Raw genomic sequence first — 112,249 nt, 5'->3', positions numbered from 1 at the left:
CGGAGATCCAGCCCTCCTTCTCCGCCTCCGACTTCCCGGATTCGACGGCCGCCCGGCCGGTGACCGGATCCAGCTCCCAGAACACGCAGGAGCGGCAGGTCGTCGGCAGGTCCTTGAGGTTGTCCAGCGTCAGCGGAACGATCCGGCGTCCCATGCCCCGCACCTCCTCGTCCACTCCACAGTCGAGCATTCCCCCTGAACGCCGATGGGTGCATGTTTCACGTGAAACAGCCGCTCACGTGGAACATGCACCCGTCGAGATCCGTGGTCGGCCCCGGCTCAGCCCTGCGACAGCCGCAGCCCGTCCTCACCCGGCGCCAGGCTGTCCAGGATCCGGTTGAGGTCCTCCACCGAGCCGAACTCCAGGACGACCTTGCCCTTGCCCAGCTTGCCGCCGCGCTGCGAGACCTCCACCTTGACCCGGGTGTCGAAGCGGTCCGAGAGCCGGCTCGCCAGGTCGTTGAAGGCCGGCGAGAGCAGCTTGCCCGCCTGCGGTCCGACCGAGCGCTTGGGCTTCGGCTCCTGGCCGCTCATCAGCATGACGAGCTCCTCGGTGGTCCGCACCGAGAGCCCCTCCGCGATGATCCGCTTGGCCAGCTCCTCCTGGCCCTCGGCGTCCGGCACCCCGAGCACCGCCCGGGCGTGCCCGGCGGTCAGCGTCCCGGCCGCCACCCGCCGCTGCACACCCGGCGAGAGCTTCAGCAGCCGCAGGGTGTTGGAGACGTGCGAGCGCGAGCGGCCGATCCGGTCCGCCAGCTCGTCGTGCGTGCAGGAGAAGTCCCGCAGCAGCTGGTCGTAGGCGGCCGCCTCCTCCAGCGCGTTGAGCTCCGCCCGGTGGAGGTTCTCCAGCAGGGCGTCCAGCAGCAGCTTGTCGTCCTCGGTGGCCCGGACGATCGCCGGGATCTGCTCCAGGCCCGCCTCCCGGGAGGCCCGCCAGCGCCGCTCGCCCATGATGAGCTCGAAGCGCTCGGGCGCGACCTGGCGCACCACCACCGGCTGGAGCAGGCCCACCTCCTTGATGGAGGCGACCAGCTCGGCCAGCTTGTCCTCGTCGAAGACCTCGCGCGGCTGACGCGGGTTCGGCGTGATCGAGTCCAGCGGCAGCTCGGCGAACCGGGCACCGGGCACCTGTGCCAGCTCCGGTGCGGCGGCCGCCTGCTCCCGCTCGGCCTGCTCCCGCAGGCTCTCGGCGGCCGCCTTGGCCGCCAGCGTTCCCCGCCCGGTCGGCAGCAGCGGCACCGCGCCCGGCGAGACCGTCCCGGGGGACACCACCGTGGCCGCCGAGGCCTGCGTCGCCGCGCCGTCGGCCGCCGGTGCGGCGGGTCCGATCAGCGCTCCGAGCCCTCGTCCCAGACCCCTGCGACCACTCACCGATTGCCCTCCGTCGTGCCGTGCTGTGCCATCGGGGCGTGCTGCCCCGGCTCGCTGCCCTGCTGCTGACCCGCCCGCTGCTGACCGACCAGCGTGCCGGTACCGATGCCCGGCGCCCGCATCGCCAGCTCGCGGGCGGCCTCCAGGTAGGAGAGCGCGCCGGTCGAACCCGGGTCGTAGGTGATCACCGTCTGACCGTAACTGGGCGCCTCGGAGATCCGGACCGAGCGCGGGATCGCGGTCTGCAGCACCTCCTGCTGGAAGTGCGTCCGGACCTCCTCGGCCACCTGGGCGGCCAGCCTGGTCCGGGCGTCGTACATGGTGAGCAGGATGGTGGAGACGTGCAGCGTGGGGTTGAGGTGCGCGCGGACCAGCTCGACGTTGCGCAGCAGCTGGCCGAGGCCCTCCAGCGCGTAGTACTCGCACTGGATCGGGATCAGCACCTCCTGGCCGGCCACCAGCGCGTTGACCGTCAGCAGGCCGAGCGAGGGCGGGCAGTCGATCAGGATGTAGTCCAGCGGCTGCTCGTAGGCGGCGATGGCGCGCTGCAGCCGGCTCTCCCGGGCGACCAGCGAGACCAGTTCGATCTCCGCGCCGGCCAGGTCGATGGTGGCGGGGACGCAGAAGAGCCCCTCGACGTCCACCACCGGCTGCACCACGTCGGCCAGCGGCTTGCCCTCCACCAGCACGTCGTAGATCGACGGCACCTCGGCGTGGTGGTCGATGCCGAGCGCCGTGGAGGCGTTGCCCTGCGGATCGAGGTCCACCACCAGCACGCGCAGTCCGTGCATGGCGAGCGAGGCCGCCATGTTGACGGTGCTGGTGGTCTTGCCCACCCCGCCCTTCTGGTTGGCCACCACGATCACCCGGGTCGCGACAGGTCGGGGAAGACCCTCGCCCGCTCGGCCGATCGCCTGTACCGCAGCCTGGGCAGCCCGTGCGATGGGCGTGTCATCGATCTGGTCGATGGTCTCCGAGTCCTGCATGGGGGTCAGTGTTTCACGTGAAACCGGAGCGGCAACAGTCGCCGCCCGGCTGCGACTGAGGATTCCGGAAAGCAGGGAGCGACGTTTCACGTGAAACACCATGCCCGCAATGTCGGAATTCTGACGGTGCGACACTCCGGTTGCCGGGAGTCACCCGGTCGGCCGCCCGCCGGTCGCTCCGGCGCCACCGGGCCCGCCGCGGGCTCCTTCGGCGCGGGCCCGGGTGCCGGGGACGACGACCACGCGCGGCCGGAACGCCGAACGGGCGGGTGGTCCGAGGACCACCCGCCCGTTCGGCGTTCCGGCACGCTCAGCGGCTGCGGCGCCGTCCGCCCCGGCTCCGCTCACCGGTGCGCGGAGCCCCGGCGTTGCGCCCGGCCCGGGCCGCCCGGGCCCGCCGGGTCGCCGCCCTGACCCCGCCGGGGCTCTCCCCCGCCTTCACCTGGATCACCCGGGTCGAGGTCTCCAGCGTGCCCTCGCCCACCGAGATGACCGTCCACTCGACCGCGCCCAGCTTGGCCAGCCCGGCCCGCGAGTCGGCCAGCTCCTGCTCGGCGCTGTCGCCCTTGAGCGCCAGCATCTGGCCGTGCGGGCGCAGCAGCGGCATGCCCCAGCCGGCGAGCCGGTCCAGCGGTGCCACCGCCCGGGCGGTCACCACGTCCACCGCGAGTTTGCCGACCATCTCCTCGGCCCGCCCGCGCAGCACGGTGACGTTCTCCAGGCCGAGCTCGCGGACCACCTCCTCCAGGAAGGTGGTGCGGCGCAGCAGCGGCTCCAGCAGCGTCACCGAGACGTCCGGGCGCGCCAGCGCGACGGGGATGCCGGGCAGCCCGGCCCCGGAGCCGACGTCGCACAGGGTCGACCCGGGCGGCAGCAGCTCGGCGAGCACCGCGCAGTTCAGCACGTGGCGGTCCCAGAGCCGGGGCACCTCGCGAGGGCCGATCAGCCCGCGCTGGACTCCCGCGGTGGCCAGCAGCTCGGTGTAGCGGACCGCCGCCTCGTAGCGGTCACCGAAGACCTCCCGAGCCACGGCCGGGGCGGCGGCCAGCCCCTCGGCCGCCGCGCCTTCGGCGCCCGGGCCCTCAGCGGCCGAACTACCGGCACCCGCCGCCGGCTCCCCGGCTGCCGCGCTCTCCGTGTCCATCTCGACCTCTCCGCTCCCCGGATCCACCGACCCGCTCTCCGCACTGTTTCACGTGAAACATCTTTCGCCGGGCCACGCCCCGCGAAGGGACGACGACCCCGCCCGCACGAGGCGGACGGGGTCGAGTCCTCTGAAGGTCACCGGTCGCCGAAGCGGCCGGTCATCGACTTCCCCGGTGTCAGGCCGGCAACACGACCACGCACCGCTGGGGCTCTTCGCCCTCCGACTCACTGCGCAGACCGGCCGCGGCCACGGCGTCGTGCACGACCTTGCGCTCGAAGGGCGTCATGGCCCGCAGCTTGACCTGCTCCCCCGAGCTCCTGACCTGCTCCGCGGCCTCGGCCCCGAGCTCGGCCAGCTCGGTGCGCTTGCGGGCGCGGAAGCCGGCAATGTCCAGCATGAGGCGGCTGCGCTCGCCGGTCTCCCGGTGGACAGCCAACCGGGTCAGCTCCTGCAGGGCCTCCAGCACCTCGCCGTCCTGGCCGACCAGGCGCTGCAGGGCGCGGTCATTGCCGTCGCCGACGATGGACACCAGGGCGCGGTCGCCCTCGACGTCCATGTCGATGTCCCCATCGAGGTCGGCGATGTCGAGCAGACCCTCCAGGTAGTCCGCCGCGATGTCGCCCTCCTGCTCCAGGCGGGAGACGAGGCTCTCGTCGGCGCTGGAAGCGGCCTCGACCTCGACGGCGGAGGTGGTGCCTTCCGTCACTGATGGACTCCTTCGGGGATGGGCCCGGATGGTGGGCCGGGAACGAGGTTCAGAGGGCCGCTGGGACGGTCCGGGGCCGGTCGGTCAGGACTTCTTCTTCGGCCGCTGGCCGCCCTGCCCACCGCGCTTCGGCTGCTGCCGGCCGCCCTGCCGGGCCGGGCCGGACTTGGCCCCGGCGGGCCTGGTCGCGGTCGGCTTGGCACCGGCGGACTCGGCCGGGACCGCGGCCTCGGACTCCTCGGCCGGGGCCGGGGCGTCCTTGGTGAGGCTGGCCGTCGGGGCGGCACCGGTGTGCTGGCGCTGCGACTTGGTCTGCTTGCGCGGCTGCTGGCGGCGCACCTGCACCGCGTCTTCGACGACGGCCTCGGCGGACGCGGCCGTCTTCTTCGGGGGCAGCATGCCCCAGAGGGCGCCCTTGATCTCCGAGCCGTCCGGGTTGAGGCGGCCGTTCTTCTTCAGCCGGACCTGGCGCTCGTCCCAGGCCTTGCTGCCGGGCGTCGGGTTGTTCCGGATGACGATCAGCTGCTGGCCCATCGACCAGACGTTGGTGGTCAGCCAGTAGACCAGCACACCGACGGGGAAGTTGATGCCCATCACGGCGAACATGATCGGGAAGACGTACATCAGCATCTTCTGCTGCTGCATGAACGGCGTCTTGATCGTGAGGTCGACGTTCTTGGTCATCAGCTGGCGCTGCGTGATGAACTGCGACAGCGACATCAGGATGATCATCACCGCGGTGACGATCTTGACGCTGACCTCGCTGCTGCCGAGGAAGGTCGCCGACAGCGGGGCGCCGAAGATGTGCGCCTGGCCGGCGCTGGTCAGCAGGTCGCCGTGGATGACGCCGATCGGCTCGCTCTTGGCGACCTTGGCGAGCACGCCGTAGAGGGCGGTGAAGAACGGCGCCTGCACGATGATGGGAAGGCAGCTGGAGAACGGGTTGGTACCCGCCTCCTTGTACAGCTTCATCATCTCTTCGGACTGGCGCTGCTTGTCGTTCTTGTAGCGCTCCTGGATGGCCTTCATCTTCGGCTGGATCGCCTGCATGGCCCGGGTCGCCTTGATCTGCTTCACGAAGAGCGGGATCAGGCAGATCCGGATGACGACCACCATCGAGGCGATGGCAAGACCCCAGGCCCAGCCACCGTTCGGGTCGAAGACGTGGCTGTACAGCGAGTGGAACTGGACGATGATCCAGGACACCGCTGTGTACAGGGGGTTCAGGAAGGAGAAGGTCACCGGTCAGGCTCCTTGGACATTGGGATCGGCCCCACGGGACCAATGGTCGCCGGGCCCTCTGGGTCCGGACCGGCGGGGGGCGTGGCCACCGGCTGATCGGCGGCGGACCCGCGGTTCAGCAGGTCACGCAGCCGGCGGTGCCACACCGGGTGCTTGCGCGGCGGAACATGATCGACCCCGCCGGGCGTCCACGGATTGCAGCGCAGGATGCGCCACACGGTCAGGCCGCCGCCCTTGACCGCCCCGTGCACCTTCACGGCCTCGAAGCCGTAGTGCGAGCAGGAGGGGTAGTAGCGGCAGACCGGACCGAGCAGCGGGCTGATGGTCCACTGGTAGACCCTGATCAGACCCATCAGCAGGTACTTCATCGACCTGCTCCCGTCGGCGCCGTCACGGCGGGCTCCGCCTTCAGCAGCCGCTTGAGCGCCGCGTCCAGGTCGCGTTCCAGGTCCTGGTACGAGGCGGACGCGGCCGGGGGCAGCGCACGCACCACTATCAGGCTACCGGCGGGCAGCCCGGAGAGACGATCACGGACGAGGTGGCGCAGTCGGCGCTTGACCAGGTTACGGACGACCGCCGGACCGACGGCCTTGCTCACGACGAAACCCGCACGCGCCGAAGGAGTCCCCTCGGCGACGTGCGGGCGGGAGTCGCTGGCCCGGTCGGCCTGCCCCGTGAGGTCGCCGTCTCTGCTGAGATGGACGACCAGTAGGGGCCGGCCGGCCCGGCGACCGCGTTTCACCGCGGTCGCGAAGTCCTGGCGCCGCCGCAGCCGATTCTCGGAGGGCAGCACAACAGACTCTGGCGCGGATCAGGCGGAGATGGCGCTGCGGCCCTTGCCACGGCGGGCGGCCAGGATGGCACGGCCGGCGCGGGTACGCATACGCAGCCGGAAGCCGTGGGTCTTCGCGCGGCGACGGTTGTTCGGCTGGAAGGTGCGCTTGCTCACTCGGGGGCTCCTGAGGTGAATCGTAGGATGACGGGAAGTCGCTTGGCCGTCACCGTGCGTCCGCGTGATCTCCCCTGATACGGAAATCCGACCCGTCCTCCCAGTTCGGCTGGGGTTCAGGGCAATCCACGGCGCCCGTGCTGCGCGCCTTATGGAGCGGGTGGACCCGCGGACATGCGGCAGCGGCCATCGACAACTCGACCTGGTTACGGTACGCGGGACGGGGCGCGAGGGTCAAACCAGCCCTTCACGACGGACGCCCCGGGCCGCGCTCACGGCCCCCGTCGCCCACAGCCTGTGGACAACGACTTGATCCGGCTCTGTTCGCTGACTACCGTTGCAGGACTTGTCTGGTTTTGTTCTTCGTCAACGGACACAGATCCACAGTCTCTTGATCCACCACCCCTGCTGGAGCCGCGGGGAACCGAGAAAGCGTGCACCAGTGGCTGATGTCAACAGCGACCTCGTCCCGGTCTGGGCGAGAGTCGTCGAGCGGCTGGTCAGCGACCCGGACGTCGGGGAGATGGACAAGCAGTGGGTGCAGCGCACCCAGCCGATGTGGATGATGCACGACACCGCCCTGCTGGCGACCCCCAACGAGCGGGCCAAGCAGGTACTGGAGGGGCGACTGCTGCCCCAGCTGACCGAGGCGCTCAGCCGCGAACTCAGCCGCCCGGTCCGGATCGCGGTGATGGTCGACGCCAACGCCGTCCCCACCACCCCCGCGCCCGCGCAGGACGAGCCGCCGGCCGGCGAGCCGTACCAGCGCGACGACGGCGGCGACTACGGGCACCAGGGCTACGAGCGCCGCTACGACTCCGAGTCCGGCTACGAGCACGACCGGTACGACGACGGCGGCGGCTACCAGGAGCACCAGGCCCCGGCGTACGGCTCGGGCCGGCCGCCGGGCGGCGGCTACGGCGGCCCGCCGCAGAACCAGCCCTGGGAGAGCCACCAGAGCCACCAGGGTCACCAGAGCCACCAGGGCTATCCCGAGCACGGTTCCGGCTACCCCGAGCAGGAACCGCCCGCCCAGCGCCCGGCTCCCCGCCCGGCGCACGGCCCCTCGTCGACCACCCAGGGCGACCTCTTCGGCGGCGCCTACGGCCCCGGCCCCGGCGAGCACCCACGGACCGGTGGTGCCCGGCGCGGTCCCGGCGGGCGCCCGGCCCCCGGCCGGCCCGCGGAGAAGCCCGGCCCCGAGCGCGCCACCGACCGCCCGGCCGTCCCCGGCGTGCCGGCCCCGCCCGGCGCTCCCCCGGCCGGCGGCTCCCGCAAGGACGAGCCCGCGGCCCGGCTGAACCCCAAGTACCTCTTCGACACCTTCGTCATCGGCGCGAGCAACCGCTTCGCGCACGCGGCGGCGGTGGCCGTCGCCGAGGCCCCGGCCAAGGCGTACAACCCGCTCTTCATCTACGGCGAGTCCGGGCTGGGCAAGACCCACCTGCTGCATGCCATCGGGCACTACTCGCGCAGCCTCTTCCCGGGCACCCGGGTGCGCTACGTGTCGTCGGAGGAGTTCACCAACGAGTTCATCAACTCGATCCGGGACGGCAAGGCGGACGCGTTCCGCAAGCGGTACCGGGACATGGACATCCTGCTCGTGGACGACGTGCAGTTCCTGGCGAGCAAGGAGTCCACGCAGGAGGAGTTCTTCCACACCTTCAACACCCTGCACAACGCGAACAAGCAGATCGTCCTCTCGTCCGACCGGCCGCCCAAGCAGCTGATCACGCTGGAGGACCGGCTGCGCAACCGCTTCGAGTGGGGGCTGATCACCGACGTCACCCCGCCGGAGTTGGAGACCCGGATCGCGATCCTGCGCAAGAAGGCGATCCAGGAGCAACTCAACGCCCCGGCGGACGTGTTGGAGTTCATCGCGTCCAGGATCACCCGCAACATCCGGGAGTTGGAGGGCGCCCTGATCCGGGTCACCGCCTTCGCCAACCTCAACCGGGCGCCGGTGGACCTGGAGTTGGCCGGCATCGTCCTCAAGGACCTCATCCCCGGCGGGGACGAGGACGCCGGACCGGAGATCACCGCGCAGGTCATCATGCAGCAGACCGCCGCCTACTTCGGGCTGGGCGTGGACGACCTCTGCGGATCCTCCCGCAGCCGGGTGCTGGTGACGGCGCGCCAGATCGCCATGTACCTCTGCCGGGAGCTGACCGACCTCTCGCTGCCGAAGATCGGCGCGCAGTTCGGCGGCCGCGACCACACCACGGTGATGCACGCCGACCGCAAGATCCGGTCGCTGATGGCCGAGCGGCGCTCGATCTACAACCAGGTCACCGAACTGACCAACCGCATCAAGAGCTAGCCGGACCGGCCGGACGGGCCGTCCACACCCCTGCGAGGGCGTCAGGAGCGATCCTGACGCCCTTTCGGCATATCCGGAGGTGTGCGTCGCCGATCGGCTGGGCAGGAATGCCCCGACGGACGCTCCGCCAGTCCGCCGCCCGCGCCGAACATCTGACCGGTGATTCGAACACCCCGGGCGCGCAGGGCCGTTGTCCACAGGCGGAGCCGGTTCTCCACCGTCCACAGGCCACCGGCCCGCGAGTTATCCAGAATTCCTCCACAGGCCGCGCGCCGCTACGCTCTTCCGCGCAGGTCAGGTGCCTGTGGACTTGTGCACAACAGTTATCCACAGGCTGTGGACAATTGGCGGGCCGTCAGTGGGCCATTCGGGTTGTCCACCGGTTGTCCCCAGGGTGGCGGTGGTTATCCCCAGGTTGTCCACAGCCGCGTCCACAGTTCGACAACCGTGGGCCCGCGTTCATGCCCTGGTGTGAAAGGCGTCACGAAATGTTGACCGGCCCCCGTGGATAACCGGGCCCGGATCTGGGGACAGCGCTGGGGATAACCTGTGGATACCCAACGTGCCCTGTGGGTAACGCTCCGCTGTCCACAGCGGGCCCTGTTCGTCCACAGCCGCCGTCCACACCTCCTGTGGACAAAAAACCGGGCCTGACCTGCACGAACAGGGTTATCCACGGTTTCCACAGGCCCTACTACTACCACTACACCTATAGACCAGTTGAAGGGCTTGAAAGCAGGTGGGGCCGAAATCTGTGGACAACCGCTCCCCGACATCTGTTCGGCCTGCTTCCGCCCGTCTGCCCCGTCTGTCGGTGGAGTACGTCAGACTGTCCTCTGCGACTGGATGCGGAGTGGCAGAGCTCGGCGGCCGGCCGCACCGACGACCAAGATCAGACCAACCAGACTTTGCGAGCGGGAGCGCTCGATCCAGGAGGCGGTTACCGGTGAAGTTCCGGGTGGAGCGTGACGTCCTCGCGGAGGCGGTGGCCTGGGCTGCCCGCAGCCTCCCGGCACGGCCGCCGGTGCCGGTGCTGGCCGGCCTGCTGCTGACGGCGCAGGAGGGCAGCCTGGCGCTGTCCGGCTTCGACTACGAGGTCTCGGCCCGGGTCGAGCTGGAGGCGGACGTCGAGGAGGCCGGCACCGTGCTGGTCTCCGGCCGGCTGCTGAACGACATCTCGCGCAACCTTCCCAACAGGCCTGTGGAGATCTCCACCGACGGCCAGCGGGTCAGCGTGGTCTGCGGCAGCTCCCGGTTCACCCTCCCCACCCTGCCGGTGGACGAGTACCCGGCCCTGCCCCAGATGCCGACCGCGACCGGCACCGTCTCCGGTGACGTGTTCGCCTCGGCGGTCAGCCAGGCCGCGGTGGCCGCCGGCCGCGACGACACCCTCCCGGTGCTCACCGGTGTGCGGGTCGAGATCGAGGGCGACCGGATCACCCTGGCCGCCACCGACCGCTACCGCTTCGCCGTCCGCGAGCTGCTGTGGAAGCCCGAGCAGCCGGACATCTCGGCGGTCGCGCTGGTCCCCGCCAAGACGCTGCAGGACATCGCCAAGTCCCTGGGCAGCGGCGACACCGTCTCGATCGCGCTGTCCTCGGGCGGCGCGGGCGAGGGCCTGATCGGCTTCGAGGGCGCCGGCCGCCGGACCACCACCCGGCTGCTGGAGGGCGAGTTCCCCAAGTTCCGCAGCCTCTTCCCGACGGAGTTCAGCGCCGTCGCCGCGATCCAGACCCAGCCCTTCCTGGAGGCGCTCAAGCGCGTCTCGCTGGTCGCCGAGCGCAACACCCCGGTCCGGCTCAACTTCGAGCAGGGCGTGCTGACGCTGGAGGCCGGTTCGGGCGACGACGCCCAGGCCACCGAGCGGATCGACGCGGACCTGGAGGGCGACGACATCTCGATCGCCTTCAATCCGGGCTACCTGGAGGAGGGCCTCAAGGCCATCGACTCCGCCTACGCCCAGCTGAGCTTCACCACGCCGACCAAGCCGGCGCTGCTCAGCGGCAAGGCCTCGGTGGACACCGAGGCCGACGAGGCCTACCAGTACCTGATCATGCCGGTCCGCCTCTCCGGCTGACCGACCGCCCGGGGCGGCTCCGGCCGCCCCGCCGGTGTCACGAGCGCGCGTCGCCCGGGTTGTCCACAGCCCGGGCGTCCAGCCTGTGGAAGGCCTCCCCCGGTCGGCCCGACCACGGGGAGGCCCTCGCGCTTCAGCGCGTAGGCTCAGGGCAGCGCGGCAACGGCGCCGCAGGCAGGCACGTCACCCCAGGTAAGGACTTGGTCATGGAGCTCGGCCTCATCGGTCTCGGCAAGATGGGCGGCAACATGCGCGAGCGGATCCGCCGCGCCGGCCACACCGTCATCGGTTACGACCGCAACCCCGACATCTCCGATGTCGAGAGCCTCCAGGAGCTCGTGACCAAGCTCCAGGGCCCGCGCGTGGTCTGGGTCATGGTTCCGGCCGGGGCCGCCACCCAGGCGACCGTGGACGAGCTCGCCGAGCTGCTCTCCCCCGGCGACGTGGTCGTGGACGGCGGGAACTCCCGCTGGACGGACGACATCAAGCACGCCGAGTCGCTGGCCGCCAAGGGCATCGGCTTCGTCGACTGCGGCGTCTCCGGCGGCGTCTGGGGCCTGGAGAACGGCTACGCGCTGATGTACGGCGGCGACGCCGAGCACGTCGCCAAGGCGCAGCCGGTCTTCGACGCCCTCAAGCCCGAGGGCGACTTCGGCTCGGTGCACGCGGGCGCGGTCGGCGCCGGCCACTTCGCCAAGATGGTCCACAACGGCATCGAGTACGCGATGATGCAGGCCTTCGCCGAGGGCTGGGAGCTGCTCGAGGCGGCCCCCGAGGTCACCGACGTGCGCGAGGTCTTCCGCAGCTGGCAGGAGGGCACGGTCATCCGCTCCTGGCTGCTGGACCTCGCCGTTCGCGCGCTGGACGACGACGAGCACCTGGCCAAGCTCAAGGGCTGGGCCGCCGACTCCGGCGAGGGCCGCTGGACGGTCGAGGCCGCGATCGACCACGCCGTGCCGCTGCCCGCGATCACCGCCTCGCTCTTCGCCCGGTTCGCCTCCCGCCAGGACGACTCGCCGCAGATGAAGATGATCGCCGCGCTGCGCAACCAGTTCGGCGGCCACGCGGTCGAGTCGAAGTAGTCCGCCCCACCGGGACGTCCACAGAAGGCGAGCGCAGTCCACAGCCATGCACGTCGCGCATCTGTCGCTCGCCGACTTCCGTTCCTACGCCCGGGCCGAGGTTCCCCTCGACCCGGGCGTGACGGCGTTCGTCGGGCCCAACGGCCAGGGCAAGACCAACCTGGTCGAGGCGATCGGCTACATCGCCACCCTGGGCAGCCACCGGGTGGCCACCGACGCCCCGCTGATCCGGCTCGGCGCCGAGCGGGCGGTGATCCGCACCTCGGTGGTGGCCGGGAGCCGCAGCACCCTGGTCGAACTGGAGATCACCCCGGGCAAGGCCAACCGCGCCCGGATCAACCGCTCCGACAACGTCCGGCCCAGGGACGTCCTGGGCCTGCTGCGCACCGTGCTGTTCGCCCCCGAGGACCTCAGCCTGGTCAAGGGCGACCCGGGCGAGCGCCGGCGCTTCCTGGACGAGCTGCTGACCGCCCGGGCGCCCCGGCTGGCCGGCGTCCGGCAGGACTACGAGCGGGTGCTGAAGCAGCGCAACGCCCTGCTGAAGACCGCCGCGATGGCCCGCCGCTCCGGCGGCGGCAAGGGCGCGGACCTCTCCACCCTGGAGGTCTGGGACGGCCACCTGGCACGCGCCGGAGCCGAGCTGACCGCCTTCCGGATCCAGCTGGTCGCCTCCCTGCAACCGCTGGTGACGGCCGCGTACGGGCAGCTCGCGCCCGCCGGCGGCGAGACCGTGCTGGAGTACCGCAGCTCCTTCGAGGGCGAGCTGCCGACCAGCCGCGAGCAGGCCGAGGAGCAGCTGCTCCAGGCCCTGCGGGCGGCCCGCAAGCAGGAGGTCGAGCGCGGTCTGACGCTGGTCGGGCCGCACCGCGACGAGCTGGGCCTGCGGCTCGGGCCGCTGCCGGCCAAGGGCTACGCCAGCCACGGCGAGTCCTGGTCGTTCGCGCTGGCGCTGCGGCTGGCCTCCTACGAGCTGCTGCGCGCCGACGGCGGCGAACCGGTGCTGATCCTCGACGACGTCTTCGCCGAGCTGGACGCCACCCGCCGCGACCGGCTGGCCGAGCTGGTCGCCGGCGGCGAGCAGGTCCTGGTCACCGCGGCGGTCGCGGAGGACGTGCCGAAGGCCCTGGCCGGGGCCCGGTACTCGGTGGCCGACGGCGCGGTCCGCCGGGTCGACGCCTGACGGACGGCGGCCGCGCGCCCCGTTCCTCCACCGCACCTCCACACCTGCCGCCCCTTCGACCCGCCGTCCGGCGTGCCCCCGTCCCCGTCCGCTCCCGTACGCTGGACGGCTCACCGGCGCGTAGCCGCGACCGTTGTCCACAGGCTGGGGAAAGGAGATCGCCATGAGCGATCCGACCGGGAAGACCCCTCAGCCGGGTGCCCTCCCACTGACCGCCCTCCCGCTCACCGCCCTCCCACCGGCCGCCGACCAGCCGGAGGCCGGGCAGCCGGCCGGCCCGGCACCGACCGGCGCCGACCTGGCCCGCTCGGCGCTGCGGGCGGCCCGGGCGCAGGCCCGCCAACGGGGCGAGCAGGTCCGGGAGAAGCGCGAGGCGAAGCGGTACGGGCTGCGCAGCGGTGCGCGCTCGGACGGCCGTGACCCGGTGCCGCTGGGGGCGGCGCTGAACCGGCTGCTGACCGAGCGCGGGTGGGAGTCCTCGGCGGCGGTCGGCGGGGTGATGGGCCGTTGGGCGCAGATCGTCGGCCCCGACATCTCGGCGCACTGCGAGCCCACCTCCTACGACGACGCGGCCGCGGTGCTCACCGTGCAGTGCGACTCCACCGCCTGGGCCACTCAACTGCGTTGGCTGGCAAGGCAGTTGGTGGCCCGTCTGAATCACGAGCTGGGCCGCGGCACGGTCAAGACGATCAAGGTGCTGGGGCCGGCCGCGCCGGTCCGCGGCTACGGCCGGCTGCGCGCGCCGGGGAGCAAGGGGCCGGGCGACACCTGGGGGTGACCGCGGGCGCCCGGGGTCGAGCGGACCGGAATCTTCCGGAACCCCTGACGGCCCTTCCAGGCGCTCTGTGCCCCCGGGGCGAGTATCGGGACATGTGCAGAGGGGATTCAGGGCGGCGTATCTGCCCTCAGGGGCTGCCAAAAGCCCATCTCTGTCAGTCCTACCGGTAGACTGAGAGCCAAACACTGTTGCTAGTGGCAACCGAGTCGAAACGCCGTGGTCGCACGCTCGCCCGCACGGGGCGGGGATGCGGCCCGCGCTGTGCCAGAGAGGGCGCTTCGTGGCCGATTCCGGCAACCCCAGCCAGACCCCAGACCAGACCGAGCAGGCGGCCGAGAGCACCTACACCGGAAGCAACATCCAGGTGCTGGAGGGCCTCGACGCCGTCCGCAAGCGCCCCGGCATGTACATCGGCTCGACCGGTGAGCGTGGCCTGCATCACCTGGTGCAGGAGGTCGTGGACAACTCCGTCGACGAGGCGATGGCCGGGTACGCCGACACCATCGACGTCACGCTCCTCGCCGACGGCGCGGTCCGCGTCGTCGACAACGGCCGAGGCATCCCGGTGGACATCGTCCCCGGCCAGGAGAAGCCGGCCGTCGAGGTCGTGCTCACCGTCCTGCACGCGGGCGGCAAGTTCGGCGGCGGCGGCTACGCCGTCTCCGGCGGCCTGCACGGCGTCGGCGTCTCGGTGGTGAACGCCCTGTCCACCCGTCTCGCGGTGGAGATCCACCGGGACGGGCACCTCTGGACCCAGGAATACAAGATGGGCGCGCCGACCGCCGCCCTGGTGAAGGGCGAGCCGACCGAGCGGACCGGCACCACCGTCACGTTCTGGGCCGACCCGGACATCTTCGAGACCACGGTCTACTCCTTCGAGACGCTCTCCCGGCGCTTCCAGGAGATGGCGTTCCTCAACAAGGGCCTGACCATCTCGCTGACCGACGAGCGGCCGGAGCACGCGGACGAGGAGGGCAACCCGCTCTCCGTCACGTACCGGTACGACGGCGGCATCGCCGACTTCGTCGCCCACCTCAACTCCCGCAAGGGCGACGTGATCCACCCCTCGGTGATCGACTTCGAGGCGGAGGACAAGGAGAAGACAATCTCCGTGGAGGTCGCGATGCAGTGGAACTCCTCGTACACGGAGGGGGTCTACTCGTTCGCCAACACCATCCACACCCACGGCGGCGGTACCCACGAAGAGGGCTTCCGCGCGGCGCTGACCGGCCTGGTCAACCGCTACGCGCGGGACAAGAAGCTGCTCCGCGAGAAGGACGACAACCTCTCCGGCGAGGACATCCGCGAGGGTCTGACCGCGATCATCTCGGTCAAGCTCGGTGAGCCGCAGTTCGAGGGCCAGACCAAGGACAAGCTGGGCAACACCGAGGCGAAGACCTTCGTCCAGCGGGTGGTCCACGAGCAGCTGAACGACTGGCTGGACCGCAACCCGAACGAGGCCTCGGACATCATCCGCAAGTCCATCCAGGCCGCCACCGCGCGCGTGGCCGCCCGGAAGGCACGGGACCTGACCCGCCGCAAGGGCCTGCTGGAGTCCGCCTCGCTGCCCGGCAAGCTGAGCGACTGCCAGTCCAAGGACCCGGCCGAGTGCGAGATCTTCATCGTCGAGGGCGACTCCGCCGGCGGCTCCGCCAAGCAGGGCCGTGACCCGCGCATCCAGGCGATCCTCCCGATCCGCGGCAAGATCCTGAACGTCGAGAAGGCCCGGATCGACAAGGTGCTGCAGAACACCGAGGTCCAGGCGCTGATCTCGGCCTTCGGCTGCGGCATCCAGGAGGACTACGACGAGTCCAAGCTGCGCTATCACAAGATCGTCCTGATGGCGGACGCCGACGTCGACGGGCAGCACATCCGCACCCTGCTGCTCACCCTGCTGTTCCGCTTCATGCGGCCGCTGGTCGAGTCGGGCTACGTCTACCTCGCGATGCCCCCGCTGTACAAGATCAAGTGGAGCAAGGACGACTTCGACTACGTCTACTCCGACCGCGAGCGCGACGCCACCATCGCGGCGGGCGTCGCGGCCGGTCGCCGGCTGCCCAAGGACGACGCGATCCAGCGCTTCAAGGGTCTCGGCGAGATGAACGCCGAGGAACTGCGGGTGACCACCATGGACCAGGCCCACCGCCTGCTCCAGCAGATCACCCTGGAGGACGCGGCCCGCGCCGACGACCTCTTCTCCGTCCTGATGGGCGAGGACGTCGAGGCCCGCCGCTCCTTCATCCAGCGCAACGCCAAGGACGTCCGCTTCCTGGACGTGTGACGGGGCCCGCCCCTGCCAGCACAGTCCAGTCACGCGTGAAAGGAAACTGACCACCAGTGGTCGACGACAACCGTCCCGACGGCGAGCAGCCGGACGCCAGCACCGCCACCGACACCTTCGTGTCCCGGGTCGAGCCGATCGAGCTCGAGACCGAGATGCAGCGCTCGTACCTCGACTACGCGATGAGCGTGATCGTCAGCCGTGCGCTGCCCGAGGTCCGCGACGGCCTCAAGCCGGTGCACCGGCGCGTGCTCTACGCCATGTACGACGGCGGGTACCGCCCCGAGAAGGGCTACTACAAGTGCGCCCGCGTCGTCGGCGACGTCATGGGCAACTACCACCCGCACGGTGACACCTCGATCTACGACACCGTGGTCCGCCTGGCCCAGCCGTGGTCGCTGCGGATGCCGCTGGTGGACGGCAACGGCAACTTCGGCTCGCCGGGCAACGACCCGGCCGCGGCCATGCGCTACACCGAGTGCAAGCTGATGCCGCTGGCCATGGAGATGATGCGCGACATCGACGAGGAGACCGTCGACTTCGCCGCCAACTACGACGGCCGCTCGCAGGAGCCCACCGTCCTGCCCGCGCGCATCCCCAACCTGCTGGTCAACGGTGCCACCGGCATCGCGGTCGGCATGGCCACCAACATCCCGCCGCACAACCTGCGCGAGGTCGCCTCCGGCGCGCTCTGGGCGCTGGAGCACCCGGAGGCCTCCAACGAGGAGCTGCTGGAGGCCCTGATCGAGCGGATCAAGGGCCCGGACTTCCCGACCGGCGCGCTGATCGTCGGCCGCCGCGGGATCGAGGAGGCGTACCGCACCGGGCGCGGCTCGATCACCATGCGCGCGGTGGTCGAGGTCGAGGAGATCCAGGGCCGCCAGTGCCTGGTGATCACCGAGCTGCCCTACCAGGTCAACCCCGACAACCTCGCGCTGAAGATCGCCGACCTGGTCAAGGACGGCAAGGTCGCCGGCATCGCCGACGTCCGCGACGAGTCCTCCTCGCGCACGGGCCAGCGCCTGGTCATCGTGCTCAAGCGGGACGCCGTCGCCAAGGTCGTGCTGAACAACCTCTACAAGCACACCGACCTGCAGACCAACTTCGGCGCCAACATGCTGGCGCTGGTCGACGGCGTGCCGCGCACGCTCTCGCTCGACGCCTTCATCCGGCACTGGGTCAACCACCAGGTCGACGTCATCGTCCGGCGCACCACCTTCCGGCTGCGCAAGGCCGAGGAGCGGGCGCACATCCTGCGCGCCCTGCTGCGCGCCCTGGACATGATCGACGAGGTCATCGCGCTGATCCGGGCCTCGGCCAGCGCCGACGCCGCCCGCAGCGGCCTGATGGAGCTGCTCGCCATCGACGAGCTCCAGGCCAACGCGATCCTGGAGATGCAGCTGCGCCGCCTGGCCGCCCTGGAGCGCCAGCGGATCATGGACGAGCACGACGAGCTGCAGCGCAAGATCGACGAGTACAACGCGATCCTGGCCTCCCCGAGTCGTCAGCGCGAGATCATCTCCGAGGAGCTGACCGCGATCGTCGAGAAGTACGGCGACGAGCGGCGCTCCACCCTGATCCCCTCCGACGGCGACCTCTCCATCGAGGACCTCATCGCCGAGGAGGACATCGTCGTCACGATCACCCGTGGCGGCTACGTCAAGCGGACCCGCTCCGACCTCTACCGCTCGCAGAAGCGCGGCGGCAAGGGCGTGCGCGGTGCGCAGCTCAAGCAGGACGACATCGTCGACCACTTCTTCGTGACGACGACCCACAACTGGATCCTGTTCTTCACCAACAAGGGCCGGGTCTACCGGGCCAAGGGCTACGAGCTGCCGGACGCCGGCCGGGACGCCCGCGGCCAGCACGTGGCCAACCTGCTGGCCTTCCAGCCGGAGGAGCACATCACCCAGGTGATGGCGGTGCGCACCTACGAGGACAAGCCGTACCTCGTGCTCGCCACCCGGGCCGGTCTGGTGAAGAAGTCCGCGCTCAAGGACTACGACTCGCCCCGCTCCGGCGGCCTGATCGCGATCAACCTGCGCCAGGACGAGGAGGGCCGGGACGACGAGCTGATCGGCGCCGAGCTGGTCTCCGCCGAGGACGACCTGCTGCTGGTCTCCCGCAAGGCCCAGTCGATCCGCTTCACCGCGACCGACGACGCGCTGCGGCCCACCGGCCGCGCCACCTCCGGCGTCAAGGGCATGTCCTTCCGCGAGGACGACGAGCTGCTGTCGATGAACGTGGTCCGGCCGGGGACGTACGTCTTCACCGCCACCGACGGTGGCTACGCCAAGCGCACCGGGGTGGACGAGTACCGTGTCCAGGGGCGCGGCGGTTTCGGCACTAAGGCGGCGAAGATCGTCGAGGGCCGCGGATCGCTGGTCGGCGCCCTGGTGGTGGACGACAGCGACGAGATCATGGCGATCACCCTCTCGGGCGGGGTGATCCGCACGAGGGTTTCCGAGGTTCGTGAAACCGGACGTGACACCATGGGCGTCCAACTGATCAACCTCGGAAAGCGCGACGCGGTGGTGGGCATGGCCCGCAACGCGGAGGCCGAGGGCGAGGAGCTGTTGGAGGACGAGGCGTCCGACGCCGAGTCCACCGAGGTGGCCGAGGGTACGGAGACGGTGGCGGGCGGCGAGGAAGCCCAGGCCTGACCCCTACCGCGCAGGCCGGTGCCGTTGCGTCCGAACACGGGCGCGGCGGTGCCGGCCGCCGACCAGTTCCGGGCAATCCCGCCGGGTGCTGGATGACGAGTGACGACGCAGGGCGGCGCCGCCGCCCTGGTGGGAAGTGCGGGAGGACCAGTGAGTGGAGCCACGGGTGCTGCGGGAGGAGCCACCGGCGGCCGTCCGGGCGCAGCACAGGGCGGCGGGGGCTACGGGGTGCCGCAGCCGCCGGCCGAGCACCCCGCCGCGTCCACCTCGCTGATGCCACCGGCCGGTGCGGCGGGTCAGGGCGGGGCGACGTACGGCGGGCAGCCGACCCCTCCGCCGCCGGGAGCGCCGGCGCCGGGCGGTAGCGGGTTCTCGCAGCCGACCACGTACGCCAAGGGGCAGCCGACGCCGCCCCGGGGCACCCGGGTGGGCGGCAACACCCCGCCCGGCGGGACGCCCGTCCCGGGCGGCGTCCCGCGCCGGCCCGGCGCGGCGCCGGCCGTCGGGGGCGCCGGCCTCGGCCGGACCCGCAAGGCCCGGCTGCGGATCACCAAGGCCGACCCGTGGTCGGTGATGAAGGTGAGCTTCCTGCTGTCGCTGGCGGTCGGGATCATCATCATCGTGGCGGCGGCCGTCCTGTGGATGACGCTGGACTCGCTCGGGGTCTTCGACTCGCTCGGCAAGACCCTCAAGGAGGTCACCGCCGGCGAGGCGCCCAACAGCGGCATCAACCTGATGGACTACGTCGGGTTCGGCAAGGTGATGACCTTCACCTCGCTGATCGCGGTGGTCGACGTCGTGCTGCTGACCGCGCTCTCCACGCTCTCGGCGTTCATCTACAACGCGGCCGCCGGCTTCACCGGTGGCATCGAGCTGACCCTGGCCGAGGAGGACTGACCCCGGCCGCGCCGGACCTGGTCTGACTCCCGGTCACATCGTCGTCCGCGGACGGAATGTGCGGGCCCCGACGGCTGTTGCAGCCTTCGGGGCCCGTCGGCGTTTCGGGTGACAGCCGGTCCCCGCGGCGTGCCGCCCGGTCGGGCGTCCGCCGCGGTGGGATTAGCTGGACGCGCTCGTGCCGAGTCACCGAGTGCCGCAGGCCCGCCCCCCGGTCCGACCGGCCGGGGTGGGTACGGCTGTGCAGGTACGGCTGGACGGAGGCGCGCGATGGCTCAGCTCGCAAGGCAACTGGTCGAGGCCCTGGAAGGGCTGCTGGGGGTCCCGGTACCGCTGCGGGTGCAGGTGTGGGACGGCAGTGTCGCCGGGCCGCCGGGGGCGCCCACGGTGGTGCTGCGCAACCGGCGGGCGCTGCGCCGGCTGCTCTGGCAGCCGGGTGAGCTGGGCCTGGCCCGGGCCTACGTGTCGGGGGACCTGGAGCTCGCCCCGGGCGCCGACCTCTACGAGGTGCTGACGGTCGTCGCGCACCTCGCCGAGCGCCCGGAGATCCGGCAGCTGGCGCTGGGCCCCGGCGACGTGGTCGGCCCCCGGGGCCGCCGGGTGCTGGGAGCGCTGCTCCGGGCGGGTGCGCTCGGCCCGCAGCCCGCCCCGCCGCCGGAGGAGGCCGGGTCCGTCCGGGGCCGGGTGCACAGCCGCAGCCGGGACCGCGCGGCGATCAGCCATCACTACGACGTCGGCAACGACTTCTACGGGCTCGTCCTGGGCTCCTCGATGGTGTACTCCTGCGCCTACTGGGAGCCCGCCGCCAAGAGCCTGGAGGCCGCCCAGGAGGCCAAGCTCGACCTGATCTGCCGCAAGCTCGGCCTGCGGCCGGGGATGCGCCTGCTGGACGTCGGCTGCGGCTGGGGCTCGCTGGTGCTGCACGCCGCGCGGCACTACGGCGTCACGGCGGTCGGCGTCTCCATCTCCGAGGAGCAGGTCGCGCTCGCCCGCCGGCGGGTCGAGGAGGCCGGCCTGGCCGACCGGATCGAGATCCGGCTGCAGGACTACCGGGAGATCCCGGACGGCCCGTTCGACGCCATCTCCAGCGTCGGCATGGCCGAGCACGTCGGCTCCGAGCAGTACCGGGTCTACGCCGACGGCCTGTACGGCCTGCTGGTGCCCGGTGGCCGGCTGCTCAACCACCAGATCGCCCGCCGCCCGGACCACCCGGGCGAGCCGCACCGCCCCAGCCCGTTCATCGACCGCTACGTCTTCCCGGACGGCGAGCTCTCCCCGGTCGGTTCCACCGTGGCCCGGCTGGAGGAGGCCGGCTTCGAGGTCCGCGACGTGGAGTCGCTGCGCGAGCACTACGGGCTGACGCTGCGCGAGTGGGTGGCCAACCTGGAGGCGCACTGGACGGAGGCGGTCCGCCTGGTCGGCCGCGGCCGGGCCCGGGTCTGGCGGCTGTACATGGCGGCCTCGGCGCTCGCCTTCGAGGAGAACCGGATCGGGATCAACCAGATCCTCGCCGTGCGCACCGGTCCCGAGGGGGCGGCCCACCTCCCGGCCACCCGTGAGGAGTGGCTGCTCCGCCGCCCCACCGCTTCCCACCAGCGGACTGCTGCCGGGGCCGGTGCCGATCAGGATTTGGGAGATCGGCCGTCGGTCCGCTAATCTTTCAGTGCGGCAAGGGCCTATAGCTCAGACGGTTAGAGCGCTTCCCTGATAAGGAAGAGGCCACAGGTTCAAGTCCTGTTAGGCCCACCACCGCGAAGGGCCCGGAGCGATCTTGCTCCGGGCCCTTCGGCGTTCTCGTGCCCGGACCGGGGAACCACGGGCCCGTCCCGGGGGTTGTCCGGGGGAGGTTGGGTGGAGGGATGGTGGCGGTATGGCGCTGTTCTGGGCGATGAGCATTCCCGGACTGGTCTGCGCGCTGGTCGTGCTGGCCTTCGTCGATCAACTGGCGCTGCGGGCGCGCCGGGCCCGCTGGATCCCCTGGCGGGGGACGGGCCGTGAGGGGCAGATCTCGTCGACCGGCTTCGAGCAGCTGCACGCCCAGTTCGCGGCGGGCAAGCAGCACGAGCTGGACGAGCGGCGCAGCACGCTGATGCTGCGCGACGAGGAGGGGGAGGGGGCTCCGCCGCGGACCAGGGTGGACCTCGCCTCCGGTACCGCCGTGGTGGTCACGCCGCCCCGCCGGTGACCGGTCCGGGTCGGTCCGGAGGGCGTCCCGGGGCCGCTCACCGGCAGGCCGACCGTACGACAGGAGGTATGGCGTCAATCCTCCGGCCGGACGGGTCGGTTGGCGGCAGCGGTGGCTGGTCACGATTGGGACACCGGTGTGTATCATCGGCCGCAAGGGCAGTCTGGCACCCGGCAGCCCGTTCGTGCTCGTAAGAACCCATGGACTCGTCGGCCCGGCCAATCCGGTCGGCGCACGGCTGTTGAGTCCGATACGCAAGAAGGACGAGGTCCCGCGGTGAAGAAGCTTCTCCTGGTCGCCCTGGTCGCCCTCGGCGGCTTCTTTGTCTACCGTCAGGTCCAGGCGGACCGCGCCGAGCAGGACCTGTGGACCGAGGCCACCGACCCGGTCCCGGCCGGTCGCTGAGGCCCCGGACGATCTGACGATCGACGATCTTCGGAGACGCCGTAGCGCGTCTCCCCGGTCGGTCGGTCCGGTCGGACGACCGGGCCGGCCGGCTCTTCTGGCACCGGCCGGGCACCAGTGCGGGGACAGGGCGTGGGATTCGCGCCGGGACCCGGTACGCTAGTGCCCGGCGGTACACGCGGTGCCGTCGAGGGGCTTTAGCTCAGTTGGTAGAGCGCTGCCTTTGCAAGGCAGATGTCAGGAGTTCGAGTCTCCTAAGCTCCACAGACGAACAGCCGATCGGCCGCTGACCTGAATCCGGGTCAGCGGCCGATCGGCGTTCTGCGGGGGTGCGGGCCGGTCAGTGCGGCTTGCGCGGGTCGTGCGGCTTGGGCCGGTCCTCGTCGTGGTCGGGCCCGTCGTGGTCGGGCCCGTCGGGGGTGGACGGGCCGGGTTCGGCGGCGCCGGACTCGGTCGGGACGTCCCGCGCGGCCGCGGTCTCGGCCGTGGAGCCGTTCACCGGGCTGGTGGTGGCCGCGTCCACGGTGCCGTCCGCGGTGCCGGCGCTCGTGGCGTGCGAGCCGCCGGGGCGCGGGGCGGCCGCGGCCTCGGCCGGGCCGGGCGCCGGGGTGGGGGCCCCGGTCGTGGGCTCGACGAGCCACTCCGGGTCGCCCTGGTGCCGCCACCACTGCCAGACCAGGATGCCGCTGCCGATGGCGACGGCGCCCGCCACGGCGAGGCCGGTGGCCCAGCCGTTGCGGTGCTCCTTCCTGGCGTTGCGGGCGGCGAGGTCGCTGATCTCGGCCGAGGTGACGTGGCCCTGCAGCGCGGTCAGCGCGGCGGCGCCGCGGGTCTGCGCCTCCAGCGCGACGGGGGTGACGGTGGCGCGGGCCTCCTCGACCGCGTGGGCGACCTTGGGGACCACGGTGGAGCGGGCCTGGTCGGCGGCGCGGATCGCGGAGAGCCGGGCCGCCAGGGCGGTCTCCTGGGCCCGGTGGAGGGCCTTGAGGGTGTTCTTCTGGGCTTCCGGGGGAAGGCTGGCGAAGGCATGCTCGAACTGCGGGGCGATGTGCTTGGCGTACTGGACACGGGCGCTGTGCGCTGCCTGGGAGGCCTTCGGCCCGACGGCGTCCACAGCGGGCCCCAGCCGCTGCTTCGCGCCGTCCGCGAGGTGCACCGCGGTTTCCTTGGCGGTGGCGGCGTAGGGCGCGAGAGTTTCCCGGGTCTTGCCGGCCGTCTCACGTGCTGAGTCCAAACGGGTCACGAGTCTCTCCTCCTGGTGGCGTCCTATATGCACTTATCCACCTAAATGCTGATCATGCATGTTGATTTGTCTGGGAGCACTCCGGAGTGGGCCGTACGCGGGGTGCGGCGGGTCGCCCGGCCCGGCGTCCGGGGACCGGATCCGGCCGGTGGAGATCGCTCGGCGCCGACCCGCCGCAGTACGCTGACGATCCCGGTGCCACCCGTCCGGCGGGTGCCGGCGGGACCGCGCCGCCGACGTACGAGAAGGGGTTACCGCTGATGCTCCCGGACGAGTCCAGGCCGCCGACGGACGAGGACCCGCGGCCGGGCGGCGGGTCCGGGGCGTCCCGCTGCTACCGGCACCCGGACCAGGAGACCGGTATCGGCTGCTCCCGGTGCGGTCGGCCGATCTGCCCGCGGTGCATGGTGAACGCCTCGGTGGGCTTCCACTGTCCGGAGTGCGTCAGCGGGGACAACCGGCAGGTGCGGCAGGCGACCACGCGGTTCGGCGGCAAGCCGGCCGCCGACGGCGCGCTGGTCACCAAGGTCCTGCTCGGACTCAACCTCGCGGTCTTCCTGCTGGCCGCCTACGTGCTGGAGCCGTGGCTGGCCGAGGACCTCTCGCTGTTCAGCGTCGGCCCGCAGATCACCGGCTTCCCGTACGGCGTGGCGGCCGGGCCGGACCAGTGGTACCGGCTGCTGACCGCGACCTTCCTGCACGTCGCGCCGTGGCACATCGCCACCAACATGGTGATGCTCTGGGTGATCGGCCCCTCGCTGGAGGCGGCGCTCGGCCGGATCCGCTTCCTGGCCGTCTACCTGCTGTCCGGCCTGGCCGGCAGCGCGTTCGCCTTCCTGCTGGCCGGCGGCTTCATGAACTCGCTGGGGGCGTCCGGCGCCATCTTCGGCCTGCTCGGCGCGACCGTGGTGATGTACAAGCAGACCAGGACGCCGCTGGGACCGGTGATCGCGCTGCTGGTCTTCAACCTGATCGTCACCTTCTCGGTGTCCGGCATCGACTGGCGGGCGCACATCGGCGGGCTGGTCGCCGGCACGCTGACCGCGATCGGGCTGATGTACGCCCCGCGGGAGCGCCGGACGGTCGTCCAGGCACTGACGGTGGCGGGGGTGGCCGGGCTGGTGCTGCTGATGGTCCTCGTCGGGACGGCCCGCTACGGCGGGTGACCGTCCCGGACGTTTGTCCACAGCGCGTGGGGGGTTGTGCACAGCCGGTGCGCCAGCCGGACTGTGGACTGTTGTTCTACGCGTGTCCCGCTGTGCGTATTCGGCATTCGGGGGAGCGTGCGCACGGGTGTGGACAGCGCGCCGGACGCGAGTTATCCACAGGCTGGGGAGACTTTTCCCCAGTGTGGATAACCATGTGGATAAGCGTGATAAGCGGGGTAACCGCCGTCCGGTGTCCGGACACACCGAGGCGCCGCCCCGCACGGCGCTGCCGGGGCGGCGGAGCGGACGCTCAGGACCTGGGCCCCGGCGTCACTTCCACTGGGTGGAGACGCCGAATCCCGCCGCGATGAAGCCGAAGCCCACCAGGATGTTCCAGTTGGCCCAGCTCTCGACCGGCCAGGTGCCACTGGTCACGTAATAGGTGACGATCCAGACCAGACCGACCAGGAACAGTGCCAGCATCAGAGGGGCCACCCAGCTTCGGCCCGAGCTGATCTTCACCGTTGCCACCGTCGGCGGGGTGTAATCGGACTTCTTGCGGAGTCGAGACTTCGGCACGAGGAGCTCTCCTGTCGATGCGCTGTGAGACCGCGCAGGGGTTCAGCGGGTGGGGCGGCTGGTGGGTGGCGGCTGTGGAGAACGTTAGGGGAACCGGTCCCGCACATGCCACCGGCGTCCGTTAGCGTAGTGGCTCGGCGGGTCTGAAGGAGATAAGGGTACGGTGCCTAATTTGTCGATTCCTCCTCGGCCTGCCCGCTCTCGCGCCGCCGGCATCCGAATTGTCGGCCGTGCCCTGACCTGCGCCGTCTTCGCGCTCGCCGGCCTGCTCTTCTACATCAGCGCGCAGACCGCCCGCGGGACCGATCTGCGGACCGACAACTCGCTGCTGAGCCTCGGCGACGTGATACGCCAGCGCAGCTCGCAGAACCAGCAGTCCCAGGAGCAGCTCGCCGACCTCCAGGCGCGTTCCCAGGCGCTCACCGGCCAGCAGGGGCGCAGCCCCGCGGACGCCGCCCGGCTGACCGCCCTCCAGCAGGCCGCCGCCCTGGAACCGCTGCAGGGGCCCGGACTGACCGTCACCCTCAACGACGCGCCGCCGAACGCCACCGCGCGCATCCCCGGGGTGCCCGAGCCCGGCGTCAACGACCTCGTCATCCACCAGCAGGACATCCAGGCGGTGGTCAACGCGCTCTGGCGGGGCGGCGCCGAGGGCGTCCAGGTGATGGACCAGCGGCTGATCGCCACCAGTGCGGTCCGCTGCGTGGGCAACACCCTGCTGCTCCAGGGCCGGGTCTACTCCCCGCCCTACGTGGTCAAGGCGGTGGGGCGCACGGACGCGCTGCGGTCCGCGGTGGACGCCGACCCGACGATCCGCAACTACCTGCAGTACGTGCAGGCGTACGGGCTGGGCTGGAAGGTGCAGGAGAGCGGCGAGCTCAGCGTGCCCGGCTACTCCGGCACGGTCGACCTGGGTTCGGCCGGGGGACAGTGACGGCCGGCCGGTGACCACCGGCCCGGGCGCCGCTCCGGGCCGCCGCCGCGACCCGCCGGCGGGCCGCCGGAGCACAACGGGCGGGCGCTGCCGGGGAAGGGCGCCTCACGCGCCCGGATCACGGGTCTACTCTTGACCCCAGTCTGTTGCGTCGAGGGAGCACCATGTACGGCTGGATCTGGCGACACCTTCCGGGGCACCCCCTGGTCCGGGCCCTCATCTCGCTGCTCCTCGTCCTGGGGGTGGTCTACCTCCTGTTCACCTACGTCTTCCCGTGGGCGGAACCGCTGCTCCCCTTCGGCGACGTCACAGTGGACGGCGACGGCGGCGCCGCCGGCTGAGCCCGGCGGCCCTGCTCCTCCTCCCAGTCCCCGCAGCCCACGGAGATAGCGCGCGAATGACCCCCCAGCTGACCTCGCCCCGCATCCTGGTCGTCGACAACTACGACAGCTTCGTCTTCAACCTGGTCCAGTACCTCTACCAGCTCGGCGCCACCTGCGAGGTGGTGCGCAACGACGAGGTGACGGTCGAGCACGCGGTGCGCCGCGCGGGCGCGGAGGGCTTCGACGGGGTGCTGCTCTCCCCCGGCCCCGGTGCGCCCGAGGAGGCCGGGGTCTGCATCGAGATGGTCCACCACTGCGCGCGGACCGGGCTGCCGGTCTTCGGCGTCTGCCTGGGCCTGCAGTCGATCGCGGTCGCGTACGGCGCGGTGGTCGGCCGGGCGCCCGAGCTGCTGCACGGCAAGACCTCGCTGGTGGAGCACGAGGACGGCGGCGTCTTCGAGGGCCTGCCCTCGCCGCTCACCGCGACCCGGTACCACTCGCTGGCGGTCGAGCCGGCCACCGTGCCGGACGAGCTGGTGGTGACCGCCCGGACCGAGAGCGGCGTGATCATGGGGCTGCGCCACCGCGAGCTGCTGGTCGAGGGCGTCCAGTTCCACCCGGAGTCGGTCCTCACCGAGGGCGGGCACCGGATGCTCGCCAACTGGCTGGCCGAGTGCGGCGATCCGCAGGCCGTCGGCCGTTCGGCCGGGCTCGCCCCGGTGATCGGCCGGGGCTGAGCGGCATGACCGCGGTGCGTCCGGAGGGGCGATACCAGGCGGGCGCGGATCCGCACGGGGCCGGGGCGCCCGGCCCGGGCGGCCGGCACCGGCAGCCTGCCCCGCAGTACGGCGGCCGGGGCCAGCACCCGCCGGAGAGCCAGTACCAGCAGTACGACCCCTACGGTGCGCAGCCGCTCGGACCGGGCGACCCGGAGCACGGTGGTGCCGAGGACGGCTGGAGCGTCTACGAGCAGGCCGGACAGGCCACTCCGGGGGCCCCGGCCCATCCGGGGCAGCCCGAGTACCCCTGGCTGGCCGACCAGACCCTCCAGCTGCGGCTCCCGGCCCTCGCCGAGGACGGCACGCCCCCGCCGCTCGGCGGCCGGGCCGAACGCCGTCGTGCCGCGCAGGGCCGGATCTCGGTGCGCTCGGGCGGCGGGCGCCGCCGGGCGGCCGACGGCGCGGCCACGGGCCGGGCGCGGCCCAAGGAGTCGCCGGCCGTCGTGGTCGCCCGCCTCGTCGGCGAGCTGTGCATCACGCTCGGCCTGGTGATGCTGCTCTTCGTCTCCTACCAGCTCTGGTGGACCAACGTGCAGGCCGACGCGGCCGCCGACGGTGCCCGCAACCAGCTGGAGCAGCAGTTCGACGCGGCCCAGCCGGCACCCGGTGCGGCCGGGCAGCCCGCGCCGGACCCGGCGAAGCCGGAGACCTTCGAGCCCGGCAAGGGCTTCGCGATCATCCACCTGCCGAAGCTGGGTCTCAAGTTCCCGATCGCCGAGGGCACGTCCAAGTCGGCGGTGCTCGACAAGGGCCTGGTCGGGCACTACGCCGGGACGGGCATGCCGGCCGACAAGGCGGGCAACTTCGCGCTGGCCGCGCACCGCAACACCCACGGCGAGCCGTTCCGGCACATCAACCAGCTCGGCAAGGGCGACAAGATCGTGGTGGAGACCGCCACCGCGTACTACACGTACGAGATCACCGGCGGCATCCCGGAGACCCCGCCGTCCAACGTGAGCGTGATCAAGCCGGTGCCCAACGGCTCCGGGTACACCCAGGCGGGCCGCTACATCACCCTGACCACCTGCACGCCGGAGTTCAGTTCCAAGGCCCGTCTGATCCTCTTTGGCAAGATGATCGAGGAGCGGCCGCGGAGCCAGGGCAAGCCGCCCGGCCTCACGGTCGGCTAGGGCCTGCCGGACTAACCCCGGCGGGCCGCGGCGGACGGCCGCCGCACCGGATGGACAGCACGCGAGGGGGAGTACGAGTGACCCAGGACGAGACGGCGCAGGCAGACCCGCCGCCCGCGCCCGCCCGTCGGCGACGGGGCCGGGCGCTGGCCGCGCTCGGCGTCCTCGGCGAACTGCTGATCACCCTGGGGCTGGTGCTCGGTCTCTTCGTCGCCTACTCGCTCTGGTGGACCAACGTGGAGGCCGACGCCGCCGCGGCGCGGGCGGGCGACCGGCTGCGCGGCGCCTGGGCGGCGGGGCCGACCAACGCCCCCCCGGCCGCCCCCGGCGCCCCGAGCCCCACCGCCGCGCCCGGCACCGGCACCGGCACCGGCACCGGCACCGGCACCGGCACCGGCACCGGCACCGGCACCGGCACCGGCACCGGCCCGGCCCCCGTGGCGGGCGACGGGATCGGCTTCCTGCACGTGCCCGCGATGGGCCGGGGCTACCAGGTGCTGATCCGGATGGGCACCGACGCCGACACCCTGGCCGAGGGCGTCGCCGGGGTGTACGAGCAGCCCTACCGGGCCGCGATGCCCTGGGACGCCACCGGGAACTTCGCGCTGGCCGCCCACCGGGACGGCCACGGGGCGAAGTTCCACGACCTCGACGCCGTCCACCGGGGCGCCGCGATCGTCGTCGAGACCAAGGACAAGTGGTACGTCTACCGGGTCGACAGCACCCTGGGGGAGACCTCCAAGTACGACACCGGCATCGTCGCCCCCGTCCCCAAGGGCTCGGGCTACCAGGCGCCCGGACGGTACATCACCCTGACGACCTGTACGCCGGTCTACACCTCGCGCTACCGGATGGCCGTCTGGGGCAGCCTGGTGCGGGTGGACGACATGGACGCCGCGCGCACCCCGCCGCCCGAGCTGAGGTCCTGACCCGGGCACCGGCCAGCTACCGGGCCGGACCGGACCGCACCGGACCGGAAAGCCCGAGGGCCCGTCGCAGGCGCTGCGACGGGCCCTCGGGTGTTCCCGGCGTCAGAGCCAGGGGAACCAGGGCTTAGGGGTTGCCCCCTTTGGTGTTGGAGGGTGACGGGTTGGCGGGGTCGCCCCCTTTGGTCGGCTCGGGCGGCTTCACCATCAGGGTGACCGACTGCCCCGGGTCCAGCTGGGTCCCGGCGCCCGGCATCGAGTTGGTGACCGTGCCGTTCGGGTCCTGCGAACCGAGCAGGGTGTAGCCCAGGCCCATCTTCTGCAGCTGCGCGATCGCGTCCTTGACCAGGACGTTCTGCAGCGGCGGGACGGTGGCCTTGTCCGGCGCCTTGAAGATCGTCAGGGTGATCTTCGAGTTGGCCGCGGCCTTGGTGTTCGGCTGGAGCGACTGCGACGCGACGGTGTTGACCTTGGTCGGGTCGTTGGTCGGCGTCGTCTTCGAGGCGTCGACCTGGAAGCCCGCGCCCTCCAGGGTGGCCTGCGCGGCCTCCTTCTGCTGGCCGACCACACCGGGGACGGAGACCTTGGCCTTGCCCTGCGAGACGGTGAGCTTGATCTGCGCGGTCGGGTCGCCGGCCGCGTTGGCCGCCGGGTCCTGGGCGATGACCGTCTCCGTCGGAGCGGTGTCGTCGTCCTTGTACTCGGGCTGCGCGATGTTGGTGAAGCCGGCGTCGTTGAGCGCCTTGACCGCCTGGTCCTTGGTCAGGCCGACCACCTTGGGCACGGTCGCCTTGGCCGGACCGGAGGAGAGCTGCACCGTGATCGTGGCGGTCTCCGCGACCTGGCCGCCGGCCGCCGGGGTCTGGGTGCAGACCTGGTCCTTCTTGACGTTGGTGTCCGGGCAGGCCACCTTCTCGCCCTCGGTCACCACCAGCTTGGGGCCGCTCTGCGCGGCGAGGGTCTTGGCCTCGGCCAGCGTCTTGCCCACCAGGCTCGGCGCGACGACCTTGACGGTCTCCTTCTTGTCGCCGCCCTTGTTGCCGAACATCGCCTGGGCGACGAAGAAGGTGCCGACCAGGACCAGCACGGCGGCGACCGCCAGCACGATCCAGGAGGTGTTGCTCTTCTTCGGCGGCTGCTCGCCGCGCCGGCCCCCGCCGCGGCCGTAGCCGTCGTCGTAGCCGTCGTTCCCGCCGCCGCCCGGGGCACCGGCGTAGGTCTGCCCGTAGCCGTCGTCCTGGTAGCCGGGCTGCTGGCCGTAGCCGGCCTGCGGGAGCATCGTGGTCGGCCCGCCGCCGGGCTGCTGCGGCAGCACGTTGGTCTGGCCGTACGGGTCGTGTTGCTGCGGGTAGCCGTTCTGGTCGTAGCCGTACCCGGCCGCGCCGCCCATCCCGTAGGCGGCGGCCTGCTGGGCGGCGGCCACCGGGAGGCCGTCGAGGAAGCGCTCGATGTCGTCGCGCATCTCGTCGGCGCTCTGGTACCGGTAGTCGCGGTCCTTGGCGAGCGCCTTCAGCACGATCGCGTCGATCTCGGGACGCACCTCGGGATCGAACACCGACGGCGGCTGCGCCTCCTCCCGGACGTGCTGGTAGGCCACCGCGACCGGCGAGTCGCCGACGAACGGCGGCCGCACGGTCAGCAGCTCGTACAGCAGGCAGCCGGTGGAGTAGAGGTCCGAGCGGGCGTCGACCTGCTCGCCCTTGGCCTGCTCGGGGGAGAGGTACTGGGCGGTCCCGATGACGGCGGAGGTCTGCGTCATGGTCATCCCGGCGTCGCCCATGGCCCGGGCGATGCCGAAGTCCATGACCTTGACGTTGCCCTGCCGCGTCAGCATCACGTTGGCGGGCTTGATGTCGCGGTGCACGATGCCGGCCCGGTGCGAGTACTCCAGGGCCTGGAGGATGCCGATGGTCATCTCCAGCGAGCGCTCCGGCAGCAGCCGGCGGCCGGAGTGCAGCAGCTCCCGCAGCGTGGACCCCTCGACGTACTCCATCACGATGTACGGGATGGAGATGCCGTCGATGTAGTCCTCGCCGGTGTCGTACACGGCGACGATCGCGGGGTGGTTCAGGGACGCCGCGGACTGCGCCTCACGGCGGAAGCGGGCCTGGAAGGACGGATCACGGGCCATGTCGGCCCGGAGCGTCTTCACAGCGACGGAACGGCCGAGCCGGGTGTCATGGGCGAGGTACACCTCGGCCATGCCGCCGCGTCCGAGGACGCCGCCGAGCTCGTACCTGCCGCCTAGGCGACGAGGCTCTTCCATAGTTCCGACCCTCTCCCTCACCCGCCGGTGAGGTTGTGACGTAGGTGTCCCCGCACGCTCTGAGTGACGCCGGCGCGGGCCCGGGTGGTTCTGCGATCAGGACCCTTCGACGCTTCGCGGGCGGCAACGGGCACACCCGCTGCTGCGGATACGCTACCGGTCGCACCGCGCCGGACCGGAGTCGGCCGTGGGCCGATACCAGACCGGTATCCGTTCGGCGGGGTCGATCGTGACATTCGACGCACCCGTGACGGCCGCTCCCTACTTGCCGAGGGCGGCCTGCATCACCGCCTTGGCGATGGGTGCGGCGAGCCGGCCGCCGCTGATCCCGTCACGGTTGTTGGAGCCGTCCTCGACCACCACCGCGACCGCGACGGACTGGCCGTCGGGGGTCTTGGCGTAGGAGGTGAACCAGGCGAACGGCAGCCCGGCGTTGTCCTCGCCGTGCTGCGCGGTGCCGGTCTTGCCGCCGACCGTCAGGCCCGGGATCTTGGCGTTCTTGCCGGTGCCGTTGTCGACCACCGAGACCATCAGGTCCTGGAGCTTCTGCGCGGTCTCCGGGCTCATCGCCTGGGAGTACTGCTTCTCGGTGTGCTTGGAGATGGTGGTCAGCGAGGCCGAGCGCTCCTGGTCGACCAGGTACGGCTGCATCAGCGAGCCGTTGTTGGCGATCGCGGCCGAGACCATGGCCATCTGGAGCGGGGTGGCCCGGGTGTCGTGCTGGCCGATGGAGTCCAGCGCCACGCCGTCCGGGGTGGAGTTGGTCGGGAAGACGCTCTTCTCGGACCGGACCGGGGTGTCCACGGTGCTGTTGAAGCCGAACTTCTCGGCCTGCGCCCGCATCTTCTCCTTGCCGAGCTCCGTGCCGATCTTGCCGTAGACGGTGTTGCAGGACCAGTCCATGGCGACCTTCACCGTGGCGTTCTCGCAGGGCTCGTCGTCGCTCTCGTTCCTCAGCTCGGTCTTGGTGCCCGGCAGGATGTACGGCTTCGGCGTCTGGGTCTGGTCGTTGACGCTCTGGAACACGCCGTTCTCGAACGCCGCCGCCGCGGTGACCAGCTTGAACGTCGAACCGGGCGGGTACGTCTCGCGCAGCGCGCGGTTGAGCATCGGCTTGTTCGGGTCCGCGTTGAGGTCCACCCAGGCCTTGGAGTCGCCGGACTCGCTGCCGGCGAAGGCGCCCGGGTCGTAGGACGGGGTGGAGACCAGCGCCAGGATCGCGCCGGTGCGCGGGTCGAGCGCGACCACCGCGCCCTTCTTGTTGCCGAGGCCGTCGAAGGCGGCCTTCTGGGCCTTGGAGTTGATCGTCGTGACGACGTCCCCGCCCTTCTTCGGCTCCCCGGTCAGCATGTCCAGGGTGTTCCGGAAGAACAGCCGGTCGTCGCTGCCGGAGAGGATGCCGTCCTCCAGCTGCTCCAGCTGGGTGGCGCCGAAGGACTGCGAGGAGTACCCCGTCACCGGTGCGTACATCGCGCCGTCGACCCAGGAGCGCTTGTACTTGTAGCGCAGGCCGTTGACGAAGTCGGACTGGGTGACCGGCTTGCCGTCGACGATGATGTTGCCCCGCGGGTGGGCGTACCGGTCGTACACCTGCCGCTTGTTGTTCTTGTTGGTGGCCCAGGCCTCCGCCTGGACGCCCTGCACCCAGTTGGTGCGCACCATCAGGGCCAGGATCAGGACCAGGCAGAAGATCGAGACCCGGCGGATCGGCTTGTTCACGAGGCTGCTCCCCCCTGGAGCTCGGTGGCCGGGGCCGGTTCCACCCCGGGGCGGCGGGCGCTGTCGCTGATCTTCAGCAGGATCGCGATCAGGGCCCAGTTGGCGACCACCGAGGACCCGCCCTGGGCGAGGAACGGCATGGTCATACCGGTCAGCGGGATCAGGCCGGTGACACCGCCGGCGACCACGAAGACCTGCAGCGCCATGGCCGAGGAGAGGCCGACGGCGAACAGCTTGCCGAACGGGTCCCGGGCCGCGATGGCGGTGCGCAGGCCGCGCTGCACCAGCAGGGCGTAGAGCATGAAGATCGCCATGATGCCGGTGAGCCCGAGCTCCTCGCCGAACGAGCCGAGGATGAAGTCGCTCTTGGCGGCGAAGTCGATCAGCCAGGAGCGGCCCTGGCCGAGGCCCGAGCCGGTCACCCCGCCGGAGCCCAGCGCCATCAGCGACTGGCCGATCTGTTCCGTCGAGCCCTGGGGCGGTTTGGGCGTGAAGGCGGCCATCGGGTCGAGCCAGGCGTCGATGCGGGTCTTCACGTGGCTGGCGGTGGAGGCGACCGCGACGGCGCCGCCGACGGACATCAGCAGGCCGAAGACGATCCAGCTGGTGCGCTCGGTGGCGACGTACAGCATCACCACGAAGAGGCCGAAGTACAGGAAGGACGAGCCCAGGTCGTTCTCGAAGATCAGGATCAGCAGGCTGAGCAGCCAGATCACGATGATCGGGCCGAGGTCGCGGCCGCGCGGCAGGTAGAGGCCCATGAAGCGGCGGCTGGCCAGGGCCAGGGCGTCCCGCTTGACCATCAGGTAGCCGGCGAAGAACACGGTCAGGATGATCTTGGCGAACTCACCGGGCTGGATCGAGAAGGCGCCCATCCGGATCCAGATCTTGGCGCCGAAGTCCTCCTTGCGGGCCGGGAAGAAGGCCGGCGCCGCGAGCAGCACCAGGGCCGCCGCCATCGAGATGTAGGTGTAGCGCTGGAGGACCCGGTGGTCCTTCAGGAAGATCATCACGAAGATGAAGAACGCCACCCCGAGGCCCGACCACATCAGCTGGTTGGCCGCCGCGGGGTAGTTGTTGTGCAGCAGCTTCCCGGCCTTGTCGAGCCGCCAGATCATCACCACGCCGAGCCCGTTGAGCAGGGTGGCGATCGGCAGCATCAGCGGGTCCGCGTAGGGCGCGAAGCGGCGCATCAGCAGGTGCGCGACCAGAGCCAGCGCCCCCATGCCGAGGCCGTAGCCGAGCATGCCGGCCGGTAGCGAGTCGTCCATCGCGAGGCCCACGTTGGCGTACGCGAGGACCGGCAGCAGCACCGCGAACGCCAGCATGGCCAGCTCGGTGTTGCGTCGGTTGGGCGCGCCCTGCGGGGAGATGGTGGTGTTGCCCCGGCGCCGGGAGGAGGCGCGGTCGGCCGGTACGCCGCCGGACCGGCGGTCGCCGGAACGGTTGTCGGCGCCGTTGCTGAGGTCGAAGGTGCTCACGTGGTGACCGCTCCCTGACGGCCGGCAGGCCCGCTCGGGGCGGGCCTATGTCGGGTCGCGGCCGTCACGGCTTCGGGCAGGAGTCGGCCTTCTGCCGCTCCTCGTCCGTCAGACCGGGCAGGTCGCCCTGCGACCCGGTGGCCGGGGCGGCGGCGCTCTGGCTCGGGGCGGCCGTGGTCGGGGTGGGGGTCGGGGTGGCCGAGGCCGTGGGGGTGGCCGGAGCCGCCCGGCCGGGCGCGGAGGGCGACGGCGCGGGCGCGGTGGCCGTCCGGAACCCGATGTGCGCCACGGCGGGCGTGGTGCCCGGCTGACCGGCCGGCGCGGTGCCCGGCAGCGCCGGGTTGGCCGCGGCGGCCGCCCGGGCGTCGGAGACCTTGTGGCAGAACGTCGCCTGCTCGCCCAGCTTCTTCACCTTGTCGTCGGCGTCGCCGAGGCTGCTGGCCGAGATGGTGTTGGTGACGTGGGTGCGCTGGTCCTGCGGCAGGTACTTGAGCTCGATGTCCTTGTACGTGGTGTGCACCGAGGACAGGCTCAGCCCGGCGAGGCTCTGGTTGACGCCCTGGTAGACCGCGACGTGGTCGCCGTCGACGCCGACGTAGTACTGGTCCTGGGTCCACTGGTAGCCGAAGAAGCCGACGCCGCCCAGCACGCCCAGGGCGACCAGGGCCGCCAGCGAGAGCTTGAGCGCCTTGCCCTTGCGCTTCGGCAGCGCCTCGTCGTCGAAGTCCTCGGTGCCGTACACCGGGGGCTCGCCGGCCGCGTAGCCCTCGTAGCCCTCGGCCGGGCCGAAGCCGGCCGGGGCGGCGCCGTAGCCGCCGTCGTAGCCCTCGGCGGGGCCGAAGGCGCCCTGCGGGGAGCGGCCGAGACCGGCCGCCCGGCCGGCCGGGGTGTCCCGGATCGACTGGTCGGCGACGGTCGAGGACGGCGGGGTCTCGGCGACCGCGCCGACGACCACCGGGACGTCGTTGAACTGACCGCTCAGGGTGTCCGTGGCGCCGACGTCGAGGACGTCCGCCACGATGCAGGTGATGTTGTCCGGACCGCCGCCGCGCAGGGCGAGCTGGATCAGCTCCTGCACGGTCTGCTCGGGGGAGTAGAAGCTCCCGAGGGTGTCCTGGAGGGTCTGGTGGCTGACCGGGCCGGAGAGGCCGTCGGAGCAGATCAGGTAGCGGTCGCCGGCCCGGACCTCGCGGATCGACAGGTCGGGCTCGACCTGGCCGCGGCCGTCCAGCGCCCGCATCAGCAGCGAGCGCTGCGGGTGGGTCTCGGCCTCCTCGGGCGTGATCCGGCCCTCGTCGACCAGGCGCTGCACCCAGGTGTGGTCCTGGGTGATCTGCACCAGCGCGCCGTCGCGCAGCAGGTAGGCGCGGGAGTCGCCGACGTGCACCAGACCCATCCGCTGGCCCGTCCAGAGCATCGCGGTGAGGGTGCAGCCCATGCCTTCCAGCTGCGGGTCCTCCTCGACCATCTGCCGGAGGCGGTCGTTGGCGCCCTGGACGGCGTCACCGAGCAGGGTCAGCAGGTCGGCGCCGGGCACGTCCTCGTCCAGCCGGACGATCGAGCCGAGCACCTCGGAGGAAGCGACCTCGCCGGCCGCGGCCCCGCCCATGCCGTCGGCCACGGCGAGCAGCCGCGGCCCGGCATAGCCGGAGTCCTCGTTCCCCTCCCGGATCAGCCCCTTGTGGGAGCCGGCGGCGAAGCGCAGCACCAGGGTCATGCGACCTGAGCCCCCCTCTGGGTCATGGACGGGATGCTGTCCCTCATGCGCTACTACTTCCGCAGTTCGATGACGGTCCTGCCGATACGGATCGGCATGCCCGGCTGGAGCGGGGTCGGCGCGGTCAGGCGCTGCCGGTCCAGATAGGTGCCGTTGGTGGAGCCTAGATCCTCGACCGTCCACTGCCCAGTCTGATCCGGATAGATCCTGGCATGCCGGGAGGACGCGTAGTCGTCGTCCAGCACGATGGTGGAGTCGTGCGCGCGGCCCAGCGTGATGGTCTGGCCCTGCAGCGCCACGGTCGTACCGGCCAGCGAGCCCTGCACCACGACCAGCTGGGTCGGGGCGCCGCGGCGCCGGCCGCCGCCTCCGCCCTGGGTCTGGGCGGCCGGGGCGGGCTGGCCCTGCGGGGCCCGCCCGGGCGCGCCCGCGGCGGGAGCCGCCGTGGCGGCGGCCGCGGTCGCGGCACCGCCCCGGCGGGAGGAACGCGGGTTCACCTTCGTGCCGAAGAGGTCACTGCGGATCACCTGGACCGCGACGATGACGAAGAGCCACAGCACGGCGAGGAAACCCAGCCGCATGACCGTCAGGGTCAGTTCTGACATGGCCGGCCCGCCCGTGAGTGAGCGAAGCGAGCGAACAAATCGGACACTACCCTTCGACCTGTCGGTAGACGATGGTGGTGGAACCCACGACGATTCGCGAGCCGTCGCGGAGCGTAGCGCGCTGGGTGTGCTGTCCGTCCACCACGATGCCGTTGGTGGACCCGAGGTCGAGCACCATCGAGGGCGTGCCGGGCCGGATCTCGGCGTGCTTGCGGGAGACCCCGGGGTCGTCGATCCGCACGTCGGCCTCGGTGGAGCGGCCGAGCACGCAGGCGTTCCCGGTGATCTGGTGGCGGGAGCCGTTGACCTCGATCCAGCGCCGGACGGCGGTGCCGTGGCCGGCGCCGGGGAACGGGCGGACGTTGCTGCCGGCGCCCGCGGGCGGGCCGGCGGGCATGGCGGGGGGTGCGGCCGGCGGCGGGGGCGCGCTGTAGGGAGCGGCGCCCTGCTGCTGCCACGGTGCGCCGGGGGCCGGGGCGGCCGGCGGCCGGCCGTAGCCGCCCCCCTGGGTGGGGTGCGCCGGGGCCTGCTGCTGCGGCTGCTCCTCGGCGGCCAGCGTGCGGCTGCGCACCCGGTAGAGCCCGGTGTCCAGGTCGTCGGCCTTCTCCAGGTTCACCTGGAGCGGGCCCATGAAGGAGTACCGCTGGGCCTCGGCGTACTCGCGGACCATCCCGGCCAGCTCGGTGCCCAGCTGACCGGAGTAGGGGCTGAGCCGCTCGAAGTCGTGCGGGCTGAGCTCGACGATGAAGTCGTTGGGCACGACGGTCCGGTCGCGGTTCCAGATGCTCGCGTTGTTGTCGCACTCGCGCTGCAGCGCACCGGCGATCTCGACGGGCTGGACCTCGGATTTGAACACCTTGGCGAAGGTGCCGTTGACGAGACCCTCAAGTCGCTGCTCGAACTTCTTCAGCACTCCCATTGGGGCACCCCCTTCCAGGGTTCGTTCGCCTGCCCGCGACCGGATCCCGGGGAGCCGGTCGCGCCTACTTGCGGTACTTCCGTACTGATCGTATCCACGCCGGAGCCATCCATACGGTTCCCGGACCGCGTGGTGACCGGGGGTGGGCTCGGACACACAGGGTGACGCATGGCGGCGGCAGCATGCCAGGGCTACCCGTCGAAACGTGCCCTCATCCCTCGCTCGGCTGTTCGTCCGGGCATCCGTTCGGATGCGCTCGGCCGTCCCGGGAAACGGATTCGGAGGCGGCCCGCAGGTCGTGCTACTGTTTTCCACGTCGGAAGGGGCGCCCGCAAGGGAGCCGCACCGAAGAGCCGCGAAGACCACATGGTACCGAGCGGATCGGCTGGTCGGCTGGCAACCACGACAAACACCCATGCGCGGGTGGCGGAATAGGCAGACGCGCTGGATTCAGGTTCCAGTGCCCGAAAGGGCGTGGGGGTTCAACTCCCCCCTCGCGCACAGCGAAGCCCCGCAGATCTTCGGATCTGCGGGGCTTTCTCGTGTTCGGGGCGTGCCCGGGGCCGCGGAGCCGGCGCGGGCGGGGTCACTCCCGGCCGGCGGGCAGGTCGGCCCGTACCGCGAAGCCGCCGTCGGGGGTGGTGCCGGCGGTGAGCGTGCCGCCGAGCAGCTGGGCCCGCTCCCGCAGCCCGACCAGGCCGTGGCCGCCGCCCGGCAGGGTCTCGGCCGGGCGGATCGGAGGGGCGTCGTTGCGGACCTCGACCCGGAGCCGGCGGCCCGCCGCCCGCACGTAGACGTGGACGGTGGCCTGCGGGGCGTACTTGGTGATGTTGGTGAGCGCCTCCTGGACCGTCCGGTAGGCGGCCCGCTCGACCGCCTCGGGCCAGGGGTGGTCCCCCGGGGACAGCTCGGCCACGGCCGCCAGGCCGCTCTCCTCGATCAGCCGGGGGAGGTCGGCCAGCCGCGGCTGCGGGGCGAGCGGGGTGTCCGGGCGGGAGCCGGTGGCCCGCAGCACGCCGACCATCTGCCGCAGCTCCTCCAGGGTGCGCACGGAGAGCTCCCGGATCGTCCGGGCGGTGGCCGCGGCGGCCGGGTCCGCGGTGCTGACCTGCAGCGCGCCGGCCTGGATGCTGATCAGGCTGACCTGGTGCGAGACCACGTCGTGCATCTCCCGGGCGAGCCGGGCCCGCTCGCTGACCAGGACCCGCTCGGCGAGCAGCCGGTTCTCCCGGGCCCGGCCCCGGGTCAGTTCGTCCAGCCGGGCCGCCAGCTCCCGGCGGGTGCGCGAGAGCAGACCGGTGGCGGCCGGGCCGGCGGCCAGCATCACCGACTGGATGGCGTAGAGCGCGGTCTCCCGGCTCGGTTCGAGGGACTGCTCGGAGAGCGGCCAGTGGAAGAACTCCACCAGGGCGAAGAGGGTCGCGCAGGGGACCACCACCCGGGGCACCGGCCGCTCGGCGGCCACCGTGTACACGGCGGTGATCGGGGCGAGCCAGATGTCGGCGAGGTAGCTGCCCGGCATGGTGAGCAGCAGCACGGTGACCGGGAAGCGCCGGCGCCAGGGCAGTACCGCGGCGGCGAGCAGCGAGAGCAGCACCTGCCACCAGGCCGAGCCGCGGGCCACCAGGGCGGCGTCCATCAGCGAGTAGAGGGCCGGCAGCAGCAGCATCAACCAGGGCGCGGTCAGCCAGGCCGGCAGGCGTCTGGCGGGGGGCAGCTCGCTCGTGGTCATGCCCCGTCGCCGGGTTTCGGCCGGACCAGGCCGGCCCGGTGGGCGACGACCGCCGCCTGCACCCGGTTGGCGGCGCCGAGCTTGCCGAGGATCGCGCTGATGTGGTCCTTCACCGTGCCGGTGCCCAGGAAGAGCCGGTCGGCGATCTCGGCGTTGGACAGCCCCTCGCCGAGCAGCGCCAGGACGTCGAGTTCGCGGCTGGTGAGGGTGCGGGCCAGCGAGGTGGCCTCGGCGTCCGGGCCGCCGCCGTCCACGTAGCCGCCGATCACGGTGCGGGTCACGGTCGGGGAGAGGATGCTGCCGCCGGCCGCGATCACCCGGACGGCGTGGACCAGCTGGTCCGGGGCGGTGTCCTTGAGCAGGAAGCCGGCCGCGCCGGCGCGCAGCGCGGTGCCGATGTACTCGTCGGTGTCGAAGGTGGTGAGCATCGCCACCGCCGGCGGGTCGGGCAGGGCGCGCAGCCGGCGCAGCACCGAGATGCCGTCGAGGTCGGGCATCCGGATGTCGAGCAGCACCACGTGCGGGCGCAGGCGCTGGACGAAGTCCTCGGCCCGGCCGCCGGAGCAGTCGCCGACCACCTCCAGGTCGGGGGCGGAGCCGACGATGAGGCCGAGGCCGGAGCGGACCAGGATCTCGTCGTCCACGATCAGCACGCGGGTGGTGGTGATGGTCCCTCCTCGGTTCGGGCGGCCGGGACCGGCCGGTCCGCTCGCTGCGGTGTGCTTGAGCATTTCGAGACTAGGGCCAGTGGGGGCGGGGTGCCGAACGCCGCCGCTGGGTGGACACCCCCGCCGTTCGGCGGGGGGCGGAATCGGCTACCGGGTTCACGTCATCCTCACCCGGGGTGCGGAACGATGGAGTCGGCTGCCCCTCACCGGTTTCCGGTCATGGCCAGGGTCGCCGGTCAGTCCGTCGGGCGCACGGATGCCCGGCGCCGGCCTGTGTGCGGATGCGCCCCACCATCTGATCGTTTGGAATTGAGCTGTGTCGTCCACTGTGAAGCCGGAGCCGTCCGCCGCGTCCACCGGGCCCCGGCCCGCCGGCCTGCTGGAGCGCTGGCGCCCGAGGGCCGCCGCGGCCACCGTCTGGTACCTGCGGCTGATCGCCCTGCTGAACCTCGTGACGGTGCTGCTGGTGCCGTTCCGGGACCAGGTCGAGACGCACAACGAGGGCGAGTACTTCACCCCCTACCTGATGACGGCCGGGCTGAGCACCGCGGTGCTGTCGGTCTTCCTGGCGATCGCGATGCGTCGGCGCAAGCGGGCCGCGTGGATCTTCAACATCGCGCTGGCGGGGCTGTTCGCGTTCCTCTACCTGGCCGCCATGGCGCTGCCCGACGAGCGCTTCAACCGGCACCCGCTCAACTACATCTCCACCGTGCTGACCTGCGCGTTCGTGCTGGCGCTGCTGGTCGGGCGGAAGGAGTTCACCTCCAAGGGCGACAGCTCCAACCCGAAGACCGCGGCGGCCACCTTCGTCGGCGGCCTGGCCTTCGGCGGGGTGGTCGGCGCACTGCTGGTCTGGGCGAACAACGGCGCCCAGGGCGCCGCATTCTGGGACCTCTTCCGCTACTCGGTCGGCCGGATGATCACCATCACGCCCTCCGAGCACCTGCGCTCCGTGATCTCCGCGCCCACCTGGGTCAACGCCGTCATCAACGCGATGGGCGGGGTGCTCTTCCTGCTGGTGCTCTACGTGGCGTTCCGCAGCCCCAAGGACAAGGAGCTGCTGACCCCGGAGGACGAGGAGCGGCTGCGCGGCCTGCTGGAGAAGCAGGGCGACCGGGACTCGCTGGGCTACTTCGCGCTGCGCCGGGACAAGGCGGTGGTCTTCTCCCCCAGCGGCAAGGCGGCGGTGACCTACCGGGTGGTCGGCGGGGTCTCGCTGGCCTCGGGCGACCCGATCGGGGACCCGGAGGCCTGGCCCGGCGCGATCGACGCCTGGCTGGCCGAGGCCCGCGAGCACGCCTGGGCGCCGGCCGTGATGGGTGCCTCCGAGGAGGCCGGGGTGATCTACGCCCGGCACGGGCTGGACGCGCTGGAGCTCGGTGACGAGGCGATCGTCGAGCTGGACGAGTTCTCGCTGGACGGCCGGGCGATGCGGGTGGTCCGCCAGGCCTACAACCGGGTCAAGCGGGCCGGGTACACCGTGCGGATCCGCCGCCACGAGTCCATCCCCGAGTGCGAGATGGCCCAGCTGGTGGCCAAGGCCGACCAGTGGCGCGACGGCGCGACCGAGCGCGGCTTCTCGATGGCCCTCGGCCGCCTCGGCGACCCGGGCGACGGGCGCTGCGTGATGCTGGAGTGCCACGACGGGGACGGCGAGCTGAAGGCGCTGCTGAGCTTCGTGCCGTGGGGCGCGGACGGGCTCTCGCTGGACCTGATGCGCCGGGCCCGGGACACCGAGAACGGCCTGATGGAGTTCATGGTGATCGAACTCCTGCAGCGCGCCGAGGAGGTCCAGCTGGCCCGGGTGTCGTTGAACTTCGCAATGTTCCGTTCCGTTTTCGAGCGGGGATCGCGCCTCGGCGCGGGGCCGGTGCTCCGGCTCTGGCGCTCGGTGCTGGGCTTCTTCTCGCGCTGGTGGCAGATCGAATCGCTGTACCGGGCCAACGCCAAGTACCGGCCGATCTGGGAACCGCGCTATCTGCTGTTCGAGAAGAGCAGCGAGATTCCGCGCATCGGCATCGCCAGCGCGCGTGCCGAGGGCTTCATCACCGCGCCGAGCCTGCCCGCCCTGTTCCGTCGCCGGCACGCGGGGAGCGCCGGCACGGCGCCCCGCCCGCCGGCGGCCGCGCGGGACGGGAAGGGGTAACCCCTCCGCCGGGGGGCGGAGGGGGCCGGTCGTCCGGATGGGGGGAGCTTCCGGGGTTTCTCTCCCCCCAGAGGATGAGGCCGCTCCACTTTCATGCCGATGTGGATTCATTAACCGGCTTCTAATGTTGGAGTGGTCGAGAAGGCGTTCGCGGCTTCGGGGATTTGGAGAGACGGTTGTGATTTACAGGACCCACGCGGGGGGCGTGCGAAAGGGGCCGCTGGCTATTGCCGGTGCGGCCGCTGTCGCCGAGTGGGGGACGTTGTTCGGGACGGTCCGGGACCGGCTGGTGGCGAAGAAGTTCGCCGCCGTTCCGCTGTCGACGGTGGCGACCGCGCTGATCCTGCTGTTCAGCGTCGTGCAGCACCTGCCGGGCGGCGAGCGGTTCGTCACCCGGATCGGGGTGGTGAAGGCGGCGCTGCCGCTGGACGTCTCGCTGCTGCGCACACCGCTCTCGCTGTACGTGCCGGCGCTGGACCTGCCGGTCTGGGGGGCGCTGGCCCAGGTGTTCGTGGTCTTCGGGATCGCCGAGATCGTGCTCGGGCGGCGGCTCACCCTGGTGGTGGCCTACGCCTGCACGCTGGCCGGGACGCTGTTCGCCCGGGTCGGTGTGGCGATCGGTCCGGACCACATGTTCGGCTTCCCGAAGTGGGTGGCGTACGTCCGGGACACCGGTCCCTCGGCGGCGGTGGTGGCGCTGGCGATCTGCATCGCGTTCCGCTGCCGGGCCTGGTTCACGGCCGGTGTGGTGGTCGCGCTGATGGTCGGTGAGGCGGTCGTGCTGCCGAACCTGGCGGGCCTGGAGCACGTCGTCGCGGTGATCACCGCGCTGCTGATCGCCGTCTCGGTGGAGGTGTTCGGGGACTTCTGGCCGCGGGTGCTGGCCGGGGTCGGCGCGGCGGCCTCGGTGGCCGCGGCCGCCTCGATCGAGGTGGCCACGGAGGCCCGGCGCCGGCGGTCGGCGGGCGCGGCGATCCCCTAGGGGACGGCCCGGGGCCGGTGCGGGGCGTGAGGGAGCTGTCCGGCGGGGCCGGTCGGCCGGGCGCGGGCGGGGGCCCGCACCCGGCGCTCAGCCGGTGGGCGGTAGCGGCAGTTCGAACCAGACCACCTTGCCGACCGCCTTGCGGGCGGTGCCCCAGCGCTCGGCGAGCTTGGTGACCAGCGTCAGGCCGCGGCCGGTCTCGCCGAGCTGTTCGGCGGGCTCCAGCGACGGCAGGTTGTGGTTGTCGTCGCTGACCTCGACCAGCAGCTTGTCCACCCGGATCAGCTGGAGCTGGACGCGGTCCCGGGCGACCCGGACGGCGTTCGTCACCAGTTCGCTGACCAGCAGCTCGGTGGTGTCGCGGAGCCCCTCCAGGTGCCAGCCGGTCAGCTGCTCGCGCACCAGCGCGCGGGCCCGGCCGACCTCGCGGTGGTCCACGGTGAGGTCCCAGGTGGCCACCTCGGTCGGCGCGACGCCGTCGAAGCGGGCCACCAGCAGGGCGACGTCGTCCTTGCGGTCGTCCGAGTGCAGCCGGTCCAGGACGACGTCGCAGGCCTCCTCGGGGCTGCGCTGCGGGTCGATCAGATTGCCGCAGAGCGCGGCCAGCCCGGTACCTATGTCGCCGCCCCTGACCTCGACCAGGCCGTCGGTGCAGAGCACCAGCATCGAGCCGTCCGAGACGTCGATGGTCTTGGCGACGAACGGCACCCCGCCGACGCCGATCGGCGCGCCGGCCGGGATCTCCAGCAGCTCGCCGGTGCCGTCCGGGTGCACCAGCACCGGCGGGACGTGGCCGGCGCTGGCCAGCTCGCAGGTCCGGTTGATCGGGTCGTAGACCGCGTACAGGCAGGTGGCCAGATGGTCGTCGCCGAGCTTCTGGGCCAGGTTGTCCAGGTGGCGCAGCAGCTGGCCGGGCGGCAGGTCCAGGGCGGCGAGGGTCTGCATCGCGGTGCGGAAGCGGCCCATCGCGGCGGCCGAGTGCAGGCCGTGGCCCATCACGTCGCCGACCACCAGGGCGACCCGGCTGCCGGGCAGCTGGATCGCGTCGAACCAGTCCCCGCCGACCTCGGCCTTGGAGTCGCCCGGCAGGTAGCGGTGGGCGATCTGCACGCCGGGGATCTGCGGCGGGCGGGTCGGGATCATCGAACGCTGCAGGACGGTGGCGACCTTGGACTCGGCGCGGTGCAGCCGGGCGTTGTCCAGCGAGAGCGCGGCGCGGGCGGCCAGCTCCTTGAGGGTGGCGGCGTCGCCCTCGTCGAAGGGGGCGCGGTCGGGCAGCCGGAGCAGCTTGAGGATGCCGAGCACGGTGCCCCGGGCGGAGAGCGGCACGACCAGCATCGAGCGGCCGGAGACCACCGGGGCGAGCCGGACACCGCCCAGCGCGGCGGCGTAGTCGACCGCGACGTCCTCGCTGATCACCGGGACCAGGACCGGCTGGTTCAGCTGGAGGGCCATCCCGGGCGGGGTGTGCCGGGGCATCGCGACCAGCGAGCCCTCGGCGAGGACGTGGTCCCACTCGCCGGTCGAGTCGTTGTTGGCCAGGGCGACCCGGCGCAGCATGGTGTCGTCGTCCGGCCGGGCCTCGGGCAGCTCGGAGTCGGAGATCAGGCCGTCCACCAGGTCGACGCAGGCGAAGTCGGCGACCCGGGGGACGAGCACCTGGCAGAGCTCGCGCGCGGTGAAGCCGAGGTCCAGGGTGGTGCCGACCTTGCCGCCGACCTCGCCCAGCAGGGCCAGTTGTTCCCCGGCCTGGCCGTTGGTCAGGAACGGGGAGAGCCGGCCGCCCGACGCGGTGGCGCCCGACGCGGGGCCCGGGCCGCACGGTGCCTCGGCGGGGGAGGGGACGGCGCCGGGCGGGGCCTGGTCACCGCGGTGGACCAGATGCCCGGGGGCGGACGACTCGACGGCGGCCTGCTCGATGGTGGCGCCTCCTCTGGGCGGGGCGGGGACGGCCGGGGCGGCCGCCGAGGCCGCGCCCGCGGCGCCGGCGGGCCGGGCGGCCGGGGTGGCGGGCCGGTCGGCGGCCTCGCGCTGGACGGGCAGTGGACCGGCCGGCCGCCGGCCGGGGGCGGGCTGCTCGGGCTGCGGGGGCGGGCCGAGCCGGGCGGCCCGCTGCTGGGCGGTCGGGTAGCGGCGGCCGATGCCCGCGGCCGCGTGCGCGGTGCCGGCCTGTGGATCGGCCGGCAGCACGGGGAGCACGGTGCCGGCGTCCAGCCGCAGGGCGGGCAGACCGGCCCGGGCGAGCGCGTCGAGCAGCGCGGCCGGGCGGTCGCCGGAGCCGGCCGGCAGCAGCCGGGCGAGCGGCTCGGGCACCGGGCGGCCGGGCGCGGTGAGGGCGGCGGTGAGCCGGTGGAAGCCGCCCCGGGCGGCGGGGGTGGCGGCGAACGGTAGCAGGCGCTCGCCGAGCGCGAGCCGCGGCCCGGTGGAGCGCAGCGGGCGGGCGTCGGCGGCCAGGGCCAGCAGTCCGCCGGTCCGGCCGGCCAGCGGATAGGCCCACCAGAGCACGTCGCGCAGGTGCTCCTCGCGGTCGACGACCGGCATCTGCCCGGCCCACGGACGGCCGCCGGAGGTCAGCTCGGCCAGGGTGTCCAGCGCGTCGCGGCGGTGCCGGACGGCGGGCGCGGCGGCCGGGCCGGGGACGCTGCGCGGCTCGACGGCCGGCAGCAGGCCGGAGGCGGGGCGGTCGTGGGTGACGTCGGCGCGGTGCCCGAACAACTCCTCGGCGGACCTGCTCCACTGCGCGATCCGGCCCGTCCGGTCGACCAGGACGAGGGCGAGCCGGACCAGCGCGACCACCCCTGAGGGCTGGTCGCCCGGTAAGGCCCCGGACCCGGCCGTGCCGGCCACCGGACGCGGTGTTGAGTTGGGCTCGTCCACCATGGATTCGGTCTGCTCCCGCCTGGCCGCCACGCCTGGAGGTGGCCGTCTCTCTGGAGGAGGCACGCTGTGCGTACCAGCGAAGCACGGACCGGGCCGGGCTCGATAGCGAAACGGGGAGATTCATCAGTATCAGTTGAGCGGCACGGGGGTGCGCCGCCGGCCGCGCTCCTCGTCCACCCGGGAGGAGCAGCGCGCACGGAGGTAGGGTGGCAGGCCGGGCCGCCCCGCGGGGCGGGCGTGCCGCTCCCGGTACGGCGGAGGGCACGGCAGCAGGACGAGCCGGCAGGACGAGACAGAGGCGAGACGTGACCGCGCAGAGCCCCGCCCGTTGGACGGATCCGGAGCAGCAGGAGCTGGAGGAGCGGGTCGCCGCCGCCGAACTCGCCTGGCTGACCATGGACGTCGACACGCAGACGCTGCGGGTCGAGATCGACAACTTCGCGCTGATCCACCATCAGCTCCTCGGCCCGCTCTACGCCCGGCTGGACGAGCTGGACGCGCTGATCGCCGAGACGGTGGCGACCCGGACCGGGCACCCCGAGGACCTCCGGCGGGCCGCCGAGGCGCGCCTGCGGGTGGACGAACTCCCGGACCTGGACGCGCTGTTCGACAGCGTGCAGGAGCAGGACGCGGCCACCGCGCCACCGGCCGCGCCGGCCCGGGTGCGGCCCGGCCGGGACGCCCAGCGGGTCTACCGCGAGCTCGTCCGCCGCGCCCACCCCGACCTGACCACCGACCCGGCCGAGCAGCTGCGCCGGGCGGCCTTCATCGCCCGGGTCAACGAGGCCTACGCGTACGGCGACACCGAGGCCCTGGAGGGCCTGGCCGCCGAGTGGTCCACCGCCCCCGAGGCGGCGCCCGCGGTGGACGCCCCGGACCGGCTCGGCTGGCTGCGCCGGCGGCTGGAGTGGCTCACCGCCAAGATCGCCGAGACCGCCACCGAGCAGGTCAGGCTGGAGAACACCGCGATGGGCCAGCTGCTCGCGCTCGCCCCGCAGGACCCGGACGGGCTGCTGGAGGAGCTCGCCGACCAGTTGCTGGCCAAGGCCGCGGCCCAGCAGGCCGAGCTGGAACGGCTGCTCGGCGGGCAGCCGGTGGGAGACAATGGGGCCCACCGGACCGAGCCCCAGGAGAGTCAGACGATGTTCCCGCAGATCCCCACCGCCGAAGCCGCCGCCGTCCCCGCCGAGGCCGCCCTGCTGGACGTCCGCGAGCAGGACGAGTGGGACGCCGGCCACGTGGACGGCGCGCTGCACATCCCGATGGGCCAGGTGATCGCCCGCCTCGCCGAGCTGCCGGACGAGCGGCTCTACGTGCTCTGCCGGGTCGGCGGGCGCTCCGCGCAGGTCGTCCAGTACCTGGTGCAGAACGGCCGGGACGCGGTCAACGTGGACGGCGGGATGTACGCGTGGGAGTCGGCCGGGCGCCCGATGGTGAGCAGCGACGGCCGGGACGCCTTCGTCCTCTAGTCCGTCCTCCGGGGGCGCGGTGCGGCCGCCTCCCCCGCCGCCGCCGGGACCGCCGGCGCCCGGGTAGGGCAGGATGGGCGCTCGACCGAGCCGGGACGGGACCGGCGGCGTACGTCCGGCAGGGTGGGACCCCTCCCGGCCGGAGGCTGGGGAGACGATGCCATGGCCGGGACCGAGGACACCGGGGCGCCGCCCGCCGGGCGGCCCTGGTCGGGGCCGGCCCTGGCCGTGCTCGGGGTGGCCGGCGCGGTGCTGGTCGCGGGCACCGGGCTCTTCCTCGCCGCGGTGTTCCTGCACGTGGCCCCGGCCAACTCGGCCTCCCGGGAGTACCGGGAGCAGGTCGACGGCCTGGTGTACCCGGAGTTCGAGCAGAACTGGAAGCTGTTCGCCCCCAACCCGCTCCAGCAGAACGTCAGTCTGGACGCCCGGGTGCGCACGGTCGCGGACGGCGGTGCGACCAGGACCCACGACTGGACCGGGCTGACCGCCCGGGACGTCGCGGCGATCCGCGGCAACCCCGCGCCCAGCCACGCCGACCAGAACCTGCTCCGCCGGGCCTGGGACTTCTACGAGGGCTCGCACAGCGCGCAGGACGACTCGCTGACCAACCCGCGCGGCAAGCTGGCCGAGCAGTACCTGAAGCGGATCGCGCTGCAGCGGATCGGCCGGAGCGTCGACGGCGAGCGGATCCTGCAGATCGAGTTCCGGGTGACGGCCGCCACCGTCCCGCCGCCGGACTGGAGCGGGGAGGCCGCGCCGCCCGCGCCGAAGGTCCGCGAGCTGCCGTGGTGGCCGGTGGGCGACGAGGACTTCCGGGGGCTCGGGTGAACGACGTGCCCTCGACGGTCGGGCCGGAGCTGATCGACGGGATCCCCCGGCAGCCGCGGCCGGAGGCGCCGGCGCTCCCGGCCCCCGGGCGGCCCGGTGCGGGCCCCCGCGCCGCCCTCGCGAGGGCCCTCGCGACCTTCACCGGTCAGGCGCTCGGGCGCCACCAGGCGGCCGCGGTGCGGATCGGCTTCGGCCTGGTCTGGCTGGCCTTCCTGCTGCGCGAGTGGCCCCACCGGCGGGTGCTCTACGGCGACACCTCGCCGTGGTCGCTCGACCTGGCCGAGCGGCTGCTGGCGGACAACGGCGCGCTGACGGTGCTGCCGTGGTTCGGCGGGCGGCTCTGGTTCGAGCTGGTCTACCACCTGGCGGTGCTGGCCGCCCTCGCCGTCCTGCTGGGCTGGCGGACCAGGGCGAGCACCGTGCTGTTCCTGGTCACCGTGCTGTCGCTGCAGAACCGCAACGTCTTCCTCGGCGACGGCGGCGACAACGTCGTCCACCTGATGGCCGTCTACCTGGTCTTCACCCGCTGCGCGCGGGTCTGGTCGCTGGACGCCCGGCGGCCGGCCCCCGGCCGGAGCGGGGTGCTGCTCTGGGCGGTGCTGGGGGCGGTGCTGCTGGTCTGCCAGCTCGGCGACTTCTCCGGGGACAGCCTGACCTGGACGGCCGCGACCTTCCCGCACGTCGGCTGGGCGCCGGTGTTCTGGGGCCTGTGGGCGGTGGCCGGGCTCTGGTGGCTGCTCGGGCGGCTGCGGCCGGACGGCGAGCCGCGCGCGGTGCTGGACGCGCTGGCGAACATGGTGCACAACTGCGCGATGCTGGTGATCGCCGCCGAGGTGGTGCTGATCTACGCCACGGCCGGCTGGTACAAGGTGCAGGGCTCGCGCTGGCAGGACGGCACCGCGCTCTACTACCCCTTGCACCTGGACTACTTCACGCCCTGGCCGGGGCTGTCCGGGCTGGTCGGCTCGGCCCTGCTGCCGGTCTTCCTGGTCTCCTACGGGACGGTGCTGCTCCAGGTGGCGTTCCCGTTCACGCTGGTCGACCGGCGGATCAAGAACGGGCTGCTGGCGGTGATGATGGCCGAACACCTGGGGATCGCGGTGCTGCTGGGGCTGCCGGTGTTCTCGCTGGCGATGGTCGCGGCGGACGCGGTCTTCCTGCCGACCGGGGTGCTGCGCTGGGCCGCCGCGCGCGTCGGCGGCCTGGCGGTACGGTCCCGGAGCCTGGTGGCGCGTGCCGGGAGCCTGCGCTCCCGGAGGGAGCCGCTCCCCTAAGCTGACCGCTATGTCCTGGTTTGCCGCACTCCGAGACACCGCGCGGACCGGACTGACCCTGGACCGGGCGCTCACCGACCCCAAACGCGCGGCCCGCGGGGCCGTCGCCGTCGCCCTGGTGCTCTTCCCGACCCTGGCCCTGGGCGGGCCCCGGCTCGCCACCTCGGCCGCGATGGGCGCGTTCATCGCCGGGACGGCCACCTTCCAGCGCAGCTTCCGCCCCCGGCCCACGCTCGCCGTCGCGGCCGGGATCGGTCTCGGCACCAGTACCTTCCTCGGGTACCTGGCGGCCGGGGTGTACGGGGCGTTCCCGGTGCTGCTCGCGGTCTGGTCCTTCGGGGCGGGCCTCGCCTGGGCGATCGGGCCGACCGCCGGGGTGGTCGCCGCCAACACCCTCTCGGTCATGCTGGTCGTGGTCCAGCTCCCGGTCAGCGCGCCCGCCGCGCTCGGCCACGGGCTGGTCTGCGCCCTCGGCGGCGTCGTCCAGGCGGCCGTCATCACGTTCTGGCCGATCGGCAGCTGGACCGCCCAGCGCGAGGCGCTCGCCGACACCTACGCCGAACTCGCCGACTACGCCCGGCGGCTGCGCCAGGACCCGACCGCGCACGTCGACCCGGCGCCGTTCATGACGGCCCGGCACGCGGCCGCGCTGACGCCCTGGCAGGACCGCCGCCGGCCGCCCGAGCTGCGCGGGCTGCGCGGCATCGCCGAGCGGGTCCGCCCGACCCTGGCCGCGATCGCCGACCCCAAGGTCGGCGCCCCCGAGGAGGGGCCCGAGCGGGACCGGGCCCGGGCCGTGCTGGCCGCCGCCGCCGAGGCGATGGACGCGCTGGCGCGGGCCGTCCGCACCGGTGATCCGCTGCAGCTGCCCCGCTCCGCACCGGCGCTCACGCTGGCCGCCCCGGCCGACGGGCCGGAGCTGCAGGGCGCCAGCCGACGGGCCGCCCGCCGGCTGGCCGGCCTGCTGCGCAAGGCCGCGGACGCCCTGGAGCGCGGCGACGAGGACACCATCAGCACGCCGGTGGTCGGCGCCGGCGGGGCGCTGCTCAAACCGCCGCTCTCCCGGATGCTGCCGGTCGCCCTGCGAGCGGTGCGGCGCCAGCTCCAGCCGCACTCGGCGGTGTTCCAGCACGCCGTCCGGCTCACCGCGGTCGTGGTGCTCGCCTACCTGCTCGCCCGGCTGCTCGGCTTCGAGCACGGCTACTGGGCCCCGATGACCGCCGCCATGGTGATGCGGCCCGACTTCGCGCAGACCTACAGCCGGGGCGTGGCCCGGCTGGCCGGGACGATGGTCGGCGTGGCGGTCTCCACCCTGGTGGTGCAGCTGGCCCACCCCGGCGAGTGGGTGCTGGCCGCGCTCGCGGTGCTCTGCATCGGCGGCGCGTACCTCACCCTGCGCACCGGCTACGCGCTGATGACGGTCTGCATCTCCTCCTACGTCGTCTTCCTGCTCGGCCTCCAGGAGGGGAACCCGCTGGTCACCGCCTTCGAGCGGGTCGGACTGACCTTCCTCGGCGGCTCCGTCGCGCTGCTCGCCTACGCGCTCTTCCCCACCTGGCAGACCGCCCGGCTCGGCGAGCGGCTGGCCGAGTGGCTGGCCGCCGCCGGGCGCTACGCGGCCGCGGTGCTCGCCGTCTACGAGGACCCGGGCGCCCCGCGCGGGCGGGAGGTCCGCTCGGCGCTGCTGGACTCCCGGGAGGCCCGGTCCGAGCTGCTCCAGGCGATGCAGCGGGCCGACGCCGAGCCCGGCCGGCACGCCTCCGGACTGCCCGGGGTGAGCCGCCGCCAGCTGGACCGGGCCCGGGCGGCGGTCGGCCACCTGGGCCGGGTCGCCGTGCTGCTGGAGGCCCACCTGCCCACCGCCGACGCCGACCCGGTGCCGGGCGCCGCCGAGTTCGCCGAGGAACTGCGGCTGGCCACCGCGCTCGCGGCGGCCGCGCTGCTCACCGACCGCCCGGTGGAGTTCGACGCCGTGCGGGAGGCGCAGCGCGAGCTGGAGGACCGGCTGGCGCAGGCGCCGGCGAGCGTCCAGCGCGATGTCGTCCGGACCAGCAGCCGGCTGCTGCTCCAGGCGCTGAAGGACCTGGAGCGCGCGCTGCGCGGGGGCGCCTCGGCGACCCCGGCGCAGCGCGCGCAGGAGTCCACGGCGCGGTAGCCGCGGGCGGTCGGGCGGTGGCCGTCCGGCCGGTCGGCGGGCCGGCGGGCACGTCGTGGAGCCGCCGGTCGGAGCGGCCGGTCGGAGCGGCGTGGCGGGCCGGACGCCTGCGGGCCTCGGCCGGCGGTCGGCCGTCCCGGCGGGGGCGGTGGGGCGGGGGTGGCAGAGTGGGCGTCATGGACGACGAGCGGGTGCGGGAGTGGCGGGCGGGCGCGGCGGCGCCGGACACGGTGCTGTTGGACGGGTTCCACGCGCTCAAGCACGCGCTGCGCTTCGGCGGGGACGTCCGGCAGGTGCTGACCGCCGACCGGGCCGCGCTGCTGGCGCTCGCCGCCGAGCTGGCCGAGGACGTCGCCCCCGCGGTGGCCGCCCTGGCCGTGGAGCTGCCGGAGGCGACGCTGCGGACGCTGGTGCCCAGGCTGCACCCCACCGGGGTGATCGCGCTGGCCGGGCGCCCGACCAGCGCGGCCAACCTGGCGGCACTCGGCCGGCGGCCCCGGACGGCGCCGGTCGTGCTGCTGGAGAATCCGCGCAACCTGGGCAACGTGGGCGCGGTGATCCGGCTGGCGGCCGGTTTCGGCGCCACCGGCGTGGTGACCACGGGGGACCTGGACCCCTGGCACCCGAACGTGGTGCGGGGCAGCGCCGGCCTGCACTTCGCCACCGCCGTCGAACGGCTGGAGCTGCCCGAGCTGCCCGCCGGCCCGTTGTACGTGCTGGACCCGGAGGGCTCGGACATCCGGACGGTGGCCCTGCCGGACGACGCGCTGCTGGCCTTCGGTACCGAGCGGCACGGGGTCTCGGCGGAGCTGAAGGCGCGGGCGGACCGGCTGGTCGCGGTGCCGATGCAGCCCGGCGTCTCCAGCTTCAACCTGGCGACCAGCGTGGCGATGGGGCTCTTCCACTGGATGTCGGGCCGCCCGCCCGGCCTTCCCCTGTAGGGCGGGCGCCGGGAGGGCTACGGCGCGAACAGCCGGTGCCAGGTGTCCGGCCCGGGGTAGCCGTCCGCCTCGGCGCCGCTCCACCCCTGGGCGAGCTGGAAGGCCTGGACGGCCAGCCGGTCGGCCTCGCCCCAGCGCGGGCCGGGGCCCTCGGTGTAGAACCGGCCGAAGCCCCTGCGGACCAGCTGCTCGCCGAGCCGCGCCACGGACGCGTTGTCGGCGCCCGGGACGAACCGGTCGCCGCCCGGGAAGGCGGGCGCCGCGGTGTCGCCGCCGGGGGTGACCGGGGGCGGGGGGAGCCGGGTGGCGGCGGCGGGGATGTCGCGGCCCTTATGGGCGACCAGGTAGTTCCAGGTGTCCTTGCCGGGCAGGCCGTCGGCCTCGCTGCCGCGCCAGCCCTGGGCGAGCTGGAAGGCCTCGGTGGCCTTCCGGTCGGCCTCGCCCCAGCGCGGGCCGGGGCCCTCGGTGTAGAACCGGCCGCCCCCGCGCTCGACCAGCATCCGGCCGAGCTCGGTGACGTGGGCGTTGTTCGCCCCGGGGCCGAACTTGTCGGCGCCCGGGAAGGCGGTCGACGCAGAGCCGGCGCCGTCGTTGCTGCTGCCGGTGGTGGAGAGCGCCTTGGCGCGGTACGGGAGGTACGAGGCGGAGTTGCTCCAGTAGGCGTACGGGGTGTCCCGCCGGGTGGTGCCGGGGGAGGTCTGCTCGTACGCCAGGTAGCGGGTGCGGGAGGAGTCCGTCCAGCCGCCGAAGAGGGTCACGTGCGAGCCGGCCTGCGGGTTGGCCGGGTTGTTGTAGATCAGGATGTCGCCGGGCTGGAGGTCCGCCTTGGTGATCCGGTCGGCGAAGTCGGGCAGTGTCCAGGTGGTCTGACTGCTGTCCAGGCCCCAGGCCATCGAGACGAAGCCGGAGCAGTCCTGGCGGTAGCCGTCGGACCAGAAGCGGCTCATGCTGTACGGGACCTTCTGGGCGAGCCAGCTCTGCGCCCGCTCGACGATCGCGGCCCTGGTGAGCGGCTCCGCGGTGGCCCGCGGGGCGGCGGGGGAACGGGCGCCCGGCTCCTCGCCGTAGAGGCCGCTCACCCCGCCCTGCGGGGTGGTCGGCGGCTGGGCGGCGCTGGCGCCGCCGGGGGTCGGCGCGGGGGCCGCCGCGGCCCCGGCCGCCCCGCCACCCAGGGCGGTGCCGACCGCGGCCACCAGGACGGCGGCGCGGCGGCGGACGCTCCGGGCCGCGGCGTGCCCGCCCTCGTGCACCGGCGCGGCGTGCCGCCGGGCCCGGCTGCGGGCCCGGCAGCCCCCGCATATGCAGTCCTCGTCCGGTTCGACCTCGTCGAATTCCAGCAACGGGGTCGATTGCTCGGTGGGGGTCATTCTCCGCCTCTTTCCCGGTCAGTCCTGATGGCACGACAGGAGGGACGTGCCCAGGCCGGTATCGCGTGCTGTCCGACCAAACTCCCAAACCGGACGGGTGCTCGGCGCGGCAGGGTGCGCCGCCCGGGTGACGGAGGGTCGGCGGTCCGGGCGTGGCGCGGGGGAACGGCGGGCGGTGGGACGGCGGCCGCTCCGACGGACGGTCAGCTCCCGGCGGTGGTGGCCGGACGGGTGCGGGCCTGGCGGGCGCGGGCCGCCCGGCGGCGGTCAGGCGGCGGCGGGCGGGTTGGCCGGGGAGTACTCGGGACCGGTCCAGGTCAGCGGGGTGGCGTCGGCCAGTTCGACGACGCCGGTGACGGTGAGGTCGACCACCCGCTCGGCCCCCGGCAGGCCGGCCGCCGCCGCGTCGGACCAGTCGGTCCGGGCCTCGCCGGTGATCAGCAGCGCCCCGCCGGTCTCGAAGTCGGGCAGCAGCAGTCCGGCGCGCGGGTCGAGTTCCAGGTTGCCCAGCGTCATGAACATGCTGTTGCCGGCGTACTCGGGCCAGCGCAGCCGGTCCGGGCCGACGGCGCGCAGGAAGCCGGGGTTGCCGCCCCGGTGCGAGGCGTCCACCCGGCCGTCCGGACCGGCGGTGGCGATGAAGAAGGTGTCGGCGGTGGCCGCGGCCAGCCGCTGGGCGGTGGAGAGCACCGCGCCGGCGGCCACCACGTGCGGGACGCGGGCCGACGGCTGCTCCAGCGGGCTGCGGCGCTGGATGTACTTGGGGCAGTTGGCGTAGACCTGGTCGGCGGTGATCACCAGGCCGCCGCGGCCGTCCGGCGCGGAGCGGCCGTTGAGCCGCATCCGCCGCCGGCCGGCCGGGTCCAGGGCGATGGTGCCGACCTCGGCGGGGCCGGCCAGGACGGCGGCCAGCGGGTCCTCGGCGGCGGGCCGGGCCGCCACCGCGAGGGTCCGCTCGTCGGGTGCGCGCAGGAAGCCGGGGCCACCGGTGAGCTGGGTCGCCCAGAGCCGGCCGGCGGCGTCGGCGGCGCCGACCACCAGCACCCGCCGCTCCGCCAGGAAGCGGGCGGCCACGGCCGGGATGGTGCGGCCGATCGAGCGGCCCGAGTGGTCGGCCCGCTCGGTGCGGCCGGCCCGGGCCTGCACCGCGCGCTCGCCCGGGTGGTACGGCGTGCTGCTGCTGTCCGTCATGGCGGCTGCCTCCCGATCCGGCCGGGCGGGCCTAGAAGAACCCGCAGGTGGGGGCCGCGCCGGTGGGCGCGGTGGCGCCGGTCGCGTCCACGCCCTGCGGGGTGAAGATCTCCAGCCGGATGCCGTCCGGGTCGGTGAAGAAGATCCCGCCGGAGGCCGCTCCCTCGCTGTGCGGGACCACGCCGTCGTGGGCGAACCCGGCGCCCAGCTCGCGCAGCAGCCGCTCGGCCGCGCGGACCTCGTCGAGGCTGTCGACCTGGAAGGAGAGGTGGTGCAGGCCGGGCGCCGCGGTGGCGAAGGTGCCCGCGCTCTGCTGCCAGAGGGTGAGCACCAGCCGGCCGTCGCGGCCGAGGAAGGCGAAGCGGCGCTCGGGGTCGGTGCCCTCCTTCACCAGCTCCAGGCCGAGGACGCTGCGGTAGAACGCCGTCGAGCGGTCGAGGTCGGTGACGTTCAGGCCGATGTGGCCGGTCTGCAGGGTGCTGGTGGCGGTGCTGGACATGGCTGATCACTCCCGTGGCCGGGGCGCCCGGAGGCGCCCGCTCCCTAACCTGTACAAGGGACGGTAGTGGTTATCCTGATGTCCCGTCAACCAGTACTGGCCTCGGTAGCGGTTAGGTAGGTCTCGGCGAGCCGGTCCTGGAAGGCCTCGGCGGTGAACAGGTAGTCCTGGCTGCCGGCCGACTCCAGCGCGTACGCCGCCAGCACGCAGCCGATCCGGGCCGAGGCGTCGTCCGGCAGGCCGTCGGCGCGGCCCGCGAGGAAGCCCGCCCGGAACGCGCCGCCCGCGCCGGCGCCGTCCGGCAGCCGGGAGATCGGGGCGGCCGGGACGGCCAGCGAGGGCTCGTCCGGGTAGTCGATCCAGACGCCCTCCGGGCCGAGGGTGGTGACCCAGCTGCCGACCCGCCGCAGCACCTCCTCGGCGGTCCACCCGGTGTGCTCCAGCAGCAGGCCGCGCTCGCGCCGGTTGGTGACCAGGCAGTCCGCCCCGGTCAGCACGGCCTCGGCGCCGGCCGTGCCCAGTTCGTCCGTCCGGCCGGCCACGTCCACCAGGTACGGCAGACCGAGGCGCCGGCACTCGGCGGCGCGGGCGGCCATCACCTCCGCCGCGGCGGGGCCGAGGAAGACCAGCCCGATGCCCTCCGTCCAGCCCGGCGGGCCCGGGCTGACGTCCTCGGCCAGCGCCCCGGGGTGGAAGGAGGTGATCCGGTTGCGGTCGGCGTCGGTGGTGCTGGTGTAGCGGGCGGTGGCCAGCTCGGTCGAGACCCGGACCAGGGAGGTGTCCACCCCGGCCTCGGTCAGCCGGTCCCGGTAGTCGCCGAAGTCCCGGCCGGCCGCGCCCAGCAGCAGCGGCCGGCGGCCGAGGCGGCCGAGCCCGTAGGCGACGTTGGCGGCCACGCCGCCGTAGCGCACCTCCAGGTCGTCGACCAGGAAGGAGAGCGACAGGTGCTTGAGCTGGGCGGGCAGCAACTGGTGGGTGAAACGGCCGGGGAAGGTCATCAGGTTGTCGATGACGATCGGGCCGGTGACCGCGATTCTCATGGGGATACCTGCCTCACCGTGGAGGGTCCGGAGTGACGTGGCCGGAGCGGCCGGAGCGGAGCGGAGGGGGTGGACGACGGCGGCGGGACGGGCCGGTCCGGCGGCGCGTCGGGCAAGCCCTAGAGGGCCCAGAGGACCCAGCCGAGGAGCAGCAGGTTGGCGGTGCCCTGGGCGACGGCGCTGGCCAGCGCCGAGCCCGTCCAGGCGCGGCAGACGCCGAGCGCGAGGCCCATGGTGAAGACGGACGGCAGGACCCCGGTGATCACCCGGGTGTCGAACGGGTTGAGGCCGTAGTCGCCGAGGTGAACCAGCGCCCAGGCGGCCGAGGTGGCGGCGATCGCCACCACCGGACCCCGGCCGCGCTCCACCGCGTGGTACAGCACGCCCCGGTAGCAGACCTCCTCGACCAGCGGCACCAGGACGCCCATGCAGACCACCATGGCCAGGCCCGCGACCACCGGGGCGCCCGGTGCCAGCTGCCGGAACAGCTCCGGGATCAGTGACGTCCAGTTGCCCCCGCCCCGCCCGAAGGCGGCGCGGGTGGCGAAGACGGTGTCGGCGTAGGCGAGCACCACCAGGGCGGTGCCCGCCGCCGCGGGCCCGAACCGGAAGCGGCGCAGCCCGGCGGCGGCGCGGTCCGGCCGGTCCAGCACGGTCAGGACCAGCGCGCTCAGGCCCACCGACAGGACCATCAGCGGGATCGCGAACGCTCCGGCGATCCGGACCGAGGCCAGCACCGCGAACAGCAGCACGGCCGAGGCGACGGGCGTGGCGCGGTGGCGGTCGCGCAGGCGGTGCAGGGTGCGAGCCCGTCCGGTGGCGGCGGGCTCGGGGGGCGCGGGCGCCGCCACCGGACGGTTCGCGGTCATCGCGGGCCCACCTCCGCCACCGCGGGGGCGCGGCGCAGCGAGGGGAGCCACCAGTTGTAGCGGCGGAACAGCAGGAGCGTGGCCGGGACGAAGAGCATCCGGATCAGGGTGGCGTCCAGCAGGACGGCCAGGCCGAGGCCGGCGCCGTACTCCTGGAGCATCACCGTGGAGGAGAGCACCATCGTGCCGAGGCTGCCGGCCATCACCAGGCCCGCCGCGTTGATCACCCGGCCGGTGTCGACCACCGCGCCGATCGTGGCGCTCTCCTGGTCGGCCCCGCCGCGCACCAGGTCGCGGACCCGGGTGACCAGGAAGATCTCGTAGTCCATGCCGAGCCCCATCATCAGGACGGTGAGGAAGATCGGCAGGTCGTCGATGATCGCCCGGTCGAGCCAGAAGTGGAAGATCAGCACGGTGATGCCGATCGCCCAGACGTTGCTCATCATGATCGTGAGGATCAGCCGGACCGGGATCAGCAGCGAGCGCAGGGCCACCACCAGCATCACGAACACGCCGACCGAGACCAGCCCGATCATCTGCCAGAAGCTGGAGTTGAGCGCGTTGCCGTACTGGCGGTCGACCTGGGTGGCGCCGCCGACCTGGAGCGCCCCGACCTCCTTCGCGCCCTCGGTGACGTCCTGGATCCGGTCCACGGTGGCGACCGCGGCCTCGGAGTAGGGCGGGTCGGCGAGTTCGACCACGATCCGCAGCGCGCCGTCGTCGGCCAGGTAGTCCCGCCGTACGTCCGCGGTCAGCGCGTCGACCTGGTCGGCCGGCAGCGGGCTGCCGAACGGCCTGGTCACCGCGGAGACCCGGGCGACGCCGGGGACGGCGGCCAGCCGGTCGGTGAGCGCCGTCACCGAGCCGAGACCGCTCGCGGTGAGCCGGTGGGTGGCCGGGTCGACCACGCCGGCGGCCGGCCGGGTGACCACCAGGGTGGGCAGCACGGCCGCGTCGCCCCACTTCTCGGCGACCAGCTCGAAGCCGGCCCTGGAGTCGGTGGCCGGGCTGAGCGCCACCGGGTCGGCGGTCGAGCGGTGCTGGGCGGTGATCACCGCGAACGGCACCGTGATCACGGCGAACACCAGCACGATCGCCACCTTGCGGCGGCGCGCCAGGTCGGCGGCCCTGGCCAGGTGCCGGCCCAGGGCGCTCTCGTGCTCCAGATCGCTCAGCGGGCGCCAGCCGAGCGCGAAGAACCGGTCGCCGAGCAGCACCAGCAGGGCCGGCGTCAGGGTGAGCGCGGCGAGCAGCACGATCGGGATGCCGATCAGCCCGCCGTAGCCGAGCGGCGGGATCCAGTCCACCGGGGAGAGCAGGGTGGCCCCGAAGGCGAGGACCACGGCCACCGCCGCGAGCAGCATGGACTCGCCCGCGTGCGCGGTGGCGTGCACCGCCGCCTCCTTCGGCGGGCGGCCGGCCAGCCGTTCCTGCCGGTAGCGCGAGGAGAGCAGCATGCTGTAGTCGACGCCCGCGCCCAGCATCACGAAGTTCATGATCGTGATGGTGAACTGGGTGAGCGTCACGCCGTGGCCGAGCGCGAACAGCGCCGCCTGGCTGACCGTCATGGCCAGCCCGATCGCGGCCACGGTCAGCACGGCGGGCACCACGGCGCGGAAGAACAGCAGCAGCACCACGAAGATGATCGCGTAGGCGACCGTCTCCATCAGGGCGTTGTCGTCCTCGGCCTTCTTGTAGGTGTCCTTGATCAGGGCGAGCTCGCCGGTCACGTGGGCGTCGACGTCCGGGCCGGCGCCGACGGCGCGCAGCGAGCCGTCGATGGCCGAGCGCAGCCAGTCCACGTCCGGATCGTGCCCGGCCTGCTTGGCGAAGCTGACCGTCACCAGGGCCGCCCGGCCGTCCTCGGCGAGCAGGCGGTTCACGGCGTCGGCGGGCACCGGCACCGGGAAGGAGCGCCAGTCGGTGGCGGCCGCGAAGCCCGCGGCGAGACCGGGCAGCGCCGCGTCGTCGGCGGCCACCCCCCGCTGCGCCAGGTCGGCGAGGCCGGCCGGGACCTGGCCCGCCGCCACCGCCGCGTCCACCGCCTGCCGGCGGGCCTCCGGGGAGGTGCCGGCCCCGGCGGCGGTGAGGTCGCGGTCCACCTGGGTGCGCAGTTGGCGCAGGTACTCGGTGGTGGAGTCCCGGTAGAGGGTGTAGGCCGAGACGGACTGCCGGACCTCGCCGGTGCGCTCCTTCCCGGCGATCCGGCCGTCCAGTTCGGCCAGCAGCCTGCGCAGTTGCTCGCCCCGGACGTCCGGGGCGCCGATCGCGACGATCGACTCGCGCTGCGAGCGGTCGGGGAAGGACTGCTCGACGAGCTGGTCGGCCCGGGCACTGCTGGTGCCCGGGACGACCTTGGAGGCGCCCTGTTTGGTCAGGACGTCGTTCAGCTGCGAGGCGAACGGGAAGCAGACCGCGATGACCACGGCCCAGACGGCGAGCACGGTCTTCGGGCGGGCGGTGAGCACCCCGGCGAGGCGCAGCAGGCGGCGTTGCACCGCGCCGTGGGTGGTCTCCGGTGGTGCGGGGGTGACGGTCGTGGTCATGCGGTGCCGACTCCCTCGCGGTGGCGCCCGCCCGGGCCGGTGCCGGCCGAGGGGCTGCTGGGGCTGGTGCCGGTGACCACCGCGAAGGTGTGCCGCAGCTCCAGCGTGCCGTTCCTGGCCACGTGTTCGGCCAGGCCGGCGCGGATCAGCTCCAGCGCGTGGTCCTCGCGGCGGTGGTCGACGGCGTCCTTGAAGCCGGCCGCCGCGCCGGAGCGCTGGACCCACTCCAGGGCCGCCTCCGGGGTGTCGGCGGGCAGCACCTGGTGGCCGTCGCGCTGGACGTCGACGGTCAGGCCGGCCTTGGTGAACCAGCGGGCCACCGTGGCGGCGTCCTTGGGCAGGTTCACCCGGACCAGACCGGTGAGCAGCGACGGGTCCGCGGCGAAGACCTTCTCCAGCTGGGTGATCAGGGTCTTGAGCGCGTCGCCGCGGGTCTCGATCACCACCACCCGGCCGCCGGGCCGCAGGACTCTCCTGATCTGCTCCAGCAGCTTGACCGGCTTGCTGTAGCAGATCGCCCAGCCGACCACGACGAGGTCCGCCGAGGCGGTCGGGCGGGGGCGCAGGAACTCCTCCATGTCGCCCTCCTGGAGGGAGACGTCGAGCTCCGGCGCGCGCAGGGTGTCGGGGAGGATCTTGGCCTGCGCCACGGCCAGCATGCCGGGGGACTTGTCCACCGCGTGCACCGAGCCGCGGCCCTCCAGCCGGCGGACGATCTCGTGGGTCAGGTGCCCGGTGCCACAGGCGAGTTCGAGGACGTCGTCGCCCGGGCGGATCTCCACCTCGTTCAGCGCGGCGAGCGAGTGCACGCCCATCACCGGGCTGAAGTAGCTGTCGTAGCTGGAACTCGCGGCGTCGTAGTCGGGCGTGGTGTCGGCGTGGGTGCGGCTCAGGGTGAGGCGCAGGGCACGCGCGGCGAGTCCGAGGCGACTCATGGCTGGCTCCTTCTGATGTGGTCGGATTCCGAGGGCTGCGAGGCCGGTGCCGCGCAGGCGAGGAGCAGGAGGCCGGCCAGGCCGGCCAGGGTGCCGAGGACGCCGGCGGCCACCGAGGGGGCGGTGGCCCCGGCGGCGACGCCCGCGACCAGGGCGAACACCGCCGGGGCCACCACGGGCGCCCGGCCGGCGGCGGGGCGGTCCGGGCCGAGCGCCACCGCGACGGTCAGTGCGGCGACGGCGGTGACCACGGCCGCGAGGACGGGGCTCGCGGTGGTGGCCGAGGCGGGCAGGGCGGCGCTGAGCAGCAGCAGCCCGGCCGCCGGGGCCCGGTGGGGCGGGCCCGGCAGCAGGGCGGCCGCGGTCCGGCGCCGCGGCAGGGCGGCCGTCAGGGTGAGCGCGGCGCCGATCGCGGCGGCGGCGCACCAGGGCCAGTCGGGAGCGCCGCCGCCGGCCGGGGGCAGGCCGGCGCCGAGGACGGCACCGGCCGCGCCGCCGGCCAGCGCGGCGATCGTCGGGGGGCCGGGCGCCAGGGGCGCCCCGGGGCCGGCCGGCGGGCCGCCCGGTGCGCCCGCCCGGCTGCCGCGTGCGGGGTCCGGCGTCCGGTTCACGGCCGGGCGGCGGACGAGTCGGCGAGCTCCGCGAGCTCGGCCAGCTCGTCGGTGGCGTCCGGCTCGCCGTCGCGCAGGAACATGGCCGTCTCGTCGCTGAGCGCGTCCAGCACCCGGTTCAGGTGCTCGGTGGTGTGGGTGGCCATCAGGCTGAGCCGCAGTCGGGGCGAGGCGGCCGGCGGCACCACCGGGTTGGTGTAGACGCCCTTGTCGATCAGCCGGCGCCAGAGCAGCAGGGTGTCGACGACCCCGCGGGTGCGCAGCGGGATCACCGGGGTGCTGCTCTCGCCCGGGCTGATGCCGAGGGAGAGCAGGCCGGCCCGCAGGTGGTCGGCGTTCTGCTGGGCCCGCTCGGGGCGCCAGGGCTCCTCGCGCAGGATCCGCAGCGCGGTCAGCGCGGCGGCCATGCTGGCCGGGGTCGCGGAGGCGCTGAAGATCAGGCTGCGGGCGTGGTGCTTGATGTAGTGGATGACGTCGTCGTCGCCGACGACGGCTCCGCCGAGCGAGGCCAGGGACTTGCTGAAGGTGACCGTGATGAGGTCGACCCGGTCGGTGAGGCCGAAGTGGGAGCAGGTGCCCCGGCCCTGGTCGAGGACGCCGAGGCCGTGCGCGTCGTCGACGATCAGCCGGGCCCCGTGGCGCTCGCAGACCTCGACGATCTCCGGCAGGGCGCAGAGGTCGCCCTCCATCGAGTAGACGCCGTCGACCACGACCAGCTTGCCGGCCTGGGCCGGGACGGCGGCCAGGCCGCGGTCCAGCGCGCGGGCGTCGTTGTGCCGGAAGCGCCGGTGCTTGGCGCCGCTGAGCAGGCAGCCGTCGACGATGGAGGCGTGCGCGTCGCGGTCGGCGAAGACGACGTCGCCGCGGCCGGCCAGGGCGCTGATCGTGCCGAGGTTGGCCTGGTAGCCCGTGGAGAGCACGGCCGCCGCGGGCTTGCCGTAGAAGTCGGCGAGTTCGCTCTCCAACTGGTCGTGCAGGTCGAGGTTCCCGTTGAGGAAGCGGGATCCGGTGCAGGACGGGCCGTACCGGTCGAGCGCGTCGGCGGCCGCCTTTCTGACCCGGGGATCGGAGGTCAGACCCAGATAGTTGTTGGAGCCGCACATCACCAGCTCACGGTCACCCAGGGTGACCGTGGTGCCTTCGTGGCCGGTGAGCGGGAGGAAGTAGGGATAGATCCCCGCCGCCATGGCATCCCGGGCAGCACGGTAGTCGGATACCTTGGAGAAAATGTCCACCAGATTCCCTCGAATTCGATGATCGGCGTATTCGACGCATCGGTTCACGCGAATTTTGACCCTGGTTTGAACGGAATACCCGCCGCTGTGGGCATGGCCGGGCCGGCCGCATCGGACGGGGCCGTGCGGAAGCCTGCCCCGGGGCGGTGCGCGTCGTTGCGCAGCGGCCCCGGGCGTGGTCGTCGAAGCACGACCGGGCATGGCGGATGAGCCGACGGTGCGTTGACGCGGCGCTAACCGCCGACGCCGAAGCCTTGTTGACGTGTTGTCAGCTAGTGCTCGTGGGCTGCCGGCCTGCGCGGACATCGTCGAATCCGTATGTCTCGCATGATCCCCCGTGGATGTCGAACAGCGTTCCCCCTGGCGCGGAGAAAAATCCCGGCGCCGCTTCTTCGATCATCGTGCGCATGAATCTTCAGGTGGCCGGGCGGCGATCCCCGGGATCTCGCCTGTTTTCGGCCGAGGAAACGTAAGCACGCTCCATTCCGGGCTGTCAACACCCGTCTCTTTCGGGCCACTTGGAATTACCGGCGAGTCACATCGGTTCTGCTAGGGTGGGCGCCGACCGTCTGGACGGTCCGTGACACGGAGAGAGGGACGGAACGGTGCGTGATCATCTGCTCGACGCTGTCGAGCGGCTGCTGGTGCGGGGAGGTCTGGACGCGGTGCGGCTGGACGCGGTGGCCGTCGAGGCCGGCGTCAGCAAGGGCGGGCTGCTGCACCACTTCCCCAACAAGCGGGCGCTCGTGCAGGGGGTCGTCGAGCGGCTGGCGGACCGGTTCGAGGCCGTACTGCCCGGGCCGCAGGCGCCTCCCGGCGCCTTCGCGCTCGCCTGGTTGGAGGCGAGCATCCCGGAGGAGTCACCGGCCGGGGACACCAGCGGGGCGGACCAGGTGCCGGTGGCGCTGCTCGCCGCGGCCGGCGGTCCGGAACTGCTCGACGTGCTGCGGTCCCGCTACGAGCGCTGGCAGCGGCGGCTCGTCGAGGACGGCCTGGACCCGGCCGTGGCCACCCTCGTGCGGATGGCCGTGGACGGCTGGTGGTCGGCCCGCCTGCTCGACCTCAGCCCGCCGCACGACGGGCTGCACCGTGAGTTGCGCAAGCTGCTGGTCGACCTCGTCGGCGGCAGAAGCTAGGTCATCCGAAACGAGACGGGGGACGGACATGACGGCGTACCTGCTGGTGGGAGCGGCCATCGCGGCCGAGGTGACGGCGACACTGGCCCTGCGGGCCTCGCACGGACTGACCAGGCTCGCGCCCAGCGTGGTGGTCGCGATCGGCTACGTCGCCGCGTTCGTGCTGCTGGCCCAGGCGCTGAAGTCGCTGAACGTGGGCCCGGTGTACGCCGTCTGGTCCGGGCTCGGCACGGTCGGGGCGCTGGTCGGCGGCGCGGTCGTGTTCGGCGAGCCGGTCAAACCGGCCTCGCTGATCGGGGCCGTGCTGGTGGTCGGCGGGGTCGCGGTGATGTACCTCGGCGGCGGGCTGAGCCACGAGTGAGCTCCTGACGCGGGGCGCCGCCCGGCGCCCCGCCGCGGGGTGCGCCCCGCTACTCCCACTCCCAGCGGATGCCGACGTGGCCGGGCTGCTGGTCGGGGGCGAGCACGTGGGCGCTGGCCGAGGCACCGATCCACAGCTGCTCGCGGCGGCGGTCGACGTCCTCGCCCGGAGCGCGGTCGTAGCGCTCGCAGTGGACGGGCACGGCCGCCGGGTCGAAGTGCACCTGGAGCACGTACTCGCGCACCGGGATGGCGAACCGGCGGCTGTACTCCATGGTCGGGCCGCCGGGCGGGATCTCCACCTCGTACTCGAAGACCGTGCTGTCCCCGTGGCCGAGCGGGCGGTCCAGCATCAGCTCGCCGACCACCAGGCCGGCCTTCGGCCTGCGGCGGACCCGGCCGAGGCGGCCGTGCCGGACCGAGGTGATCTCGGGGCAGCCGGTGGCCTCCTCGTCGGCCTTGTGCACCACCAGGCAGCGGCCGACGCCGCCGACGGTGGCGCGGACCACCTGGCGCATCCGCAGCAGGTTGCCGCGGCGCTCGGCGTCGACGTAGTACGAGTCGTGGATGGAGAGCCGCTCCAGCTCGCCGACCGGCGGCGCGTCCAGCTCGGCGAAGACCTCGGCGATCTGCTGCTCGCCCGGCCAGACGTCCTCCAGCCGCAGGTGCGCGGTGTTGGCGGCGGCGGCCCAGCGGCCCCGTGGGCGCGGCGGGCCGAGCAGGGCGGAGAGGGTGGAGTGCGGCAGGCCGAGCAGTTCCTCCAGCAGGTGGACGGCGCGCAGCGAACTGGCCCGCTCGGGCTGGCTGCGGCCGCGCCGCCAGTAACTCAGCGTGGTCACGCTGACCCTGACCCCGCGTTGGGCGAGAGCGGCGCGGATCCGGTCGAGGCTCAGGCCGCTGGCCTCGATGGCCAGGTGCAGGGTGTCGGCGAAGCCCCCGGCGGGGGCGGGCCGGCCGGCGCCCGGGGCGGCGGCGGGTGTGGTGGTCGCGGCGGTGGTGACGGTCGTGGCGGGGGGCACGGCGGCGGGTGCGGGCGCGCCGGGGCGCGGTCCGACCAGCCGGAGCCGGGCGTCCTGGGGGTGTTGTGAGCCCATGCGGTTACCTTCCCCAGCAAGCGGGTTCGGCGCGGTCGGTCCGGCGCCGGAGGGCGCCGTGAACGGCTTCACCGAGCTGTGGGGAACCCTATGCACGGTCGAGAGGCTACGTCATCAGTCGTGCGTATGACAGTGGTCACGAGGGGTGGGCCACAGGGTTATCGATCTTGAAACAGAACGGAAACACGCCGTCGGGGCGGTCCCGGTGCGGACCGCCCCGACGGTGTGGGGTCGCGGAGGTGATCAGGAGACGCTGAGCGCGGCGTCGTCGATCACGAAGCTGGTCTTGAGCGAGGCGTCCTCGGTGCCGGTGAACTTGACCGTCACCGTCTGGCCCGCGAAGGCCGACAGGTCGAAGGACTTCTGGACGAAGCCGGTGGCTGCGTCGGCGTTGGACAGGGTGGCCAGCGTGGTCGAGCCCGCCTGGACGGTCAGCTTGTCGTACGCGGTGGAGCCGGACTCGGCGGTGTCGACGTGCACCCAGAAGGAGAGCGTGGCCTTGCAGCCAGCCGGGATCGACACGGTCTGCGCCAGGGTGTCGGTGTGGGCGCTGCCGTAGCCGTCCAGCCAGGCCTTCCAGGAGCCGGCGTGCGCGGCCTCGCCGGAGGCGTTGTCGACGACGCCGGTGGACGCCGTCCACGGCGCGGCGGTGCCGGTCTCGAAGCCGCCGTTGCCGATCAGCTGGGCCGCGGTGCAGCCGCCGGTGGGCGGCGTGGTGGTGCCGCCGAGCAGCGCCGCGTCCAGGGCGTCGGCGATCGGGCTGCCCCAGCCGGTGACCTGGTCGTAGCCGGCCTTGGTGGAGAAGTCCTGGTTCTTGCCGGTGGTCACGTCGTGGAACGTGGTGCCGTAGCCGCTGCCGTTGGCGACGGCGTACAGCCGCGGGCTGGCCTCACCGAGGACGGGCTGCCCGGCCGCCTTGGCCTTCTGGTTGAACTGCGCCGCGTAGCCGGACCAGAGCGGGGCGGCCGCGCTGGTGCCGCCGTAGACCTGCCAGCCGCCGGCGGTGTAGATGGCGAAGCCGCTGGCCGGGTCGGCGTTGGAGGAGACGTCCGGGACGGTGCGCATGGTGCCGCTCACCCCGGTGCCGGTCTGCCAGCTCGGCTTGGCGAAGACGGTGGAGACGCCGCCGCCGGCGGTGCTCCAGGCGCTCTCGGAGGAGTAGGCGCTGCCGGAGACCTTGAGGTTGGTCCCGCCGACGCCGGTCTGGTGCGGGCTGGACGCGGGGAAGTCGACCGCCTTGACGGAGGAGCCGCTGGTGGAGCGGGTGCAGTCGCGCGAGCCGTCGTCGCCGGAGGCCGAGAAGATCGAGATGCCCTGGGCGGCGGCCTGCTTGAAGGAGTTGTCGACCGCCGTCATGGAGGAGGCGGTGGTGTCGGGCTCGCAGGAGCCCCAGGAGATGGAGATGACCGAGACCCGGTTGTCCGCGACGATCTTGGCGGCCATGTCGATCTCGCCCTGGTCGCTGTTGGGGGCCTCGTAGACCAGCTGGGTCGCCTTGGGGGCGACGCCGCGCACGATCTCGCTGTCCAGCTCGACCTCGCCCTGGCCCTCGCCGGGGGAGGAGTCGTAGTTGGCGCCGTCCACCGACACGGTCGAGACGGCCGGGCCGGTGAGCCCGTACTGGCTGTCGTAGGTCTTCAGGTTGGTGGAGCTGTAGCCGTCGAACTCCCAGAGCGCGACGCTGACGCCGGTGCCGTCGGCGCCGGTCCTGTTCAGGTTGTACGCGCCGTCGTACTGGCTCGGGCCGAAGCCGCTGGGGGCGGCGGTGACCGCGTTCGGTGCGGCCGGCGTGGACGGCTTCACGTTGCGGGTGGTGCGGACGGTGTGGTTGTTCAGGCCGGATATGCCCTGCACCACGCCGGCGAGGTCGGCCGGCACGGAGGCCGCCGCGTCGTTGGCGAAGAAGGTGCGCTGCTGCTGCGGGTCCAGGTAGGCGCTCTCGTGGGTGCCGAAGGCCTTGGCGATCTGCTCGGCGGTGCCGTGGGCGTCGACCACCTGGCGGTTGTCGCTGACGGCGGAGACGGTCAGGCCCTGGGCCGTCAGGTAGCCGCGGACCTGGTCGACGGCGGCCTGGGTCGGGCCGAACCGGTCGGTGAACTGCTGCGGCGTCAGGTGGGTGCCGAACTCGGGGGCGCCGGGGGTGGCGATCGCGGCGAGGAAGCGGTCCAGCTCGGCGGTGTCGCGCAGCTTCAGGCTGACCGCGACGGAGAGCTGCTGCTCGGCGGGGACGTCGCCCTTCTTCTCGGAACGGGCCACCGCGGGGGTGACGGTGTTCGGCAGCGAGACGCGCGGCGCGGCGGCGTTGGGGGCCGGGGCGGCCTGCGCGGCGGTCACGCCGAGCGAGACCGCGGACAGCGGCAGGACGGCGAGTGCCGCGACGAGGGCGAGGGAGCGAGGGCGCACGGAATCCTCCTCTGGCCGGCATGTGGGGGCCGGCAGGGGCCAGGGCGTCTCTGGGGTGAAACGCTGGCTAGAACATGACAGAGCGGTTCCGGGAATTGGCTTATGGTCAAGCAATTCGTTGCTAAAGAACAGTCAACTGTGGAGAACGGAATGGAGGCGTCTTCATACAGTTAACGGCCGGAATTCACGCTCCGGACGGCCCCGATTCGGCGGCCGCGGGCGACGTAGAATCGGGTACCGGGCGAGACCGAGGGAGTATCCGATGACCGACCGGACGGCAGACCCGCGCGACCCCCGCCCGCTCACCGGCGAGCCGCTCGCGCTCGACCTGCTCAACACGCGGTGGGCGGGCAGCCCGGTGAACGACCTGCTGGACCGGCCGGACGGCTTCGGGGTCTGGCTCTCCTCCGCCGGGCTGGCGGACCGCTGCGAGGCCGACGACGCGGGGCTCGTGGCGCTGCGGCAGGCCCGGGAGGCGCTCGCCGCGGCGGTCCGGGACCTGGACGCCCGGGGTGAGGTGACGGCGCCCTCGGCGGCCGGTCTGAACGAGGTGCTGCGGCACGGGCGGCTGCGGCGCGAGCTCGGTCCGGCGGGGCCGGCGGCGCACGTCGAGGTGGACGGGCCGCAGTGGCTGGCGGCCTGGCTGGCGGTCGACGACTTCCTCGACCTGCTGGCCCGGGGCACCCTCCGGATCAAGAAATGTGCCCACGAGGCCTGCATTCTGCACTTCTTCGACACATCGCAGAACGGCCGCCGGCGGTGGTGCTCGATGGCGGTGTGCGGAAACCGCGCGAAAGCGGCCCGGCATTACGAGAAGGCGCGCGCCTAGGAGCAGCGGGGGGGGGGGGGGGGGGGGGGGGGGGGGGGGGGGGGTGGGGCGCCCCCCCCCCCCCCCCCCCCCGCTGCTCCTCAGCTCTGGTCGGGGGCGCCGAGCCACTGGGCCAGCGCGGCGCGGACCTCGCCCTGGCCCGGGTCGACGGCGGCCCAGGCGGCGTAGCCGTCGGGGCGGACCAGCAGCACGGTGTCACGCAGCTTGCCGTGCGGGTCGGCCGGCGCGACGGTCTGCAGCCGGCCCGCCCACGGCTCGGCGGCGGGCAGCTGGTCATTGCTGACCAGCACGAACGTGCCCGCGCGCAGTGCCTCGTAGAGCCGCTCGGGCGCGGCCGGTCCGTCCTCCCGGGCCTCCTCCAGGGCGGTCAGCCGCAGGTCCGGCACGCGCCGGCCGGCCAGCGGGTGGGCGTCCTTCGGCGCGGCGTAGCGGATGCCGATCCCGGACACCGTCCGGGCGCCGCGCTCGGCGACCACGTCCAGGTGGTCGGCCAGCGTGGTGAGGGCGCCGCGCAGCACCCGGGTGGGCGCGGACTGGGCGAGGGCGAGCCGGATCAGCGCGCCGGAGGTGCGCAGCACCGACTTGCCGACCGGGTGCCGCTCGGTCTGGTAGGTGTCCAGCAGGGCGTCGGTGGCGTGGCCGCGGACGGCGGCGACGAGCTTCCAGGAGAGGTTGGCGGCGTCCTGGAGGCCGGTGTTCATGCCCTGGCCGCCGGCCGGGGAGTGGCAGTGCGCGGCGTCGCCGGCCAGGAAGACCCGGCCGGAGCGGTAGTTCGGCACCTGCCGCTCGTCGCTGTGGAAGGTGGAGCTCCACCGGGCGTCGTGCAGCCCGTAGTCCTCGCCGAGGGCGGTGCGGGTCATCTCGGCGATCCGCTCCAGCGAGGGCGGGGCGCCGTCCGCGTGCTGCTCGGCGCGGTCCCAGGCGATGACCCGGTACCAGCCGTCGCCGAACGGCGCGAGGAAGGCGAAGCCGCCCTCGCCGGCGCCGACGGTCAGCAACTCGTCGGGCGCGCGGTCCAGCCGGACGTCGGCCAGGACGACGGAGTTGACCACCGACTCGCCGGGGAAGGGGATGCCGAGCAGGTCGCGGACGGTGGAGTGGACGCCGTCGGTGCCGACCACGTAGGCGGCCCGGTGGGTCTCGGTGTCGCCGTCCGCGGGCACCTCCCCGCTGCGGGCGCGGGGGCGGGTCTCGACCGTGACGCCCTCGGCGTCCTGCCGCAGCCCGACCACCTCGGCGCCGCGCAGGAGGGTCGCGCCGGCCTTCAGCGCGCGCTCCTGGAGGAGGCGTTCGGTGTGGTACTGCGGGGTGATCAGGACGAACGGGAAGCGGCTCGGCAGGGCGGCGAGGTCGACCCGGAGCCGGTCGAAGAGCCGCAGCGAGCTGAGCGGGCGGCCGGTGGCGATCAGGTCGTCGGCCAGGCCCCGGGCGTCCAGCAGCTCCAGGCTGCGGGCGTGCACCGCGAAGGCCCGGGTGAGGTTGGACTCGGTGTCGCGCTTCTCCAGGACGGTGACCCGGATCCCGGCGGTGGCGAGGTCCCCGGCCAGCAGCAGGCCGGTCGGTCCGGCCCCGACGATCAGGACGTCGGTGACGGTCTGCTTCGCGGTCATGTGTCAGCTCCCGGTGCTCGGACGGAGGTTGGACGCCGGTCCGGGCGCCCTCCCGGCCTCCATCATCGCTGGCGCGGGCGGGGCTGTGAATTCCCGCGGGACGGAACCGGGCCCCGGCGTGGTACCGCCGGGGCCCGGAACCGGATCGGCTCAGCTGTGGCGGCGGATCTCCACGGTGCGGAACCGGTTGGCGACGAAGGCGCCGTCGCAGTAGGCGGCGTTGGCGGCCGGGTTGGCGCCGGTGCCGTGCAGGTCGGAGAAGGCGGCGGTCTGGTTGGCGTACACGCCGCCGGTGAGGTTGAGCGAGAGCGAGACGCCGGAGTCGAGCGCGGCCTCGACCAGCGCGGCCTCGACCTCGGGCGAGGTGGTGTAGCCGGAGGCGGTCATCGCGCCCTGGGTCCGGACGGTGTCGCGCAGCAGCTCGACCGCGGCGGCGGTGGATTCCACCGCGACGGCGAAGGAGACCGGGCCGAAGCACTCGTTGCGCAGGACCGCGCGGTCGTCCGGCTTGTCGGCGTCCAGCTTGACCAGCGCGGGGGTGCGGACGGTCGCGGCGGGGAACTCCGTGGAGGTCACCACCCGCGGGGCGAGGGCGAGTTCGCCGTACTCGCCGCCGGCCGCGGCCACCGAGCGCTGCAGCACACCGGGGTTGACCACGGCGCCGAGCACGGCCGTGGCGCGGGCGTCGTCGGAGAGCAGGCCCTCGATCGCGCCGGCGAGGTCGGTGACCACCTCGTCGTAGGACTTGGCGCCCTGGTCGGTGTCGATGCCGGTGCGCGGGATCAGCAGGTTCTGCGGGGTGGTGCACATCTGGCCGCTGTAGAGCGAGAGCGAGAAGGCCAGGTTGCCCAGCATGCCCCGGTAGTCGTCGGTGGAGTCGACGACCACGGTGTTCACGCCGGCCTTCTCGGTGTACACCTCGGCCTGGCGCGCGTTCTCCTCCAGCCAGTCGCCGAAGGCGGTCGAGCCGGTGTAGTCGATCAGCTTGACCTCGGGGCGGACGGCGAGGGTCTGGGCGACGGTGCCGCCCTCGTGCTCGGCGGCCAGGCAGACCAGGTTCGGGTCGAAGCCGGCCTCGGCGAGCACCTCGCGGGCGGTCCGCACGGTCAGCGCGAGCGGCAGCACGGCGCGCGGGTGCGGCTTGACCAGCACCGGGTTGCCGGTGGCCAGCGAGGCGAACAGACCGGGGTAGCCGTTCCAGGTGGGGAAGGTGTTGCAGCCGATCAGCAGCGCGAGGCCGCGCGGGACGACGGTGAACTCCTTGGTCATCACCAGCGGGTCGCGCTTGCCCTGCGGCTTGGTCCAGCCGGCGCTGGCGGGCAGCCGGGTCTGCTCGGCGTAGGCGTAGGTGACCGCCTCCAGACCGCGGTCCTGGGCGTGCGGGCCGCCGGCCTGGAAGGCCATGCCGTAGGCCTGGCCGGTGGTGTGCATCACCGCGTGCGCGAACTCGTGCGAGCGCGCGTTGATCCGGGCCAGGATCTCCAGGCAGACGGCGGCCCGGGTGAGCGGGGTCGCGGCGGCCCAGCCGGGCCGGGCCGCGAGCAGCGCGGCGATCAGCGTGTCCGCGTCGGCGTGCGGGTAGCCGATGCCCATCTCGACGCCGTACGGGGACGCCTCGCCGCCGATCAGGTCGCCGTCGGCCGGGTGGCCGTCGAGGGCGAACGGGAGGTTCAGCAGCGCCTCGAAGGCGGCCTTGCCGTCCGCGGCGCCGCTCTCGCCGTAGGCCTTCGGGAACTCGGGGTAGGGCGACCAGTAGTCGCGGGACGCGGCGGCGGCGAGCGCGGCGTCCAGGGTGGCCTGGTGGCGTTCGACCAGCTCGGCGACGAGGGGGTGGGTGACCGCTGCGGACATGGTGTGCGCTCCTCAGAGGGGAGGACGGGACACGTCACAGAGTAACCGAACGATCGGTCGGCTCAAGAGGGTGTGCGGATCGGATCCGGAGAACGCGCAGGGACGCGTCCGCAGCGGACGCGCCCCTGGGGCGGAGCGGGTACCGGTCTACGGGATGCCGAGCTCGAAGATGACGTACCCGGCGTACCAGCCGGAGGCGATCGCGCCGGTGCCGAGCACCGTCGCCAGCACCGGCCAGCTCAGCCTGCGCATGGCCACCGCCAGGGCGATCAGCAGCGGGAAGGCCGGGAGCAGGTAGCGCGAGGTGTTGCCGAAGATCCCCAGGCTTCCCAGCACCGAGACGATGGTGGCCAGCGTGTAGGCGGTCAGCACCAGCGGCGGACGCAGCCGGACCAGCAGCACGATCAGCACCGGCAGGGTCAGCACGATCAGGGTGGCCAGCAGGTCGGTCACCGGCCAGGCGAACGGGTAGTCCGAACGGCCCAGCAGGACGCCGCGGATCGCCTCGAAGGTGCCGTGGCCGAAGTCGAAGTAGTGCAGCCAGGCGTCGTGCTGGAGCCGGAAGTAGCCGCCCCACTCGCCCGTCCGCCAGCCCACCCAGCCGACGTAGCCGAGCAGGCCGAGCGGGGCCAGCAGCATCGCGGCCACCGGGCGGGCGACGCCGCTCCCCCGCCGGTACAGCTCGACCAGCGCGGCCAGGCCGACGGCGCCGATCAGGGCCGCCGAGGTCGGCCGGTTGAGGCCGGCGACCAGCGTGATCACACCGGCGGCGATCCACTGCCTGGTCATCACGCAGTAGCAGGCCCAGGCCGCCAGCGCGACGAACAGCGAGTCGGAGTAGAGCGCCCACTCGGCGCCGGAGCCCGGGGCGATCGCCCAGAGCCCGGCCGCGATCACGCCCGCGCGCGGGCCGGCCAGCTGGTCCACCACCGCGTAGATCCCGGCCGCCGCGAACAGCGAGGCCACCACCGAGACCAGCATCCCGGCGCCGTACAGGCCGAGCCCGGTGCCGTCCGAGACCAGCCGCATCAGCCCCGGGTAGAGCGGGAAGAAGGCGGCCGAGTTCTGCTCGACGGTGAAGCCGGGGAGGCCGCCCGGGACGGGGACCAGCGCGGGGTGGTAGCCGAACTGGGCGATCTGCTGGTACCACCAGCCGTCCCAGCTGGCCAGCACGTCCCAGGGGTTCGCGCCGCCGCCGAACCGCGGGTGCTTCTTGACGTAGTCGCCCGAGAAGGAGAGCAGCTTCATGAAGACGGTGAAGCCGATCAGCTTGAGCACCGCGTAGCACCACACGGCCGGCCCGAAGCGCAGGACCAGGGCGCGGCCGCGCTCGCGCCAGTCGGCCCGCGCCGCGTCCCCCGGCTCCTCGCTGCGCTGCTCGGGCACGTCGGAGGCGACTGCCGGTATTGCGCTCATGAGACTGGACCCCACCCTGCTGGCCGTGGACGCTGGTCCGCAGATTCTAGGCCGTCGGCCGCGCTGTTGGTGCGGACCAATGGACCCGGGCGCATCGGGCGCAGCGGGGCCGGGGATACTCGGAGGATGGCCGATCACACCACGCGTACCGCCTACACCGTGGAGTCGCTGCTCGCGGTGACCGTCGACGTCTTCAACGAGCGCGGCTACGACGGCACCTCGATGGAGGACCTCTCCCGGGCGGCCGGGATCTCCAAGTCCTCGATCTACCACCACGTCCGCGGCAAGGAGGAGCTGCTCCGGCTGGCCGTCGGGCGGGCCCTGGACGGGCTCTTCGGCATCCTCGCCGAACCGGGCGCGGTGGAGGGCCCCGCGGTGGAGCGGCTGGAGCACGTGGTGCGGCGCACGGCGGAGGTGCTGCTCACCGAGCTGCCGTACGTCACCCTGCTGCTGCGGGTGCGGGGCAACACCGTGACCGAGCAGTGGGCGCTGGAGCGCCGCCGGGACTTCGACCACCAGGTGGCCGAGCTGCTGAGGGCGGCCGTCGCGGACGGCTCGCTGCGGGCGGACGTCGAGCCGCGGCTGGCCACCCGGCTGCTCTTCGGCATGATCAACTCGATCGTGGAGTGGTACCGGCCCGGTGTGAAGGCGGCCGACGGCGTCGCGGACGCGGTGGTCCACCTGGCCTTCGACGGCCTCCGCGCCCGGTAGCACCGGGAGGGGCCGGGGCCGGAAGATACCGCGCCAAAGGGCCACCCACCCGTCCCGAAAGGGCACCCGGCTCGGGCCCTCATCGGGCCTGGGGGGCGCTCCAACGGTCAACCCCGCCCGGGCACTACCGGGGCCCGGGGGACGCCCGCCGGGCCCTCAGCGGTCACCCCGCCCCGGCACTACCGGGGCCCAGGGGACGCCCGCCGGGCCCTCAGCGGTCACCCCGCCCCGGCACTACCGGGGCCCAGGGGACGCCCGCCGGGCTCCCAGCCGGCACCCCGGCCCAGTGCGCCCCGAGCCAAAGGGGCGCGCCGGTGCCGAAAGGGAGGAGCGAGGACGCCCCGAGGAACGAGGGGCGTTGGAGCGACGACCGTCGGCGCCGGGTCGAGCGCCCCGGAGGCGAGCGGGCGAGAACACAGCCCCGGAGGCGAGCGGGTGCCTAATCAAAGGGGCGGCACCTGGTCGGTCTCCTCGAAGACCAGCATGGTGCGGGTGCCGAGCACCTGGGGGATGGACTGGATGCTGCCCAGCACCAGTTCGCGCAGCGCGTGGTTGTCGGCGGTGTGCACCAGCAGCAGCACGTCGAAGTCTCCGCCCACCAGCGCGATGTGCGCGACGCCGGGCAGCTCCAGCAGCTGCTCGCGGACCGTCCGCCAGGAGTTCTGCACGATCTTCAGGGTGACGTAGGCGGATGCGCCCTGACCTGCCTTTTCGTGGTCCACCCGGGCGGTGAAGCCGCGAATGACGCCGTCCTCGACCATCCTGGATATCCGGGCGTACGCATTCGCCCGGGACACGTGCACCCGCTCGGCCACCGAGCGGATCGAGGCGCGACCGTCCTGCTGCAGCAGCCGCAGGATCGCCCGGTCGACACGGTCGAGTCTGGACGTCTGTTCAGCCGACATGACCCCCCACCCCCACGGATTGGACGCACTGCCACCAGTCGACCGCCACCCGGGCCGATTGTCCACCACCTTGTCACGCTTCTGGTCAAGATGAACAGACGACCGAACAATCGGTAGGGAGCCCCCGCTACCCCTGGAGGTGCCCGAGATGACCGTTCTCGATCACAGACACCACACGGCGGTGCCCGGTTGGCTGCCCGGGGCGACCGCCCCGCGCAGCGACCCGGCCCCGCTGCTTCCGGACGCCTCACCGGTCCGCGTGCTCGGCACCCCCGAGCTGGAGAAGTGCGACCCCGCGCTGCTCCGCGAGCTGTACCGCCGCCTGGTGGTCGGCCGCCGCTACAACCAGCAGGCCACCACCCTCACCAAGCAGGGCCGGCTGGCCGTCTACCCGGCGTCCACCGGCCAGGAGGCCTGCCAGGTCGCCGCCGCGCTGGCGCTCGGCGAGCAGGACTGGCTCTTCCCGAGCTACCGCGACACCCTCGCGGTGGTCTCCCGCGGCGTCGACCCGCTGGAGGCGCTGACCCTGCTGCGCGGCAACGCCCACACCGGCTACGACCCGCTGGCCACCCGGACGGCGCCGCTCTGCACCCCGCTGGCCACCCAGGCCCCGCACGCCGTCGGCCTCGCGCACGCCGCCCGGCTCGGCGGCGACCCGGTGGTCGCGCTGGCGCTGCTCGGCGACGGCGGCACCAGCGAGGGCGACTTCCACGAGGCGCTGAACTTCGCCGCGGTGCTGAACGCCCCGGTGGTCTTCCTGGTCCAGAACAACGGGTACGCGATCTCCGTCCCGCTCACCGCGCAGTCCGCCGCGCCGACGCTCGCCCACAAGGCGGTCGGCTACGGGATACCGGGCCGGCTGGTGGACGGCAACGACGCGCCCGCCGTGCACAGCGTGCTGACCGAGGCGGTCGAGCGGGCCCGGTCCGGTGGCGGCCCGACCCTGGTCGAGGCGCTCACCTACCGCGTCGAGGCGCACACCAACGCCGACGACGCCACCCGCTACCGGGACGACACCGAGGTGGCGGCCTGGCGGGAGCACGACCCGGTCCTGCTGATGGAGCGGCACCTGCGCCGGATCGGCCTGCTGGACGACGCCCTGGTGCAGGAGTCGGCGGACGAGGCGGAGGCTCTGGCGGCCCGGATGCGGGCCGAGTTCCACGCCGACGCCGAGCTGGACCCGATGGCGCTGTTCGCCCATGTGTACGCCGAGCCGACCCCGCAACTGCGGGAGCAGGCAGCCCAGTTGTCCGCCGAGCTGGCCGCCGAGGCCGAGGTGCAGCACCCATGAGCAACACCGCCCAACCGTCGCCCGCCGCCACCCTCGGCCGGCCCGCCGCGCGACCCGCCCCGGCCGGTCCGCGCACCGCCACCATGGCGCAGGCGCTCAACTCCGCGCTGCGGGACGCCCTGCGCGCGGACCCGGCCGTGCACGTGCTGGGCGAGGACGTCGGCGCGCTCGGCGGCGTCTTCCGGATCACCGACGGCCTGACCGCCGAGTTCGGCGCCGACCGCTGCCTGGACACCCCGCTGGCCGAGGCCGGCATCCTCGGCACCGCGATCGGCATGGCGATGTACGGGCTGCGCCCGGTGGTCGAGATGCAGTTCGACGCCTTCGCCTACCCGGCGCTGGAGCAGCTGTTCTCGCACGTCGCCAAGATGCGCAACCGCACGGCCGGACGGCTGCCGCTGCCGATCACCGTGCGCATCCCGTACGGCGGCGGCATCGGCGGGGTCGAGCACCACAGCGACGCCTCCGAGGCCTACTACACCAGCACCCCCGGGCTGCACGTGGTCACCCCGGCGACGGTGGCGGACGCCTACGGGCTGCTGCGGGCCTCGATCGCCTCGGACGACCCGGTGGTCTTCCTGGAGCCCAAGCGGCTCTACTGGGGCAAGGCGGAGTTCGACCCGGCGGCGCCGGTCGAGCCGATCGGACGGGCCGCCCTGCGGCGGACCGGGACGTCGGCGGTGCTGATCACCTACGGCCCCTCGCTGCCGGTCTGCCTGGAGGCGGCCGAGGCGGCCAAGGCCGAGGGCTGGGACCTCGCGGTGCTCGATCTGCGCACCCTGGTCCCGTTCGACGACGAGACGGTCTGCCGGGTGGTGCGCTCGCTCGGCCGGGCCGTGGTGGTGCACGAGGCGACCGGCTTCGGCGGCACCGGTGCGGAGATCGCCGCCCGGGTGACCGAGCGCTGCTTCCACCACCTGGCGGCCCCGGTGCTGCGGGTCACCGGCTTCGACATCCCGTACCCGCCGCCGATGCTGGAGCACCACCACCTCCCCGGGGTGGACCGGATCCTGGACGCGGTCGCCCGGCTGCAGTGGGAGGCCTGAGGATGATGCCGGTCGTACGCGAGTTCACGCTGCCCGACCTCGGTGAGGGGCTCACCGGGGCGGAGGTGGTGCGCTGGATGGTCGAGGTCGGTGAGGTGATCGCCGTGGACCAGCCGGTGGTGGAGGTGGAGACCGCCAAGGCGGTGGTCGAGGTGCCCTGCCCGTACGGCGGGGTGGTCACCGCCCGGTACGGCGAGCCGGGCGAGGAGGTGGCGGTCGGCGCGCCGCTGGTGACGGTCGCGGTGTCGCCAGCCGCGGGCGCGCCGTCCCCGTCCGCCGAGGTGGAGCGTCCGCTGGTCGGGTACGGGGTCGCGGAGCCGGACAAGGGCGGCCGGCGCCGCCGGGTCGGGGCTCCGGCTGCCGCTCCGGCCGCCGCTCCGACGGCTGCTCCGACGGCCGTCGCCGCGCCGGTGGCCGTGGTGGCGCCCTCCGCTCCGCCGGCCGTGGCCGTGGCCGTCGCGCCGGTGGTGGTGCCGGTGATCTCGCCGCTGGTCCGGCGGTCGGCCCGGGAGCACGGGATCGATCTGGCGGCGCTGACCGGCAGCGGGCCGGACGGTCTGATCATGCGCGCGGACGTCGAACGGGCGATCGCGGCGCTGGCCCCCGGCGGTGCGCCGGCGGCGGCGCCGGTGTCCAACGGGGCGAGCGCGCCGGCCGGGGCCGAGGTGGTGCCGCTGCGCGGTCTGCGCAGGGCGGTGGCCGAGAAGCTCACCCGCAGCCATCGGGAGATCCCGGCGGCGACCTGCTGGGTCGATGCGGATGCCACCGAACTGATGGCGCTGCGAAGGCAGTTGAATGCAACCCCCGGGCCGAAGGTGAGCGTGCTGGCGCTGCTCGCCCGGATCTGCACGGTGGCGCTGGCCCGCTTCCCCGAACTCAACTCCAGTGTCACCGATGACGGTTCGGGCATCCTCCGGCACTCCGCGGTGCACCTGGGCTTCGCCGCCCAGGGCGAGCGGGGCCTGGTCGTTCCGGTGGTGCGCGACGCCCAGCGGCTGAGCACCGAGCAACTCGGCGCCGAACTGGCGCGGTTGACCGAGTCGGCCCGGACCGGGGCGCTCACCCCGGCCGAGCTCACGGGCGGGACCTTCACCCTGAACAACTACGGGGTGTTCGGGGTGGACGGCTCCACCCCGATCCTCAACCACCCCGAGGCGGCGATGCTCGGGGTGGGCCGGATCGTCGCCAAACCCTGGGTCCACCAGGGCGAGTTGGCGGTGCGCGAGGTGACCCAGCTGTCCTTCACCTTCGACCACCGGGTCTGCGACGGCGGAACCGCGGGCGGGTTCCTGCGGTTCGTCGCGGACTGCGTCGAGCAACCGGGCATGCTGCTGCGGCAGTTGTGACCGGCGTCCGGGCGGTCGCCTTGGGTGGCTGCCCGGACACCCAGGGCGACCGCAGATCGAGCGAGAGTAGCGCGTACGGGGGGCGGGTGTCCGGCCTTCGCGCGATTTGTCGGATGAGCACTTCGGGCGTGCCACGCTGCCTAGGCGTCAGCAGGAACAAGCCAGGTGGTGGCACAGGCCGGCCGGAGGCGAAACGATTCTCTTGGGTACTCGAAACGTTGCGGTGAAGTCACGCAGAACTCTCCTGGTCCGCACCGGACACGGCTCGGCGGGAGCCGCGGCCGTCCCGGGGATGCCGGACTCCGGTCCGGAACCGGCCCCGGAAACCGTGCCGACCGCGGCGGCGCACGCCCCGGCGGCCGTCCCGCCGATGCCGCTGGACCCGCCGGACCTCCCGCCGGTCTCCGCCGCCCCGGTGCCGGTGGCTCCGCTCGTCCCGGCCCCCGCCTCGGCGCTGCGGGTGGCGATCCCCGACCCGCCGGCCCGGCCGCCCGCGATCCCGGCGCCGTCGACGCCCGCCGGGTCGCCGGTGCCCGCGATCGAGCCGCTGTTCTCCCGGGCCCCCGGCCTCAACTGGACGGCCGTGGACGGCGATCCCGCCCGGCCGCCGGTCACCGCCGCGGCCGGCGGGGCGACCGCACCCGAGCCGGTGCCCGCCGCCGTGTCCGGCCCCGGTCCCGCCGTGTCCGGTCCCGGGTCCGCCGCCGCGCAGCAGCCGCCCACCGCCCGGGACATCGAGCTGATCCGGGCCAGCCTGGCCGTGGTCGAGCCGGTCGCCGACCGGGCCACCGCGCACTTCTACGCGCTGATCTTCCTCCACCACCCCGAGGTCCGCGCGCTCTTCCCGGCCGCCATGGACGTCCAGCGCGACCGGCTCTTCCGCGCGCTGCTGATGGCCGCCCGCAGCGCCGGCGACCCGGAGGGCCTGCGCGGCTACCTGAGCGCGCTGGGGCGCGGCCACCGCCGGTACGGCACCCTGACCGGTCACTACGGACCGGTGGGGGAGTGCCTGGTGGCGGCGCTGGCCCGGTACTCGGGCAGCCGCTGGGACGCCGAGACCGAGCTGGCCTGGCGGCGGGTCTACCGGCTGGTCTCCTCGATCATGATCGAGGCCGCCGAGGACGACGCCCGCACCTCGCCGCCCTGGTGGCAGGCCGAGGTGGTCGGGCACGAGCTGCGCACCCCGGACGTCGCGGTGCTCACCCTCCGCCCCGACCAGGCCTATCCGTACCGGGCCGGGCAGTACACCAGCCTGGAGACGCCCTGGTGGCCGCGGGTCTGGCGGTACTTCTCGTTCGCCTCCGCGCCCCGGCCGGACGGTCTGCTGACGCTCCACGTCAAGGCCGTCCAGGCGGGCTGGGTGAGCAACGCGCTGGTGCACCGGGCCGCACCGGGCTCGGTGCTGCGGCTGGGCCCGGCGGCGGGCACGATGACCGTCGACCACACGTCCGGGGCGGACCTGCTCTGCCTGGGCGGCGGCACCGGGATCGCCCCGATCAAGGCGCTGGTGGAGGAGGTGGCCGAGTACGGCGCGGCGGGCCGCGCGGTGGACGTCTTCTACGGGGCCCGGCGGGCCGCCGAACTCTACGAGCTGGCGGCGCTGCGCGCGCTGGCCGAGCGCCACCGCTGGCTGTCGGTGCACCCGGTGCTGTCCGGTCCGGGGCCGCAGGCCGGTGGTCCGGTGCCGGGCGGCGGGACGCTCACCGGTGAACTGCCCGAGGTGGTCGGCCGGTTCGGACCGTGGGCGGACCGGGAGGCCTTTCTGGGCGGGCCGGCCGCGATGGTGCGGCGCGGCGCCGGGGTGCTGCTGCGGGCCGGGGTGGCGCCCGAGCGGATCCGGCACGACCTGGTCGGCGATCTGGCGGCGGGCTGAGCCGGGAGCCGGACCGCCCGGCTCCGGCTCCTGCCCTGGGCCCCGGGCGCTGGGCTCTTCAGTCGAAGTCGGGGGCGAGCAGGGCCCGGACGCCCTCGATGTTGGCCGCCAGGTACGCCCGCAGGCTGGGCGGGACGACGTTGACCGAGGTGACGCCCTCCCGGGTGAAGGGCACCCGGACCACCTCGTACTCGCCGTTGGGCTCGTCCACCTCCGGCCCGTGCCGGCGGTCGAGGTCCATCGACGCGAGCCGGCAGACGAAGAAGTGCTGGACCTTGACCCCGTGCGGGTGGAGCAGCGTGCCGTCGTCGTGGTGGGTGTGGCTGATGGTGTCGACGAAGGCGGGGACGAGGTCCACGACCTTGCCGCCGAGCTCCTCGTCCACCTCGCGGTGCAGGGCGTCGGTGACCGTGCGGTCCTCGCTCTCGACCCCGCCGCCGGGGGTGATCCAGTACGGGTGCGGGGAGCCGGGCCGGGTGCGTTTGATCAGCACGATCGAGGCCGGTCCATGGGGATCGGCCGGGTCCAGCTCCAGCAGGATCGCCCGCGCGGTGCGTTTGACGACGGGTCGGGGCGGGGTGCGCATGGCCACCTCCGGGGCTGGAGCGTTGTGCGGGAGTCTCCCGCACGCCGACCGGCCCGAAACTCGTACCTGCTCGGGTGCGTCCGTTCGGGGCGTGCTCACAGCGCCGATAGATCTTGGATAGTCAAGGTGGACGTTCACCTGATCTTCAAAATATCGAGCTGATCTCCGTTGATACCTTCGATCCAAAGGAATTTGCCGATCGAACGGTCGGAGAGTGATTGCAGCCGCGCCCGGCCTGTGCTGCGATGAGCGACCAGCCACCCGGCCGGGCAGAACGAGAGGTACTGGCGCCATGCAGCACAGCACAGTCCAGGGCCACCTGGTGATGAGCCTCGTGGTCTCCACCGAGCTCTCCTTCCGCCTCGTGGTCGAGCTGGAGTACGACCCCGCCGACCCGTTCGCGGTCCGCCTCACCTTCCACCTGCCCGGCGATGCCCCGGTCACCTGGGTCTTCGCCCGGGAACTGCTGTTCGACGGGGTCGACCGGCCGACGGGCGAGGGCGACGTGCACGTCCACCCGGTCGGCGAGGAGCTCTCGGAGGTCTGCGTCGTGCTGCGCTCCCCCGAAGGACATGCCGTGTTGCGCGCCTGCGCGGCGCCGCTGACCGCCTTCCTCGCGCGGACCGACCGGCTGGTGCCGAGGGGCCGGGAGCTGATCGGCGGGGAGATCGACGCGCAGCTCGCCGACATCCTCGGAGGCTGCGAGCGGTGACCGGTCGCCCGCCGGCGACGGTGGCACGAAGGGGCCCGCCCCGGTGCGGAACCGGGTGCGGGCCCCTTTCGCGTGCCCGGGCACGCGGCCGGCGGCGGGTCGCTCAGTCGTCGTCGCCGAGCGCCAGGTTGAGGCCCCAGGAGACCAGGCTGATGATGAGCGCGCCGAACAGCGCCGCCCAGAAGCCGTCGACGTGGAAGTCCAGGTCGAGCTTGTCCGAGGCCCAGGAGGTCAGCCAGAGCATCAGGGCGTTGATGACGAAGGTGATCAGGCCCAGGGTGAGGATGAACAGCGGCAGCGAGAACAGCTTGACCACGGGCTTGATCAGCCAGTTGACCACGCCGAAGATCAGTGCGACGGCGATCACCGTCAGGGTCTTGCTCTGCCAGTCGTCGCCGGTCAGCGTGATCCCGGAGACGATCCAGGCGGCCACCCAGATGGCGGCCGCGTTGATAAGTGTCTTGATGACGAAACCCTTCATGGGGCCAGCGTCCCAGGCCGGTCGGGGCGGGGGAAGCGCCCGACCGGCATGTTTGGTGTTGAATGCCCCCTGGACCCGGGCCAAGGACGAGGAGGGGCACCCCCGATGAAGCTGTTCCGGTTGGACGAACTCGACGCCGAGCGCGCCGCCAACGACGGTGCCTATCTGCGCTTCCTGCGCGAGCCGCGGATGTCCGCCGGGCTCTACGCGCTCTCCCCCGGCGCCACCGACCCGCAGACCGCGCACGCCCAGGACGAGATCTACCAGGTGGTCAGCGGCCGGGCCGAGTTGACCGTCGGGAACGAGACCACCACGGTGGCCCGCGGCACCGTGGTCTATGTCCCGGCGGGAGTGCCGCACCGGTTCCACCACATCACCGAGGAGTTGCGGGTCCTGGTGGTGTTCTCCCCGCCGGAGGACTGACGGCCGGGGCCCGCGGCGGTCCGGCTAGGGTCGGGGCATGAGCCTGAGCCTGACGGAAGAACTCTGGGCGGCGATCGAGCTGATCTACGCCGAGATCCTCGACCACCCCTTCATCGGCGGCCTCACCGACGGCACCCTGCCGCGCGAGGCGTTCCGCCACTTCGTCGTCCAGGACTCGCACTACCTGCGCGACTACGCCCGCGCGCTCGCCGTCTGCGCCGCCAAGGCGCCCGGCGAGGAGGACGTGCGGGCCTTCGCGGACGACGCGGTCGGCGCGCTGGCGGCCGAGCAGGGCATGCACGCGGAGTTCATGACGGCCTTCGGCGCCGACGCCGAACAGGCCGCCGCCGAGCCGGTGCTGCCCACCACCCGGGCCTACACCAGCTACCTGCTGGCCACGGTGTACGGCGGCTCCTTCGCGGAGGCGGTCGGCGCCGTGCTGCCCTGCTACTGGATCTACGCCCGGGTCGGCGACCGGCTGCTGGCCGAGGGCTCCCCCGACCCGCTGTACGCCAAGTGGATCGCCACCTACGGCGACGAGGCCTTCCAGTCCGTGGTGCGCCGCGTCCTCGCGCTGGCCGACCGGCTCGGCGAGGAGATCTCCCCGGCCGAACGCCGCCGGGTGGTGGAGCACTTCACCACCACCTCGCGGTACGAGTGGATGTTCTGGGACGCCGCCTGGCGCGGCGAGACCTGGCCGGTCTGACGCCCTCCGGGGCCGGCGTCCGGACCGTTCCCCGAGCCGTTCCGGGGGCCTTCCCGGGTGCCCTTTCGGGCGCCCTCCCCCGGGTCTCCCCGGGGGCCGGAGTAGGGGTGATCTCCGGGTTCTCTCCGGGCCATCGGCCCTCGTTCCGACCCGTGCGTCACCGTACGATCGACGTATCGAAGCAAGCGGGATGCGGCACCGGACGGCAGCCGGCCCGAGGGGAGAGAAGGAACGGACATGGCTGAGTTCTGGAAGTCGCTGCCCTCGTGGGTGCGCAACATCGTCGTTCCGGTGCTGGTGCTGATCCTGGCCTGGAACATCATCGGATTCGTCTTCGGCGTGGTGGGCGCGCTGCTGAGCCTGGTCATCAAGCTGCTGGTGGTGGTGGGGATCGCGGCCGCCGTGGTGATCCTGGTGAAGAAGGCCGCCAGGAGCTGAGCCGCCGGTCCCGGACGCCCGTACCCCCTCGGGGGTGCGGGCGTCAGTCGTCGGCGGACGCGCCCCGGGCGGCGGCGGTGGCCCGGTCGAGCAGCAGGACGGTGTCGAGGTCCCAGAGTGGCCGCCAGTGCTGGGTCCGGGACCGGCCGAGGTCGAGGGTGACGCCGGTGGCGAGCTGGTCGACCGCGTACGGGGTCAGCCCGGGGACGCGGCCGGTCCGGGCGGCCAGCCGGGCGAGCGGCGCCGGCACGTGGCCGATCCGGGCCCGCACGCCGTGCGCGGCGAGCACCCGGCGGACGGCGTCGTCGCGCCGGTAGTGCCGGTCGTCGGCGATGTTGTACGCGCCGGGCGTCCAGGCGCGGCCGCCGGTCAGGCCCAGGGCGGCCAGGCAGGCGTCGGCGAGGTTCTGCACGGCGGTCAGGCTGATCCTGACGTCGCCGCCGGGGAGCAGCAGCAGTCCGTGCCGCACCCGTGCCAGCAGTTGGGGCGCGAGGTGCGGATCGCCCGGCCCGTAGACGGCGCGTGGGCGAAGGACGACGGCGCCCGCCTCCAGCGCGAGCCGTTCGGCGGCCGCCTTGGTGCGCCCGTAGGCGTTGAGGTGACCGCCCTCGGTGGGGTGGTGCTCCATGATCGAGGAGCGGCCGATCCGGGGGTCGTAGACGCTGGCGCTGCTCACCTGGACCACCGGACGGCCGGCGGCGGCGCGCAGTAGCCGTGCGGTTCCGGTGACGTTCACGGCGTACTGCCCGGCCTCGCCGGCGGAGCCCCGGGGGAGGTCGGCGACGGCCGCGGCGCAGTGCACCACCAGGTCGGCGCCGGTCAGGTCGGGGTCGCCGGTGGTGGCGTCCCAGTGGACGTGGCGGCCGACCGGGCCGGGGGACCGGCCGTAGCAGAGCACGTCGAGGCCCAGCGCGGCGGCGGCGAGCGCGACGTGCGAGCCGCAGAAGCCGCCGGCACCGGTGACGGCTATCCGCATCGGGACTCCTCAAGCCGCTCGGGTGTCGTGGGACGGGCCGCCCCGGGCTCCGGTGCGCGCCGGACGGTGAGCTCCGCGTAGCCCGGGAGCGCGGACCGCCGGTCGACCCGGGCCCGGACGACCACCGGGCGGTGCGGGGCCAGTGCGAGCAGCACGTCCGTGAGCAGGGCCCGGGCGAGGCCGGCGCCCGGGCAGGCGTGCGGGCCGGCGCCGAAGACGGCCTGGGTGGCGGCCGGGCCGGGGGCCGGTCCGGGCCGATGGGCCCCGGCGGCGTGCCGGGCGACCAGGACCAGGCGGCCGCCGGCCCGGACGGGGCAGCCGGCCAGCGTGGCGTCGGCGGCGGCGACCCGGGGGAGCAGTGGCGAGGGCGCGGTCAGCCGGAGGAGTTCGGCGGCCAGGCCGGGGGCCGTCCCGGCGTCCACCCCGGTCCAGAGGCCGGCGTCGGCGCACCAGGCGGCGGCCCGGGGCAGGGCGGCGACGGTGGTGGTGACGGCGGCGACGGTGAGCATCGCGTCGAGCGGGTCCGGGAGCAGCGCGGTGAGCTCGGCCGCCCTGGCGGCGGCGGTGGCCCCGGCCCTCCGGCGGCCGGGCAGCCGAGGGCCGGGCAGGTGGTCCCGGGCGGTGGCCGCGGCGACGGCGGCGCAGGCCTGGGCGAGGGTGCGCGGATCGGCGCCGGAGCCGGTCAGCGCGGCCGCCGTCACTCCGGCCAACTCCTCTGTCAGGGTGACGAGTTCGAGTGGCCCGGTGGCCAACTCGGGGACGCGTTCGGCGAGCACGGCCTGCCAGTGCGGGCGGATCCGGTCGAGTGCTCCGGTGCCGAGGTCGGCCGCCACCGCCCGTCGCGCGGCGCGGTGCCGCGCGCCCTCCTGGTCGAACAGCAGCCCCCCGCCGGTGAGTCGGGCGGCGGCCCCGCCGGTGGTGCCGGCCGCGGTGCGGTCGAGCGGGACGCGGGTGAGCGCCTCGCGGTAGGCCTCGGTGCCGTGGACCAGGACGGTACGGCCGAGCCGGACGACCGGGCGGCGGCGGGTGAGGCAGAGCAGCGCGAACAGCACGGGGTGGCTGCGCAGGTAGACCCGGCGGTCGCGACGGCGCGCGGCCCGGTCGGCGGCGGGTGCGTGGGTGGGCGTGGGGCCGGGCGTCGGGGCGGGTGCGCGGGCGGGCGCGGGGGTGGGCGCGCGGCCGGTGCCGCGGTCGGTGGTCATGCGGACAGCTCCCGGGCGCAGTGGGCGGCGGCCGCCGCCCGGTCGGGCTTGCGGGAGCGTCCGGCCAGCGGGACCTCCCCGAAGAGCACGGCGTCCGGGCGGGCGCCGCCCATCCGGACGAGCGGGCCCCTCAGGGCGGCGCGCAGCCGCCGCGGATCGGCGCCGGGACGCGGCTGGACGAGGGCCACCAGCCGTTCGTCGCCCGGCGCGCCGGCGGCCGGGACCCCGACCAGGACGGCGAGTTCGACGTCCGGCAGGTGCAGCGCGGGCTCGTACAGGCCCGGGTAGATGTTCTCGGCCCGGCGCAGCACCATGTCCTTCAGCCGCCCGGCGAGCACGATCCGGCCGTCCGGGGCGAGGGTGGCCCGGTCGCCGGTGCGGACCCAGGGGTCGGGTTCCTCGCCGAGGTAGCGGTGCCGGGCGCCCGGGCCGGTGAGCAGGAGCTCGCCCTCCGGGGTGAGGCCGGTGCGCACCCCGGGCAGCGGTGCGCCGACCAGGTCCCCGGGCCCGGTGTGGGCGCTCTTCCCGGCCTCCTCGACGGCGGCGGCCGGGAACAGCTCGGTGAGCGCGTACACGCCCCAGGCCTGGTCGGCTCCGGCCTGCTTGACCCGGCGCAGCAGGGCGGCGTCGGCGGGCGCGGAGCCGGTCCAGACCCGGCCGTGGAAGCGGGCCCCGGCGCCGAGCGCGGCGCGCAGGGCGGGCGGGGTGAGGTAGGTCTGGGCCGGTGCCAGCCGGGCGAGTTGGCCGGCCAGCGCCCGCGGGCGCCGGGCCGGCAGGGCGACGGCGGCGCCGGCCGCCAGCGCGGGCACCAGGACGAAGAAGGTGCCGCCGAGCACGGTGCTGCCCGGGCGGGGGTCGACCAGGTCGGTGACGGTGCGCAGACCGGCCGCCAGGCCCTCGCGGGTGTGCACGACGGCGCGCGGGCGGGCGGTGGTGCCGGAGGTGAAGACGATCACCGCGTCGGTGTCCGCGCCGCCGTCGCGGGGCGCGGGCGCGGCGCCGCCGGTGACCGCGAGCCGGGGGGCGCAGCCGGGCAGCCGGCGGCCCAGGGTGGCGACCGGGCCGAGCGCCGACAGCCGGGGCAGTGCGAGGTCGGCGCGGCGGGCCAGCGGCCCGGCCCAGCCCGCCACCGCCTGGGCGGCGGCGTCGGCGAGCACGAGGTCCGGCCGGGCCAGGGCGAGCCGGGCGGCCAGCACGTCCGGCCCGGCGGTCGGGTCGAGGACGGCGGCGCGCAGGCCGAGCCGGTGGGCGGCGAGCAGGACGGCGAGCGCCCGGGGGCCGGGGCGGACGGCGACGCCGAGGGTGGCGCCGGGGCCGAGGCCGCGGGCGTGCAGGGCGGCGGCGTAGCGGTCGGCCAGGTCGGCGAGTTCGCCGCGGCGGATCAGGACCCTGGTGCCGCCGGTGCGGCCGCGGCCCAGGACGGCGGGCCGGTCGGGGTGGACGGTGCGCAGGGCGTGGGCGAGCCGGTCGAGCACGGGGCCTCCTCGACGGGGTTGCGGGGGTGGGTTCTCCGGGCGCTCGGTGCTCCGGGCGCTCGGTTCCGGGGGCGCGTGGTCAGCGGGTGCGCGGTTCCCCGGGCGCGCGGCCGGTTCAGCGGACGTCGACCGAGCGCCGGCCGGCGCCGCGCTCCAGGTACCAGCGGGCGGTGCCGACCACGCCGTAGGCGCGGATCCGCCGGGTGGAGTTCTGCACCACCATGTCGCGGCGGTGGACGATCGCGGTGGTGTGGCGGCGCACCCGGTTGATGAACATCCGGTCGGTGGGCGACGGCCGGCGCGGCATCCCGCCGACCGCCCGGTACAGCTCCGCGGTGATCGCCATGTTGTTGCCGGCGTGCATCCGGTACGGCGTCAGGTAGCCGTGCCGGCGGCGGTGCGCGGGCCGGATCCGGCCGAAGAGGGCGCCGAGCGCGACCAGCACCAGGAACACCGCGCGCCCGGCCGGCCCGTGCTCGTCCCGGCGGGCGGTCACCCGGCCGCAGACCAGCCCGCCGCAGGCGCGCATCCCGGCCCGGGCGGCCGCCGTCCAGCCGGGTTCGGGCAGGCAGTCGGCATCGGTGCGGGCCAGCAGGGTGGCGCCGTGCGCGATGGCGTACCGGAAGCCGGTGTCGATCGCCGAGCCGACGCCCTTCTCCTGCTCGACCAGCACCTCGACCGGGAACGGCGCCCGGGCGGCGAAGGCCCGGACCTTCGCCACGGTGGCGTCGCTGGAGCCGTTGTCGGCGACCAGCAGGGTGAACGCGCGGTCGCGCTGGGCGGCCAGGGCGGCCAGGGTGTGCTCGATCCTGGCCTCCTCCTGGTAGGCCGGCACGACCACCCAGAGGTCCGTCCCGGTGCTCATGACGCCTCCCAGACCATCGTCATCAGGCTGACGCCGCCACCGAGGCCGATCAGCAGTACCTTGTCCCCCGGGTTCAACTCCGGGGTTATTCGTTCGAGTTGGATGCCCAGCGTGGCGCTGGCGATATTGCCCAGCTCCGGCACGGTGAGGACGAGCTTCTCCGCGGGCACGCCGGTGAGTTCGACGAAGCGCTCCAGGTAGGGGACGGTCACCTGGTGCACCAGCACCCGCGCGTAGTCGTCCCAGCCGAGGCCGGTACGGGCCGCGACCCTGGTCAGGATGGCGCCGCCGATCTGCTCGAAGACCCCGCGCAACTCCTTTCCGCCGCCCCGGAAGTAGCTGTACTCGTCGCCGCGCGGGTGGCGCGAGCCACCGCCGGGGATGCCGCCGGCCGCCCAGTGCTCGGAGGCCGTCTCGGTCTCGATGTCCAGGATGCCGCCGCGCTCGACCGCCTCGACGACCACGGCCGCGCCGGCGTCGCCGAAGGTGTACCCGGCGAAGCCGTCCCGGAAGTCCTCCTGACCGGCCGGATCGCGGCGCATCGCCCGGCTCGGCGTCTCGCCGGTGACCACCAGGGCGCGCCGGGCGCGGCCCGCCAGGATCATCGCGCGGGCCAGGTCGATGCCGTTGAGGAAGCTGTTGCAGGCGTTGCTGACGTCCAGCGCGTGGGCCCGGGAGCCGAGTTCGGCCTGGACTAGGTGGGCGGTGGCGGGCTCGCAGACGTCCCGGGTGGCGGAGGCGTACAGCAGCAGGTCGAGGTCGAGCGGGTCCAGTCCGCGGGCCGCCAGGGCGCGCCGGGCGGCGCCGACCGCCAGCGTGGAGGCGTACTCGCCCTCGGCCGCGAAGTGCCGGGTGACGATCCCGGTCGCCTTCTCGAACATCCGCTCCGGCAGCCGGAGCCGACCGCCGGCGGTGACCTCGTCCTGGAGCTGCTGGGAGGTCAGGCGGTGGGCGGGGAGGTGGGCTCCGACGGCGGTGATGCCGATCCGCGCGGTGGCTGGAGGGTGCATGCCCCCATGCTCCGGCCGGCGCCGCCGAGCCCACCTGAGTACGGGTACTCAGGTGGGCGCGGGCGGCTACTCGACCGGGCCGGGAGCCGTCACTCCTCGACCGGGATCTGCTGGACCGGCACCACGACGGCCGCGCCGCCCGCGGCCGTCCCGGCCACCGCCGGTACGGCGGCTCCGCCCGGCGCCGCGGTGTCCGGCGCCGGGCCGGGCTGCCCCGGCCCGTGCAGGGTGGTGAGCAGCTGGCGGGCCAGGCCGAGGCCGGTCCCGCCCATGGTGAGCGCCTTGGCGAACAACTCGCCCACCCCGTCGGCGCCGTTGAGCAGCACCATGTGTTCGACGTTGCCGAAGGACTGCGCGGCGGCCAGCACGATGTCCGGCCACTTCTCCGCCAACTCCTGTGCCACCACGGCGTCCTGGTTCTCGGCGAGGGCGGCGGCCCGGGCCTGGATGCCGGCGGCCTTGGCGAGCCCGATCGCCTTGGCGGCCTCCGCGTCCGCCAGCCCGCGGGCCTCGGTGGCCGCGGCCTCGGCCTGCCCGGTGGCCCTGGTCGCCTCGGCCTCGGCCAGGGCGCGCAGCCTGGTGGCGTCCGCCGCGGCCTGGGCCGCGATCCTGACCTGGCCGGCCTCGGCGGCCGCCTTCAGCTCGGTCTCCTGGGCCTGGGCCTGCGCCGCCGAGATCCGCGCGTCGCGGTCGGCGTCCGCCCGGGTGCGGGTCTCGTACGCCTTGGCGTCGGCCGGCTTGCGGACCTCGATCTGCAGCTGCTGCTCCTTGCGGCGCGACTCCAGTTCGGCGACCTTCGTCTCCTGGACGACGACCTCCTGCCGGGAGGCGGCCTCGGCGAGCGGCCCGGCCTGCTGGGCGCGGGCGTTGGCGGTGTCCCGTTCGGCCTGGTAGGCGGACTGCTGGATGGCGCTGTTGCGGGTCGCCTCAGCCTTGCGGGCGGCGGCCTCCTGCTCCGCCTCGGTGGCCATCCGGTCGGCCGCGGCCTGGGCGATCCGGGCGTCCCGCTGGACGGCGGCGGCGTGCGGGATGGCGAGGTTCTTGATGTAGCCGGTCGGGTCGATGATCTCCTGGATCTGCAGGGTGTCGATGATCAGCCCGAGCTTCTCCATCTCCAGCCCGGAGGCGGCCCTGGTCTCCCCGGTGAGCCGCTCGCGGTCCCGGATCATGTCCTCGACGGTGAGCCCGCCGACGATCGAGCGCAGGTGGCCGGCGAAGACGTTGTGGACCCGCTGGCTGATCAGCTTCTGCTGGTCCAGGAATCGCCGGGCGGCATTGGCGATGGAGACGTCGTCGTCGCCGATCTTGAAGATCACCACGCCCTTGACCCGGACCGGGATGCCCTGCGTGGTGACGCATTCGACGTCCAGCTCGGCCTCGTTGAGGTCCAGCGAGAGCCGGCGGACGCCCTGCAGCCCCGGCGTGACGAAGGTCCCCCGCCCGGTGACGATCCGGAAGCCCAGGCCGTCCCCGACCCCCTCGGTCCGGTGCCGGGAGCCGGAGATGATCAGGGCCTCGTTGGGCTCGGCCACCCGCCACATGAGCTTGAAGAGCGTGACACCCACCAGCAGTACCCCGGCGGCGGTCCCGATGATGACGAACACCATGGTTCAACTCCCCCTTTCGGCGCATGAGATGCGCCGACTCGGATTGTCCGCCCGGGACAACCGGAGGAGAAGGGATCGCACATGACCGTCCGTCACAACCCTGTCACGGCAGGATCGGTGCCACGTAGACGGTCCGGGGCGGGTGGTACTCGATCACCACCACGGGCGTCCCGACCGACAGCCGGTCACCCGGCACGGCGAGATAGGCGAGGAACGCCTCCGTGCCCCGGCGCTCCGGGACGTGCACCATCACCTCGCCGACCAGTCCCGCGCCCACCGCTCCGCTGACCCGCCCCGTGCTCCCGATCACTGCGCTCCTCCTTCGCCGCCCGCCCCGCGTGACTGCCAGTCTGCCCGCCCCGGAGCGCCGCGGCGCCCCGTGGTGCGGATCGCCGCCCGAGGACCCCCTCTGGACCAGCGGCGATCCGCTCGCTACGGTGTTGGACGTCATGCGCAGGCAACACCGCCTGCGGACACGGGAGCTCGGAGCACCGGGCTGAGAGGGCGCTGACCGGAACGTCGCTGGACGTGCCGACCGCTGCGTCGACCGCAGGAACCTGACCGGGTAATGCCGGCGTAGGGAGTAGAGGGTCTGATGACCACGTTCGACGCACAGCCGCAGTCTGCCCGGAACCAGGCCGCCGGAAGCGCGGCCACCGGCTACCCGACCCCGGCCTGGCGCAAGGCCTACCGCCAGGGGTCCCGCCCCGACCTGCGGGTCCCGTACCGCGAGGTCGTCCTGACCAACGGCCGGACCGTCCCGCTCTACGACACCTCCGGCTCGTACACCGACCCCGCCTACGAGGCCGACGTGCGGCGCGGCCTGCCGCCGCTGCGGGACGCCTGGATCCGCCAGCGCGGCGACGTCGAGGAGTACGACGGCCGCGAGGCCCGCCCGGAGGACGACGGGATCAAGCACACCTCGCCGCGCGGCGGGAACCTGCGCAACCTGGACGCCGTCTTCCCCGGCCGCCCGCGCCGCCCGCTGCGCGGCCGGTCCGGTGCCTCCGTCACCCAGCTCGCCTACGCCCGGCGCGGCGTGGTGACGCCGGAGATGGAGTTCGTGGCCCTGCGCGAGGGCCTGGACCCGGAGTACGTCCGCGCCGAGGTGGCGCGCGGCCGCGCCGTCATCCCGGTCAACGTGAACCACCCCGAGGTGGAGCCGTCGATCATCGGCACCAACTTCCTGGTGAAGATCAACGCCAACATCGGCAACTCCGCCGTCACCTCCTCGATCGAGGAGGAGGTGGAGAAGATGACCTGGGCCACCCGCTGGGGCGCCGACACCGTCATGGACCTCTCCACCGGCCGCAACATCCACACCACCCGGGAGTGGATCCTGCGCAACTCCCCCGTCCCGATCGGCACGGTGCCGCTCTACCAGGCGCTGGAGAAGGTCGACGGCCGGGCCGAGGAGCTCAGCTGGGACGTCTACCGGGACACCATCGTCGAGCAGTGCGAGCAGGGCGTCGACTACATGACCGTGCACGCCGGCGTGCTGCTGCGGTACGTGCCGCTGACGGCCCGTCGCAAGACCGGCATCGTCTCGCGCGGCGGCTCGATCATGGCGGCCTGGTGCCTGGCCCACCACCGGGAGAACTTCCTCTACACCAACTTCGAGGAGCTCTGCGAGATCCTCGCGAGCTACGACGTCACCTTCTCGCTCGGTGACGGCCTGCGCCCCGGCTCGATCGCCGACGCCAACGACGAGGCGCAGTTCGCCGAGCTGCAGACGCTGGGCGAGCTGGGCCGGATCGCCCGGGAGCGGGACGTCCAGGTGATGATCGAGGGCCCGGGCCACGTCCCGATGAACAAGATCAAGGAGAACATGGATCTCCAGAAGGAGATCTGCGACGAGGCGCCGTTCTACACCCTCGGCCCGCTGACCACGGACGTCGCCCCCGGCTACGACCACATCACCTCGGGCATCGGCGCCGCGATGATCGCCTGGTGGGGCACCGCGATGCTCTGCTACGTCACGCCCAAGGAGCACCTGGGCCTGCCCAACCGGGACGACGTGAAGACCGGCGTCATCACCTACAAGATCGCCGCCCACGCCGCCGACCTGGCCAAGGGTCACCCCGGCGCCCAGGCCTGGGACGACGCCCTCTCCGACGCCCGCTTCGAGTTCCGCTGGGAGGACCAGTTCAACCTGGCCCTCGACCCGGAGACGGCCCGCGAGTTCCACGACGAGACGCTCCCCGCCGAGCCCGCCAAGACGGCCCACTTCTGCTCGATGTGCGGCCCGAAGTTCTGCTCGATGAAGATCTCCCAGCAGATCCGCGCCGAGCACGGCGACGGCTCCTCCGCCGTCGCCTCGGACTACGACGCCGAGGCCCTGGCGGGCATGCGGGCCAAGTCCGAGGAGTTCGCCGAGCACGGCAACCGGGTGTACCTCCCGCTGGCGGACTGAACCCACCGACCGCGCACCGTCCCGCGACCCGAAGGGGGGAGTCGCGGGCCGGTGCGCATCCGCGTCCGGGCGACCGCCCCGAGGGCCGCGTCAGTCGGCGGCGGGGAGGGCGGCCGCCGCGGCACCGGGGTTCATCAGGCCGGTGACGCGGTCGGCGGTGAGGACGCCGAGGAGGAAGCCCTCGTCGTCGATGACGGGCCAGACCACCAGGGCCTTGATCCGCATCGCGAGCGCCGCTATGCCGAGCCCGAGGGTGGGCCAGGCGAAAGGCCCCTGCTGGTGCTCGGTGTCGCGGACCTGGGTCTGCTCCGAGTACCGGAGACCGGTCAGGAGCGGGTGCAGGCCGCTCCGGGTCACCAGGCCCTCGCACCGGCCGTTGTGGTCGCGGACGAGCAGGTAGGCGACATGGGCACTGTGGAAGATGTCGTTGGCCTGCTCGACGGTCCGGTCGTCGGCGATCTGGTACTCGTAGGGCTCCATCGCGTCCGCGACGGTGAGGCCGTGCCCCGCCGGTGGTGTGTCGTAGGTGGTCATGAGCGACCCGGCCCGCCTCCGGGCGGCCCGTGGCTGCCCGGCGCTGTCCTGCGCCCAGGACGAAGCCGGAACGGGACCGGAATGCGAAATGCCCTGAGTGGCGTCCAGGCTACTCCGGTCCCGGTCGTCGGGCCGGGCGGGCCCCGGCCGACCGGTAGGGGCTCGCCGTCGGGGGCGGAACACATGGGACAGCAGCATGTTGATCTACGAATGTGTGCTCCGCCGTTCCGGCGCCAGCGCGTGAATCATGGGGGAACCACCGTGCGAAGAGCACGGACCACCGGGCAGCCCGTCACGGTGGCGTCCTGGCCCGGCACCCCCGCCGGATGTCGGCCGAGGGCACGCCGGACCCCTGTACCGGCGTGTCCTCGGCCTGTTCGTGGGCCGGGTCCGGGGCTCAGGAAGCGTCCTCGGGGTACCAGCGGAGTTCGACGGTGTTGCCGTCCGGGTCCTGCACGTAGACCGAGGTGGCGCTGCCGCGGGCGCCGTAGCGGGGGACGGGGCCTTCGAGGACGGTGAACACGCCGGAGTCGATGACCTCCTGCCAGTCCAGGGGGTCGACGGTGAGGCAGATGTGGTCGACGTTGGACCCGCCGCGCTCGCGGGCGGTCAGGTCGATGATGGTCTCCGGGTTGACCCGTACGGAGGGGAACGAGACCTTGCCGGCCCGCCACTCGTCGACGCGGACGGGGGCCAGACCGAGCAGGCCGGCGTAGAAGTCCAGCGAGCGCTCGACGTCCCGGACGTTGAGGACGAGGTGGTCGAAGGCCTTGACGCGGACGGCGCTCACTGGGGACTCCCGGGGGTGGGGCGGGCGGGTTGACGTGCTTCCATGATCGGACCGCCCCGGGCGGGGGATCAACGCTCGATCGGTCCAGGATCGTTCACCGGAAGTAAACGATGGGAGCCGGCCGTGTGGGAGCGCCACGAGATCGAGGCGCTGCTGACCCTCGCCGAGGAGCTCCACTTCGGGCGGACCGCCGAGCGCCTGGGAGTCAGCACCGGCCGGATCAGCCAGGTGATCGGGAAGCTGGAGCGGCGGATCGGCGCCCGGCTGTTCGAGCGCACCAGCCGGACCGTGCGGCTCACCGCGATCGGGCAGCGGCTGGCCGCGGACCTGGCGCCGCTGGCCGCCGGGATCGAGGAGTCGGTGCGCCGCGCCGTCGACGCCGGGCGGGGGGTGACCGGGGAGCTGCGGGTCGCCTTCCTCGGCGAGTGGACCGCGCCGGTGCTGCTCAGGGCCGTGCGGCTGTTCACCGAGCGCCACCCGGGCTGCCGGGTGGACGTCCGGGAGGTGCAGCTGTTCAACTCCCGGGCCAGCCTGCTGGACGGCTCCGTCGACCTCCTCATCGCGGCCTTCCCGTTCGACGGGATGGCCCGCGGGCCGGCGCTGGTGGAGGAGCGGCGGGTCCTGGCGGTGGCCGCCGGGCATCCGCTGGCCGGGGCGGAGTCGGTCTCGCTCGAAGTCCTCGCCGAGTACCCGGTGGTGCAGTACCCGGCGGTCACCTCGGTCGAGTTCAAGCGGGACCGGACGCCGGAGCGCACCCCGGCGGGCCGGCCGGTGCCCGCGGGGCCGGTCGGCAACACCTTCTCGGAGATGCTCTCGCTGGTCGCGATGGGCCGGGGCGTCCTGCCGGTGGGCGAGCACTCCCGGCGGTACTACCCCCGCCCGGACGTCGCCTACGTGCCGATCCACGACGCGTCGCCGATCGAGCGCGGCCTGGTCTGGTTGGAGAGCAACACCACCGAGCGGGTCCGCGCGTTCGTCCGCGCCGCGACGGACGCCGGCACGGGGGCGGACGCGGGGGCGGACGGCGGTGCCGGTCCCTCTACCGCGCCGGCGAACTGACGCCGAGTGGGCCGGCCCGCCCGTCGCCCGGGGTCAGACCTCGTCCGGCCCCGTGAAGCCCGGCCCGGTGTAGCCGGGGCCGGTGAAGTCCGGGGTGCTGAAGGAGGCCGTGCGCGGCTCCCGGCCCTGCGGGTCGGTGAGCCCCTCGGCACCGGGGCTGGTGAAGCCCGGACCGCTGTAGCCGGGGCTGCTGAAGTCCGGGCGGGCGGTGTCCGGGCGGGCGCTGCCGGGGCGGGCGGTGTCGGGTCCGGCGCCCGGTCCCGGTATGCCCGGCGCCGTCGTGGGGTCGGCGCGCAGGGCGGTGTGCAGGTAGGGCAGCAGCGCCCGCTCGCGCAGGGCGCGCTGCCAGTCGCGCCGGGCGTCGGCGAGTTCGGCGGCGAGGTCCGGGTCGGTGCCGGGGGGCGTCGGGGTTCCGGCGCCGTCCCGCAGGGCGGTGAGGATCAGCCCGACGATGCCCACCGCCATCGCGACCACGCCGGCCGCCAGCGCCAGCCAGCCGGCGGTCAGCAGCGAGCGGGCCAGTCGCAGCTCGGGGTCGGCGGCCCGCAGCGTGTAGCCGATCAGCAGCAGGACGAGTGCGGCGGCCCAGGCCAGGATCGGGGTGAGCACGGTGAGCACCGGGAAGAGCCCGGCGCCGCCGTTGGCGGAGCGCAGCTGGGTGAGCAGGCCGGGCGCGCTGGGCTCGCCGCTCCGGGCGGGCGGTGGTGTCTCCCGCAGGCTGTCGCGGAGCCGGAGGTAGTGCGTGTACTCGGTGGCCGCCGCGGCCGCGACGCCGTCGGCGGCGCGCAGGGCCTTGATGCGCAACTGGTCGGCGGTGAGTGCGCCGGGCGTGCGCAGGGCGGTGAGGACGGTGCCGTCACGCAGTGCTTCGTCGAGGAGGCGCTCGTAGTCAGGGCGGTCCTCGGCGAGCAGGTGCGGGGCGTTGTTCATGGGGACCCCGTTCATGCCAACCCCGTTCGCTCCGTCGCGGTGCACGGAGACGGGTAGGGAGACGGGCCGTCACACGGGCGGCCGGGTGTGGTGTGCCCTCGATGGTAGGGGTGGTCACGGCCGCGCAGACAGTAAGTTTCCGGAATTTCGCGCCCCGGGCCGCGCGTGCGCTACGGCCCGGGCGCCGGGAACGGGTGTTCGCCCTGGGGTCGGTGGGGCGGCCGGGGGGTCAGATCGGCAGCCGTGCGACGAGCAGTCGCCCCTCCATGGTGACCCCGCCGTCCATGGCGACGGCGAGCTCGTCGGCGTAGACGTACGGGCCCGGGATGTGCGGCGGCGCGCCGTCGTCGGCGTGCACCGCGCCGGTCAGGTACGGGATGGGGCTGTGGCCGTGCACGATCCGCGCGCCGCCGTAGGTGTCGAGCAGCTCGTGGGCGGCCGTCGGGCCGCCGTCGCCGCGGAACGCGAAGCGCTTGGTGAACCGGCGGAAGCAGTCCCACCACTCGTCGACGCCCTCGTCCGCGAGCAGGTGGTGGACGGCGTCGTTGACCTCGGCGATGGAGTCGCCGTACTCCAGGTACGCGGTGGTGTCGGAGTGCAGCAGCAGGTGGCCCTCCTCCAGCGCGATGGCGGGCAGCCGGGAGAGCCAGCTGATGTGGTGCGTCTCCAGGCGGTCCAGGTCGTGCTGCTGGCCGCCGTTGAGCCGCCAGGCGGCCAGGAAGGAGGCCGTCCCGGCGGTGGACTGGACGGGTTCGTCGCCGTACCGGGCGGCGCCCAGGAAGAGCAGTTCGTGATTGCCCATCAGGGCCCGGCAGTAGCCGCCCGCGGCGGCGGCCTCGGCGGCGAGCTGCATGACCAGGTCGATGACGCCGATGCCGTCGGGGCCGCGGTCGGTGAAGTCACCGAGGAACCAGATCCGCGAGCGCCCGGCGGCCCAGTGGCCCTCGGCGTCGATCAGGCCCTGGTGGCGCAGTTCGGCGAGCAGCTCGTCGAGGTAGCCGTGCACGTCGCCGACGACGTAGAGCGGGCCGGGCGGCTCGTTCGGGGCGGGCGCCGGGTACGGGTGGTAGGGCAGGCCGGGCTCGGGCAGCGGGGGGCCGAGCTCGATGGTCGGCGGGTCGTCGTTCTGGTGCGCGGGCGAGGGCCGGTCCGGCAGGGTCGGCTCGTACCCGCCGTGCTCGGTCTGCGCGGCGTGCGGGTGCCCCACGTCGTGCGGGTGACCGGTGTTCTGCGGGTGTCCGGCGGCCGGCCAGTGCTGTTCGAGGTACCGGGCGCCGCCGTAGCCGCTGTAGGTCTCCGACTCGTAGGCCGCCTCGGCGTACCCGGTCGGCTCGGGTTCGTAGTAGGTGCCGAAGGGCAGCACGTCGAGGTCCGGCTGGTGGCGGGGGCCTGAGTCGGGGTGTTCAGGCCCGGGGAAGCGGTCCTCGGGTGTCATTCGCCCATCATAGGAAGACCACTCTCCCGGCGTCGTCACCTGGTGGGTATCCAATCCTCCGGAGCGTCAGCCGGGCGGTCCGTCAGGTCCGTTTTGTCCTGGCTAGGTATGGTCTAGACCGCAAGATGATCACCTGCGGCCGTCCGTGGCGATGCGTGCCGGTCCGTGACAGGACCATGCCGAGCCGGGAGCCCGGGACCGGCCGCCGCACCGGTGCTCGGCCCACGCACCGGCCCACGCCCCGGCCCACGCACCGGCCCGGGCGGCCGGCCCGACCGCCCGCGCCGGCCCGCTCGGTGCCCGTCGGCCCCCTACACCTCGCCCGGCGGGCGCGGCGGGCTGACGGTGGTGCGCGGACTCCGCCGTTGGGAGGACGCGCGGACGATCAGCTCGGTGGGCATCAGCGTGCCGGGCGGCGGCCCCGTCCCGGCGGTGCGGAAGCGGGGCGGGAAGAGCCGGGCGATGTCGACGCCCGTCCCGGAGTCCACTCCCTCGATGGCGTCGATGAGCAGGTTGACCACCGTCGTCCCGATCCGCCGGGGCTTGAGCGAGAGCGTGGTGATCGGCGGCTCGGTGGTCGCGTACACATCGCTCTCGCTGCAGCAGACCAGCAGCAGGTCGTCCGGCACCCGCAGGCCGTACCGCCGGGCGGCGGCGAGCAGGTCGGTGCCGTTCGGGTCGAAGAGCCCGTAGACGGCGTCGGGCCGGTCCGGGCGGGCCAGCAGCCGGTCGGCGGCGACGGCCCCCGCGGCCGGGTCGTGCGCCGGGTAGGTCTCGTAGACCGGCTCCTGGCCGACCTTGGCGCACCAGCCGAGGTAGGCCTCGGTGGAGAGCCGGGTGTAGGTGTCGGTGCTGGTGCCGGTGAGCAGGCCGATCCGGCGGGCGCCGGCCTCGGAGAGGTGGTCGAGGATGCCGAGCACGGCGGCCTCGTGGTCGTTGTCGACCCAGGCGGTGACCGGGCAGTTGCCCGGCTTGCCGTCGCTGACCACCGGGACGCCGGACCGGTACAGCTCGCTGACCAGGGGGTCCTGGTCGGGCGGGTCGATCACCACGGTGCCGTCCAGGGCGATGTTGCCCCAGACGTCGTGCCGGGAGGAGGCGGGCAGCACCACCAGGGCGTAGCCGCGGCCGAGCGCGGCGCTGGTGGCGGCGCGGGCCATCTCGGCGAAGTAGGCGAACTCGGTGAAGGTGAACGGCTCTTCGCCGTAGGTGGTGACGGTCAGTCCGATCAGGCCGGAGCGCCCGGTGCGCAGGGTTCGGGCGGCGGCCGAGGGGCGGTAGCCGAGGCGCTCGGCGACTTCGCGCACCCGGCTTCTGGTCTCGTCGGGCAGGCGGCCCTTACCGTTGAGCGCGTCGGAGACGGTGGTGATCGACACTCCTGCGGCTGCTGCCACATCCCGGATGCCGGCCCGCTCCAGACGCCGCGAGGTGGTGGGTCGCCGACCGCTCTGGTTGGCTGCTGCTGTCATGGCGGACCGATCGTATGGCTCCTGACAAGGGTCTGTGACCGGCGCATCGGGGGTCCTTGGAGATACGTTTCTCCAAGAGTGAGCCCGTGTGCGCCCCTTCGATACCCGCACGAAACCAGCCGTCTTACCTCTGACATGTGCCAAAGGAACCCTGCAGAATGGCTGATCTGCACCAGTAACCCGACCGGGCATCTCACTCCTACGGGTGAGCCGCGGTCGGTATCGTTCAGGGCACCCGACCGGGGTGGTCCGGTGCGTTGCGAGATCCCGGGGCACGGCGGCGATCCCGTCCGGCGCGGGAGCGGACGCACCAGCGGGCCCGACGCAGTGGGCCCGACGGAGAGAGAAGGAGAAGGACCGTGAGCGGAACGGCAGCGCAGGGGCCTCGGCTGAGGTCGAGCCTGGACGGCATCCCCACCTACAAGCCCGGCAAGCCCGCCGGCGCCGACGCCTACAAGCTGTCCTCCAACGAGAACCCGTACGAGCCGCTGCCCGGCGTGCTCGAAGCGGCGGTCGCGGCGGCCGGCTCGCTCAACCGGTACCCGGACATGGCGGTCACCGAGCTGACCGCCGAGCTGGCCCGGCGCTTCGACGTCCCGGCCGAGCACATCGCCACCGGCACCGGCTCGGTCGGCGTCGCCCAGTCGCTGATCCTCGCCACGGCCGGCCCGGGCGACGAGGTGATCTTCGCCTGGCGCTCCTTCGAGGCCTACCCGATCATCACCCAGGTCGCCGGCGCGACCCCCGTCCCGGTGGCGCTCACCGCGGGCGGCGACCACGACCTGGACGCGATGCTGGCCGCGGTCACCGACCGCACCCGGCTGATCTTCGTCTGCAACCCGAACAACCCCACCGGCAACGTGATCCACCGCGCCGAGCTGGAGCGCTTCCTGGACGCGGTGCCCGCCGACATCCTGGTGGTCGTCGACGAGGCGTACATCGAGTTCATCCGCGACGCCGACGTCCCCAACGGCATCGACCTCTACCGCGACCGCCCCAACGTCTGCGTGCTGCGGACCTTCTCCAAGGCGTACGGCCTGGCGGGCATGCGGGTCGGCTTCGCGATCGCGCACGAGCCGGTGGCGAACGCGCTGCGCAAGACGGCGGTGCCGTTCGGCGTCACCCAGCTCGCGCAGAACGCGGCCGTCGCCTCGCTGCGGGCCGAGGAGGCCCTGATGGTCCGGGTCGACGCACTGGTCGAGGAGCGCACCCGGGTGGTCGCCGGGCTGCGCGCCCAGGGCTGGGAGATCCCGGACTCGCAGGCCAACTTCGTCTGGCTGGCGCTCGGCGAGCGCTCCCAGGAGTTCGCGGCGGCCTGTGCCGACGCCGGCGTGATCGTCCGCCCGTTCCCGGAGGGCGTCCGGATCTCGATCGGCGAGGTCGAGGGCAACTCGATCTTCCTCACGGTGGCCGAGGCGTTCCGCAAGACGATCGACGGCTGACCTCGTACGGACACCGGCTTCACCAGGGGCGCACCGCTCGGCGGTGCGCCCCTGCGTCGTCCCGTCCGACGTCCCACTCCGCCGGTCGGGCGGGGCACTCATCCCCGCCGCAGGAAGAGCGCCGAGGCGAGGGCGGCGAGCAGCACCAGCGCGGTGTTCACGGCGATCGCCCAGGTGACCCCGGTGAGCACGGTGGTCCCCGCGGCGGCCGCGGTGGCGACCGCGCTCATCACCGGGGTGCCCAGGGTGATGCCGACCTGCTGGGTCATGGTGGCGACCCCGGTGGCCAGCCCCTGCTCCTCGTCCGGCAGGCCCGAGGTGGCCGTCACCATGAAGCCGACGATCGCCAGCATGTTGCCGACCCCGCCGACGAAGGTCGCCGCCAGCAGCAGGCCGAGCCAGGCCCGGTCGGCGCCGAGCAGGAGCAGTGCGGCGGTCGCGGCGGCCTGCACCAGGAATCCCGCGAGCAGCGCGCCCCGGCTGCCGAGCCGCCCGATCAGCCGCGGCGCGACCACACCGCCGAGCACGGTGCCGGCACCCAGGACCCCGAAGGCCAGGCCGGTGGCCAGCGCGGAGAAGCCCAGCACCCGCTGGAGGTAGAGGGTCAGCAGGAAGACCAGCGAGGTCTCGGTGGCGAAGGCCAGCAGGCCGGCCGCGTTGCCCCAGACCACCGTGCGCCGCCGCAGCACCCGGACCGGCACGAGGGGCGAGGCGGCGGTCCGCTCGACGAACCAGAACGCCACCAGCAGCGCCGCGCCCAGCCCCAGCGAGCCGAGCGCGAGCGGGTCGCCCCAGCCGTGCTCACCGGCCGCCGTCAGTCCGTGGACCAGGGCGAGCAGACCGCCGGTGACGGTGACCGCCCCCGGGAAGTCCATCCGGACCTTCCCGGCCGGCCGGCTCTCCGCGATCAGCCGGGGAGCCACCAGCAGGACGGCCAGGGCCACCGGCACGTTGACGAAGAACGCCCAGCGCCAGCTCAGCAGGTCGGTGAGCAGCCCGCCGAGTACCGCGCCCGAGGTGAAGCCGGCCGACATCAGCGCGCCGTTCAGGCCCAGTGCCCGCTCGCGCAGCGGGCCCTCCGGGAAGGCGGTGGTGAGCAGCGCCAGCCCGGCCGGCGTGACGGCGGCGGTGGCCAGGCCCTGCGCCACCCGGGCGGCCAGCAGCAGCTCCGGGGTGGTGGCCAGCCCGCCGACCAGCGAGGAGACGCCGAGCACGGCCAGGCCGATCAGGAACACCCGGCGCCGCCCGAAGAGGTCGGCGACCCGTCCGAACAGCAGGGTGAAGCCCGCCGCGCTCAGGGCGAAGGCGGTGGCGATCCACTGCAGGCTGCCGAGCCCGAAGCCGAGACCCTGGCCGATCACCGGCAGGGCGACGTTCAGGATCGAGAAGTCCACAGCCAGCATGAACTGGGCGGCCAGCAGCACGACCAGGACGAGTCGCTGCCGGCCGGTCATACCGGCTGGTGTGCGGGGGAGGGCTGGTGCTTCGGACAGGGTGGCGGTCATCGCTCCGCTGCCTTTCGCTCGACGGGGTGTTCCGGGTACGGCAGCAGCCTGCTGGGCCGCGCCGGGGGTACCCAGATCCCCGCGGAGGGTGGCACTGGCAGGGACAGGCTCGGCGCCGCCCGGCGGTGTTCACTGGAGGCATGACCGCACCCGAGACACCGTCAGCGCAGCAGCCCGTGTCGGCGGAGAGGCCGTTGTCGGCCCCCTCCTTGGCGTCGTCGGCGGGGGCGGAGAAGCCGAGCGAGCTGGGCGAGTTCCTGCGCACCCGCCGCGCCCGGCTGCGACCCGAGGACGTCGGGCTGACCACGTACGGCAGCCGGCGCCGGGTGCCCGGGCTGCGGCGCGAGGAGCTGTCCCAGCTGGCGGGCGTCAGCATCACCTACTACACGCGGCTGGAGCAGGGGCAGAGCCGCAACGTCTCCGACGAGGTGCTGGACGCCATCGCCCGGGCGCTGCGCCTCGACGGCGACGAGCACGCCCACCTGCGCAACCTGGCCCGCCCGGGCCGGGCGGCTAAGGGGCGCCCGGCCGAGCGCTTCGAGCGGGTCCGGCCGGCGGTGGGCCGGCTGATCGCGGCGATGGCCGACGTCCCGGCGGTGGTGGTCGGCCTGCGCAACGAGGTGCTGGCCTGGAACCCGCTCGGCCACGCACTGCTGGCCGGACACCTGGACGCGACGGCGCCGGACTCGCCGTCGGCGCGTCCCAACCTCTCCCGGCTGCTCTTCCTCGACCCGCGGACCCGGGAGCTCTACCCGGGCTGGGAGACCGAGGCCCGGGCCCAGGTCGCCTTCCTGCGGCTGGCCGCCGGGCGGCACCAGGAGGACCGGCAACTGGCCGAGGTGATCGGCGAGCTGTCGATGAAGAGCGCGGAGTTCGCGGCGCTCTGGTCGCGCCACCCGGTGCACGACTGCCTGTTCGGCACCAAGGAGTTCCACCACCCGGTGGTCGGGGACTTGGCGCTGGACTTCGAGGCGCTGCCGCTGCCGGAGGCGTCCGGGCACCGGATGCTGCTCTTCAGCGCGGTGCCCGGCTCGTCGTCGGAGGCCGGTCTGCGGCTGCTGGCGGCCAGTGCGGCGGCCTCGGGGTGGGCGTCGGGTCGGACGTCGGGTCGGACGTCGGCGGACCGGGAGCCGGTCGAGGACTGAGCCCGTCGTCACCCGGGAACGACGAGGGGCCCTGCCTCCGCACCGCCGTGCGGGGGCAGGGCCCCTGTGGTGCTCCGTGGGCCGGTCAGCGCTGGGGACGCAGCCGGCGCACGGCGATCAGAACGCCCGCGCCGAGCGCGACGAAGGCGGCGGAGGCGGCGGCGAGGAAGCCGTTGGGGGTGCCGGCGCCGGTCTGGGCGAGCTCGGGGGTGCCGGCCGGGGCGGTGGTGGCGGGGGCGGTGGTGGCGGAAGCGGTCGGCGTGGCCTTGGGGGTGGCGGGGGTCTGCGTCTTGTCCTCGACGGGCGCGACGGGGGCGGCCGACTTCGGGGCGGCGGGCTTGGCGGTCGGCTTGGCGCTGGGCTTGGCCGTGGTCGTGGCGCTGGTCGTGGGCTTGGCGGTGGTGGCCGGCTTGGCCGGGGCGGCGGTGCGGAGCACCTTGTAGGTGTGGGAACCACTCTGCTCGATGGGGTAGCCGTCGGCCTTGCCACCGAGGTAGACCTGGAAGCTCTTCAGGTCGGCGGCGGCGTTCGCCGAGACGGAGACGCGGAAGGCGAAGTGGGTGGCGTGACCGTCGGTGAGCTGCTTCGTCTTGAGAGAGCTGGTGTCGGCGATGATCGTGGGGTCGCAGCCGTGGCGGAGGGTGAGCTTCTTCCAACCGCTGTGCTCGCTGGCGGCCTCGACAGTGAAGTCCTCCAGCCGGTTGGAGCCTTCCGGGTTGTAGATCGCGATGACGGGGGCGACGTTCTCGTAGGGGGCGCCGGTGAAGTTGCCGACCTCAAGGCCGATCTCGGCCTTGGCGCCGCCGGCGGTGATGCTCTGGCCGTCGGGGGTCATGAAGAACCCGGCGCCGAGGTTGCCCTGGTGGGCGGAGGCGGGGGTGACCGGCTTGGTCTCGGCGGCCGTGTTTCCCGAGCCGCAGGCCGAGGAGGCCTCGGCGGTCATCAGCTGGACGGAGCCGGCGAGGACGAGGGTGGCGGCGACGGCGGCGAGCCGGCGGCGGCCGGAGGTGGCGGTGATGTTCTTCGCGAACGGGGGCATAACGGACTTACGCATGACGTGTTTCCCCAGGGTCATGGTGCTGACGGTGTGTGAAGACGACCGGCTCCGCTGTCAGCGGTAGCGCCCCCCGGCCCTGCCGGTCTCGCTCTCCGTGCCTTCATCCGTATAGACGCGCATCCCCGCCGGGGGTTGCAGGTGGTTCAGAAGTTTTTTCGAGATTCTTCTGACCAGGGCGTTCGCTGCTGTGGGGCGGCGAGGCCCCGCCCTGGTGGCGGGGTCTCCGCGTCCGTCGGGTCAGTGCGGTATGGCGTGGCGTCCGGGTTTCTTCTGTGGGGCGGTGCGGTGGTGGGTTTCGGGGCCGTAGTGGCCGGCCTGGCGGGCGATCCAGGCGTATTCGTGGGTGCCGTCGGGGCGGGTGCGCAGTTCCCAGCGGCCGTGGGGGGTGATGGGTGGGGGTGGGGGTGGGGGGTGGTGGTTGATTTTGAGGGTGGTGAGGACGCCGAGGGCGACGGTGGTGAGGGCGAGGGCGAGGAGGGTGAGGAGGGCCGCGCCGACGAGGAAGTTGGCGGTGCCGGTTCTCATCGGCGGATCCCGAGGACGCGGTGGCCGAGGTGGGCGGCGAGGTCGTGGAGGAGGTCGTGGGCCTGGTGGTGGGTGAGGGGGAGGGCGAGTTGTTCGCCGGGGCCGGTGTGGATGTCGAGGTCGACGGCGAGGCGGAGCTGGAGGGTGGCGTCGGGGACGGGTTCGACGGTGAGGTAGGCGACGGTGGTGCGCTCGGTGTGGATCGCTTCGGTGATGAGGGGGATCAGGACTCCCACGGCTGGTTCCTTCCGGTGTCGCGGGGGTGTGGGGGGTCGGGTTCGGGGGTGGTGCTCACGCGGCGGAGTCCAGTTCGAACCAGACGCGTTTGCCGTGTTTGCGGGGGTCGGTGCCGAAGCGGTGGGTGAGGGAGCGGACGAGGTGCAGGCCCCGGCCGGAGAGGGCGTAGGGGTCGGCGGGGGTACGGGGTTCGGGGAGGTGGGGGTTGTCGTCGGCGACGGAGACGCGCAGGGTGTGGTCGCGCAGGAGGACGACGACGAGCGGGGCGGGGCTGCCGCCGTGGCGCCAGGCGTTGATGTAGAGCTCGCAGAGGGCGAGTTCGGCGTCGTGGATGAGGTCGGCGGGCCAGCCGGCGAGGTCGAGGGCCTCGCGCAGCTCCTCGCGGGCGGCGGACCAGTCGGGCGGTTCGGGCAGGGTGAAGGCACACATGAGGGACCTCCGAAGAGAGGCGGAGAGGAGTGGAGTGGGTGTGGCGGACCCGGCGGATTCGTCGCCGTGAGCCAGGCCGGAACGGGACTGGGAGTGCCGCGTACGGCTGCTCTGCGGTGCGCGGGCAGCAGGCGCCTACTGCCCTGGGAACAGGCGTTACTGACGGTCCATCGGATCGATGTGAGACGACCGTAGCGCACAGGGCTTGAAGTTTTAGGCGTATGGCGAAAGATTCACCCTTAGGTGGGTGGCGAGGTTTCAGATGGACCCGCACGCCGTGAGCGCGGCAGACTGTCGTCACTGCCCGCGGAGAGGACATCATGGCTGTTCGCAGCAACCCGACCATGCGTCAACGTCGGCTGGGAGTCGAGCTGCGGAGGATGCGGGAGCAGGCCGGACTCGGTGGAAGTCAGCTCGCCAAGATGCTGGGTATCAGCCCTGGTCAGATGACTCAGATGGAGACAGCGAAGATCGGCGTCAGCCCCGAACGCCTTCGCACCGTAGCCACCGCCTGCAGCTGTGCCAACCAACCGCTCATCGATGCTCTCGCCGAGATGGCCTCGGATCGGCGCAAAGGCTGGTGGGAGGAGTATCGAGGGGTTCTGCTGACGGACTTCCTCGATATCGCAGAACTCGAAGGCCGAGCTGCGCGCCTGGCTGTCAGCACCACCACGTACATGCCCGGCCTGTTCCAAACCAGTGCCTACGCGTCTGCTGTGTTCGCGCGAGTGGTTCCGCCGCTCCCACGGCAAGAGGCTGAGCTCAGGACTGCCTTCCGCATCAAGAGGCAACAGCTCATCCGATCGGGCAGGACTCCTCTGCAAGCTTTCGTTCATGAGGCTGCGCTGCGCATGCAATTCGGAGGCCCGCGCGTCCTCGCCGAACAACTTGACGCCCTTCTTGAACACTCCGAGCGCCCCGGTGTCTCCATCCGGGTTGTGCCATTCTCTGTCGAGACCTTCCCCGGTGCCGGTGAGAACCTCACCTTCGCAGAAGGCCCTGTCCCTGAGCTGGACACCATTCAGATGGACGTATCCCAGGGCGCGCTCTACTTCGACTCGCCGGCTGACGTGGCCAAGCATCGAGTCATCTTCTCGCGTCTGGGATCGACCGCGCTGTCCGAAGACGGATCGCGAGATTTCATCCGATCCATCATGAAAGAAGTGAAAGCCGCGAATGCCTAGGTCAGAGTGGCAGAAGTCCAGCTACAGCGCCTCGAACAACGAATGTGTCGAGGTGCGCACCGTCGACGGGATGGTCGAACTCCGCGAGTCCGACACCGGCGAGATCATCGTCCGCACCACGCCGCTCAAGTTCGCCAAGTTCGTGCAGGGCGTCAAGGCCGGCGAGTTCGACCACCTCACGACCTGACCGGACAGCGCCCCCTCGCTCGACCCGAGCGAGGGGGCGCCGCCAACCGATCCACTTCATTCACACCGGCAGGTCCCAGCCCCGGGTCACCCCGCGTTGTACTCCGTGAAGGGAACCGACAGCGACATGGCGAGATCCCGCCAGAACCGGAACCGGTCGAGGTCCGGGCTCTCCAGAAGCTCTCGGCCGATCTGCGTGCCGTCCGGGGCGTACTTCATGTCGACGACCTTCTTGCCGTCGAACATCCAGAAGTCCTGATCAGGGAGACCAGGATTCTCCTTGCCGGTCAGGTCGAGGATCCTGATGTCCTCCCCGGCTTCGACGTTGTAGGCGTAAGCAGCGAATTCGTACCGCAGGTAGTCGGACAACGGCCGGGTGAGTACATGCACCCGAGCGATCCTGCGGCCCGTGGCACGGTAGTTCCGCACACGGGTGAGCCACCTGTCATCGGCATCGAGATGCAACTCGCCGGTGGCCAGGAACTGCTGGAACTCCTCGGCCTCACCCGGCATGGCATAGGAACTCCGGGTCTCCAGCCGAAACGCCTCCTGCTCGAACGAGTCGAAGAACGCCCGCCAGTCATCACCGGTCAAGCGCATGGAACGCCTCCCGCAGAAGAGCCTCCGGGATCTCCACCACGGCCTCGCCCTCCGGAGTCGGGCGGAAGCCTTGTGCGGTCACAAGCCTCCGCTCAGTCCTACAGCGGTCGTCCCGCCAGCCCGGGACACCACCTGGGATCCTCGTGAGCTTCATGGTTCTCCCTCCACACACGCTGTGGACTTCATAGGTCCCACTCTCATCGGTGAAGGCCTTCAGCCCGGAGAACAAGCCGACTCGGAGTGGGAAGTCGGTGGGTCCGACTTCCCACTCCAACCCCCGCTCGCAGGGGCAGGCTCCTGAGCATCCGGCCCCGATCCCGATCCCGATCCCGATCAGCTGAGCTGATCGGGATCGGGCGTCACATGTGGTCGTTCGCGTATTCGAGGAACGGCACCGAGTTCACGATCGCCAGCCGCTTCAACTCTCGGCACTCTTCGGCTCGTCCATCGACCAGCTCGCGGTTGATCTGCGTTCCGTCCGGGCGGAAGTTCAGATGGACGACCGAGGACTCGTCGAACATCCACCAGTCCTGGTCCGGGATCCCGAAGTCCTGCTCGGTGGCGTCGAGGATGCGGATGTCCTCCCCGGCCGCGATGTTGCCGGGGATCCCCCAGGCGAACTGGTATCGCTGGTAGTCGGTCAACGGCCTCCGCACCAACCGGACCCGGCCGATCGTCCTGCCGGTGGCGACGAAGCCCTGAACCCGTCGGTGCCAGGCCGCGTTGTGCTCGGCCGGCTTCGGTTCGCCGCGCAGGAACCGCGCGAGGTTCTCGGCCTCGCGCGGCATGGTGTACGCCGGCTGGGCCTCCAGTCGGAACGCATCCTGGCGATACCCGTCGAAGTGTTGGCGCCACTGGTCACCATCCAAGAGCACGGACAGCCTCCTCAAGGGTTGCTCCGGGCAATCGGCCCTCGGGCACGAAGTTAGGGACGGTGGGAGCAACTGTCCACTCCGAAAGGGCCGGTGTTGCCGTGTGGGGCCAAGAATCGAGTGTCGTGGTGCGGAGCAGCCGCGGCGGCCTGTTCACGGCGAGGTGGGGGCGTGGGCGATGTGGCGGTGGCAGGGCGTACCCGGCTGTGGAGAGGGAAGTCGGCGGGTCCGACTTCCCACTCCAGGCTCACTGGGATTGGCCCCGACGCGGTCGCACCGCAGCTGTAGGCGGACTTGGCCTTGCCGCGTCTAAGCGTCGAATGCGCCAGTTCGGGCGGCGAAGGCGCGTAGTCCGGGGAGGCGGGCCGAGGAGTGCACGAGGCCGGACGTGATCGCGCGAACGGACGGCCGGCGCAGTTCTTCGGGCGCCACGCGTTCCATGGCCTGCAACGCCGCGTAGGTCCGACCGTCGTCCCCCAAAGCGGTCCAGAGCCGGGCGGCGTCGGTGTAGAACCGCGCCCGCCGTTCCTGCGTCGGAAGGCGAGCAGGGTCGAGGGCACGGGCGTGGGAAACCCCGGAGTCCGGCTCGTTGAGCGTTGTGGCGATGCCGATCCGGTAGAGCGTCACTTGCTCTGGGGTGGCCTCTACAGTGAACAACTCTCCTGTACGCCCTGAGGGAATCCGCTTGGCCAGCAGTTCCGCCTCGTCGATCAGCTCGTTGGCGGTACGGCCGTCTCCTCCGGTCGCAGCGGTATAGGCAGCGGTCAGGAGCAGTGTGGTGCGGACGGCGCGTAGGTCGTCCTCGCGCCCGGCCTGTGCGTGCAGGTTGTTCGCGGTCGAGGTGAGGAGTTGGACGGCAGAGGAGATGCGTCCGGAGCGGCGCATGGTGATGGCGAGCACCCGGGCCGCCTCTCCGACCACGACGGGTGAGCCGGAGGCGCGGGCTGCGGTCAGAGCGCGGTCAGCGGTGGCCCAGGCGTAGTCGGCGCTCTCCTTGACCGCCAGCTCGGTCGCAAGCACGTAGGAGCGGGCGATGGCCGCGCACGCTCGCTCACGTGCCAGGCCGGTACCAGTGTTCCGCGCTGCCTCCGCTCCGCTGATCAATGCGGGCAAGGTGTGGCGCAGACGGGAGTAGCGGGCTGCGCGGAAGTCGGCGCGGGCGGTGGCGAGCGCGCCTGCGAGGCCGGGCAGCGGAGTGGGCGGGCCGGGGGCGAACAGCGCCTCTTCCAGTGGGTCGCCGCCGATGCCGGACTTCTTGGCAGCCGTCACCGCGTCGGCCTGCTCGGTGCCGATGACCACTGCGCCCACGCCTGCGGCTCCCGCCGCGAGGAATCGCCTTCGCCGCACCTCGTCCTCCGACTTTTGGTGACCTGTCGTCACCCTAGTAGCAACCGTGCTGCCGGGGGGTGCAGTCCGCGTGTGTCGGGCCGGGTGGTCGCGGTGGAGGCCGAGGTGGGTTGGCGGGATGTCCAGGAACTCCGCGATGCGGAGCAGGGCGCCGTCGGCCACTGCCATCTGTCCTCGCAGGATCCGGGACATGGCCGAGGCGGAGTAGCCGGCGTGCGCGCCCACTTCCGCAAGGGTCACCCGCTTCACCGCCCGGGCGGCGCGCAGGATGGCCGGTACGTCGACGACCGTCTCTGTGCGAGACACGATCCCTCCCCGGAGCCGACAGGAACTCAACGGTAGTGACGATCAGGGGGCGCTCATAAGGGCGTGCACCGCGGGCAAGGCCCCCTGCCCTAAGGACGGTTGTCCTGATTCGTTGATCGTGTCCAGCGCCCGGCCGAGGCCTCTGCCGTCAGCAGTAGCGTCCCCAGGGCGCCGCTCTCCCGGGCCGGAATCACCTGTGCGCTGATATGGGTGAAGCCGTGGCGCTTGAGCAGATCGGTCCACTGTTCGGCGGTGTACTGCCAGCGCAGGACCGTCAGTTCGGTCTCGCGGCCCTCCAGCCACTTCCCTCCCATGGCCTGGGCGCCGTATGTTCCGGCAGCCGGTTCACGGTGGGAGAACGCGAAGGTACCGCCCGGGGCCAGCCGCTTGGCGACCCGGGGGAACAATTCCTCGGGGTCGGTGAACCAGACGGCACCCCAGGTCGAGTAGATCGCGTCGAACGACCTCACCTCCTCGTCCAGGAACGCGCAGGCCTCGGCGTGGACGAACTCCAGCGCCGACAGATCGGTCCAGAACGCCCGGGCGCGCTCGACCTGGACGAGTGAGAAGTCCACGGCGACGACCTCGACCCCTTCCCTCGCGAGGAACGCCGCGTTCTCACCCTCGGCGGGTCCGAGGTCGAGTGCTGTCCCCGGATTTCCCAGGATCTCCGCACCCGGTCCGTGACCGGGGACACCGGTCCAGTCGAATTGGTTCGCCTCGGGACGGGCCTGAGGGCCGTCCCCGCGGTGGGACCGGTACCTGTCCCAGTACTCCGGGGCGGTTCGGGGCGCGCTGGACATGGGTGCTCTCCGGGGCGACGAGGTGGGCGGTGCCGTGTCGAATCCGGCGACAACCTACCGGCGCGTGCTCCCGGGAAAGAGGGGAAAGGAGGCAATTCAGTCGGATGGGGCCTGGAGGCGTGAATCGCGATGCTGTTGGTTAATTCGGGCCCGTGCGTGACGTCGGCTCCCAAGACCCGGTTGTGGTCTTGGGAGCCGATGTTGTCGTGTGGGGAGGGTTCGG

Annotated in this window: 100 protein-coding genes and 3 tRNA genes (1 of these 103 cut by a window edge); 45 read left to right on the top strand and 58 right to left on the bottom strand. The window is 73.2% G+C overall.

The window, feature by feature from the left end:
• The 9 genes from ACZ4UX_RS00515 to rpmH form a co-directional block, all read right to left on the bottom strand.
• Window positions 1–154 carry the start of a GNAT family N-acetyltransferase gene (locus ACZ4UX_RS00515; protein ID WP_465704610.1) on the bottom strand. The gene continues 464 nt to the left of window position 1, outside the view, so the window shows 154 of its 618 coding nt (coding positions 1–154); the start codon lies at window positions 152–154; the stop codon falls past the left edge of the window.
• Window positions 155–279: 125 nt separating this feature from the next.
• Entirely contained in the window at window positions 280–1,371 is a 1,092-nt protein-coding gene (locus tag ACZ4UX_RS00510; protein ID WP_396486073.1) for a ParB/RepB/Spo0J family partition protein, read from the bottom strand.
• Complete coding sequence (locus tag ACZ4UX_RS00505) at window positions 1,368–2,357, bottom strand: ParA family protein (RefSeq protein ID WP_465704608.1); 990 nt, start codon at window positions 2,355–2,357, stop codon at window positions 1,368–1,370. The genes ACZ4UX_RS00510 and ACZ4UX_RS00505 overlap by 4 nt, the downstream gene beginning before the upstream one ends.
• Before the next feature lie 310 nt (window positions 2,358–2,667).
• Window positions 2,668–3,501: a 16S rRNA (guanine(527)-N(7))-methyltransferase RsmG gene (rsmG, locus tag ACZ4UX_RS00500; RefSeq protein ID WP_465704606.1), complete on the bottom strand. Its 834-nt coding sequence runs from the start codon at window positions 3,499–3,501 to the stop codon at window positions 2,668–2,670.
• Between the two features lie 178 nt (window positions 3,502–3,679).
• Window positions 3,680–4,210 carry a Jag family protein gene (locus tag ACZ4UX_RS00495; protein WP_465704604.1) on the bottom strand — a complete coding sequence of 177 codons (531 nt, stop codon included), beginning with the start codon at window positions 4,208–4,210 and terminating at the stop codon, window positions 3,680–3,682.
• 84 nt (window positions 4,211–4,294) lie between these two features.
• Window positions 4,295–5,452, bottom strand: a complete 1,158-nt coding sequence (gene yidC, locus ACZ4UX_RS00490) for a membrane protein insertase YidC (RefSeq protein ID WP_465704602.1) — start codon at window positions 5,450–5,452, stop codon at window positions 4,295–4,297.
• A complete protein-coding gene (yidD, locus tag ACZ4UX_RS00485) occupies window positions 5,449–5,820 on the bottom strand; it encodes a membrane protein insertion efficiency factor YidD (RefSeq protein WP_352288573.1) in 372 nt (123 codons plus the stop codon). The genes yidC and yidD overlap by 4 nt, the downstream gene beginning before the upstream one ends.
• Window positions 5,817–6,245: a ribonuclease P protein component gene (gene rnpA, locus ACZ4UX_RS00480; RefSeq protein WP_352288575.1), complete on the bottom strand. Its 429-nt coding sequence runs from the start codon at window positions 6,243–6,245 to the stop codon at window positions 5,817–5,819. Before rnpA ends, yidD begins: the two co-directional genes overlap by 4 nt.
• Window positions 6,246–6,263: 18 nt before the next feature.
• Window positions 6,264–6,401 carry a 50S ribosomal protein L34 gene (rpmH, locus tag ACZ4UX_RS00475; protein ID WP_148643823.1) on the bottom strand — a complete coding sequence of 46 codons (138 nt, stop codon included), beginning with the start codon at window positions 6,399–6,401 and terminating at the stop codon, window positions 6,264–6,266.
• Between the two features lie 442 nt (window positions 6,402–6,843).
• On the opposite strand from rpmH, the gene dnaA reads away from it, so the two are divergent.
• The 13 genes from dnaA to ACZ4UX_RS00410 all read left to right on the top strand — a co-directional run bounded on the left by dnaA (window position 6,844) and on the right by ACZ4UX_RS00410 (window position 22,533).
• Window positions 6,844–8,721, top strand: a complete 1,878-nt coding sequence (gene dnaA / locus ACZ4UX_RS00470) for a chromosomal replication initiator protein DnaA (protein ID WP_465704600.1) — start codon at window positions 6,844–6,846, stop codon at window positions 8,719–8,721.
• A 946-nt stretch (window positions 8,722–9,667) separates the two neighbouring features.
• Window positions 9,668–10,798, top strand: a complete 1,131-nt coding sequence (gene dnaN / locus ACZ4UX_RS00465; RefSeq protein ID WP_329488801.1) for a DNA polymerase III subunit beta — start codon at window positions 9,668–9,670, stop codon at window positions 10,796–10,798.
• Window positions 10,799–11,004: 206 nt separating this feature from the next.
• Window positions 11,005–11,880 carry a phosphogluconate dehydrogenase (NAD(+)-dependent, decarboxylating) gene (gene gnd, locus ACZ4UX_RS00460; protein WP_465704598.1) on the top strand — a complete coding sequence of 292 codons (876 nt, stop codon included), beginning with the start codon at window positions 11,005–11,007 and terminating at the stop codon, window positions 11,878–11,880.
• A 46-nt stretch (window positions 11,881–11,926) separates the two neighbouring features.
• Window positions 11,927–13,060 (top strand): DNA replication/repair protein RecF, encoded by a 1,134-nt coding sequence (gene recF, locus ACZ4UX_RS00455; RefSeq protein WP_329488803.1) that lies wholly within the window; start codon window positions 11,927–11,929, stop codon window positions 13,058–13,060.
• Window positions 13,061–13,223: 163 nt separating this feature from the next.
• Window positions 13,224–13,838: a DciA family protein gene (locus ACZ4UX_RS00450; RefSeq protein ID WP_465704596.1), complete on the top strand. Its 615-nt coding sequence runs from the start codon at window positions 13,224–13,226 to the stop codon at window positions 13,836–13,838.
• Window positions 13,839–14,085: 247 nt separating this feature from the next.
• Window positions 14,086–16,119 (top strand): DNA topoisomerase (ATP-hydrolyzing) subunit B, encoded by a 2,034-nt coding sequence (gene gyrB / locus ACZ4UX_RS00445; RefSeq protein WP_465704594.1) that lies wholly within the window; start codon window positions 14,086–14,088, stop codon window positions 16,117–16,119.
• A gap of 56 nt (window positions 16,120–16,175) precedes the next feature.
• Complete coding sequence (gene gyrA, locus ACZ4UX_RS00440; RefSeq protein ID WP_465704592.1) at window positions 16,176–18,782, top strand: DNA gyrase subunit A; 2,607 nt, start codon at window positions 16,176–16,178, stop codon at window positions 18,780–18,782.
• Between the two features lie 150 nt (window positions 18,783–18,932).
• Window positions 18,933–19,679: a DUF3566 domain-containing protein gene (locus ACZ4UX_RS00435; RefSeq protein ID WP_465704590.1), complete on the top strand. Its 747-nt coding sequence runs from the start codon at window positions 18,933–18,935 to the stop codon at window positions 19,677–19,679.
• A 270-nt stretch (window positions 19,680–19,949) separates the two neighbouring features.
• Window positions 19,950–21,335, top strand: a complete 1,386-nt coding sequence (locus ACZ4UX_RS00430; RefSeq protein ID WP_465704588.1) for a class I SAM-dependent methyltransferase — start codon at window positions 19,950–19,952, stop codon at window positions 21,333–21,335.
• A 16-nt stretch (window positions 21,336–21,351) separates the two neighbouring features.
• Window positions 21,352–21,428 (top strand) — tRNA-Ile (locus tag ACZ4UX_RS00425).
• 121 nt (window positions 21,429–21,549) lie between these two features.
• Window positions 21,550–21,864: a DUF6191 domain-containing protein gene (locus ACZ4UX_RS00420; protein WP_329488808.1), complete on the top strand. Its 315-nt coding sequence runs from the start codon at window positions 21,550–21,552 to the stop codon at window positions 21,862–21,864.
• Between the two features lie 276 nt (window positions 21,865–22,140).
• Window positions 22,141–22,269, top strand: coding sequence for a DLW-39 family protein (locus ACZ4UX_RS00415; RefSeq protein WP_014137031.1), 129 nt, complete (start codon window positions 22,141–22,143; stop codon window positions 22,267–22,269).
• Window positions 22,270–22,460: 191 nt separating this feature from the next.
• A tRNA-Ala gene (locus tag ACZ4UX_RS00410) sits at window positions 22,461–22,533 on the top strand.
• Between the two features lie 76 nt (window positions 22,534–22,609).
• Here the strand turns inward: ACZ4UX_RS00410 and ACZ4UX_RS00405 are convergent.
• Entirely contained in the window at window positions 22,610–23,512 is a 903-nt protein-coding gene (locus ACZ4UX_RS00405; protein ID WP_465704586.1) for a DUF5324 family protein, read from the bottom strand.
• Window positions 23,513–23,772: 260 nt separating this feature from the next.
• Here ACZ4UX_RS00405 and ACZ4UX_RS00400 point away from each other — a divergent pair, with 260 nt between their 5' ends.
• The gene (locus ACZ4UX_RS00400; RefSeq protein ID WP_465704584.1) at window positions 23,773–24,678 is read left to right on the top strand and encodes a rhomboid family intramembrane serine protease; all 906 of its coding nucleotides are present in this window, start codon (window positions 23,773–23,775) and stop codon (window positions 24,676–24,678) included.
• A gap of 312 nt (window positions 24,679–24,990) precedes the next feature.
• Here the strand turns inward: ACZ4UX_RS00400 and crgA are convergent, their stop codons facing one another.
• Window positions 24,991–25,239 (bottom strand): cell division protein CrgA, encoded by a 249-nt coding sequence (gene crgA, locus ACZ4UX_RS00395; RefSeq protein ID WP_329488811.1) that lies wholly within the window; start codon window positions 25,237–25,239, stop codon window positions 24,991–24,993.
• 172 nt (window positions 25,240–25,411) lie between these two features.
• Here crgA and ACZ4UX_RS00390 point away from each other — a divergent pair, with 172 nt between their 5' ends.
• The 5 genes from ACZ4UX_RS00390 (at window position 25,412) to ACZ4UX_RS00370 (ending at window position 29,334) form a co-directional block, all read left to right on the top strand.
• Window positions 25,412–26,173: a DUF881 domain-containing protein gene (locus ACZ4UX_RS00390; protein WP_329488813.1), complete on the top strand. Its 762-nt coding sequence runs from the start codon at window positions 25,412–25,414 to the stop codon at window positions 26,171–26,173.
• 164 nt (window positions 26,174–26,337) lie between these two features.
• A complete protein-coding gene (locus ACZ4UX_RS00385; RefSeq protein WP_329488814.1) occupies window positions 26,338–26,514 on the top strand; it encodes a hypothetical protein in 177 nt (58 codons plus the stop codon).
• A 56-nt stretch (window positions 26,515–26,570) separates the two neighbouring features.
• Complete coding sequence (locus tag ACZ4UX_RS00380) at window positions 26,571–27,233, top strand: aminodeoxychorismate/anthranilate synthase component II (protein WP_329488815.1); 663 nt, start codon at window positions 26,571–26,573, stop codon at window positions 27,231–27,233.
• Window positions 27,234–27,238: 5 nt separating this feature from the next.
• Window positions 27,239–28,405, top strand: coding sequence for a class E sortase (locus tag ACZ4UX_RS00375; protein ID WP_465704582.1), 1,167 nt, complete (start codon window positions 27,239–27,241; stop codon window positions 28,403–28,405).
• Window positions 28,406–28,482: 77 nt separating this feature from the next.
• Window positions 28,483–29,334: a class E sortase gene (locus ACZ4UX_RS00370; RefSeq protein ID WP_465704580.1), complete on the top strand. Its 852-nt coding sequence runs from the start codon at window positions 28,483–28,485 to the stop codon at window positions 29,332–29,334.
• 124 nt (window positions 29,335–29,458) lie between these two features.
• Here the strand turns inward: ACZ4UX_RS00370 and pknB are convergent, their stop codons facing one another.
• The 6 genes from pknB to ACZ4UX_RS00340 form a co-directional block, all read right to left on the bottom strand.
• Window positions 29,459–31,597 (bottom strand): Stk1 family PASTA domain-containing Ser/Thr kinase, encoded by a 2,139-nt coding sequence (gene pknB / locus ACZ4UX_RS00365; RefSeq protein ID WP_465704578.1) that lies wholly within the window; start codon window positions 31,595–31,597, stop codon window positions 29,459–29,461.
• Between the two features lie 261 nt (window positions 31,598–31,858).
• A complete protein-coding gene (locus ACZ4UX_RS00360) occupies window positions 31,859–33,316 on the bottom strand; it encodes a peptidoglycan D,D-transpeptidase FtsI family protein (protein WP_465704576.1) in 1,458 nt (485 codons plus the stop codon).
• Entirely contained in the window at window positions 33,313–34,689 is a 1,377-nt protein-coding gene (locus ACZ4UX_RS00355; protein WP_329492179.1) for an FtsW/RodA/SpoVE family cell cycle protein, read from the bottom strand. Before ACZ4UX_RS00355 ends, ACZ4UX_RS00360 begins: the two co-directional genes overlap by 4 nt.
• Window positions 34,690–34,861: 172 nt before the next feature.
• Entirely contained in the window at window positions 34,862–36,514 is a 1,653-nt protein-coding gene (locus ACZ4UX_RS00350; protein WP_465704574.1) for a PP2C family protein-serine/threonine phosphatase, read from the bottom strand.
• A 53-nt stretch (window positions 36,515–36,567) separates the two neighbouring features.
• Entirely contained in the window at window positions 36,568–37,119 is a 552-nt protein-coding gene (locus tag ACZ4UX_RS00345) for an FHA domain-containing protein FhaB/FipA (RefSeq protein ID WP_465704572.1), read from the bottom strand.
• 46 nt (window positions 37,120–37,165) lie between these two features.
• A complete protein-coding gene (locus ACZ4UX_RS00340) occupies window positions 37,166–38,038 on the bottom strand; it encodes an FhaA domain-containing protein (RefSeq protein WP_465704570.1) in 873 nt (290 codons plus the stop codon).
• Between the two features lie 417 nt (window positions 38,039–38,455).
• Here ACZ4UX_RS00340 and ACZ4UX_RS00335 point away from each other — a divergent pair.
• Window positions 38,456–38,539: transfer RNA gene (locus ACZ4UX_RS00335), tRNA-Leu, on the top strand.
• Window positions 38,540–38,624: 85 nt separating this feature from the next.
• Here the strand turns inward: ACZ4UX_RS00335 and ACZ4UX_RS00330 are convergent.
• Both ACZ4UX_RS00330 and ACZ4UX_RS00325 read right to left on the bottom strand, forming a co-directional pair.
• Window positions 38,625–39,770 carry a sensor histidine kinase gene (locus ACZ4UX_RS00330; RefSeq protein ID WP_465704568.1) on the bottom strand — a complete coding sequence of 382 codons (1,146 nt, stop codon included), beginning with the start codon at window positions 39,768–39,770 and terminating at the stop codon, window positions 38,625–38,627.
• Window positions 39,767–40,501: a response regulator gene (locus ACZ4UX_RS00325; RefSeq protein ID WP_380391954.1), complete on the bottom strand. Its 735-nt coding sequence runs from the start codon at window positions 40,499–40,501 to the stop codon at window positions 39,767–39,769. The genes ACZ4UX_RS00330 and ACZ4UX_RS00325 overlap by 4 nt, the downstream gene beginning before the upstream one ends.
• Window positions 40,502–40,754: 253 nt before the next feature.
• Here ACZ4UX_RS00325 and ACZ4UX_RS00320 point away from each other — a divergent pair, with 253 nt between their 5' ends.
• Both ACZ4UX_RS00320 and ACZ4UX_RS00315 read left to right on the top strand, forming a co-directional pair.
• The gene (locus ACZ4UX_RS00320; protein WP_465704566.1) at window positions 40,755–42,584 is read left to right on the top strand and encodes a phosphatidylglycerol lysyltransferase domain-containing protein; all 1,830 of its coding nucleotides are present in this window, start codon (window positions 40,755–40,757) and stop codon (window positions 42,582–42,584) included.
• 205 nt (window positions 42,585–42,789) lie between these two features.
• Window positions 42,790–43,566, top strand: coding sequence for a hypothetical protein (locus ACZ4UX_RS00315; RefSeq protein ID WP_465704564.1), 777 nt, complete (start codon window positions 42,790–42,792; stop codon window positions 43,564–43,566).
• Window positions 43,567–43,653: 87 nt separating this feature from the next.
• Here ACZ4UX_RS00315 and ACZ4UX_RS00310 read toward each other — a convergent pair whose 3' ends face one another.
• Window positions 43,654–46,446 (bottom strand): ATP-binding SpoIIE family protein phosphatase, encoded by a 2,793-nt coding sequence (locus tag ACZ4UX_RS00310; protein ID WP_465704562.1) that lies wholly within the window; start codon window positions 46,444–46,446, stop codon window positions 43,654–43,656.
• Window positions 46,447–46,751: 305 nt separating this feature from the next.
• Between ACZ4UX_RS00310 and ACZ4UX_RS00305 the strand changes: the two genes are divergently transcribed.
• The 5 genes from ACZ4UX_RS00305 (at window position 46,752) to ACZ4UX_RS00285 (ending at window position 53,113) form a co-directional block, all read left to right on the top strand.
• Window positions 46,752–47,915, top strand: a complete 1,164-nt coding sequence (locus tag ACZ4UX_RS00305) for a rhodanese-like domain-containing protein (RefSeq protein ID WP_329488827.1) — start codon at window positions 46,752–46,754, stop codon at window positions 47,913–47,915.
• Between the two features lie 162 nt (window positions 47,916–48,077).
• Window positions 48,078–48,743, top strand: coding sequence for a DUF5819 family protein (locus ACZ4UX_RS00300; protein ID WP_329488828.1), 666 nt, complete (start codon window positions 48,078–48,080; stop codon window positions 48,741–48,743).
• Window positions 48,744–48,748: 5 nt separating this feature from the next.
• Window positions 48,749–50,017 carry an HTTM domain-containing protein gene (locus ACZ4UX_RS00295; protein ID WP_465705383.1) on the top strand — a complete coding sequence of 423 codons (1,269 nt, stop codon included), beginning with the start codon at window positions 48,749–48,751 and terminating at the stop codon, window positions 50,015–50,017.
• Window positions 50,018–50,027: 10 nt separating this feature from the next.
• Window positions 50,028–52,172 (top strand): FUSC family protein, encoded by a 2,145-nt coding sequence (locus ACZ4UX_RS00290; protein WP_465704560.1) that lies wholly within the window; start codon window positions 50,028–50,030, stop codon window positions 52,170–52,172.
• A gap of 176 nt (window positions 52,173–52,348) precedes the next feature.
• Window positions 52,349–53,113, top strand: coding sequence for a TrmH family RNA methyltransferase (locus ACZ4UX_RS00285; protein ID WP_465704558.1), 765 nt, complete (start codon window positions 52,349–52,351; stop codon window positions 53,111–53,113).
• A 17-nt stretch (window positions 53,114–53,130) separates the two neighbouring features.
• Here ACZ4UX_RS00285 and ACZ4UX_RS00280 read toward each other — a convergent pair whose 3' ends face one another.
• The 9 genes from ACZ4UX_RS00280 to ACZ4UX_RS00240 all read right to left on the bottom strand — a co-directional run bounded on the left by ACZ4UX_RS00280 (window position 53,131) and on the right by ACZ4UX_RS00240 (window position 63,406).
• Complete coding sequence (locus tag ACZ4UX_RS00280) at window positions 53,131–54,480, bottom strand: peptidoglycan-binding protein (protein WP_465704556.1); 1,350 nt, start codon at window positions 54,478–54,480, stop codon at window positions 53,131–53,133.
• A gap of 267 nt (window positions 54,481–54,747) precedes the next feature.
• Window positions 54,748–55,671, bottom strand: a complete 924-nt coding sequence (locus tag ACZ4UX_RS00275) for a pyridoxamine 5'-phosphate oxidase family protein (protein WP_465704554.1) — start codon at window positions 55,669–55,671, stop codon at window positions 54,748–54,750.
• 31 nt (window positions 55,672–55,702) lie between these two features.
• Window positions 55,703–56,170 carry a VOC family protein gene (locus ACZ4UX_RS00270; protein ID WP_465704552.1) on the bottom strand — a complete coding sequence of 156 codons (468 nt, stop codon included), beginning with the start codon at window positions 56,168–56,170 and terminating at the stop codon, window positions 55,703–55,705.
• 86 nt (window positions 56,171–56,256) lie between these two features.
• Window positions 56,257–57,210, bottom strand: a complete 954-nt coding sequence (locus tag ACZ4UX_RS00265) for a PfkB family carbohydrate kinase (RefSeq protein ID WP_465704549.1) — start codon at window positions 57,208–57,210, stop codon at window positions 56,257–56,259.
• Window positions 57,211–57,329: 119 nt separating this feature from the next.
• The gene (locus tag ACZ4UX_RS00260) at window positions 57,330–58,079 is read right to left on the bottom strand and encodes a lysostaphin resistance A-like protein (RefSeq protein ID WP_465704547.1); all 750 of its coding nucleotides are present in this window, start codon (window positions 58,077–58,079) and stop codon (window positions 57,330–57,332) included.
• Window positions 58,076–60,625, bottom strand: a complete 2,550-nt coding sequence (locus ACZ4UX_RS00255) for an MMPL family transporter (RefSeq protein ID WP_465704545.1) — start codon at window positions 60,623–60,625, stop codon at window positions 58,076–58,078. Before ACZ4UX_RS00255 ends, ACZ4UX_RS00260 begins: the two co-directional genes overlap by 4 nt.
• Window positions 60,622–61,560, bottom strand: coding sequence for a class I SAM-dependent methyltransferase (locus ACZ4UX_RS00250; protein ID WP_465704543.1), 939 nt, complete (start codon window positions 61,558–61,560; stop codon window positions 60,622–60,624). The genes ACZ4UX_RS00255 and ACZ4UX_RS00250 overlap by 4 nt, the downstream gene beginning before the upstream one ends.
• Entirely contained in the window at window positions 61,557–62,171 is a 615-nt protein-coding gene (locus ACZ4UX_RS00245; RefSeq protein ID WP_465704541.1) for a hypothetical protein, read from the bottom strand. Before ACZ4UX_RS00245 ends, ACZ4UX_RS00250 begins: the two co-directional genes overlap by 4 nt.
• Entirely contained in the window at window positions 62,168–63,406 is a 1,239-nt protein-coding gene (locus ACZ4UX_RS00240; protein ID WP_352294988.1) for an aminotransferase class I/II-fold pyridoxal phosphate-dependent enzyme, read from the bottom strand. The genes ACZ4UX_RS00245 and ACZ4UX_RS00240 overlap by 4 nt, the downstream gene beginning before the upstream one ends.
• A 605-nt stretch (window positions 63,407–64,011) precedes the next feature.
• On the opposite strand from ACZ4UX_RS00240, the gene ACZ4UX_RS00235 reads away from it, so the two are divergent.
• Window positions 64,012–64,542 (top strand): TetR/AcrR family transcriptional regulator, encoded by a 531-nt coding sequence (locus ACZ4UX_RS00235; RefSeq protein ID WP_465704539.1) that lies wholly within the window; start codon window positions 64,012–64,014, stop codon window positions 64,540–64,542.
• A gap of 28 nt (window positions 64,543–64,570) precedes the next feature.
• A complete protein-coding gene (locus ACZ4UX_RS00230; RefSeq protein ID WP_442906829.1) occupies window positions 64,571–64,903 on the top strand; it encodes a DMT family transporter in 333 nt (110 codons plus the stop codon).
• 49 nt (window positions 64,904–64,952) lie between these two features.
• Here ACZ4UX_RS00230 and ACZ4UX_RS00225 read toward each other — a convergent pair whose 3' ends face one another.
• Window positions 64,953–65,996 (bottom strand): hypothetical protein, encoded by a 1,044-nt coding sequence (locus ACZ4UX_RS00225; protein ID WP_465704537.1) that lies wholly within the window; start codon window positions 65,994–65,996, stop codon window positions 64,953–64,955.
• A gap of 243 nt (window positions 65,997–66,239) precedes the next feature.
• Window positions 66,240–68,399, bottom strand: a complete 2,160-nt coding sequence (locus tag ACZ4UX_RS00220) for a S53 family peptidase (protein ID WP_465704535.1) — start codon at window positions 68,397–68,399, stop codon at window positions 66,240–66,242.
• A 262-nt stretch (window positions 68,400–68,661) separates the two neighbouring features.
• On the opposite strand from ACZ4UX_RS00220, the gene ACZ4UX_RS00215 reads away from it, so the two are divergent.
• The gene (locus ACZ4UX_RS00215; RefSeq protein WP_465704533.1) at window positions 68,662–69,228 is read left to right on the top strand and encodes a CGNR zinc finger domain-containing protein; all 567 of its coding nucleotides are present in this window, start codon (window positions 68,662–68,664) and stop codon (window positions 69,226–69,228) included.
• A gap of 80 nt (window positions 69,229–69,308) precedes the next feature.
• Here the strand turns inward: ACZ4UX_RS00215 and ACZ4UX_RS00210 are convergent, their stop codons facing one another.
• From ACZ4UX_RS00210 to ACZ4UX_RS00200, 3 genes are all read right to left on the bottom strand, one after another.
• Window positions 69,309–70,838, bottom strand: coding sequence for an FAD-dependent monooxygenase (locus ACZ4UX_RS00210; protein ID WP_465704531.1), 1,530 nt, complete (start codon window positions 70,836–70,838; stop codon window positions 69,309–69,311).
• Window positions 70,839–70,988: 150 nt separating this feature from the next.
• Window positions 70,989–72,689, bottom strand: a complete 1,701-nt coding sequence (gene paaN, locus ACZ4UX_RS00205) for a phenylacetic acid degradation protein PaaN (RefSeq protein WP_465704529.1) — start codon at window positions 72,687–72,689, stop codon at window positions 70,989–70,991.
• 147 nt (window positions 72,690–72,836) lie between these two features.
• Window positions 72,837–74,105 carry a hypothetical protein gene (locus ACZ4UX_RS00200; protein ID WP_465704527.1) on the bottom strand — a complete coding sequence of 423 codons (1,269 nt, stop codon included), beginning with the start codon at window positions 74,103–74,105 and terminating at the stop codon, window positions 72,837–72,839.
• A gap of 126 nt (window positions 74,106–74,231) precedes the next feature.
• Here ACZ4UX_RS00200 and ACZ4UX_RS00195 point away from each other — a divergent pair, with 126 nt between their 5' ends.
• Window positions 74,232–74,816, top strand: coding sequence for a TetR/AcrR family transcriptional regulator (locus ACZ4UX_RS00195; protein WP_329488849.1), 585 nt, complete (start codon window positions 74,232–74,234; stop codon window positions 74,814–74,816).
• Between the two features lie 443 nt (window positions 74,817–75,259).
• Here ACZ4UX_RS00195 and ACZ4UX_RS00190 read toward each other — a convergent pair whose 3' ends face one another.
• Window positions 75,260–75,721: an Lrp/AsnC family transcriptional regulator gene (locus ACZ4UX_RS00190; RefSeq protein ID WP_329488850.1), complete on the bottom strand. Its 462-nt coding sequence runs from the start codon at window positions 75,719–75,721 to the stop codon at window positions 75,260–75,262.
• Window positions 75,722–75,869: 148 nt separating this feature from the next.
• Here ACZ4UX_RS00190 and pdhA point away from each other — a divergent pair, with 148 nt between their 5' ends.
• The 4 genes from pdhA (at window position 75,870) to ACZ4UX_RS00170 (ending at window position 81,277) form a co-directional block, all read left to right on the top strand.
• Window positions 75,870–77,012: a pyruvate dehydrogenase (acetyl-transferring) E1 component subunit alpha gene (gene pdhA, locus ACZ4UX_RS00185; RefSeq protein ID WP_465704525.1), complete on the top strand. Its 1,143-nt coding sequence runs from the start codon at window positions 75,870–75,872 to the stop codon at window positions 77,010–77,012.
• An 83-nt stretch (window positions 77,013–77,095) separates the two neighbouring features.
• Window positions 77,096–78,058: an alpha-ketoacid dehydrogenase subunit beta gene (locus tag ACZ4UX_RS00180; RefSeq protein WP_465705381.1), complete on the top strand. Its 963-nt coding sequence runs from the start codon at window positions 77,096–77,098 to the stop codon at window positions 78,056–78,058.
• Window positions 78,059–78,063: 5 nt separating this feature from the next.
• Window positions 78,064–79,404 carry a dihydrolipoamide acetyltransferase family protein gene (locus ACZ4UX_RS00175; RefSeq protein ID WP_465705379.1) on the top strand — a complete coding sequence of 447 codons (1,341 nt, stop codon included), beginning with the start codon at window positions 78,064–78,066 and terminating at the stop codon, window positions 79,402–79,404.
• Window positions 79,405–79,627: 223 nt separating this feature from the next.
• Window positions 79,628–81,277: a globin domain-containing protein gene (locus ACZ4UX_RS00170; protein ID WP_465704523.1), complete on the top strand. Its 1,650-nt coding sequence runs from the start codon at window positions 79,628–79,630 to the stop codon at window positions 81,275–81,277.
• Between the two features lie 58 nt (window positions 81,278–81,335).
• On the opposite strand, the gene ACZ4UX_RS00165 is transcribed toward ACZ4UX_RS00170, so the two are convergent.
• Window positions 81,336–81,863, bottom strand: a complete 528-nt coding sequence (locus ACZ4UX_RS00165) for an NUDIX hydrolase (RefSeq protein WP_329488853.1) — start codon at window positions 81,861–81,863, stop codon at window positions 81,336–81,338.
• 292 nt (window positions 81,864–82,155) lie between these two features.
• On the opposite strand from ACZ4UX_RS00165, the gene ACZ4UX_RS00160 reads away from it, so the two are divergent.
• A complete protein-coding gene (locus ACZ4UX_RS00160; RefSeq protein ID WP_465704521.1) occupies window positions 82,156–82,575 on the top strand; it encodes an SsgA family sporulation/cell division regulator in 420 nt (139 codons plus the stop codon).
• 103 nt (window positions 82,576–82,678) lie between these two features.
• Here ACZ4UX_RS00160 and ACZ4UX_RS00155 read toward each other — a convergent pair whose 3' ends face one another.
• Window positions 82,679–83,056, bottom strand: a complete 378-nt coding sequence (locus ACZ4UX_RS00155) for a phage holin family protein (protein WP_329488855.1) — start codon at window positions 83,054–83,056, stop codon at window positions 82,679–82,681.
• A gap of 105 nt (window positions 83,057–83,161) precedes the next feature.
• Here ACZ4UX_RS00155 and ACZ4UX_RS00150 point away from each other — a divergent pair, with 105 nt between their 5' ends.
• The 3 genes from ACZ4UX_RS00150 to ACZ4UX_RS00140 all read left to right on the top strand — a co-directional run bounded on the left by ACZ4UX_RS00150 (window position 83,162) and on the right by ACZ4UX_RS00140 (window position 84,623).
• Complete coding sequence (locus ACZ4UX_RS00150; RefSeq protein ID WP_465704519.1) at window positions 83,162–83,479, top strand: cupin domain-containing protein; 318 nt, start codon at window positions 83,162–83,164, stop codon at window positions 83,477–83,479.
• Between the two features lie 37 nt (window positions 83,480–83,516).
• A complete protein-coding gene (gene tenA, locus ACZ4UX_RS00145; RefSeq protein ID WP_465704517.1) occupies window positions 83,517–84,185 on the top strand; it encodes a thiaminase II in 669 nt (222 codons plus the stop codon).
• 237 nt (window positions 84,186–84,422) lie between these two features.
• Complete coding sequence (locus ACZ4UX_RS00140) at window positions 84,423–84,623, top strand: DUF5326 family protein (protein WP_329488858.1); 201 nt, start codon at window positions 84,423–84,425, stop codon at window positions 84,621–84,623.
• Window positions 84,624–84,666: 43 nt separating this feature from the next.
• Here ACZ4UX_RS00140 and ACZ4UX_RS00135 read toward each other — a convergent pair whose 3' ends face one another.
• The 7 genes from ACZ4UX_RS00135 to ACZ4UX_RS00105 all read right to left on the bottom strand — a co-directional run bounded on the left by ACZ4UX_RS00135 (window position 84,667) and on the right by ACZ4UX_RS00105 (window position 92,068).
• The gene (locus tag ACZ4UX_RS00135) at window positions 84,667–85,599 is read right to left on the bottom strand and encodes an NAD-dependent epimerase/dehydratase family protein (RefSeq protein ID WP_465704515.1); all 933 of its coding nucleotides are present in this window, start codon (window positions 85,597–85,599) and stop codon (window positions 84,667–84,669) included.
• Window positions 85,590–86,801 carry a cytochrome P450 gene (locus ACZ4UX_RS00130; RefSeq protein WP_465704513.1) on the bottom strand — a complete coding sequence of 404 codons (1,212 nt, stop codon included), beginning with the start codon at window positions 86,799–86,801 and terminating at the stop codon, window positions 85,590–85,592. The genes ACZ4UX_RS00135 and ACZ4UX_RS00130 overlap by 10 nt, the downstream gene beginning before the upstream one ends.
• Complete coding sequence (locus ACZ4UX_RS00125; RefSeq protein WP_465704511.1) at window positions 86,798–88,276, bottom strand: class I adenylate-forming enzyme family protein; 1,479 nt, start codon at window positions 88,274–88,276, stop codon at window positions 86,798–86,800. Before ACZ4UX_RS00125 ends, ACZ4UX_RS00130 begins: the two co-directional genes overlap by 4 nt.
• A gap of 115 nt (window positions 88,277–88,391) precedes the next feature.
• A complete protein-coding gene (locus ACZ4UX_RS00120) occupies window positions 88,392–89,141 on the bottom strand; it encodes a glycosyltransferase family 2 protein (protein ID WP_465704509.1) in 750 nt (249 codons plus the stop codon).
• A complete protein-coding gene (locus ACZ4UX_RS00115; protein WP_465704507.1) occupies window positions 89,138–90,151 on the bottom strand; it encodes a 3-oxoacyl-ACP synthase III family protein in 1,014 nt (337 codons plus the stop codon). The genes ACZ4UX_RS00120 and ACZ4UX_RS00115 overlap by 4 nt, the downstream gene beginning before the upstream one ends.
• A gap of 89 nt (window positions 90,152–90,240) precedes the next feature.
• Window positions 90,241–91,758, bottom strand: a complete 1,518-nt coding sequence (locus ACZ4UX_RS00110; RefSeq protein ID WP_352295010.1) for an SPFH domain-containing protein — start codon at window positions 91,756–91,758, stop codon at window positions 90,241–90,243.
• A 103-nt stretch (window positions 91,759–91,861) separates the two neighbouring features.
• A complete protein-coding gene (locus tag ACZ4UX_RS00105; RefSeq protein ID WP_329488866.1) occupies window positions 91,862–92,068 on the bottom strand; it encodes a hypothetical protein in 207 nt (68 codons plus the stop codon).
• Between the two features lie 285 nt (window positions 92,069–92,353).
• Between ACZ4UX_RS00105 and thiC the strand changes: the two genes are divergently transcribed.
• Window positions 92,354–94,171: a phosphomethylpyrimidine synthase ThiC gene (gene thiC / locus ACZ4UX_RS00100; protein WP_465704505.1), complete on the top strand. Its 1,818-nt coding sequence runs from the start codon at window positions 92,354–92,356 to the stop codon at window positions 94,169–94,171.
• Window positions 94,172–94,261: 90 nt separating this feature from the next.
• Here the strand turns inward: thiC and ACZ4UX_RS00095 are convergent, their stop codons facing one another.
• Together ACZ4UX_RS00095 and ACZ4UX_RS00090 are read right to left on the bottom strand one after the other, a co-directional pair.
• Window positions 94,262–94,705, bottom strand: coding sequence for a CBS domain-containing protein (locus ACZ4UX_RS00095; RefSeq protein WP_465704503.1), 444 nt, complete (start codon window positions 94,703–94,705; stop codon window positions 94,262–94,264).
• Window positions 94,706–95,102: 397 nt separating this feature from the next.
• Window positions 95,103–95,495: a VOC family protein gene (locus tag ACZ4UX_RS00090; protein WP_465704501.1), complete on the bottom strand. Its 393-nt coding sequence runs from the start codon at window positions 95,493–95,495 to the stop codon at window positions 95,103–95,105.
• A gap of 123 nt (window positions 95,496–95,618) precedes the next feature.
• On the opposite strand from ACZ4UX_RS00090, the gene ACZ4UX_RS00085 reads away from it, so the two are divergent.
• On the top strand, window positions 95,619–96,554 hold the full coding sequence (locus ACZ4UX_RS00085) for a LysR family transcriptional regulator (RefSeq protein ID WP_465704499.1): 936 nt from the start codon (window positions 95,619–95,621) through the stop codon (window positions 96,552–96,554).
• Between the two features lie 33 nt (window positions 96,555–96,587).
• On the opposite strand, the gene ACZ4UX_RS00080 is transcribed toward ACZ4UX_RS00085, so the two are convergent.
• The 3 genes from ACZ4UX_RS00080 to ACZ4UX_RS00070 all read right to left on the bottom strand — a co-directional run bounded on the left by ACZ4UX_RS00080 (window position 96,588) and on the right by ACZ4UX_RS00070 (window position 100,388).
• On the bottom strand, window positions 96,588–97,499 hold the full coding sequence (locus ACZ4UX_RS00080) for a hypothetical protein (protein WP_465704497.1): 912 nt from the start codon (window positions 97,497–97,499) through the stop codon (window positions 96,588–96,590).
• A gap of 214 nt (window positions 97,500–97,713) precedes the next feature.
• Complete coding sequence (locus ACZ4UX_RS00075) at window positions 97,714–98,919, bottom strand: metallophosphoesterase (protein WP_329488875.1); 1,206 nt, start codon at window positions 98,917–98,919, stop codon at window positions 97,714–97,716.
• 311 nt (window positions 98,920–99,230) lie between these two features.
• A complete protein-coding gene (locus ACZ4UX_RS00070; protein ID WP_078879728.1) occupies window positions 99,231–100,388 on the bottom strand; it encodes a LacI family DNA-binding transcriptional regulator in 1,158 nt (385 codons plus the stop codon).
• Between the two features lie 359 nt (window positions 100,389–100,747).
• On the opposite strand from ACZ4UX_RS00070, the gene hisC reads away from it, so the two are divergent.
• Window positions 100,748–101,830: a histidinol-phosphate transaminase gene (gene hisC / locus ACZ4UX_RS00065; RefSeq protein ID WP_352295028.1), complete on the top strand. Its 1,083-nt coding sequence runs from the start codon at window positions 100,748–100,750 to the stop codon at window positions 101,828–101,830.
• A 98-nt stretch (window positions 101,831–101,928) separates the two neighbouring features.
• On the opposite strand, the gene ACZ4UX_RS00060 is transcribed toward hisC, so the two are convergent.
• Window positions 101,929–103,335 carry an MFS transporter gene (locus ACZ4UX_RS00060; RefSeq protein WP_380385596.1) on the bottom strand — a complete coding sequence of 469 codons (1,407 nt, stop codon included), beginning with the start codon at window positions 103,333–103,335 and terminating at the stop codon, window positions 101,929–101,931.
• Between the two features lie 194 nt (window positions 103,336–103,529).
• Between ACZ4UX_RS00060 and ACZ4UX_RS00055 the strand changes: the two genes are divergently transcribed.
• The gene (locus ACZ4UX_RS00055; RefSeq protein WP_465704494.1) at window positions 103,530–104,480 is read left to right on the top strand and encodes a helix-turn-helix transcriptional regulator; all 951 of its coding nucleotides are present in this window, start codon (window positions 103,530–103,532) and stop codon (window positions 104,478–104,480) included.
• 85 nt (window positions 104,481–104,565) lie between these two features.
• Here ACZ4UX_RS00055 and ACZ4UX_RS00050 read toward each other — a convergent pair whose 3' ends face one another.
• The 4 genes from ACZ4UX_RS00050 to ACZ4UX_RS00035 all read right to left on the bottom strand — a co-directional run bounded on the left by ACZ4UX_RS00050 (window position 104,566) and on the right by ACZ4UX_RS00035 (window position 106,728).
• Window positions 104,566–105,534: a hypothetical protein gene (locus ACZ4UX_RS00050; protein ID WP_465704492.1), complete on the bottom strand. Its 969-nt coding sequence runs from the start codon at window positions 105,532–105,534 to the stop codon at window positions 104,566–104,568.
• A 240-nt stretch (window positions 105,535–105,774) separates the two neighbouring features.
• Window positions 105,775–106,062: a hypothetical protein gene (locus ACZ4UX_RS00045; RefSeq protein WP_465705421.1), complete on the bottom strand. Its 288-nt coding sequence runs from the start codon at window positions 106,060–106,062 to the stop codon at window positions 105,775–105,777.
• A complete protein-coding gene (locus ACZ4UX_RS00040) occupies window positions 106,059–106,298 on the bottom strand; it encodes a hypothetical protein (RefSeq protein ID WP_465704490.1) in 240 nt (79 codons plus the stop codon). The genes ACZ4UX_RS00045 and ACZ4UX_RS00040 overlap by 4 nt, the downstream gene beginning before the upstream one ends.
• Before the next feature lie 55 nt (window positions 106,299–106,353).
• A complete protein-coding gene (locus tag ACZ4UX_RS00035) occupies window positions 106,354–106,728 on the bottom strand; it encodes an ATP-binding protein (protein WP_465704488.1) in 375 nt (124 codons plus the stop codon).
• A gap of 320 nt (window positions 106,729–107,048) precedes the next feature.
• Between ACZ4UX_RS00035 and ACZ4UX_RS00030 the strand changes: the two genes are divergently transcribed.
• The gene (locus ACZ4UX_RS00030; RefSeq protein ID WP_465704486.1) at window positions 107,049–107,912 is read left to right on the top strand and encodes a helix-turn-helix domain-containing protein; all 864 of its coding nucleotides are present in this window, start codon (window positions 107,049–107,051) and stop codon (window positions 107,910–107,912) included.
• Window positions 107,905–108,099, top strand: coding sequence for a DUF397 domain-containing protein (locus tag ACZ4UX_RS00025; protein ID WP_465704484.1), 195 nt, complete (start codon window positions 107,905–107,907; stop codon window positions 108,097–108,099). Before ACZ4UX_RS00030 ends, ACZ4UX_RS00025 begins: the two co-directional genes overlap by 8 nt.
• Before the next feature lie 86 nt (window positions 108,100–108,185).
• Here ACZ4UX_RS00025 and ACZ4UX_RS00020 read toward each other — a convergent pair whose 3' ends face one another.
• The 4 genes from ACZ4UX_RS00020 to ACZ4UX_RS00005 all read right to left on the bottom strand — a co-directional run bounded on the left by ACZ4UX_RS00020 (window position 108,186) and on the right by ACZ4UX_RS00005 (window position 112,026).
• Window positions 108,186–108,698 (bottom strand): DUF6879 family protein, encoded by a 513-nt coding sequence (locus tag ACZ4UX_RS00020; protein WP_465704482.1) that lies wholly within the window; start codon window positions 108,696–108,698, stop codon window positions 108,186–108,188.
• A 359-nt stretch (window positions 108,699–109,057) separates the two neighbouring features.
• Window positions 109,058–109,573: a DUF6879 family protein gene (locus tag ACZ4UX_RS00015; protein WP_465705377.1), complete on the bottom strand. Its 516-nt coding sequence runs from the start codon at window positions 109,571–109,573 to the stop codon at window positions 109,058–109,060.
• A gap of 306 nt (window positions 109,574–109,879) precedes the next feature.
• Window positions 109,880–111,223, bottom strand: a complete 1,344-nt coding sequence (locus ACZ4UX_RS00010) for a helix-turn-helix domain-containing protein (RefSeq protein WP_465704480.1) — start codon at window positions 111,221–111,223, stop codon at window positions 109,880–109,882.
• A gap of 89 nt (window positions 111,224–111,312) precedes the next feature.
• Window positions 111,313–112,026, bottom strand: a complete 714-nt coding sequence (locus ACZ4UX_RS00005; protein ID WP_465704478.1) for a class I SAM-dependent methyltransferase — start codon at window positions 112,024–112,026, stop codon at window positions 111,313–111,315.
• Window positions 112,027–112,249: the final 223 nt, after the last annotated feature.

The sequence above is a fragment of the Kitasatospora sp. NPDC028961 genome, from assembly GCF_055564815.1.
The sequence above is the reverse complement of the archived record's forward strand: the minus strand, read 5'-3'. Positions and strand labels throughout refer to the sequence as shown.

Bases quoted from the DNA above. Each gene is read 5' to 3' on its own strand.
- ACZ4UX_RS00505 (WP_465704608.1), bottom strand. From the start codon at position 2,357: ATGCAGGACTCGGAGACCATCGACCAGATCGATGACACGCCCATCGCA.
- rsmG (WP_465704606.1), bottom strand. From the start codon at position 3,501: ATGGACACGGAGAGCGCGGCAGCCGGGGAGCCGGCGGCGGGTGCCGGT.
- yidD (WP_352288573.1), bottom strand. From the start codon at position 5,820: ATGAAGTACCTGCTGATGGGTCTGATCAGGGTCTACCAGTGGACCATC.
- gnd (WP_465704598.1), top strand. From the start codon at position 11,005: ATGGAGCTCGGCCTCATCGGTCTCGGCAAGATGGGCGGCAACATGCGC.
- recF (WP_329488803.1), top strand. From the start codon at position 11,927: ATGCACGTCGCGCATCTGTCGCTCGCCGACTTCCGTTCCTACGCCCGG.
- ACZ4UX_RS00450 (WP_465704596.1), top strand. From the start codon at position 13,224: ATGAGCGATCCGACCGGGAAGACCCCTCAGCCGGGTGCCCTCCCACTG.
- gyrB (WP_465704594.1), top strand. From the start codon at position 14,086: ATGCGGCCCGCGCTGTGCCAGAGAGGGCGCTTCGTGGCCGATTCCGGC.
- ACZ4UX_RS00430 (WP_465704588.1), top strand. From the start codon at position 19,950: ATGGCTCAGCTCGCAAGGCAACTGGTCGAGGCCCTGGAAGGGCTGCTG.
- ACZ4UX_RS00420 (WP_329488808.1), top strand. From the start codon at position 21,550: ATGGCGCTGTTCTGGGCGATGAGCATTCCCGGACTGGTCTGCGCGCTG.
- ACZ4UX_RS00400 (WP_465704584.1), top strand. From the start codon at position 23,773: ATGCTCCCGGACGAGTCCAGGCCGCCGACGGACGAGGACCCGCGGCCG.
- ACZ4UX_RS00385 (WP_329488814.1), top strand. From the start codon at position 26,338: ATGTACGGCTGGATCTGGCGACACCTTCCGGGGCACCCCCTGGTCCGG.
- ACZ4UX_RS00380 (WP_329488815.1), top strand. From the start codon at position 26,571: ATGACCCCCCAGCTGACCTCGCCCCGCATCCTGGTCGTCGACAACTAC.
- ACZ4UX_RS00375 (WP_465704582.1), top strand. From the start codon at position 27,239: ATGACCGCGGTGCGTCCGGAGGGGCGATACCAGGCGGGCGCGGATCCG.
- pknB (WP_465704578.1), bottom strand. From the start codon at position 31,597: ATGGAAGAGCCTCGTCGCCTAGGCGGCAGGTACGAGCTCGGCGGCGTC.
- ACZ4UX_RS00350 (WP_465704574.1), bottom strand. From the start codon at position 36,514: ATGACCCTGGTGCTGCGCTTCGCCGCCGGCTCCCACAAGGGGCTGATC.
- ACZ4UX_RS00345 (WP_465704572.1), bottom strand. From the start codon at position 37,119: ATGTCAGAACTGACCCTGACGGTCATGCGGCTGGGTTTCCTCGCCGTG.
- ACZ4UX_RS00340 (WP_465704570.1), bottom strand. From the start codon at position 38,038: ATGGGAGTGCTGAAGAAGTTCGAGCAGCGACTTGAGGGTCTCGTCAAC.
- ACZ4UX_RS00330 (WP_465704568.1), bottom strand. From the start codon at position 39,770: ATGACCACGAGCGAGCTGCCCCCCGCCAGACGCCTGCCGGCCTGGCTG.
- ACZ4UX_RS00325 (WP_380391954.1), bottom strand. From the start codon at position 40,501: ATGCTCAAGCACACCGCAGCGAGCGGACCGGCCGGTCCCGGCCGCCCG.
- ACZ4UX_RS00310 (WP_465704562.1), bottom strand. From the start codon at position 46,446: ATGGTGGACGAGCCCAACTCAACACCGCGTCCGGTGGCCGGCACGGCC.
- ACZ4UX_RS00300 (WP_329488828.1), top strand. From the start codon at position 48,078: ATGGCCGGGACCGAGGACACCGGGGCGCCGCCCGCCGGGCGGCCCTGG.
- ACZ4UX_RS00290 (WP_465704560.1), top strand. From the start codon at position 50,028: ATGTCCTGGTTTGCCGCACTCCGAGACACCGCGCGGACCGGACTGACC.
- ACZ4UX_RS00285 (WP_465704558.1), top strand. From the start codon at position 52,349: ATGGACGACGAGCGGGTGCGGGAGTGGCGGGCGGGCGCGGCGGCGCCG.
- ACZ4UX_RS00280 (WP_465704556.1), bottom strand. From the start codon at position 54,480: ATGACCCCCACCGAGCAATCGACCCCGTTGCTGGAATTCGACGAGGTC.
- ACZ4UX_RS00275 (WP_465704554.1), bottom strand. From the start codon at position 55,671: ATGACGGACAGCAGCAGCACGCCGTACCACCCGGGCGAGCGCGCGGTG.
- ACZ4UX_RS00270 (WP_465704552.1), bottom strand. From the start codon at position 56,170: ATGTCCAGCACCGCCACCAGCACCCTGCAGACCGGCCACATCGGCCTG.
- ACZ4UX_RS00265 (WP_465704549.1), bottom strand. From the start codon at position 57,210: ATGAGAATCGCGGTCACCGGCCCGATCGTCATCGACAACCTGATGACC.
- ACZ4UX_RS00260 (WP_465704547.1), bottom strand. From the start codon at position 58,079: ATGACCGCGAACCGTCCGGTGGCGGCGCCCGCGCCCCCCGAGCCCGCC.
- ACZ4UX_RS00255 (WP_465704545.1), bottom strand. From the start codon at position 60,625: ATGACCACGACCGTCACCCCCGCACCACCGGAGACCACCCACGGCGCG.
- ACZ4UX_RS00250 (WP_465704543.1), bottom strand. From the start codon at position 61,560: ATGAGTCGCCTCGGACTCGCCGCGCGTGCCCTGCGCCTCACCCTGAGC.
- ACZ4UX_RS00230 (WP_442906829.1), top strand. From the start codon at position 64,571: ATGACGGCGTACCTGCTGGTGGGAGCGGCCATCGCGGCCGAGGTGACG.
- ACZ4UX_RS00225 (WP_465704537.1), bottom strand. From the start codon at position 65,996: ATGGGCTCACAACACCCCCAGGACGCCCGGCTCCGGCTGGTCGGACCG.
- ACZ4UX_RS00215 (WP_465704533.1), top strand. From the start codon at position 68,662: ATGACCGACCGGACGGCAGACCCGCGCGACCCCCGCCCGCTCACCGGC.
- ACZ4UX_RS00210 (WP_465704531.1), bottom strand. From the start codon at position 70,838: ATGACCGCGAAGCAGACCGTCACCGACGTCCTGATCGTCGGGGCCGGA.
- paaN (WP_465704529.1), bottom strand. From the start codon at position 72,689: ATGTCCGCAGCGGTCACCCACCCCCTCGTCGCCGAGCTGGTCGAACGC.
- ACZ4UX_RS00200 (WP_465704527.1), bottom strand. From the start codon at position 74,105: ATGAGCGCAATACCGGCAGTCGCCTCCGACGTGCCCGAGCAGCGCAGC.
- ACZ4UX_RS00195 (WP_329488849.1), top strand. From the start codon at position 74,232: ATGGCCGATCACACCACGCGTACCGCCTACACCGTGGAGTCGCTGCTC.
- ACZ4UX_RS00190 (WP_329488850.1), bottom strand. From the start codon at position 75,721: ATGTCGGCTGAACAGACGTCCAGACTCGACCGTGTCGACCGGGCGATC.
- pdhA (WP_465704525.1), top strand. From the start codon at position 75,870: ATGACCGTTCTCGATCACAGACACCACACGGCGGTGCCCGGTTGGCTG.
- ACZ4UX_RS00180 (WP_465705381.1), top strand. From the start codon at position 77,096: ATGGCGCAGGCGCTCAACTCCGCGCTGCGGGACGCCCTGCGCGCGGAC.
- ACZ4UX_RS00175 (WP_465705379.1), top strand. From the start codon at position 78,064: ATGCCGGTCGTACGCGAGTTCACGCTGCCCGACCTCGGTGAGGGGCTC.
- ACZ4UX_RS00165 (WP_329488853.1), bottom strand. From the start codon at position 81,863: ATGCGCACCCCGCCCCGACCCGTCGTCAAACGCACCGCGCGGGCGATC.
- ACZ4UX_RS00160 (WP_465704521.1), top strand. From the start codon at position 82,156: ATGCAGCACAGCACAGTCCAGGGCCACCTGGTGATGAGCCTCGTGGTC.
- ACZ4UX_RS00155 (WP_329488855.1), bottom strand. From the start codon at position 83,056: ATGAAGGGTTTCGTCATCAAGACACTTATCAACGCGGCCGCCATCTGG.
- ACZ4UX_RS00150 (WP_465704519.1), top strand. From the start codon at position 83,162: ATGAAGCTGTTCCGGTTGGACGAACTCGACGCCGAGCGCGCCGCCAAC.
- tenA (WP_465704517.1), top strand. From the start codon at position 83,517: ATGAGCCTGAGCCTGACGGAAGAACTCTGGGCGGCGATCGAGCTGATC.
- ACZ4UX_RS00140 (WP_329488858.1), top strand. From the start codon at position 84,423: ATGGCTGAGTTCTGGAAGTCGCTGCCCTCGTGGGTGCGCAACATCGTC.
- ACZ4UX_RS00135 (WP_465704515.1), bottom strand. From the start codon at position 85,599: ATGCGGATAGCCGTCACCGGTGCCGGCGGCTTCTGCGGCTCGCACGTC.
- ACZ4UX_RS00130 (WP_465704513.1), bottom strand. From the start codon at position 86,801: ATGACCACCGACCGCGGCACCGGCCGCGCGCCCACCCCCGCGCCCGCC.
- ACZ4UX_RS00120 (WP_465704509.1), bottom strand. From the start codon at position 89,141: ATGAGCACCGGGACGGACCTCTGGGTGGTCGTGCCGGCCTACCAGGAG.
- ACZ4UX_RS00115 (WP_465704507.1), bottom strand. From the start codon at position 90,151: ATGCACCCTCCAGCCACCGCGCGGATCGGCATCACCGCCGTCGGAGCC.
- ACZ4UX_RS00110 (WP_352295010.1), bottom strand. From the start codon at position 91,758: ATGGTGTTCGTCATCATCGGGACCGCCGCCGGGGTACTGCTGGTGGGT.
- thiC (WP_465704505.1), top strand. From the start codon at position 92,354: ATGACCACGTTCGACGCACAGCCGCAGTCTGCCCGGAACCAGGCCGCC.
- ACZ4UX_RS00095 (WP_465704503.1), bottom strand. From the start codon at position 94,705: ATGACCACCTACGACACACCACCGGCGGGGCACGGCCTCACCGTCGCG.
- ACZ4UX_RS00080 (WP_465704497.1), bottom strand. From the start codon at position 97,499: ATGAACGGGGTCCCCATGAACAACGCCCCGCACCTGCTCGCCGAGGAC.
- ACZ4UX_RS00075 (WP_329488875.1), bottom strand. From the start codon at position 98,919: ATGACACCCGAGGACCGCTTCCCCGGGCCTGAACACCCCGACTCAGGC.
- ACZ4UX_RS00070 (WP_078879728.1), bottom strand. From the start codon at position 100,388: ATGACAGCAGCAGCCAACCAGAGCGGTCGGCGACCCACCACCTCGCGG.
- ACZ4UX_RS00060 (WP_380385596.1), bottom strand. From the start codon at position 103,335: ATGACCGCCACCCTGTCCGAAGCACCAGCCCTCCCCCGCACACCAGCC.
- ACZ4UX_RS00050 (WP_465704492.1), bottom strand. From the start codon at position 105,534: ATGCGTAAGTCCGTTATGCCCCCGTTCGCGAAGAACATCACCGCCACC.
- ACZ4UX_RS00045 (WP_465705421.1), bottom strand. From the start codon at position 106,062: ATGAGAACCGGCACCGCCAACTTCCTCGTCGGCGCGGCCCTCCTCACC.
- ACZ4UX_RS00035 (WP_465704488.1), bottom strand. From the start codon at position 106,728: ATGTGTGCCTTCACCCTGCCCGAACCGCCCGACTGGTCCGCCGCCCGC.
- ACZ4UX_RS00030 (WP_465704486.1), top strand. From the start codon at position 107,049: ATGGCTGTTCGCAGCAACCCGACCATGCGTCAACGTCGGCTGGGAGTC.
- ACZ4UX_RS00025 (WP_465704484.1), top strand. From the start codon at position 107,905: ATGCCTAGGTCAGAGTGGCAGAAGTCCAGCTACAGCGCCTCGAACAAC.
- ACZ4UX_RS00020 (WP_465704482.1), bottom strand. From the start codon at position 108,698: ATGCGCTTGACCGGTGATGACTGGCGGGCGTTCTTCGACTCGTTCGAG.
- ACZ4UX_RS00005 (WP_465704478.1), bottom strand. From the start codon at position 112,026: ATGTCCAGCGCGCCCCGAACCGCCCCGGAGTACTGGGACAGGTACCGG.